This is a genomic window from Roseateles sp. YR242, assembly GCF_900109745.1.
Classification (GTDB): Bacteria; Pseudomonadota; Gammaproteobacteria; order Burkholderiales; family Burkholderiaceae_C; genus Roseateles.
The window spans coordinates 1-115343 of sequence record NZ_FOAV01000004.1 but is presented as its reverse complement, the minus strand read 5'-3'; the positions used below and the strand labels follow the sequence as shown (position 1 = coordinate 115343).

The following is a 115343-nucleotide window of genomic DNA, read 5'->3' as shown; positions in this document are numbered from 1 at the left end:
GCCGTCTCATCCACCGGCTGCGGCTCACGGTCCAGCGCGTCCGCCAGCGTGCCCAGCAAGGTCGGCCCGATGTTGCCGGCCATTGCCACACGGCGGCCGGCGCGCTCGGCCAGCAAGGCCGTCATGCTCGTCGTGGTGGTCTTGCCATTCGTGCCGGTGATGGCCAGCACGCCGGGCGCATATCGATAGAGCCGCTTCAGTTCTGCCAGCGCCTGCGCAAACAGATCCAGTTCACCCTGCACCCGCAGGCCCAGCGAGGCTGCGGCGGCATACACCGGCTGCAGACGCTCATCCAGCGGCGACAGGCCGGGGCTCTTGAACACCAGCGCCGTCGTGTCCAGCAGCGACGCCAGCTGCTCCCCGCTCAGGCCGCCATGAAGGAAGACCGCCTGCGGCAGCTGTTCACGCAACGTGGCCAGTTGCGGCGGTTGCTCGCGGCTGTCCCAGACCGTCACGCGCGCACCCAGGCGCGCGGCCCAGGCCGCCATGGCCAGGCCGGAGTCGCCCAGGCCCAGCACCAAGGCGGGGCGGTCCTGGAAGAGCGCGGGGAAGTCCATCGTGTTGTCCTGATCCGCTCAGCGCAGCTTGAGGCTGGCCAGACCGACCAGGCACAGCAGCATGGTGACGATCCAGAACCGGACGACCACCTGGGTCTCCTTCCAGCCCGACTTCTCGAAGTGGTGGTGCAAGGGCGCCATCTTGAAGATGCGCCGGCCCTCGCCGTACTTCTTCTTCGTGTACTTGAACCAGCTCACCTGCAGCATCACCGACAGCACCTCGGCGACAAACACGCCACCCATGATGCCCAGCACGATTTCCTGCCGCGTGATCACCGCCAGCGTGCCCAGGCCACCGCCCAGCGCCAGCGCGCCCACGTCACCCATGAAGACCTGTGCCGGATGGGTGTTGAACCAGAGGAAGGCCAGCCCCGCGCCGGCCAGGGCCGCGCAGAAGATCAGCAATTCCCCCGCCCCCGGTATGTAGGGCAGCAGCAGGTAGCGGCTAAACACCGACGAGCCGGTGACATAGGCAAACACACCGAGCGCCGAACCCACCATCACCACCGGCATGATGGCCAGGCCATCCAGCCCATCGGTGAAGTTCACCGCGTTGCTGGTACCCACGATCACCACATAGGACAGCCCGATGAAGCCGAACACCCCCAGCGGGTAGCTGATCGACTTGAAGAACGGCAGGATCAGGTCGGCCTTGGGCGGCAGCTCGGTCGAGAAGCCGCTGGAGACCCAGCGGAAGAACAGCTGCACCACGCCGAAGAAGCTGGTCTCCGACACGCTGAAGGCCAGATAGATGGCGGCGATGAGCCCGATGATGGACTGCCAGAAGAACTTCTCGCGGCTGCGCATGCCCTCAGGGTCCTTGTTGACCACCTTGCGGTAGTCATCCACCCAACCGATGGCGCCAAAACCCATGGTCACCAGCATCACCACCCACACGAAGCGGTTGGACCAGTCGAACCAGAGCAGCGTGGAGACACCGATGCCGATCAGGATCAGCACGCCACCCATGGTGGGCGTACCGCTCTTGGCCAGATGCTGTTGCACGCCGTATTCACGGATGGGCTGGCCGATCTTCAGCTCGGTCAAGCGGCGGATCACCCAGGGCCCGAAGGCCAGGCCGATGAGCAGCGCCGTCAGCGCCGCCATCACCGCCCGGAAGGTGATGTAGTTGAAAACGCGCAGGAAACCCAGTTCGGGGAAATAGGTCTGCAGCCATTGGGCCAGACTAAGCAGCATGGGTTTCTCCTGGGCCGCCGGACTGCAAGGCGGCCACGATCTGTTCCATCTTCATGAAGCGCGAGCCCTTGACCAGGATGTTCTGGACCTGTGGGGCCTCGCCCAGCGCCTGGATCAACTGATCCACGGTGTCGAAGGCACGCGCGCCGGCGCCATACGCCGCAGCGGCATCACGGGCAGCAGCGCCTGCAGTCCACAGCGCGGCCAGCCCTTGGTCAGCGGCATGCGCCCCCACCTCGCGGTGGAAGGCCGGCCCCTGTTCACCCACCTCACCCATGTCGCCCAGCACCAGCCAGGAAGCGCCAGGCAGCTCGGCCAGCACGTCAATCGCGGCGCGAACGCTGTCGGGGTTGGCGTTGTAGCTGTCGTCAATCAGCGTGACCCGACGCCCCTGCCACACCGCCGTCTGCAGCGCAGAACGACCCTTGACCGGCTTGAAGCGCTCCAGGCCCTCGCGGATGGCCACCAGCGGCGCACCCGCTGCGAGCGTGCAGGCCGCAGCGGCCAGCGCATTGCGCAGGTTGTGCTGGCCGGCCATGGCCAGCGCCACCGGGATGGTGCCGGCGGGGGTGAGGATTTCGAGTGCCCAATGTCCAGCATGTCCAGCATGTCCGGCGGGTCCGGCATGGCCAGCCTCGGCCACCGCCGGCACGTCCGCAGGCGCCACCCACTGGGCCCGGCCCATCACATCCGCCTGCCCCTGCAGGGCGAAGGTGAGCGTGCCACGTCCAGCGGCCAGCTCCTGCCACACGGCAGCACAGGGGTCTTCCGCCGGGAACACCGCCACGCCCGCCGCGCCGAGCGCGCGGATCACTTCGCCGTTCTCGCGTGCCACGGCCTCAACGGTATGCATGAATTCCTGGTGCTCACGCTGGGCGTTGTTCACCAACGCCACCGTAGGCTGCGCCATGGCGGCCAGCGGCGCAATCTCGCCGGGATGGTTCATACCCAGTTCCACCACCGCCGCACGATGCCAGGCCGTCGTGTCCTGGCGCAGGCGCAGCAGGGTCAGGGGCACGCCGATCTCATTGTTGAAATTGCCTTCGGTCGCCAGCATGGCCGTGTCACCCAACCAGGCGCGCAGGATGGCGGCAATCATCTGGGTGACGGTGGTCTTGCCGTTGCTGCCGGTGACCGCAATCACCGGCAGGTGCTGGCTGGCGCGCCAGGCCTGAGAGAGCAGGCCCAGGGCGTGCTTGGCGTCTGGCACCAGCAGGCCCGGCAGGCCGGCCTCGGCCAGCCCCCGTTCGGCCACGGCCGCCACCGCACCAGCGGCCTTGGCTTGCGGCAGGAAGTCGTTGGCATCGAAGCGCTCGCCCCGCAGGGCCACAAACAGGTCGCCTTCGCGCAATTGACGCGTATCGGTGCTCACACGGCTGATCTGCGTGCCAGCATCACCCACCAGTTGCACAGCGGGCAGCAAGGGTTGAAGCAGCGCGTAGGCCTGAGCCAGGGTCATCATCACAATCCGGCCCTTTCAATCAGGGCAGCCCGGGAAGCCTGGACGTCGGAGAACGGGCGGCGCTCGCCGTGGATCTCCTGATAGTCCTCATGGCCCTTGCCGGCAATCAGCACCACATCACGGGCGCCGGCCTCGCCCACGGCGGTGGCGATGGCGTCAGCGCGGTCGGCAATGACTTGGCGGGGGGCGCCCGTCGGCAGGCCGGCCTCAATGTCCGCCAGGATGCTGGCAGGCGCCTCGTTGCGCGGGTTGTCGCTGGTCAGCACCACATGGCCCGCCAGACGGGCCGCGATGGCACCCATCAGCGGACGCTTGCCCGGATCGCGATTGCCGCCGCAGCCAAACACGACGCGGAGTTCCCCGCCGCGGGCGGCTGCCAAGGGTTGCAGCGCCAGCAAGGCCTTTTCCAGCGCGTCCGGCGTGTGGGCGTAATCCACCACCAGTTGCGGCAGTTCACGGCCATTGCCCACGCGCTGCATGCGCCCAGGCACCGGGGTCACCAGCGCGGCCACGCGCGCGATGTCTTCCAGGCTGTGGCCGAGTGCCCGCAGGCCGGCAATAACGCCCAGCAGGTTGGAGACGTTGTAGTCACCGATCAACGCGGTCTGCACCGCCACCGATTGGGCGCCTTCACGCAGCGTGAAGGCCAGCCCTTGCGCGTCGTGGCGCAGGTCTTCAGCCCACAGACGTGCATCGCTGCGATGGAGGGCGTAGGTCCAGAGGTCCAGGCCCGCGCCGGTCAGTTCACCAGCCAATTCAGCGCCCTTGGCGTCGTCCAGGTTCAGCACCACTGCCTGCAGGCCGGGCCAGTTGAACAGACGGCGCTTGGCCGCCCAGTAGGCCTCCATGCCGCCGTGATAGTCCAGATGGTCCTGCGTGAAGTTGGTGAACAGGGCTACCTTGATGCGGGTGCCGGTGAGCCGATGTTCCTCGATGCCGATCGACGAAGCCTCGATCGCGCAGGCGCCGAAGCCGTCGTCTGCCATGCGGCGGAAGGCTTCATGCAGGCGCACCGGGTCGGGGGTGGTCAGGCCGGTCGCCTCGATGGACGTCTGGCTGGCTGCGCCGGGCACGGGCGGCTGGCCCACGCCCAGCGTGCCGATCACGCCGCAGCGCGAGCCCAGGAGCGTCAGCGCCTGCGCGATCCACCAGGCGCTGGAGGTCTTGCCGTTGGTGCCGGTGACCGCCAGCACGTCCAGGCGGCTGCTGGGCTCGCCGTAGAAGGCCGAGGCGATCTGGCCGCAACGGGCCTTGAGCTCCGGCAGCGAGGCAATGCGGGCGTCCACGAATCCGTAGTCGGCCACGCCCTGGTCTTCCACCAGACAAGTGGCCGCGCCGGCCGCCAGCGCACCTGCCACGAACTGGCGTGCGTCCTTGGCATAACCGGGCCAGGCAATGAAGGCGTCCCCGGCGCCAACCAGTCGGCTGTCGGTGCGGAGCTGGCCGCTGGGCGTCCATTCCTGTAGCCAGCGGGCGGCTGCTTCGGGGGATTTGAGATGCATCAACATGGGACTGCCCGCTTAAAAACTCTCATCCACGGCCTGGAGCTTCTGGGCCGCGACGATCTGTGGCTTCACTTCCAGGTCCGGCGCCTCACCCAGCAGGCGCAGGGTCTGGGCCACCACCTGGCTGAAGACGGGGCCGGCCACGGCACCGCCGAAGTACTGGCCGTTCTTGGGTTCGTCAACCATCACCGCCACGATGATGCGCGGCTTGGAGATGGGTGCGATGCCCACGAACCAGGAACGGTATTTATGGCTTGCATAGCCCTTGCCCTCCTGCTTGTGCGCCGTGCCGGACTTGCCGCCCACGCTGTAGCCAGGAACCATGGCCTGCGGTGCGGTGCCGCCCGGGCCGGCGGCCAGTTGCAGCATGTCGCGGATCTCCGCAGCGGTCTTGGGGGAGAACACCTTGATGCCGACCACCGGCTCGTCCGGTGCCCGTTTGGTCATGGTGATGGGGATGATGTCGCCGTTGCGGGCGAACACGGTGTAGGCGCGTGCCAGCTGCAGCAGCGAAGCCGAGAGGCCGTAGCCATAGCTCATGGTGGCCTGCTCGATGGGCCGCCAGCTCTTGTAGGGACGCAGCTTGCCGGTCACCGCGCCGGGGAAGTTGATCTGCGGGCGCTGGCCCAGGCCGATGGCGGTGAACACCTCGTACATCTCGCGCGGCTGCATCATCAGCGCCATGCGGGCGGCACCGATGTTGCTGGACTTCTGGATGACCTGAGAAACGGTCAGGTCCCCGTGCGGATGGGAATCCGTCGGGGACCAGCCGGAAATGACCACGCTGCGGGGGCCGGTGCTGAGCACCGTGTCCGGCTTCACCCGCCCGGTCTCCAGGGCCAGGCCAGTGGTGAAGGGCTTCATGGTCGAGCCGGGCTCGAACACGTCGGTCAGCGCACGGTTGCGCAGTTGCTCGCCGGAAAGATTGGTGCGGTGGCCGGGGTCGTAGCTGGGATAGTTGGCCAGGGCGAGGATTTCACCCGTGTGCACGTCCAGCACCACCACCGAACCGGCCTTGGCGTTGTGCTCCGCCACGGCGTCACGCACGCGCTGGTAGGCAAAGAACTGCACCTTGGCATCGATGGAGAGTTCGATGTCCTTGCCGTTGAGCGCAGGCACCTGCTCACCGATGTCTTCCACCACACGGCCCAGGCGGTCACGCACGACCGAGCGTGACCCGTCGCGCCCCTGCAGGTCCTTCTGGAAGGCGAGTTCCACCCCTTCCTGCCCCTGCTCCTCGATGTTGGTGAAGCCCACGATGTGTGCGGCGGCTTCGCCTTCAGGGTATTGGCGCTTGTATTCGCGGTCCTGGAAGATGCCCTTCAGGCCCAGTTCCTTGATCTTGGCCGCCGTCTGGTCGTCCGACTGGCGGCGCAGATAGACAAAGCGGTTGGCCGGGTCCAGGCGCTTTTCCAGCTCGTTGTTGGACATGCCCAGGATCTTGGCCAGTTGGCGGCGCTTGTCCGGGTCGGCATCCACGTCCTTCGGGAAGGCCCAGATGGAAGGCACGGCCACGCTGGCGGCCAGCACCTGACCGGTGCGGTCGCTGATCTTGCCCCGGCTGGCCGGCACTTCCATCTTGTGCGCGTAACGGGCCTCGCCCTGGCGCTGGAAGAAGTCTTCGCCGATCAGCTGGATGTAGGCGGCGCGGCCCAGCAGGCCGGCAAAGGCCAGCCCCACCAGGGCCACCAAAAAGCGCGAACGCCACGGCGGTGTCTTGGACGCCAGCAGCGGGCTGCTGGAGTAGCTGACGCTGCGCGTGGCGGGGTTGGAGCGCTTGCGGCCGATCACTGCGCGGCTCCCACCACACGAGCACCGCTGGCGCCTTGCGCCGGGGCCTCCGGGTTGTAGGTGATGGCCGGGGTGATGGGGCGCATCTTCAGCCGTTCACGGGCCACCTGCTCCACGCGGAGATTGGTGGCCTGCGCCTGGCGGTCGGCCAGCAGGCGTTGGTAGTCCGCATCCAGACGACGGGCCTCGCTCTGCGAGCGGTCCAGTTCGGTGAACAGCCGGCGGGCGTCATAGGCGCTGCGCACCATGTACACGCCCGAGGCCATCACCGCGATCATCAGGATGAGGTTGAGCCGCGTCATCCGCGCCGCCCTCCCCGGCGCTGCTTGCCGGTGGATTCTGGTGCGGGCGGCGGCAGCGGCGCATCGGTGCGTTCGGCCACCCGCAAGATGGCGGAGCGTGAACGCGGATTGGCACGGATCTCGCCCTCGGAGGGCTTGATGCGAGCGATGGCCGTCAGCGCCAGCGGCTTGGGCGCGGCGAACGGCGCGCGGCGGTCCACTTCGTCCTTGCTGTGGGCGGTGATGAAATTCTTGACGATGCGGTCTTCCAGCGAATGGAAGCTGATGATCGCCAGCCGGCCGCCGGGCACCAGGCGCGCCAGCGCGGCGTTCAGCCCCTGCTGCAGCTCTTCAAGCTCGGCGTTGACGAATATCCGTAAAGCCTGAAATGTGCGCGTTGCAGGATCCTGGCCCGGTTCGCGGGTTTTGACCGCACCAGCCACGACTTGGGAAAGCTCGGCGGTGCTTCGTACAGCACGCCCGCTTTCCCGGCGAGCCACAAGCGCCTTTGCAATCGGCAGAGCAAACCGTTCTTCCCCATAGTCTCGAATCACCGTGGCGAGTTGAGTGACCTCCGCCCGCGCCAGGAATTCCGCAGCGCTTTCGCCCCGCGTGGTGTCCATGCGCATGTCCAGCGGGCCGTCGAAGCGGAAGCTGAAGCCCCGCTCCGGATTGTCGATCTGGGGGCTGGAGACCCCCAGGTCCAGCAGCACGCCGTGGACCTGGCTGACGTTGAGTGCGTCAAGCTGGGCCGCCATGTCGGCGAACGGCGCATGGCAGATGGAGAAACGCGGGTCCTCGACCCGCGTCTGTCCGGACGTGGCGGCCGCGACAGCTTCCGGGTCGCGGTCGATGGCGATCAGGCGCCCTCGGTCCGACAACCGGGACAGCAGCAGGCGCGAGTGGCCTCCGCGGCCGAAGGTGCCGTCGACATAGATGCCGTCCGGGTCGTTCAAGACGCCATCAACCGTTTCCTGCAGCAGGACGGTGGTGTGGGTGAAGGGGGTGGTGGCGCTCATCAGAAGCTGAAATCCTTGAGCGCATCCGGCAGTTCGGACTGCATGACGGCGGCTTCGTGGGTGGCGTAGGCCTGGGCATCCCACAGTTCAAAGTGGCTTCCCATCCCGAGCAGCATGACGTCCTTCTGGAGACCGGCGGCCGCACGCAACTCAGGGGCCACGAGAACACGGGCGGCGGAATCGATCTCGACATCCTGGGCGTTGCCGAGAAACACGCGTTTCCAGCCGGCAGCGGACATGGGCAGTGCGGCCACACGATCGCGGAACTGCTCCCAGGCGGGACGGGGGAAGACCATCAGACAGCCTTCCGGGTGCTTGGTGAGCGTCAGTTGCCCGTTGCACAGGGCCTGCAGGACTTCACGGTGCCGTGCAGGGACGGTCAAGCGCCCCTTGGCGTCCAACGCCAAGGCACTCGCCCCTTGAAACACGACATTCGCCACTTTGCCCCACCGAATTGCACTTTCTCCCACTTTAATGGCGGTCGCCACCCGGGTCAAGAAAATCCAGCGTTTTTCCCAATCAAATCAACTACTTAGCTACTGTTCTTAGGGGATCTTCGAAAATAAAAGTCGTTCAAAATGAAGGACTTAAAAAGGTGTGTGCAAGTGATGGATCAACAAAATATGCCTGTGTACCTGCTTTGAAACAGTGAAACAGACCTGTGAATAAGTTGGCAGGCCGGCATGGGCTGGGGGTTCCAGCCCCGGCATAGGTGGGAAGCGCCCCTCCATTTGTGTGGGGTTGCAAGGGGTTGCGCCATGAACCTTGATGGGGGCTGCGACCACGCCAGATGCCAAGTGAGTGACCCAAGTGACCCAAGTGACTATGTGCACAGGTCAGGCGGTAACCCCGCTGGTAGCGTGGGGCTCAAATTATTGTTCATGGGTCCATGCTTTCCGCTGGTGTTCTCGACAGCACGGCGCTCGCATTCTTCATCGTCTCAGAGGCGTCGCGCTTGTTCCCGCCTCGCAATCTCGTCCCTGTTCCCTGAGCCAGAACGATTCAGTTAAACGACATGAACACCACTGAACTAATTTCCCAGTTGGTCAAGGATCAGGGTGGTCCTTGCGCTCTGGACACCACCTATCTGCCTTACAGCGACCCGGCAGCCGGTGCAGCCGTGAAGTTTGGCCTGGGCGGCGAGCTGTTTTTGGACCATCAAGACCGGCATGACCTTCGCGACAAGATGCGGGACTTCCTTGTCAGCTATTGGGAGCGGTTTCCCGACGAGCTCGACCAGATTCTTCCTGCGGACGCGAAACGCGCGAAGAAGTTCAAAGGCAACCCAGCCGACATCATCGATACCTACAACAAGAAGCAGCCGCTGACTCGCGCGTACTCGGTAAGCCTTTTTGGCTCGGTCGATATCGGCCTACCTGTTGACGACATCGACCCCTATCAAGCGAGCGGTTTGACAACAAGCGCATCGGACCAGAGAAGTTCTTTTGTTCGTGCATCGATGCCCTTGTGCGGCAAGGACGGTCGCCCCCAAAGCGCCGAACTTCTCTCTGCGTTTTTGCAATGGTGCCGGCTGTTCAAACCGCTCCACGGATCGGCTGGTTTCACGCTCATTTTTTGCCCGGGCATGGAGCAGAATAGCGTGCAGTGTCTTCAGTTGATGAAGCGCTTCCCGGGCTTCGATTTCCCGGACCCGGTCAGGTTCATTGGAGAAACCGATGGGGTCCGCAATCGCATCAAAAGCGTTAACTGGCTGACGGTGTTGAGCGACCCACTGCTCGAAGAACTGGGCGGGTTGGCGACGCTGCGAAGGAACCTGGAGCCGTCGTGCACCATTCATGAATACGAGGGCGGCATCCTGATTCAGGCTGGCGAGACACCTCGGCTCGGCGATACCGAACGGAGCGACATCCCGGAAGAATATCGGCGGGTGGCTCGTGCCACCCGCCCAGTGCGCTTCGAAGACTATTCGTCTGCGCTATTCCGGGTAGAGCCAGCGCTCGACAAGAAGAAAGAAACGCTGGCTTGGATCCATCGCTTCGATTGACTCGCAACGCCGGTGTGGAAATCGTGAACGCCAACGAGCTGTTTTCCCAGTTGGTCCAGGCCGAGGGTGGCCCCTGCGTATTGGACAGGGCCTACCTGCTCTATCACGGCCGCTCCGCCGGACCGGCTGCCAAGTTCGGTCTGGGTGGTGAGCTGTTTCTCGATCATCCGGACCGGTCGATGCTGCGCCAGCAGGCGGCGACGTTCCTGGCCGACTATTGGCAGCGCTTTCCCGCCGCTGTCCACCAGTTTCTGCCCAATCACGCCAGGAAGACCAAGGGGTTCAAGGTCAACCCACTGGCGCTCATCGAGAAGGACATCGCAGGGTCGGATGTCGAGACGCCTTACTCCGGCGCGCTCTTTGGCCCGGTGGATGTGGGGCTGCCCAACGATGACATCGCCCCCCATCAGGCCCGGACACTGATCGTCGAACCTGACAGTGAAGAGAGCTCGTTCATCCGGGTGGCCATGCCACTGTGTGACCCGAACGGCAGTTCCCCGAACAGCACCCCGCAATTCGACACCCTGCTGAGCGCCTTCCTGGACTGGTGCAGCCTGTTCAAGCCCCGCCACGGATCCGCTGGTTTCACCCTCATCGTCAGCCCGGGCATGGAGCAGAACAGCGTCCAGTGCCTTCAGTTGATGAAGCGCTTCCCGGGTCTCGATTTCCCGGATCCGGTCAGATTCATCGGAGAGACGGAAGGGGTGCGCAATCGCATCAAATGCGTCAACTGGCTGACGGTGCTGGGAGACCCACTGGTCGAGGAACTGGGTGGGCTGGCAGCGCTGAGAAGCAGCCTGACGCCCGCCTGCACCGTCCACCTCTACGATGGCGGCATCCTGATTCAGGCCGGAGAGACACCACGGCTCGGTGATACCGAGAAGGGTGACATTCCGGAGGAATACCAGCGGGTCGCTCGCGCCACCCAGCCAGTGCGCTTTGAAGACTATCCGTCCGCGCTGTTCCGGGTGGCCCCAGGGCTGGACAAGAAGAAGGAAACGCTGGCCTGGATCCGTCGTTTTGACTGAAGCCAGCCAGCGGCCCGAGTGACACAACCCGGAGCCGGACTCAGCTCGCTTCCTGCCACCACGCCTGCGTCGGCACCGGCTCCTCGATGTCCACCGGCGCCCCCATGATGGGCGTCACCAGTTCCACGTCACGCAGGCGCGCCAGCGCCAGGATGCGTTCAAACGGGTCTTGCCAGCGGTGCATGGCCAGGTCGAAGGTGCCGTTGTGGATGGGCATCATGCGGCGGCCACGCAGGTCCAGATGCGCCTGCAGCGTCTGCTCGGGCTGCATGTGCACATAAGGCCAGCGGGCATCGTAGGCACCAGTTTCCATCAGCGTGAGATCGAACGAACCGAAGCGCTCGCCGATGGCCTTGAAGCCGTCAAAGTAACCGGTGTCTCCGCTGAAGAAGACCCGCATGTCGTCATCCTCGATGACCCAGGAGGCCCACAGCGTGCTGTTGCGATCAAACAGCGACCGGCCCGAGAAATGCTGAGCCGGCGTGGCGGTGAACTGCACCCCCGCCACGGTAGTGGATTGCCACCAGTCCAGCTGCTGCACCTGCCCCGCCGGCACGCCCCAGTCGATCAGGCGCTTGCCCACCCCCAGCGGTGTGAGGAAGTGCCGAACCTTGGGCGCCAGCGCCTTCACCGTGGCTTCGTCCAGATGGTCGTAGTGGTCGTGGGAGAGGATCACGCCCTCCAGCTCCGGAAGCTCATCCAGCGCGATGGGCGGGGCATGGAAACGCTTGGGGCCGGCGAAGGAGAAGGGTGACGCACGTTCGGAGAACACCGGGTCCGTCAGCCAGAAACGGCCACGCAGCTTGAGCAGCACGGTGGAATGCCCCAGGCGGTAGAGCGTGCGGTCCGGTGCCGCCATGAGCTGCGCCCGCGTGAGTGCCTGAACGGGGATGGCCTGCCCTGCGGCAGGCTCCGTGCCGGCAGGCTTGCGGAACATGACGTCCCAGAACAGGCCCACGGTTTTCCAGAAGCCCTGCTTCGGTTGGGGCGCCGCGTTCTGGTAGTTGCCTTCAGCATCGCGTCGATAACCCGCCGCGCCTGCGCCAGCGCGGGCGACCGCATTGGAAACGCCGGCACCAGCGGAACTACCGGAAGCACCCTCGCTGAGCGACGCCGGAGCAGCGGTCGTCTCAATCACTGCGGCCGCAGAGGTGCCAAGCGAGGGAGAGGAAGACGTGGCGCCCAGAGCGCGAGGGACGGAAATGGAAACGGTCACGGCAACAACTCCCAAGGAACAGAGCAGCGCGGCCAGGGCGCGGCGGGTGGCGGAACGAGTCATCGGAACTCCGGATGGCTGCAGGCCTCGAAAACTGCACTACACAGTGTAGTTTCAACGCGAGTGTAGGCATGGATTCGGGAAAAGTAAACTCCCCCGTGTAACATACGACCATGTCCGAGCCCCAGTCCATTGACACCCGTCCGTTGCCCGATCCGTCGCCCAACACCTTGCGTCTGACGGACCGAAAGCGCCAGGCCATCGTGGATGCCGCCATTGCCGAGTTCCGTGAACACGGCTTCGAGGTCGCCAACATGGACCGTATCGCGGCGCGCGCGCAGGTGTCCAAGCGGACCGTCTACAACCACTTTTCCGGCAAGGACGCTCTGTTCGAAGCCATCGTGGAGCGGCTGTGGACCACGACCAAGGGCGACATCGAACTGCCCTACCGGCCGGACCAACCGCTGCGGGCGCAGCTCCTGGCGCTGATCAACCAGAAGCTGGAGATGATGAAGGACGAGCAGTTCATCAACCTGGCTCGTGTACTGATTGCCGAAGCCATCCATACGCCAGCGCGCGCACGCGAAATGCTGGCGCGGCTGGGTACAAAGGAAGAGGGCTTGACCCGCTGGGTTCGGGCCGCAGCGGCGGACGGACGCCTCGCGGTGACGGATCCGGTCTTCGCCGCAGCCCAGGTGCAGGCGCTGGTGAAGGGCTTTTCATTCTGGCCGCAGATCACCATGGGCCAGGCACCATTGAGCGATGCCGAACAGCACAAGGTGGCCGCAGCTGCGGCTGACATGTTCCTGCGCAGCTATGCGCGGGATGCGGTGTAACGACACCCGGCCCACCACGGGCACGCCGCGCGCAAAAGGTGTGCCCCCGCCAGGCGACGGACCGCATCTCGGCCCTTCCTCAATTGGACTCCTTGATCAGCCGGCCTGAGGCCGCCTGCAGCGGGCGCGCATTCATCGGGTAGAGCCGGGAGAAGATGGAAATCTGCTGGCTGCTGACCTGTACCGGCTGGCGCAACACCATCCAGAGCACCCCTTCGGCGCAGGGTGGCGTGGTCATGGACCCCATGTAGGTGAAGTAGGCGCGGTCCTTGGGCAGCAACTGGCTCAAGTCGATCGTCACCGGCGCCTCGTAGTTGTCGCCACGCTCCAGCGGCAGGTAGTTCCAGACCGTCTGGATCAGCGCCTGGTCCTGGCCGCGCTCCAGCAGCACCGCGATGGTGGCCATGCGGCCATCCGCGTCCTTGTGCTCCAGGTGGGCCACCATGTCGTACTGTCTGCCGTTGATGCGCTCTTCGCTGGGGCGATGGAAGTGGAACTGCTGCAGTTCGAAGCGCCGCCCCATGATCTCGATGGTGTTGCCAGGCGCGACGTTGACCTGGATGGTGTGCCCGGTGTCCAGCACCGAGAACCGGCTGGGGTGATAGTCGAAGCGGATGGCTTCCTGGTCCACACGGATGGTGTCGCGGATGTCGATCGGACTCTGGCGCGTGCCGATGGCGCACTGGCGCCAGTCCGGGTGGAGCTGGCCCCAGCGGTCCGGCGCGTTGTCACCGGTGTAGGACCATGCCGGTTCCGGCCGCGGCGCCGAGGCGGCCACGGACACCGACGGAAGCGTGGTGGACTTGCCGGCGGCCCGGCGCGATTTGCCCTCGTCCTTGTCTTTTTCTCTCGCCTTGCCGGCGCCGGTGCCGATCTTGGTGGCGCTGACGTCGTCCTTCAGCCGTTCGGCCAGCCGCTGGCGCAGTTGCTCGGGCGTCTCCTCGCCTTCGGCGCGTGCATGCGGCGCCGCCACCAGGGCCAGCGCCACGGCGACACCAACGTTCAGCAGGGCTGACGACCAGGAACGGCCACCGGGGAACGGGGACATGGACGGACTCCGGGAGACGCGCAGGGCTGCCGAACGGGCAACGGCTGCAGCGGGAACAACAAGATCAAGCGCCCGGCAAAAAGCCGCCGGGCGCGGCTTCCCTTAATGTCGGCCAAAGCGGGCCGCGACTTGAGCGCCGGGATGCCGATCCACTGCCAGACCGTGTGCTCTGCGCGCAAAAGTGCGCGGCAGCCTCAGCCCACTTCGCGCCGGATCCAGACCCAGGCCACCAGGCCGATGCACAGCAGGCCGGCCGAGGTCAGTGCCAGCACCAGCGTCGAATGCATGACCAGCGGTACCAGCACGCCCGCCACCAGGCCGTTGGCCGCACTGCCCACACAGGCCTGCAGCGAGGAGGCCATGCCGCGGCGCTCGGGCGCCTGGTCCAGCACCATGAGCGTAACGACGGGCACCATGAGCGCCCAGCCAAACGCAAAACCACCGATCAGCGGGAACGCCCACCAGGCGCTCAGCGGCAGCAGCAGGTTGCCGGCGATGTTCAGCACCGAGGTGGCCACCATGACCACAAAGCCATGCCGGATCTGGCGTGCGGGCGGGATCCGGCCCGCCAGCCGGCCACTGAGCCAGGCGCCGGCCATGATGCCGCCGATGGTGAACAGGAAAAAGATGAAGAACTGGGTGGGCGCCATGCCCAGGTGCTCGCCCAGGAACACCGGGGCCGCCAGCACATACAGGAACATGCCGTTGAACGGGATGCCGCTGGCCAGGGTGAGCATCAGGAAGCGCCGGCTGGTGAACAGGCTGGCATAGCCGCGCATCAGGGCGCGGACGTGGAAGGGCTGCTTGTGGTCCTTGTGCAGGGTTTCCGGGAGCAGCCGCCAGTTGGAGACAAACAGCAGCGCGCCCACCACGCTGAGGAACCAGAAAATCGCGTGCCAGTCCGCATGGGCGAACAGGAAGCCACCGATCATGGGCGCAATGGCGGGCGCCAGGCCAAAGAAGATCGTCACCTGGGACATCACCCGCTGGGCCTCCGAAGGCGGGAACATGTCGCGAATGATGGCGCGGGACACCACCACACCCGCGCCGGCCGAGAGGCCCTGCACCACCCGCCAGAACACCAGTTGGCCGATGCTGCCGGCCAGGGCACATCCCACCGAAGCAATGGTGAAGACCGCCATGCCAGCCAGCACCACGGGGCGACGGCCGAAGCTGTCTGACAGGGCGCCGTGGAAGAGGTTCATCACGGCAAAACCGAGCAGGTAACCCGACAGGGTTTGCTGCATTTCCACCGGCGTGGCATCCAAGGCACGCGCTATGCCGGAGAAGGCTGGCAGGAAGGTGTCGATGGAAAAGGGGCCGACCGTTGCCAGAGCCGCCAGAAGGATGGAGAGCGCCCAGCGCGGTGCGCGCCAGAGTTGGCTGGCTTGAGGATTCATGCGGGGCTTACCTGCAGCGATGCGGGGCTGGGCCGCGGTGGCGGGCCCCTGGTGGCGGATGGCGTGCGCTGATCGCCCATCCTGTTGGATCGGTGGTGCGCGGCTCACAGCAGTGTAGCGGCGGCCTCTACACTGCGACGACTTTGCGGGCGAGGAGCATCAGGCGTGCCGGGCGTATTGAGCATTGGAGTGATCGGACTTGGGGTGATGGGACAGCGGATGCTCGCCCGTCTGGCGGGCCATGCCCGTTTACGGGTGACACAGGTCTGGGATGAAAACCCGGAAGTGCTGGCGCAGGCGCTCGCGCACTATCCGCTGTTGCGGGCCGCCACCAGCGCCGAGGCGCTCCTGGAGGAACCGGGCCTGCACGGGGTCTATATCGCGACACCCCCGGGCTCGCATCTGCCCTTGACGGAGCGGGCGTTTGACGCCGGGCTGGCCGTGCTCTGCGAAAAACCGCTGACGACCGATTTCGAGGCGGCCAAGGCCAGCATTGCCCGGATCCAGCGCGAACAGCGGCGGGCGGCTGTGAATTATTCGCTGGCCTCGTCCACCGGCTTGGCCGCCTTGCAGCTGGCCTTTGGGGTCGGCGCCCGCCGAACACTGGGAACGCTGCAGGAAGTGCGGATCGAAGCCCGTTTTTCGGCCTGGCCGCGGCCGTGGCAAAGCGGCGCGGGACGCTGGCTGTCACAACGGGGTGAAGGCGGATTCACGCGGGAGGTGTTGTCACACTTCGTGTTCGTGCTGCAGCGGGTGCTGGGGCCGGCGGAGGTGGTGACGAGCCGCGTCACCTGGCCAGACGATGGCGTGAGCGCGGAGACGGGGCTGGAGGCCGAGTTGCTCGCCGGTGGTGTGCCGGTGACGATCCGGGCCGGGATTGGCGGGGACCGCGCGGACGACAACCGGATGTGGTGGCGGGCGGCCGAGGGCGAGATTGAACTGAAGGACTGGTTCGGGGTCACCCAGCAGCGCCAGGGCGAACGGGTTCAGAGCCTGGGGGACGCCGACATGCTGCGCATGACCGGCATGACCGATCAGTTGAGCCACTGGGCCGCCATGCTGGAGGGCCACTCGCACAGCCTGCCGGGCTTTGCAGAAGCCTTGGCTGTGCAGCAGACGATCGAGCGGCTGCTGCGCGGGACGGATTGAGTGGGCGGCGTCATGCGCGCCAGCGGCATGACGCCCAAGCTCAGGCGGGCAGGAAGCCTTCCACCGAGAGATAACGCTCCCCGGTGTCGTAGTTGAAGCCCAGGATGCGGACGTTGTCCCCCAGTTCCGGCAGCTTCTTGGCGATCGCCGCCAGCGTGGCACCGCTGGAGATGCCGACCAGCAACCCTTCTTCGCGGGCGCTGCGACGAGCGAATTCACGTGATTCTTCGGCTTCGACCTGGATGACGCCGTCCAGCAGCTCGGTGTCCAGATTCTTGGGGATGAAGCCAGCACCAATGCCCTGGATAGGGTGAGGGCTGGGCGCACCGCCGCTGATGACCGGCGACGCACTGGGTTCGACAGCAAACACCTTGAGCTTGGGCCAGGCCTGCTTGAGCACACGCGCACACCCCGTGATGTGCCCCCCGGTGCCGACGCCCGTGATCAGCACGTCCAGACCGTCAGGAAAATCGGCGAGGATTTCCTGCGCAGTGGTGCGCACATGCACATCCACATTGGCACCGTTTTCGAATTGCTGCGGAATCCAGGCGCCTGGGGTCTGGGCCGCCAGTTCTTCGGCACGGGCAATGGCGCCCTTCATGCCTTTTTCGCGCGGGGTGAGGTCGAAGCTGGCACCGTAAGCCAGCATCAGACGGCGACGCTCGACCGACATGCTGTCCGGCATGACAAGAACCAGCTTGTAGCCCTTCACCGCCGCCACCATGGCCAGGCCCACGCCGGTGTTGCCGGACGTGGGCTCGATGATCGTGCCGCCCGCCTTGAGCAGGCCACGCGACTCGGCATCCTCCACCATCGCCAACGCAATGCGGTCCTTGATGGAGCCGCCCGGGTTGCTGCGCTCGGACTTGATCCAGACCTCTGAAGGCCGACCGGCAAAGAGTCGCTGGATACGGATATGCGGCGTGCGGCCGATGGTGGCCAGGACGTTGTCTGCTTTCATGGTGCTTCCTCTAAGAGGCCCCATGCTAGAGGAAAACGCCGGGTCGGACCTGTCAGTTGTTCAAACGCTTTTCCATGAAGACGAGCAGCGGATCTGACGCGTAAGGCCCGAACGGCTCACGGCGGTCATAGCCCAGACCTTCATACAACGCCAACGCTTCAGCCTGGTGCACCCCCGTCTCCAGTCGCACCAGTGGGATGCCCTTGGCACGCAGATGGGCCTCCAGCTGTTCCATGAGCACCTTGGACAGCCCCCGCCCACGGAACTGCGGGTGGACAAACATGCGCTGGATTTCGCCATAGGGCTCGTCCGCATCGTCCTTCACCACCTTGACCGCGCCACAGCCGGCCAGCCACTCGGCCAGCCACACGCCCAGGAAGAGCACCTGGGGCTGGGCCAGCGCCTGGGGACTTTCCAGATGAGGACTCTCCGGCGGATAGAGGGTCGACATGTAGGCGTCCGACTGCGCCAGCAGGGACAAGGCCGCCTGGCTTTGGGGGTCGAGGGCTTGGATCTGCATGCCCTCCCCCAGCAATTCGTGTTCCCGCCCGGCCGGCTACAATACGCCCGTGAAGCAAGCCAGACCGCCGCTGGTGCAAAAGTGGAAACACTGCACTGGAGGAAGGTCCGGACTGCATAGAGCGGCGTAGCAGTTAACGGCTGCCCGGCGAAAGCCGAGGATCAGAGCAACAGAGACGAGTCGGACGGGGCCTGCCCCGTCCGGGTGAAACGGGCAATCTCTACGCGCAGCAACACCAAGTAGGCCAGCGTTGATGCGGCTCGCAGAGCTGGCGGGTAGGTGGCACCGAGCCGTGGCAGTGATGCCCGGCCCAGAGGAATGGCGGTCACATGGGCAGGTCCGCAAGGACCCGCCCGTGCACAGAATCCGGCCTATCGGCTTGCTTCACTCTTTATTCATCATCCCCGGAGAGCTGCTCCTGGTCATTGCGCTTGCGGGCCTGCTGCTGCAGCGGTGCCTCCAGGCGCTCCAGGGATTCCACAAAGCTGTCCACGGGCTTGGGCTGCGCCAGCCGCACGGTGGGCGGTGGCAACGCGCTCAGGTAGCTGGGGCCCAGCCAATACTGCTGTTCGGTGCGCCGCCCCACGGTCAGGGCCAGGCCGACCAGCGCCAGCGCCGCCACCCCCACCAGCAGCCGGCGACGCGCCCGGGGCCACACCACCGAGGCATGCCACCACAGCAGCACCGCCCCGCCAATCGACAAGGTGAGGCTTTCCAGGGCCATCAGGCGGGACCAGGAGAAGGCATAGGCCACCACCGGCAGCGCCACATCCGCCACCTGCATGACCAGGCTCACCACCAGGGCGCGCCACAGGTGGGCACCAAAGGCAAACCAATGGCGGAACAGCTGGGTGATCAGGGCCCACACGGCTGCCCACATGAGCGCCAGCCCCAGCGGCACCAGGACACCACTCACGGCATCCACCCAGGCCGTACTGCCATCCGTCGCCGACCAGTTGGTCAGCCACAGCAGGAACAACCACAGCACCAGCACCACCGGCAAGGCCCAGGCCGGACGTGCATCGCTGCGCACGGGCTGGTCGGCCCGGGCCAGCGGCTGTTCCGGCGCCAACGGATCCAGCGCGGTGCGCAGGCGCAGATGGGTGGTGCCCAGTTGCACGCTGGATGCTGCCGCCCACAAGGCGGAGGCGCCAGCCGCCAGGTGCCGGCCGTCCAGCCAGCCGCCATTGGCGCTGTCCAGCAATTCGAGCCGGGCGCCCTCCTCCGTCCAGTGCAGGAGTGCATGCGTGCCGGCCAGGTGCGGGTCAGACAGCACCAGATCTGCCGACGGCGCACGGCCGATCGTCAGGGGCCAGTGGCGGACCTTGTGCGTTTCCCGGCAGTGACCATCGCGGCCCAGGATCTCGATTACCGCGGCGTGGTCCATGCGAATCCTTGCAGATAGTGGCGCGTCAGCCGGGTGGCATTGGCAAAGCTGACGCCGCGGGCATCAAATCGGCCCAGGGCCCCTTCGGTGGCCGCATCGACATTGGTGACCAGCACCGAGACGTCATACAGGCCTTCGAGCTTGCGATAGGCCCGCATGCAGGCCACGGCGCGCAGCGGCGGCCCGTCCTTTTGCTGGACGAAGTCTTCGGTGCAATAGGGCGCGGTGCGGTCGCGGTCCGCGCCGCCCAGGCGTTCATTGCGGAAGCTGGCAGAGAACTGGCGAGAAAAGCGCAGCGCGCCCAATTTGCTGCCGTCATAGGCTTCCTCCTGCACGCTCAGGTAGCCGGTCTGCAACTCCTCGCTGACAAAGAGCGCCTGCTCCATGCGGCACTGGGTGCGCTGCATCTGCAGGCCCTGCGCATCGGCCGGTGTGGCACTGCCCCAGCAGCGCATGTATTGCTCCTGAGGAATGGGCAGGCGGTAACGCGGGTGATTCAGGCTGCGCCAGGGCTGGCTCAGGAAGTTGCGCACCAGTTCGTCCTGGAAAGCCATCACCTGCTCACGCAGGCGCGGCCAGGCCGGCCCCTTGAGCGGCGCGGCGCTTCGGCTGCGCGCAAGCAGCCCCGCGGCATGGCCGCCGGGCACCAGGAAGCTCATCTGCTGCGAGAAGAACATGGTGGAGACGTTCACGCCCACCACCTCACCTTCCTCGTCCAGTACCGGCCCGCCACTCATGCCGGGATTGATGGAACCTGAGTAGTAGATGAGCGGATCGAAACTGCGTTCGACCAGGCCGTTGTAGGTGCCCTCGACCACGGCAAACGCCACGTCATGCGGGTTGCCCATCGAGTAGATACGCTCCCCTTTGGCCAGCGGCTGGTCCACCGGGCGGAAGACCAGCGGCGCTGCGGTCATGCGGCGGATGAGGTCGGAGGTGCCCACCAGGCGCAGCAGCGCGAGGTCACGGCGCACATCCACATCCAGCAACTCCAGCTCCCCGCTCTCGCCGTCCGGCGTGGAGAACTGCAAGCGGTAGCGCTCCGGCTCCAGTGCATGCTGGCTCACCACATGGTAGTTCGTGATGACGTGGCCCTCGGCACTCACCACAAACCCGGAGCCCACCGACGCCTGGCTGCCGTTCACCAGGGTCCTGACCTGCAGCAGTTGGGAACGGGTGCGCTCATACAGGCGGCGGGCGCTGACGGAGACTTGCGCCGGATGGGCCTGAGCGGGATGGCTGGCGGCCGCCGCAGGCGCGGCGGTGAGCGGCGGTGCAGGGACTGGTGCCGGGGTCGGCGCGCGCTGCGCCGCCACCCCGCCCGCGGTCAGAAGCAGCGCGGCGGACAACAACCCGCTGCTCAGGCGACCAAGCAACCGGAGACCAAACACAAATGGATGGACAGACAAGCGACAAAGCTCCTTCGAGAGACCTCGCGAGATGGGCGCTTGCACGACCCCGGCACTTGACGCGAGTGCGCCAGGTCAAGCGTCAGGTTCGGTGCCGGATTCAGGCGCCAGGACGCTGGCATGCTAGCCGGTTTCCAGTGGGGGAAGCTCGGCCCGGGCGTTATGCAGAGGCTGCTTCGTCGAGCCGCCAGTGCATCACCTCACCGCCACGCAGCGGCTTGAGCTGGGCAGCCTCGCCAAACGGCACGGCCTCGGGGAGCGTCCAGTCGGTCTTGCGCAGTGTCACACGGGTGGTGTTGCGCGGCAGGCCGTAGAAGTCCGCCCCATGGAAGCTGGCAAAGGCTTCCAGCTTGTCCAGTGCGCCAGCGGCCTCGAAGGCCTCGGCATACAGTTCCACGGCAGACAGCGCCGTGAAGCAGCCGGCGCCACAGACCGAGTTCTCCTTCATGACCGAGGCATGAGGGGCGCTGTCCGTGCCCAGGAAGAACTTCGGGCTGCCGGAGGTGGCCGCCTTGATCAACGCCAGACGATGCTCTTCCCGCTTCAGCACGGGCAGGCAGTAGTAATGCGGACGCAGCCCCCCCATGAAGATGGCGTTGCGGTTGTAGAGCAGATGCTGGGGGGTGACGGTGGCCCCGGTGAAGCTGTCGGCGTCCGTCACGTATTGGGCGGCTTCCTTGGTGGTGATGTGCTCGAAGACCACCTTGAGCGCCGGGAAATCCTTGCGCAGCGGACGCATGACGCGGTCCACAAAGAAGGCTTCGCGGTCGAAGACATCCACGTCGGGGTCTGTCACCTCGCCATGCACCAGCAGCAGCAGGCCCGCCTTCTGCATGGCCTCCAGCGTGGCGTAGGTCTTGCGGATGTCGGTGACACCGGCATCGCTGTTGGTGGTGGCGCCCGCCGGATAGAGCTTGAGTGCCACGACGCCGGCCGCCTTGGCCGCCGCGATATCGTCGGGGCTGGTGCGGTCGGTGAGATAGAGGGTCATGAGCGGTGTGAAATCCACACCTTCGGGCACCGCGGCCAGGATGCGTTCACGGTAGGCCACGGCCTGCGCGGCCGTGGTGATCGGCGGCTTCAGGTTGGGCATCGCGATCGCACGGGCGAATTGGCGGGCGGTGTAGGGGACGACGCTCTGCAAGGCTGCGCCGTCGCGCAGATGCACGTGCCAGTCGTCCGGGCGGATCAGGGAAAGGGTGTCGCTCATGGGAGTGGATTGTCTCACCGCGGCCCGAGCAAGCCTTGGAATCAAAGGTCGGACCAGCAGGCTTTTGGGCGGTGCAGCAGCATCATGGCGGCGCCCGCCAGCTGCACCATCGAGGAAGAAAGCCCCAACAGCGCGGCCAGTTTCGGGGGCCCGCCCAACATCCAGATCATCAAGCACGCGAGAATGGCAAAGCCACCGACCATCAGCGTCGCCAGCAGCGCCATCATCCACTTCAGGTCGGAGAAACGGTCGGCCAGGGCCTCGATCTGGCCCGCCATCAAACCGAAGTCGAATTTCAGCTGCATGACGTCGGTCTTCAATTGCGCAAGGTCGGTCTTCAGTTCGGTGATGTCGTGGTCCATGACGCCGAAGCGGTGCCGAACCTCGGCGCGAAAGCCAGCCAGGGAGTCCGACGTTTCATTCGGCGGGCCATGCCGGAGCCGGCTGGAAGGATGGGGATAGGCTGTGATCTTCATGCCCTCCATTCTTCGGAGAGCCCCATCCCCCGTCACTGACCTCTTTCAGGAGCGTTCGTAACGGAGTGTTTTCGAAAAGAAAAGGCCCACGCCAAACGGCATGAGCCCCTGGGCAGCGTTGGGTCCGCAGGTCAGTGCTGCAGGATCTTCGCGAGGAAGTCCTTGGCGCGCGGCGAGCGCTCATCCGGCCTGGCGAAGAATTCCTCCTTCGTGCAGTCCTCGATGATCTTGCCGGCGTCCATGAAGATGACGCGGTTGCTGACCTTCTTGGCAAAGCCCATTTCGTGCGTCACGCACATCATGGTCATGCCCTCGTTGGCCAGTTGCACCATCACGTCCAGCACTTCGCCCACCATTTCCGGGTCCAGCGCGGAGGTCGGCTCGTCGAACAGCATCACGATGGGATCCATCGACAAGGCACGGGCGATGGCCACGCGCTGCTGCTGGCCGCCGGAGAGTTGCCCGGGGAACTTGTCCTTGTGCGCCATCAGGCCCACACGGTCCAGCATCTTGAGCCCGCGCGCCTTGGCGTCGTCGATCTTGCGGCCCAGCACCTTCACCTGCGCCAGCGTGAGGTTCTCCGTCACCGACAGGTGAGGAAACAGCTCGAAGTGCTGGAACACCATGCCCACGCGCGAACGCAGCTTGGGCAGGTTGGTCTTGGGTGCCGTCAGGCTGGTGCCGTCCACGATGATGTCGCCCGCCTGGATGGGCTCCAGCGCATTCACCGTCTTGATCAGCGTGGACTTGCCCGAACCCGAGGGGCCGCACACCACCACGACTTCGCCCTTCTTGATGGCGGTCGTGCAATCGGTCAGCACCTGGAAGGGGCCGTACCACTTGGAGACATTCTTGATTTCAATCATGGCGAGAGGACCTCAGCGAATGATGGCGATCTTCTTCTGCAGCCGGCGAACCAGCATGGACAGGCTGAAGCAGATGACGAAATAGACGACCGCAACAGCCAGATAGGTTTCCACCGGGCGGTTGAAGTTCTTGCCGGCGACCTCGAAGCCCTTGAGCAGGTCATAGGCGCCGATGGCATAAACCAGCGAGGTGTCCTGGAACAGCACGATGGTCTGCGTGAGCAGCACCGGCAGCATGTTGCGGAAGGCCTGCGGCAGCACCACCAGGCTCATGGTCTGGCGATAGTTCATGCCCAGGGCATAACCGGCGAAGACCTGGCCCTTGGGCACGGACTGGATACCGGCACGCATGATCTCGGAGTAGTAGGTCGCCTCGAACAGCGTGAAGGTGATCAGCGCCGTGGTTTCAGGTTCGAAGTTGCGCCAGCCCAGCGCGTTCGTCGCGAACGGCAGGAGCAGGTAGACCCACAGGATCACCATCACCAGCGGGATGGACCGCAGGGTGTCCACGTAGATGGCGGCTGGCGCCTCCAGCCACTTGCGGCCCGACAGGCGCATCATCGCCAGCAGCGTGCCCAGCAGGATGCCGCCCAGCATGGCCATGATGGTCAGCTGGATGGAGAAGATCAGGCCCTTGGAGACAAAGGCCCGCAACACATCCCAGGTCAGGAACGAAAAGTCCAGATGGGTCATGTCACTTGGCCCCCAGGATGCCGGGCACCCGCACGTACGCTTCGATCAGCTTGGCCACGCGGTTGATGACGAAGGCCGACAGGAAATAGAGCAGCGTCACCGGCAGGAAGATCTGCACAAAGCTGGATTGCTCGGACGATTGCAGCGCGAACTGAGTCAGGTCAGGAATGCTCACGGCAAAGGCCACCGCGGAATTCTTGACGATGTTCATGCTCTCGCTGGTGAGCGGCGGAATGACGATGCGGAAGGCCATGGGCAGCAGCACATGGCGATAGGTCTGCGGCAGGGTCAGGCCCAGGGCCTGGCCGGCGTACCGCTGGCCCTTGGGCAGGGTCAGGATGCCGGCCTTGACCTGCTCCGCGATCCGCGACGACGTGAACAACCCGATGGCGCACACCATCAGCACCGACGGCGGCACGGCTTGCAGCGGCGTGAACAGCTGCGGCAGCACGTGATACCAGATGAAGAGTTGCACGATCAGCGGGATGTTGCGGAAGAGCTCCGTCCAGGCCTCGCCGATGAGCGCGAACTTGCGGTTCGGTACGGTCCGCAGAATGCCGATCAAGGACCCCGCGATCAGGGCCACCAGCAGGCCCAGGACCGAAATCGTCATCGTCCAGCCCCAGGAATGCACCATGGCATCCAGGTAGGTCTCGTAGCCCTTCGCGCCGAGGCAGCTCGGCGCGACCTCCTCGGTCACGATGTCAGTGCAGTACAGCTGCCAATCCCAACTCGGCATGGCTTGCTCCCATCCATCCATACAAAAAGGGGCCGCCTTCAACGCGGCCCCATCACGCCACAACGGCTTCTGCGACAAGGCGCCCCGCAGGGCGCCTTGAGCCGAAGCGTGGGACTTTACTTCTTGGCGTATTCCTCGACAGGCTTGTCGTTAGGCGTCGCCCAGGCAGCCTTGGTGGCTTCCGAAGCCGGCATGTTCAGCTTGGCGTTGGCCGGGGGGATCGGCTGGGTGAACCACTTGTCGTAGAGCTTGGGGATTTCGCCGGACTTGATCATCGCCTTGATGCTGTCGTCCACAGCCTTCTTGAAGGCCGGGTCGTCCTTGCGGATCATGATGGCGATGGGTTCGACCGACAGGGTTTCGCCCACGATCTTGTAGTCCGCCGGCGCCTTGGACTTGGCGATGTTGCCGGCCAGGATCTGGCCGTCCATCACGAAGGCATCGGCGCGGCCGGATTCGAGCAGCAGGAAGCTGTCCGCATGGTCCTTGCCCAGCACTTCCTTGAAGTCCACGCCGTTGGCGCGCTCATGCTTGCGCAGCAGCTGCACGGAGGTGGTGCCGGTGGTGGTGGCCACGGTCTTGCCGTTGAGCTGGGCGATCGAGGTGATGCCGGAATTGGCCTTCACCGCGATGCGCACTTCCTCGACGTAGGTCGTGACGGCAAAGGCCACGTCCTTGCCACGGGTGGCGTTGTTGGTGGTGGAGCCGCACTCGATGTCCACGGTGCCGTTTTGCACCAGGGGCACGCGGTTCTGCGAGGTCACCGGCAGGTACTTGATGTCCAGCTTGGCCAGGCCCAGCTGCTTCTGAATGTCGCCCAGCACGTGCTGGCAGATCTCGACGTGGTAACCCACGTACTTGCCATCACCCAGGGTGTACGACAACGCGCCCGAGGATTCGCGCACGCCCATCGTGACGCTGCCCGTGTCCTTGATCTTCTTCAGCGTATCCGCCTGGGCCACTCCGGCCAGGGCCGCGCCAAGGGCCAGGACAAGCAATGCCTTCTTCATAAGTGCTCCTGCAAGTTCAGAATCAAATTGTGTCTGTGTACGGGCGAAGCAGACCACGTGGGCGCGATCTGCTGGGTAGGGAGTATTACGCATCTATTACGCATCTGCGAGAACTGCGGACGCTGCGTATGCAGGATTCATGCCGCAGACCCGCCTGACTGGGTGAGGAACGACCACAACGCCTGGGCCACGGGCTTGACACGGCGGGCCGTTGCCTGCCGCTCCCGATACATGCGCAGTTCCATGTTCAGTTCGTAATGGCCGGGCTCCGCCGCACGCACCAGCCGGCGCGCCTTGACTTCCTTCTTCACCGAGCTGGCTGGCAGGAAGGCCAGGCCATGGCCCTCCAGCGCCATGGCCTTGAGGCTTTCCGCCATGTCGGTCTCGAAGACGGACTCGAGGTTGAGCGGCAGGGAGGCATCCTTGACGATCAGTTCCACCAGCCGGCCGAGGTAGGCACCGGAGGCGTAGCTGAGGAAAGGAATCTTCTGGCCCGGATGGCCGGTGATGCGGAACATGGGGGCGCCGGCGGCGTCTGCCTTGGCATAGGCCGAAAGCGTCTCGTGGCCAAGCGACACCGACTCGTAACGCTCCGGATCCAGCTGCAGGGGCTGGCTGGGGTGGTGGTAGACCACCAGCAGGTCGCAGTTGCCTTCGCTAAGTTGCAAGGTAGCGTCGTGCACATTCAGAGCGTTGAGCCGGCACTTCACCTCGCCAAATCGCTGGCGCAACTCCATCAGCCAGTGCGGGAAGAAGCTGAAGGACAGCGAGTGCGGCACCGCGAACTCGATCATGTCCTGGCCGGCGGACTGGTGGCTGCGCAGCATGTTGCGGGTGGCCTGCAGGTTCCCCAGCAGGTCCACCGCCTGGCCGAGCAGGGTTTCCCCGGCGGCCGTGAGCCGCGTGGGATAGGAGGAACGATCGACCAGATCCACGCCCGCCCACGCCTCCAGTGCCTGGATGCGCCGCGAGAACGCCGGTTGCGTCACATGCCTCAACTGAGCTGAGCGGGAGAAGCTGCGCGTCTCCGCCAGGCTCACAAAATCTTCAAGCCACTTGGTTTCCACAATCCGGGATTATGCCGCGCGGCCAGCACGGCCGTCGCCACCCCGGCGCGCGGTTTCAGGAGGCGGGCGTGTCCTGCTGCATCGACCACATCTGGGCGTATCGCCCTTGCTGGGCAAGCAATTGCGCGTGGGTGCCACGCTCGACGATCTGGCCCTGTTCCATGACCAGAATGTCGTGGGCGTCCACGATGGTGGAGAGGCGGTGGGCAATCACCAGGACCGTCTTGTCCTGCGCGGCGGCTTCCAGCTCGGCCTGGATGGCGCGCTCATTGCGGGAGTCCAACGCGGACGTCGCCTCATCGAAGATGAGGATGGGAGGGTTCTTCAGCAAGGTGCGGGCAATCGCCACCCGCTGCTTCTCCCCGCCCGAAAGTTTCAGGCCCCGCTCGCCCACCATGGTCTGGTAGCCCATGGGAAGGCTGCTGATGAAGGCATGGATGTGGGCGGCCCGCGCGGCAGCCTCCACCTCTGCGGTGCTGGCCTCCGGCCGCCCGTAGGCGATGTTGTAGGCAATGGTGTCGTTGAAGAGCACGGTGTCCTGCGGGACGATGCCAATGGCACGGCGCAGGCTGTGCTGCGTCACCTCGGCCAGGGGCTGGCCGTCGATGGTGATGCGCCCGTGCGCCACGTCATAGAAGCGGTAGAGCAGGCGGGCGAGCGTGCTCTTGCCCGAGCCGCTGGGGCCCACCACCGCCACCTTGCGGCCGGCCGGGATCTCGAAGGACACGCCCTTCAGGATGGGCCGATCCGGCTCATAGGCGAAATGCACGTCCTCGAAGCGCACGGTGGCGCCCTGGACCTGCAGCGGCAGCGCCTGGGGCTGGTCCGCCACCTCGCGCTCCTTGGCCAGCAGCATGAACATCTTGTCCAGGTCGGTCAGGCTCTGCTTGATCTCCCGGTAAATGACGCCAAGGAAGTTCAGCGGGATGTAGAGCTGGATCATGAAGGCATTGATCATGACCAGGTCGCCCAGGCTCATGTGCCCGTCCACCACACCCTGCGTGGCACGCCACAGCATGGCCACCAGCGCCGCCGCGATGATCACCTGCTGGCCGCTGTTGAGCAGCGACAGCGTGGTTTGCGACTTCAGTTGCGCCCGGCGGACCTGCTCCAGGGTCTGGTCGTAGCGCGCCGCCTCGAAGTCCTCATTGTTGAAGTACTTCACCGTCTCATAGTTCAGCAGCGAATCGATGGCTTTGCTGTGGGCCACCGAATCCAGCTCGTTGAGCTTGCGGCGGAACTGGGTGCGCCATTCGGTCAGCACCACGGTGAAGCCGATATAGAAGACCAATGCCGCCCCGGTGATCCAGGCGAACAGGGCGTCGAACTTCACCGCCAGCAGGCTCAGCACCAGCACCACCTCCACCAGCGTGGGCAGGATGCTGTAGAGGGAATAGGAGATCAGCGAATGCACAGCCCGCGTGCCGCGCTCGATGTCCCGGGTCATGCCGCCGGTCTGGCGCTCCAGGTGAAAGCGCAGGCTCAGGTCATGCAGATGGCGGAAGACTTCCAGCGAGATGCTGCGCGAGGCACCTTCGGTGGCCTTGGCGAAGATCAGCTCGCGCGCCTCGGTGAACAGCGAGGTGCACAGGCGCAGCAGGCCGTAGGCCACCAGCAGCCCGACGGGCACCACCATCAGCGCCTGCGCGCTGCCGGGCTGCACGTCCAGGCTGTCCACCAGCTTCTTCAGCAGCACCGGCACGCTCACGTTGGCGAACTTGGCGCCGATCATGAACGCGAGCGCCAGGCCCACCCGCCAGCGATAACGCCAGAAGTACGGCAGCAGCCGGCCAATCGTCCGCCAATCGCCCCTGCGTGGCGAATTGGCATCGCTTGTGGGCGAGGAGGGAACAGGGTTTGACAATGAGGAAGACCTACGCATTGATACGGTCGCTGCTCTGGCGTTTGCTGGATGACAATCACGCACATTCTCACCGCTGCCGACCATGAGCACCTCCACTCCCAAGCAAAACGACCAGCCGCCTGCGGCTGACGCCCTGGGCCCGCGTGAACTGGTCATGCGGGTCATGCCCATGCCGGCGGATGCCAACGGCAATGGGGACATCTTTGGCGGCTGGATCATGGCGCAGGTGGACCTGGCCGGGTCGGTGCTGCCGCTGCGCATCTCGCGCGGGCGGGTGGCCACGGTGGCGGTGAATGAATTCGTCTTCAAGCAGCCGGTCTCGATTGGAGACCTGCTGAGCTTCTATGCCGAGGTCAAGCGAATCGGCCGCACGTCCATCACGGTGCACGTCGAGGTTTTTGCGGAGCGCAACCCGGCCAATCCGCATGTCGTGAAGGTCACAGAGGCCAACCTGACCTACGTGGCGATCGACCGCGAAGGCAAGCCGCGCGCTTTTGCCGAGCAGGCCTGACGCCCGCCAACCGACCTTTTTCGTTTCTGGTTTTATTCTTTGCCGGGGCTCCTTCCCCGGCCCATTCCCCCAGGCGGTGCCGCAGTACAACAACCGCCTTCCTTGCGTGGAGACACAACCGATGCAGCCCACCCTCACCTCACCCGCCGAACCGGCGGCGCCCATTCCGTTCTACAAGCAGCTCTATGTGCAGGTGCTGTTTGCCATCACCATTGGCGTGCTGCTGGGCCACTTCGAGCCGCAATATGCCGTCACGCTGAAGCCGCTGGGTGACGCCTTCATCAAGCTGGTGAAGATGATCATCGCGCCGGTGATCTTCCTGACCATCGTGACCGGCATTGCCAGCATGACCCACCTGAAGACGGTGGGCCGTGTGTTTGGCAAGGCGATGCTGTATTTCCTGTTCTTCTCCACGCTGGCGCTGATCATCGGCATGCTGGTGGCTCACTTCGTGCAGCCGGGTGCCGGCATGAATGTGAACGTGGCCGATCTGGACCAGAAGGAAGTGCGCAGCTACGTCGACAAGTCGCATGACCTGACCTTGACCGGCTTCCTGATGGACATCATCCCCAAGTCGCTGCTGGGTGCGTTGTCTGACGGCAATATCCTGCAGACGCTGTTCGTGGCGGTGTTGTTCGGCGTGGCGCTCTCGCTTTCTGGCGAGCGTGGCAAGCTGGTGCTGAACTTCATGAATTCGCTGACGGCCCCGATCTTCCGCCTGGTGCACATCCTGATGCGCACGGCCCCGATCGGCGCGCTGGGTGCGATGGCCTTCACCATCGGCAAGTACGGCCTGGCCGTGCTGGTCAACCTGGCCTGGCTGGTGGGCAGCTTCTACATCACCTCGCTGCTGTTCGTGCTGGTGGTGCTGGGCATTGTGGCCAAGCTGTGCGGCTTCTCGGTGATCAAGCTGATCCGCTACCTGAAGGCCGAGCTGCTGCTGGTGCTGGGCACCTCCTCCTCGGAGTCGGCCCTGCCCTCGCTGATGGAGAAGATGGAGCATGCGGGCTGCGAAAAGACGGTGGTGGGTCTGGTGGTCCCGACCGGCTACTCGTTCAACCTGGACGGCACCAACATCTACATGACGCTGGCGGCGCTCTTCATCGCGCAGGCCACCAACACCGAACTGACCCTGGGTCACCAGATCACGCTGCTGCTGGTGGCGATGCTGAGCTCCAAGGGCGCTGCGGGTGTGACGGGTGCTGGCTTCATCACCCTGGCGGCGACGCTGTCGGTGGTGCCGGAAGTGCCGGTGGCTGGCATGGCGCTGATTCTGGGCGTGGACCGCTTCATGTCCGAATGCCGTTCGCTGACCAACTTCATCGGCAACGCCGTGGCCACCATCGTGGTCTCGAAGTGGGAAGGCGCGCTCGACCATGACAAGCTGGACCGCGCCCTGAACGAACGGGCCGACACCGATGACCTGCCCATCCGTGCGGAGACGCCGGGCGAGCAAGCCTGACAGGTCTGAGTAGCCCGCGAGCAGCGGGTCCACGGACCCGCCCCCACGAAAAACGGACCCCAAGGGGTCCGTTGTCGTTTCTGGCGCTGGGGAACCGGCGGTGGTGGTGGCCAGCAGTTCCGCGAAGGCGCTCAGAACTTGGAGAAGTCCGGCTGGCGCTTCTGGAAGAAGGCCTGGAAGGCTTCGATGGCTTCGGGGCTGCGCAGACGGGCGCCGAAGATCTCGGCTTCCACCTGGATGGCTTCCAGCAGGGCTTCCTCGGTACCGCGGCGCATCAGCTTCTTGCTTTCGCGCACGGCGGTGGGGGCCAGCTTGTTGAAGCGTTCGGCCACGCGGCGTGCGTGGTTGACCACTTCACCGGCGGGCAGCACGGCGTTGGCGATGCCGTATTCCACTGCCTGTTCGCCGGTGAACGGGTCTCCCAGCAGCAGCTTCTCGGCGGCGCGGCGCTGGCCCATCAGGCGTGGGACGACCAGGCTGGAGCCGAATTCCGGCACCAGGCCGAGGCTCACGAACGGCATGGCCAGGCGGGCGTCGTCCGCGACGTAGACGAAATCGCAGTGCAGCAGCATGGTGGTGCCGATGCCGATGGCGGCGCCGTTCACGGCGGCGATCACTGGCTTATCGCAGCCGATCATGGCGCGCATGAACTGGAACACGGGGGCGTCTTCGTCCCGGGGCGGGCTGCTCATGAAATCTTCGATGTCGTTGCCCGACGTGAAGATGGCGGGCTGCCCCTGGATCAGCACGGCGCGCACCGTGTTGTCCTCATTGGCGGCATTCAGCGTATCCGCCATCTCCTGGTACATGGCGCGGGTCAGCGCGTTCTTCTTCTCCGGCCGTGCGATCTCGATGGTCTGCACGCCGTTGACGATGGCGGTCTTGATGCTCATGGAAGAGTCTCCTGGATAAACCTGCAACCCATCATGCTACCCAAACGACAACGCGACACAGCCCTAAAACCGAGGACCTAGGACCTAGGACCTAGGTCCTAGAGCCCCGTCGCACACCTGAACTGTCGAGCAGGAGGAGGATGGGGCCCTGTTTTCGTAAGTCAAGGAAGGAATGGCCGGCGGAGCCGGACAGGAGGGACATGGAGAAAACAGGGCCCCATCCTTCTCCTGTTGCTCGGTCGTGGCACGGAGGCAGCAGCAGCAGCCAAAGCAAAGCTGCAGCAGCCAGCCACCGCCCCTACGCCACAAACACGATCACAGCCGCTCGATGATGCCTGCGGCGCCTTGCCCGGCCCCCACGCACATTGTGACCATCCCGTACTTCCCACCTGTGCGACGCAGGCCATGGATCACCGACGCCGCGCGGATGGCACCGGTGGCGCCCAGCGGGTGGCCCAGGGCGATTGCGCCGCCGTTGGGGTTCACCTTGCTGCGGTCCAGCACGATGCCCTTGCTGTCCAGGTCGTTCAGCACGGCCAGCGACTGCGCCGCGAACGCCTCATTCAGCTCCACCCAGCCCAGATCCTGGGCCTTGATGCCCGCCAGCTTCAGTGCTGCGGGGATCGCCTCGATCGGGCCGATGCCCATGATCTCGGGCGGCACGCCGCGCACCGCGAACGACACAAAACGTGCCAGCGGCGTCAGGCCGAACTTCTTCACAGCCGCTTCCGACGCCACGATCAGTGCGCCTGCGCCGTCCGAGGTCTGCGAGCTGTTGCCGGCCGTCACGCTGCCCTTGGCCGCGAACACCGGCTTGAGCTTGGCCAGGCCTTCCATCGACGTGTCCTTGCGGGGACCTTCGTCGAATTCCACGGTACGCGACTTCACGATCACGCCGTCGCCGTTCAGGTCCGGCTGGCGGTCCTTCAGCTCGAACGGGGTGATCTCGTCCTTGAAGAAACCGCCCTCGATCGCGGCCAGCGCGCGGCGATGCGATTCGAGCGCGAACTCGTCCTGCGCCTCGCGGCTGACCTTCCACTTGTCGGCCACCTTCTCGGCCGTCAGGCCCATCCCGTAGGCCAGGCCGATGTTTTCATCGCGCTCGAAGATGGCCGGCGGGAAGGAAGGCTTGTTGCCGCCCATCGGCACCATGGACATCGACTCCACGCCACCGGCGATCATCACTTCCGACTCACCCACGCGGATGCGGTCAGCCGCCATGGCCAGGGCGGTGATGCCCGAGGCGCAATAACGGTTCACCGTCACACCGCCCACCGTATTCGGCAGGCCGGACAGCACGGCGGCCACACGGGCGATGTTCATGCCCTGCTCACCTTCCGGGAAGGAGCAGCCGATGATGGCGTCTTCAATGACCGACGGGTCCAGGCCCGGCACCTGGGCCAGCGCCGCCTGGATCACACGGGACAGCATCTCGTCCGGGCGGGTGTTCTTGAAATAGCCCCGGCCCGACTTGCCGATCGGCAGACGGGTGGCGGCGCAGATGTAGGCGTCTTGAACTTGCTTGCTCATGATGTATTCCTTGTAGGCCGCTGGATCAGTTGCGGACCGGCTTGCCGGTTTGCAGCATGCCCATGATCCGTTCTTGAGTCTTCGGATGCTCCAGCAGCGAGCAGAAATGCTTGCGCTCCAGCGACATCAGGTACTCCTCGGTCACCAGCGAACCGGCTTCCACTTCACCGCCGCACACCACATCGGCGATCAGCGACGCCAGGTGGAAATCGTGCTGGCTGATGAAGCCGCCGTCACGCATGTTGGCCAGTTGGGCCTTCACCGTGGCGATGCCGGAACGGCCTGCCACCGGGAACTTGGCCTTCAGCGGCGGACGGTAGCCGGAATCGGCCATCGCCTTGGCCTGGGCAGAGGCCACGAACAGCAGTTCGTCCTTGTTGGGAACGATCACGTCGCTGTCCAGCAGGTAACCCAATTTCTGCGCTTCCAGCGCGGAGGTCGCCACCTTGGCCATCGCGGCGTTGGTGAAGCCGTCCTTCAGGAAGGCGAAGATGTCCGCATTGGCATTGCCAGCGGCCGCCATCTCGGCGGCACGACGGGCGATGTAGGTCAGGCCGCCACCGCCAGGGATCAGGCCCACGCCCACTTCCACCAGGCCGACATACGACTCCATGTGGGCGACACGGCGGGCGCAATGCACCGCCAGCTCGCAGCCACCGCCCAGCGCCAGGCCACGCATGGCGGCCACCACCGGCACGTTGGCGTAGCGCACGCGCAGCATCATGTCCTGCAGCTTCTTCTCTTCCGGTGCGATGCCCTTGGCGCCCTTGGTCATGAAGACCGGCATCAGCGCTTCCAGGTTGGCACCCGCCGAGAACACGTCGTCCGGCGACCAGATCACCAGGCCCTTGTACTTGGCTTCGGCGATCTCGACCGCCTTCAGCAGGCCTTCGGTCACGGTCGGGCTGATCAGGTGCAGCTTGCAGTTGATCGAGGCGATCAGCACTTCACCGTCCAGCGACCAGACGCGGACTTCCTCGTTCTTGAACTCTTCCGTGCCGGCCTTCAGCGGCTCCACGGCGCCCTCGCCCACCAGGGATTCGGGGAATGCCTGGCGCTCATACACCGGCAGCTTGGCGCGCGGCTTGAACTTGCCTTCAGCGGCGCTCCACGAGCCATCCTTGCTGTGCACGCCACCGTTCTCGGCCACCGGGCCTTCGAACACCCAGGCGGGCAGCGCAGCGCTGGACAGGGTCTTGCCGGCATCAATGTCGGCCTTCACCCATTCGGCGACCTGCTTCCAGCCTGCCGCCTGCCACAGCTCGAACGGGCCCTGCTGCGAGCCGAAGCCCCAGCGCATGGCGAAGTCGATCTCACGGGCGGTGTCGGCCACGGTGTCCAGGTGCACGGCCACGTAGTGGAAGCTGTCGCGCAGGATGGACCACAGGAACTGGGCCTGCGGGTTGGTCGATTCACGCAGCAGCTTGATGCGGTCGGCCGCCGGCTTCTTCAGCATGCGGGCCACGATCTCGTCGGCCTTCTTGCCGCCAGCGACATATTCGCCGGTGGCGAAGTCCAGACGCTGGATGTCCTTGCCCACCTTCTTGTAGAAGCCCGCCCCGGCCTTCTGGCCCAGCGCGCCCTTCTCGATCAGGCCGGCCAGCACCTTGGGCGTGGCGTAGGTCGAGAAGAAGGGATCGTCCTTCAGGTTGTCCTGCATCGTCTTGACGACGTGAGCCATGGTGTCCAGGCCCACCACATCCGCCGTGCGGAAGGTGCCGGAGGAAGCGCGGCCCAGCTTCTTGCCGGTCAGGTCGTCCACCACGTCCACGCTCAGGCCGAATTTCTCGGCCTCGATCATCGTGGCCATCATGCCGGCGATGCCGACGCGGTTGGCGACGAAGTTGGGCGTGTCATTGGCGCGCACGACGCCCTTGCCCACGGCGGTGGTGACGAAGCTTTCCAGCTGGTCGATCACTTCCGGACGCGTGGTGGGCGTGTTGATCAGCTCCACCAGGTACATGTAGCGCGGCGGGTTGAAGAAGTGGATGCCGCAGAAACGAGGCTTGATCGACTCCGGCAGCACTTCGCTCAGCTTGGTGATCGACAGGCCCGAGGTGTTGGAGGCCACGATGGCATGCGGCGCCACGAACGGAGCGATCTTGGTGTACAGATCCAGCTTCCAGTCCATGCGTTCGGCAATGGCCTCGATGATGAGGTCGCAGTCCTTCAGCAGCTCCAGGTGCTCTTCATAGTTGGCCTGCTGGATCAGCGCGGCGTTCTCCGCCACGCCCAGCGGCGCCGGCTTGAGCTTCTTGAGCCCGTCCACCGCCTTGGTCACGATCCCGTTCTTGGGGCCTTCCTTGGCCGGCAGGTCGAACAGCACGACCGGGACCTTCACATTGACCAGATGGGCAGCGATCTGCGCACCCATCACGCCGGCGCCGAGCACGGCCACCTTGCGAACTTGGAATCGACTCATGGTTTCTCCAATGAACATCATTCGGATGAAAGAATTTCACGATAGTCGGCACGGGTCATCGTGATGATGACAGCCCTCGTGCCGAGGCAGGCGCCTTAGTCGGCCCGCACCCAGGTCTGGGTACGGCCCAGCAGGGGCATGCCGATGAAGCCGCGCACTTCCAGCTTCTTGCCACCTTCCACCGGGCGCAGGCGAACCTTGTAGACCTTGCCGTTGGACGGATCGAGGATGTCGCCACCGTCCCAGAGCGCGGTATCGCCGTTGCTCTTCTTGACGTTGCGGATGATGGTCATGCCCAGGATGGGCTGGCCCTTGCGATCGTCGCTGCATTCCTCGCACTTGGCGGTCTGCTTGTCCGGATCGGTGATCTTCTCGATCTTGCCCACCAGCACGCCGCCCACCTCGCTGATGCGTACGGTGGAACGCTCCTGCTTGGTCTCGTCGTCGATGGTCTTCCAGACGCCCACGGGCGAGCTGGCCTGGGCCAGGGCCACATTCACGGACATGCTCAGGCCCAGGGCCATGGCGGTCGCGATCAGTGATTTCATCGTGTCTCTCTCCACATTTTTCGCCTCGATGTTGAGCGGACTGCGCTCAGGCGTCAAAACCCCGTCCGGGGCGAGGGGCATCCAGCGGCTGTTGCGCCGGATGCCCCTGACGTCACGCTCAGAACAGCGCTTCGTCCATTTCCATCAGCGGTGCCAGGCCGGAGCGGCAGCTGCGGATCAGACCGGCGGTCTCGGGCAGCAGCTTGGCGAAGTAGAAGCGGGCCGTGATCAGTTTGGCTTTGTAGAACGGATCGCCGCTGTCCTTCTTGTCCAGCGCCAGCTTGGCCATGCGCGCCCACATGTAGGCAAAGCACAGGTGGCCGACCACACGCAGGTAATCCACTGCGGCTGCACCGACTTCGTCGGGGTTCTGGAAGGCCTTCATGCCGATCTCGGTGGTCAGCTTGGTGACCTTGTCGCCAATGTCGGCCAGCGGGTTGATGAACTCCTGCATGGCTTCGCTGGTGCCTTCTTCCTCGACGAATTCGGCAATCTTCTTGCCGAACTTCTTCAAGGTGGCGCCGTTGTTGCCCAGGATCTTGCGGCCCAGCAGGTCCAGCGACTGCACGGTGTTCGTGCCTTCGTAGATCATGTTGATGCGGGCATCGCGCACGTACTGCTCCATGCCCCATTCGTGGATGTAGCCGTGGCCGCCGAAGACCTGCATGCAGTGCGAGGTGGCGATCCAGCCGTTGTCGGTGATGAAGGCCTTGATGATCGGGGTCAGCAGGGCGACTTCCTCTTCGCAGGCCTTGCGCTCGTCAGCGTCATCGCTGGAGAGCGCCTTGTCCAGTTGCAGGGCCACATAGCCAGTCAGCGCACGGCCGCCTTCAGCGAAGGCGCGAGCCGTCAACAGCATCTTGCGCACGTCCGGGTGCACGATGATGGGGTCGGCCGGCTTGTCCGGCGCCTTGGGGCCGGACAGGGCGCGCATCTGGATGCGGTCCTTGGCGTAGGCCACGGCGTTCTGGTAGGCCACTTCGGTCAGGCCCAGGGACTGGTTGCCCACGCCCAGGCGTGCGGCATTCATCATCACGAACATGGCCTGCAGGCCCTTGTTGGGCTGGCCCACCAGGGTGCCGACGGCGCCGTCCAGCACCATCTGTGCGGTGGCGTTGCCGTGGATGCCCATCTTGTGCTCAAGGCCGCCGCAGTAGATGGCATTGCGCTCACCCAGCGAACCGTCGGCATTCACCTTGATCTTCGGCACCACGAAGAGCGAGATGCCCTTGGAGCCGGCCGGTGCATCCGGCAGACGGGCCAGCACCAGGTGAATGATGTTCTCGGCCATGTCGTGCTCACCGGCGGAGATGAAGATCTTCTGGCCGGTGATCTTGTAGCTGCCGTCGGCTTGCGGTTCGGCCTTGGAGCGCAGCAGGCCCAGGTCGGTGCCGCAGTGCGGCTCGGTCAGGCACATGGTGCCGGTCCAGACACCTGCCGTCAGCTTGGGCAGATAGGTCTGCTTCTGCTCCGGCGTGCCGTGCGCATGCAGGGCCTCATAGGCGCCGTGGCTCAGGCCCGGGTACATGGTCCAGGCCTGGTTGGCCGAGTTGAGCATTTCGTAGAAGGCGTTGTTGATCACCACCGGCAGGCCTTGGCCGCCGTATTCCGGATCGCACGACAGGGCCGGCCAGCCGCCTTCCACGTACTGGGCATAGGCTTCCTTGAAACCCTTGGGCGCCTTCACTTCGTGCGTGGTCTTGTCCAGCACGCAGCCTTCGGCGTCGCCCGACAGGTTCAGCGGCGCCAGGACTTCCGCCGCGAACTTGCCACCCTCTTCCAGCACCGCATTGATGGTGTCCTCATCCACCTCGGCATGGGCCGGCAGCAGCTTGAGCTCGTCGGCGGCGTTCAGCAGCTCGTGCAGCACGAACTGCATGTCGCGCAGGGGCGGGTTGTACTGGGGCATGAGGGACTCCTGTTGTCGGGGTTATATAAGTGGAAGGCGCAGCGGGTCTGCCGCTCGGTGATCAGGCCCGCCGACGCGCGGTGGGCGCTTCGGCGGTGGCTTGTGAGGCCTGGGAGGCTTTGGTTGACTGCTGTGCTGGCTGAGCCGGCAGCAACGGCGGTGCAGACTGTCGCGCCAGCGCATCGGCCTCGCGGCCGGCAGCGGTGGCGAAGCTGTCAACAATACGGGCCAGGCCCACGCCGGCCCGTGCCAGCGCGCCGGGGCTGCGCAGGAAGCGCGCATCGTGGTGCAGCGAGAGGATCAGGCCGTGCATCTCAAAGAGGATCTGGTCGGCGTCCGCATCGGGCGCCAGGTGGCCGGCGTCCTGCGCCAGCTGAATGGCCTTGCGCAACGCGCCATGCCAAGCCTTGACCATGCTCACCAGGGCATCCCGCACGGGGCCCGGGCGGTCATCGAATTCCACGGCGCCGCTGATGTAGATGCAGCCGGAATCCACTTCAATGGACACACGGTGCACCCAGCGCTCGAACAGGGCCCGCAGGCGCGGCAAACCACGCGGCTCGCGGATCGCGGTGAAGAAGACTTCTTCCTCGAACTTGGCGTGATATTCACGCACCACCGCAATCTGCAGTTCTTCCCGCGAGCCGAAGTGGGCGAAAACGCCCGACTTGCTCATCTTGGTGACGTCCGCCAGAGCGCCAATGGACAGCCCCTCCAGGCCCATGTGCGAGGCCAGGCCCAGCGCCGCGTCCAGGATGGCGGCGCGGGTCTGCTGGCCTTTTTGCAGCGAGCGTGCACCACGACGGAGCGTGGCGGTGCCGACGGCTGGCTTCGGACGGGTGAGGGGAGAAGGGGACACGGCTGCCCAAATAATAAAACGAACGGTCGTTCTATTTTGCAGACTTCCGGGCCACCTGCGCAATCCTTAGCCACCCTTTTTTAGTGGTGCGGGCCTAAAAAGCGGCCCGTGGATTGCCGGGAGGGCGCATCCGGATGTCCCCCGACTGGCGGGTGGGCGACACATTCGTCAGCACTGTTCCCACGTTTGCTGGCATAGACTAGGGTAAACAGGGAGCCAGAAGAATGCCAAAGCCATTGAATGGCCGCTTGCATGGTCATCTAGGTTATCTTGGATCACGCCGGGGCCCCGGCGGCCTTGCGGTTCAGCCATCCGCTGCACCTCACTGACCGGGCGGCCCCATGGACGGACGACGCGACGACATCGCCGTGCTGGTCTGCCGGGTGCGCGAGCGCCTGTGTGGCTGGCCGCTGGATAGCGTGGACGAGGTCCTGCGGGAGCAGCCGCTGCGCACGCTGGCCGCCCCTGTGCCTCACGTCCCCGGCTTTGCCCGCATCCGCGGGCACTGGATGCCGGTGGTGGACGTGGGCAGCGCCCTGGATCTGGGCGGTTCGCCGCTGCAGCGCCTGGTGGTGGTGCACCATCAGGGCCGGCCGGCGGCCCTGGGGGTGACCGATGTGATCGGCGTGCAGCGCCTGGACCGCGCGGCGGTGGATGCGCTCCCTGCGCTCCTGCAGGACGAACGCCACGCCCCGATTGCCGGCATGACCGCTCTCAATCATGAGCTGGTCGCCTTGCTGGACCTGGGACGACTGCTGCCGGACCTCCAACTCCCCGACGACACCGCCAGCCCGCAGCCCAGCCAGGAGAGCGCCGCATGATCCGGACGGTGGCGCCGGCACCGGTGACGCTGGAGGGGGAAAACACGCTGGGCCTGCTGGAGCGCCTGCGCACGCTGGTGGCTCAGCGACTGGGCCTGCTGATCGACCGCACCCAGGACGATCGGCTGCGAGACGGCCTGCGGCGGCTCGCCGCTGAAGAAGGGCCTGCGGCCTACGTCCAACGGCTGGAAAAGCACGCCAGCCAGGCCGACCTCGATGCGCTGGCGGCTGAGCTGACCGTCGGTGAAACCTATTTTTTCCGCCATTCGGAGCAGTTCGACGCGCTGAGGACGGTGGTGCTGCCCACCTGGCTGCGCCGCCACCCCGCCCCGCGGCGCCTGCGGGTGCTGTGCGCCGGCTGTGCCAGTGGGGAGGAGCCCTACACCCTGGCCATGACGCTGCAGCGCTCCGTGCTGGGTGCGGGCGGTGTGGACTGGGACATCGTGGCCTTTGACGTCAACGCGGCCGCCATCCGGCGCGCCACCGCAGCGCGCTACAACGAATGGAGCCTGCGCGCCACGTCGGCCACCTGGCGCGACCTCTGGTTCCAACGCGACGAGACCGGCTGGACGCCGTTGCCCTCCCTGCGTCGGCGCGTGCGCTTCGAGCAGCGGCAGATCGCCACCCCGGATGCCGCGTTCTGGGCACCGGACAGCTTCGACGTGATTTTCTGCCGCAACATGCTGATGTATCTGGACGGCCCGTCGCTGCGGCGTGCCGTCCAGCACCTGGCCACTGCGCTGGCACCCGGCGGCGCGCTTTTCCTGGGGCACGCCGAAACCCTGCACAGCCTGACCGACCGGCTCGAACTCCGCCAGGCCGCCGGCTGCTTCTTCTATCAGCCCCGCGTCCAGGCGGACGAGGCCAGCAACTGGCCCTTCCCCACCCTGATGTCGTCCGCTGACGCCGCCCCCGGCGCCGCGCCACTGCCCGCGGCCGGCCAGGCGCCGGCCTTGGCGTCCGCCACGAGCCGGCATTCATCCCGCGCAGGCGCTGACGAGCGGCACGCCCCGCCCAGCATGCTGGACGAGGCCCTGCTGCTCGTGGAGGCCGGTCAGCTCGACGATGGGCTGCGCGCCTGCGCACGCCTGATGAGCACCGCGCCGTCGGCCGACCTGCAGGCCGAGGCGCTCTTCATCCAGGCCCTGGCGCTGGAGGAGCGGGGCGAACTGCCTGCGGCCGAGTGGCACCACCAGCGCGCGGCAGCCAAGGACCTTGCTTTCGCCATGCCCCATCTGCGCCTGGGCCTGCTGGCACGCCGCCGGGGCGAACCGGTCGCCGCCCGCCGCGAACTGCGCCGCGCGCTGGAACTGCTGGACGGCGAGTCCACCGACCGTCTGCGCCGCTTTGGTGGCGGCTTTGAACGTGATGCCTTGCGCCAGCTCTGCCTGGCCGACCTGGGAGACTCTCGATGAACACCACCACCACCGATGCGCTGCAGGCGCAACTGGCCAGCTGGCGCGAAGCCTTTGACCAGTCCTTTGCGGAACCGCGCGACAAAGGCGACTGGGGGGATGTCTGGAACGTGCTGGGCATCCGGATTGCTGGCGAACCGTTTGCGCTTCATCTGGATGATCTTGCAGGACTGCTGCCCGCCATGACCCCGGCCCCCTATCCCGCCGATGCGCCCGCGCTGCTGGGCCTTATCGGTCACCGGGGCCAGGTGCTGCCTTTGTATGACCTGCGAGCCCTGCTGGGGCGCGGCACCGCCCCGGCCTCCCGTTGGTGGGCCATCGTCCGCGCCGCCCCGCTGGCGCTGGCCTTCGAGGGCTTCGATGGGCAATGGCGGCTGCCCCCGGAAGACCGGCTGCAGCAGGACGGCTCGAGCACCGACAGCCACAGCGGCTGGACGGTGAAATGCGGCGATGAGCTGCGGCCGCTCATTGCGCTGGCGCCGCTGGTTGAACGCCTGACGGCCAGCTTTGCGGCTCACCATGACGCCGCCCCCATGGGCCTACAACAAGCCTGAACCAGGAGGAGACCACCATGTGGACATTCGGCAAGAAGTTGACCGTGGGCTTCGCGTTGTCGTTCGGGCTGTTGCTGCTGATCGGGCTGCTGTCGTACCGGGGTGTGGATGCCCTGACCAACACCAGCTACCAGGTCACGCGCACGCATCAGGCCCTCAGCCACATCGCCGCGCTGTTGAGCGCCATGAAAGACGCCGAGACCGGCCAGCGCGGCTATGTACTGACCGGGGATGACACCTATCTGGAGCCCTACCGTACGGCGCAGGCCGATCTGCCCCGGGTGCTGGCAGAGCTGCGTCCGATGATCCGCGACAACCCGGCCCAGCAGACGCGCCTGAACCAGGCGGCGATCATGATCGAGAACCTGCTGACCCTTCACAAGGAGCGGATCGAGGCGCGCAAGAACGGGGGTGACGAAGCCGCCATCCGCCAGATCAAGACCGGCGAAGGCAAGCGCCGCATGGACGAGCTGCGCGTGGTCATCGACCAGATGACGCAGGAGGAAACGGACGTGCTGCGTGAGCGCGCACGGGACGTGGAAGCCACCGCCACCGGCGTGCGGGCCGCCATTGGTTGGGGCACGGCTGCCGGCCTGGCCCTGGTGCTGGTGGCCGGCTTCGTGTTGAACCGCGCCCTGTCCGGCCAAGTCGGCGCAGCCGTGCGCCATGTGCAGCGCTCGGCCGCGGAGTTGCAGGCGGCCGCCAACCAGCAGGCGGCGGGCGCGCGCGAGACCGCCACCTCCATGACGGAGATCTCCACCACCATCTCCGAGCTGCTCGCCACATCGCGCCAGATCGCCGACAGCGCGCAACGGGTGGTGCAGATCGCCGAGCAGACCGCCGGGTTTGCCCGGGGCGGCGAAGGCACGCTGCAGGCCGCGCGCGACACCATCGGTGCCATGCGCCGACAGATCGACCAGGTGGTCAGCCACATGCTGGACCTGGGGCAGAAGTCCCAGCGCATCGGTGTGGTGCTGGACCTGGTGAGCGAACTGGCGGAGCAGACCAACATCCTGGCCATCAACGCCACGATCGAAGCCACGGTGGCCGGGGATGCCGGCCGACGCTTCGGCGTGGTGGCCGATGAAATCCGCAAGCTGGCCGACCGCATGACGGCCTCCACCAAGGAGATCCGGTTGCAGATCGATGACGTGCGCGGCGCCGTGAACACCACGGTGATGGCCACCGAGACAGGGTCCAAGGCGGTCGACGCCAGCGCGCGGCAGTTTGACGAGGTGGCCTCCACCTTTGCACGCATCGCCGGCCTGGTGCTCACCTCCACGGACGCCGCACGCGAGATCGAGCTCTCCACCAAGCAGCAGGCGACGGCGGTGGAGCAATTGAACATTGCCCTGAGCAATACCGCCCAGGCCTCCCGCGAGACCGAGGCCAGTTCCGGCCAGACCTCGCAGACGGCGACCGAACTGGCGCAGACCTCGCGCCAGTTGCTGAGCCTCGTGCAGGCCCAGGCGGCCTGAGCCCTCACCGGAAAGCGCAAGCGTCGTGGCCAAGGACCCCTACCGCTATTTCCGCGTCGAGGCGCGGGACCTGCTCACGCAAATGAGCGAGACCGTGCTCGCGGCCGAACAGGCCGAACCCGCCCAGGCGCTGGAGGTGCCGGCGAAGATGCTGCGCCTGGCCCACACGCTCAAGGGCGCGGCCAGCGTGGTGCGGCTGCCGACGATCGCCGGACTGGCCCATGCCATCGAGGATCTGCTCACCCCCTTGCGGGACAGTGCCCGGCCCCCGTCGCGGGATGACCTGGATGCGGTGCTGGCCGTGATCGATGAAGCCTCCCAGGCGGTGGCGGCTCTGTCGGGCAATGCCACACCGCTGACCGCCCCTGGCTACGGCGCCGCTCAGTCCTCGACGGCTTCCGCTTCCCCTGCCGCTTCGCCCGCCGCCTCCCTCACCGGTTCGCCCGTGGCCCCAGACCAGGGCACCGCGATCAACGCGGGCCCGTCGGCGCCCGTTGGCAGCCCGCCCCCGCCCCTGGAGGGCACAGCCTCCGCCACCGCCGCTGACGTCGACGTGGATGCCCTCCCGCTGCCGATCATGGAGATCCCCCAGATCGTGTCCAAGGAACTGGACACCTTGAGCGACAGCGTGGGGGAGTCCCTCGCCCACGTCTCCACGCTCAAACGGCTGGGCGCGCAGATCGCCGATCTGCGCAAGACCCTGCCGATGGCCCCCGAGGATCTGGCCACGCGCCTGCTGCGGCTGGAAGAACAGCTGGAGCGCGGCGGCCGGCAACTGGAGCGGGAACTGCTGCAGACACGCGACTATGCCGAGCAGCTCCGCCTGGTGCCGGCCTCGCTTCTGTTCGGCCCTCTGCAGCGCGCCGCCCGTGATGCGGCGCGCAGCCTGGGCAAGCAGGTGATGTTCCAGGCCCGCGGCGAGGCGAAGCTCGAAGGCGGTGTGCTCAATGCCCTTCTGGGCGCGTTGGTGCAGATGATCCGCAACGCCGTGGCGCACGGGATCGAAGCCCCGGAAGCACGGCTGGCCGCCGGCAAGGCTGCCCAGGGCCGCATCGAGCTGTTGGTGTCGCGCGAAGGCCGGCAGGTGCGTTTGCGCTGCATCGACGATGGCGCCGGCATCGACATGGCGGCGTTGCGCCGCACCGCTGTCGCCAAGGGCGTACCCAACGCGGCCCACATGGACGAGCCGGCCTTGATCGAACGCCTGCTGCGCGGCGGCCTCAGCACCGCCCGCCAGGTGGACGCGCTGGCCGGGCGCGGCGTGGGCATGGACCTGGTGCGCGACACGGTCGCGCGCCTGGGTGGCCAGCTCACCTTGCAGAGCCAGCACGGCCAGGGCACCACGCTGGAAATGCGTGTCCCGCTGCAACTGGGGGCCGTGCGTGCGCTGAACGTCTTTGCGGATGGCCTCGCGTCATGGGTGCCGCTGGACGCCGTGGTGCAAGTGGTGCAGCGGCCCGTGATCAACGGCCGCCAGATGGCGCTGGGACAGGAGCTGGTGCCGCATGTGGCCCTGGCGGAATTGCTGAATCCGGGCCGCCAACGCACCCAGCAGGCACCGGGGGCCGCGCTGATCCTGCGCAGCGGCGCCCAGCAGGCGGCCATCGGCGTGGATGGCGTGGACGGTGTGGCCACCGTGGTCTGGCGCCCGCCACCGGCCCTGCTGCCCCCCAGCAAAATGGTCATCGGCCTGGCGCTGGATGCCGAGCAGCAGCCCCTGGCCGTGCTGAATCCGGAGGGGCTGATCGAAGCCGCGCGCCGCGCCCGTCCGCAGGCGGCACCGCCAGCCCGACGCGCCGCCACCATCCTGGTCATCGACGACTCGCTGACCACCCGAATGCTGGAGCAGAGCATCCTGGAGGCTGCCGGCTACCGGGTACATATGGCCTCCTCCGCCGAGGATGGCCTGGAAGCAGCGCGCCGCGAACGTTATGCCCTCATCCTCGTGGACGTTGAAATGCCGCCCGGCATGGACGGCTTCAGCTTCGTGGAAAAACTGCGGGCCGACGAGGACCTGCGCAGCATCCCCGCCGTACTGGTGAGCTCCCGCAATGCGCCGGAGGACCTGGCGCGCGGTGCGGCAGCGGGTGCTGACGGCTACATCATCAAGGGTGAGTTTTCCCAGAACGCCTTCCTGGACAAGGTGGCCGAGCTGGTGGCGCGGTCGCAGCTGGCGGGCTTGACCAACAGGACCGAAGGAGCATCCGCATGACGGCGCCATCCGGCACAGCCCGGCCCCTGCGTGTGCTCCTGGTGGAAGATTCGCCCACCGTGCTGGCCCATATCCGCGAGGTGCTGCAGTCGCAAAGCGACATCGAGATCGTCGGCGAGGCCTTCGACGGCAAGCAGGCGGTCGCGCTTTGCAGCCAGCTGCGCCCGGACGTCATTTCCATGGACATGATGCTGCCCGGCATGGACGGCCAGGCCGCCACCGAGGCGATCATGGCCCACTGCCCGACGCCCATCCTCATCGTCTCCTCCTCCACCAACCGGGGCGAGTTGCTGCGCACCTACGAGGCCTTGGCGGCCGGGGCGGTGGAAGTGCTGGAAAAACCCAACGGGCGCCAGCCGCCGGGCGAATGGGAGCGCCGCTACGTCACCCTGCTGAGACTGGTCTCACGCATCCGCGTCATCACCCACGTGCGCGCGCGTCACCAGGCGCCCTCCCCCATCCACGCGCCCCTGCCCGCCGGCCGCTCCGTGCTGGCCCTGGGCGCCTCCACTGGGGGGCCCGGGGCGCTGATGGAGGTGTTGCAATCCCTCCCCAAACCCGTGCCCTTGCCGGTGCTCATCGTGATGCACATCAACGCGGTCTTCAGCCGCGGCTTTGCGGAATGGCTGGACGGGCAGACCCATCATCGCGTGCGTTATGCCCAGGAGGGCGAATCGCTGCGCGATGTCACCGGCCAGATCATCCTGGCGCCGCCCGATGTGCACCTCACAGTGCGCCAGGGACGACTCGCCCTGAGCCTTGCACCCCCGCGGTTTTCCTGCAGGCCGTCGGTGGATGTGCTGTTCGAGTCGCTGGCCGCCGAGATGGGGCCAGGTGTTGTTGCGGCCCTGCTCACGGGCATGGGTCGCGACGGCGCCGCCGGTCTGCTCGCCATCCGCCGTGCGGGGGGCACCACCATCGCCCAGGATGAGCAGACCTCGATGGTGTACGGCATGCCACGCGAGGCCGCCCAGCTGGGTGCGGCCGAGCGCATCCTGCCGTTGAACGAAATAGGCCCCGCCATGAAGTCATTGAGCGGTGTGCCATGGGGAGCAGGAACATGAACCAGAACAGGGACAAGGCCTTCATCGTGGAGGACAGCCTGACGGTCCGCATGGACCTTCGAGAGGCGCTGGAAGATGCTGGTTTTGCCTGCATCGAGTGCGCCACCCTCGCACAGGCCCGCGAGGCGCTGGCCCGGGGCGTCCCCCGGGTGGTGCTGCTGGACACGCAGTTGCCCGATGGCGACGGCGATGTCTGGCTGCAGGAGCTGCGCGCCACGCCCGGGGGTGACCTCACCGTGGTGCTGATCCTCTCCAACACCGCCCAGGCCAGTGACCGCCTGCGCGGCCTGGCCTACGGCGCGGACGAATTCGTCGGCAAGCCCTATGACCGTGGCTATGTGGTGGACCGGGCCCGCGATCTGCTGCGCCAGCGCCAGGTCCACATGATGTCGGACTCGCCGGTGCCGCAACGTGCCTCGGTGCTGCTGGTGGACGACAGCGAGACCTTCCGCCACGCACTGCGCGAGGCACTGGAGCCGGTGGGCTACCACGTCCATCTGGCCGTGCATGGCGAAGACGGCCTGCGTCAGGCAGCAGCCCTGCGCCCCAACGCCCTGGTGGTGGACCAGCACATGCCCGGCCTGGACGGCGCCTCCATGATCCGCCGCCTGCGTCTGGACCCCGCCCTGCGACACACCCCCTGCCTCCTGCTCACCGCGGATGAAGGCCCGGAAGCGGAACTGCGGGCGCTGGAAGCCGGCGCGGATGCCTTTGCACGCAAGCAGGACGATGTGGACCTGATCCTGGCCCGCCTGGCCGCCATGCTGCGCAGCGCCACCGCCTCGCTGCCGGAACAGGGCGCGAGCCTCCTGGGCCCCAAGCGCCTGCTGCTGGTGGACGACAGCCCCAATGTGCTGGCGGAGTTGGGCGCCTCGCTGCGCGATGACGGCTTCGATGTGGTGCCTGCGCACAGCGGGGAACAAGCGCTGGAGCTGCTGGCCGTTCAGGCGGTGGACACGGTGCTGCTGGATGTGCAGATGCCGGGCATCGGTGGCCTGGAGACCTGCCGCCGGATCAAGTCCGCGCCCGCGATGCGGGACATCCCCGTGGTGCTGCTCACCGCCTTCGACGGCCGGGACGGCATGCTGGCCGGCCTGGAAGCCGGAGCGGACGACTACGTGGTCAAGGCCAATGGCGAGCTGGAGTTGCTGAAGGCCCGTGTACGCGCGCAACTGCGCCGCAAGCAGTTCGAGGACGAGGCCCGCCGCAACCACGCCGAGCTGCACAACACCGCCATGGAAGCTGCCTCCGCCCGCGCTGCGCGAGAGCTGGCGGACAGCCGTGCGGAGCTGCTGGCAGCCCTGCAGCAGCGCAACGACGCCCTGGAACAGCTCAACGCCGAACTCAGCCGCGCGAGCAGCGCCAAGACGGCGTTCCTCTCCACCATGTCGCACGAACTGCGCACACCGCTGAATGCCGTGATCGGCTTTGCGCAGCTCATGCGGGATGGCGCAGCGGGCACCGTCAACGAGCGCCAGACCGAGTTCTGCCAGCACATCCACAACGCCGGGCAGCATCTGCTTTCACTGGTGAACGACCTGCTCGACATGGCCAAGATCGAGGCCGGCCGGGTGGACCTGGACTTCGACGCGGTCGACCTGGACGAATTGCTGCGTGATGCACTCACCATCGTCCAGGAGCGTGCACGCGGGGCCAACATCGAGCTCAAGCTCTTTGGCGTGGGTGCCGAGCAGTATGTGCTCGTGGACCGGCGCCGGCTCCGCCAGATCATCTACAACCTGCTCTCCAACGCCGCCAAGTTCACGCCCAAGGGCGGGAAGATCCTGCTCGAAGCGCGCCGGGTGGCGCGCATGCGGGCGCAGGAATCGATGCCGGGCTTTGCTGCGGGCCGGCGCTCGGACCTGCCGGAGAGCGAATTCAAGGAGTTCGTGCAGATCAGCGTGACCGACAACGGCATCGGCATCCCGTCGGACAGCCTCGAACGGCTGTTCCAGCCTTTCAACCAGGTCAAGAATGCGCTGACCCACAAGGTGGAAGGCACCGGGCTGGGCCTGGCCACCGTGGCCCGGCTGGTGCAATTGCATGGCGGTGCGGTGTCAGTCACCAGCCAGCCGGACAAAGGCAGCTGCTTCACCTTCTGGCTGCCATGGCGCGAACCAGTGAGCGCGAGTGCCCTGCCCCAGGAGGACACGGCCAACCGCCCGTTGGCGCTGGTGATCGAGCACAACCTGCAGGCGGCCACGCTGATCCAGACGCAGCTCAACGGCGCGGGTTTCCGCGTTCAGCACGTGGAATCCGCCGAGGAGGCGCTGGAACTGGCGCAGCACCTGCGGCCCGACCTCATCACCCTCGAAGTGCAGTTGCCCGGCCATCTGGACGGCTGGGAACTGCTGTCGCGCCTGAAGAACCTCAATGGCTGGGCGCACATCCCGGTGGTGGTGGTGTCGGTGGATGCGGGCCAGGAGGTGGCGCTGTCGCTGGGGGCTTCGGCGGTGCTGCACAAGCCGGTCAGCCGGGCGGCCCTGACGCAGGAGCTGGAGGTCCTGGGGTTCCGGCCCACGGCCACGCGCAAGTTTTTGGTGTTGGCCATCAGCGATGCGCCCGGAGACCTGCAGTCCCTCAGCGCGCACCTTTCCCAGCCCGGCTTCTCGGTTTTGCGCGCCACCGGCGGGGTGGAAGGCATTTCACAGGCCCGCCGCCATGTGCCCGACCTCATCGTGCTGGATCTGCTGATGGCCGAGGTGGATGGCATCGGCGTGGTGGAAGCCTTGCAGAGAGATCCACTGACGGCGGCGATTCCGGTTATCGTCGTGGCAGCTTCGCAGCTGACGCCGCGCGACAAGGAATTGCTCAACCGCCACGTACAGCGCGCGGCCTTCCCCCTGGCGCCTGCGCCCAGCGCGCGCAGTGACCGGGCCACCCATGGGCCTCAGGGGCGTTTCATGGACGAAGTGAAACGCGCGATCAGCCGCACGAGTTGGGGGGATCTGGATCCCTTGGACGAATAAGGAGCAGGGATGCCAGGTTTGAGAGTGGTGCTGGTGGAAGACTCGATGACGATCCGCCGCCAGATCGTGCAGCGGCTGCGGACCGTCGACGGGCTGCGCATCGTGGGCGAGGCGCCGGACGAGGCGCTCGCCTTGGCACTGGTGGCCCACACGCAGCCGGATGCCGTGCTGCTGGACCTGTCCCTGGCGGACGGCGGCTCCGGGCTGCAGGTGCTCAAGCAACTGCGCAAGCGCGGTTATCAGGGGCAGGTGCATGTGCTTTCGCATCAGACCCCGGATGCCTACCGGGCCGCGTGCCTGGCGGCCGGCGCCAATGGTTTCTTCGACAAGGCCGATGAGCTGGACCAGGTGCTGCAGACCCTGTGTGGTGGCGTGGAACCGCCGCTGCCTGCGCCGCTGGACGAAGCCGCGTTCCTGGCGCGCCTGGATCAAAGTGCCCTGCTGGCCCTGCGCGAGGGTGGGGAACTCACCCTGCACCTGTGGCGCGGGGCGGGCGGCTCGCACGATGAGCTGGCTCGGGTGCTGGCCCGGACCGCCGAGCCGGGGGATCTGGTGGGCCGCTGGATGGAGGATGGCCAGGAAATGGTGGCCTATGCGGTGCCGGAGGACGGCGACACCGAACAGCTCGCCGAGCGGGTGCAGGCGGTTCATGGATCGGCGGGCGAGCTGTGGCGCACCGTGCGCCTGCCAGCCGATGGCTTTTCTGGCGAGGCCTTGCTGGAACTGGCCAGGATCCGGGGCGGATGAGTCTGAACGACCTGCAGCGGCGGGTTTACCCCCGCCAATGACCGATTTGCGCGGGCTTTGTAGATAGAAACGGTGGGGTTCCCCGACGAAGTGTCGGTTTTGCAGCGACTGACGGTCACGCAGGCACTTGAGTTGCCCCGCACAGGGGGATACGCTCGCAGGCGGAGGTCAACGACCGTGGATGTTCTGCAACTGGATATCTCGGGCCGCCCGCAGGCCTGGATCTCGACGAAGGAAGCAGCCGTGCTCTATGCCAGCGACGCCGTCGCCTGGACACTGGGCCTGCCCTGCCACGTGCTACGCGGCGGCTACCAGCGGGTCTCCGGCCTGCAGTCCCGCATTGAACTGCACCCGATCATCGCGGTGCGTGGGAGCGTCCCGAGCCGCGCATGGCGGCAGTCTCCAGCCCTTTCCAACCCCAAGCTGTTCACCCGGGACCGACATGTCTGCGCGTACTGCGGGCACCGGTTTCATCCCGAGCAGCTGACGCGCGAACACATTCAGCCGGTCTCCCGCAAGGGCAAGGACAGCTGGATGAACTGCATCACCGCCTGCAGGGCCTGCAACGGGCGCAAGGGCAACCGCACACCAGAAGAAGCGCACATGTCGCTGATGTATCTTCCCTATGTGCCCAGCCTGCACGAGGACATGATCCTGCGCGGGCGCCGGATTCTGGCGGACCAGATGGAGTTCCTGCTGGCCAGTGTGCCCAAGTCGTCGCGGCTGTATGTTTCCTGAGGGGTCCTGACGGCGAGCGGCGCCGGCCTCTCACGCCTGGCCGGCGAGGGGTGGGCGAGGGGTGGGTTCAGGGTGCGGATCAAGGAATGGAAGTTGCCAACCGGTAGGTGAACGCCGCGAACCCGCGCGCGTTGATCGAACCGCTTTGGAGACACCATCATGATCCATTCAAAAGCTTCAGCAGCCCTCCTTGTGCTGGCCTGTGCCGGCCTGACAGTCGGTTGCGCCGTCGACCGCCGTGATGCCCGCAACGCCACCGTGGGCGCCGTGGGCGGTGCGGTCGTGGGCGCCGTGGCAGGCGGCAGCGCCGTCACCGGCGCCGTTGTCGGTGCCGTGGCCGGCGCCGTGATCGGGCGCATGGTGGTGGATGGCCACGAGCGTCAGGTCCATTCCGACGGCCGCGGCGGGCGTTACTGGGTGGATGAAGACGGGCGCCAGCATCCGGTTCGATAAATCCCACCGGGAATCCGGCAAGACCTCGTTGACGAACCGAAGGATTGGCACGCTGCCACGGCGACCCGATGACAGGAGTACAGTTCTTGTCATCAGGGTCGCCGCCCCCATCTGAGAGGGACGGTGATGCCTGCGACCCTGCATGGGTAAAGTCTTGTTGCCGGGTCAACCCGGCTGCGGCAGGTGGCGTTGGGCCCCTACCGTCATGGAGTTCCGATTATGAAAAAGCTGCTGATTGTCTCGATGGTGGCCCTGCTTGCCGCCTGCCAGACCTCCAACCCGGATGTGATCCAGCGCGGCGACGCGCAGCGCCTCTCGCAGGTGCAGGACGCCACTCTTCTCTCCGCCCGCCCGGTGACCGTGGACGGCAGCCAGAGCGGCGCCGGCGCCTTGACCGGTGCCATCGCTGGCGGCGTGGCCGGTGGCAGCGTGGGTGGTCGTCGTGATGGCCTGGTGGTGGGTGTGCTGGGTGCCGTGGCCGGCGCCGCCCTCGGCAATGCTGTGGAGCGCAGCGCCACCAAGGAAGACGCCGTGGAGCTGCTGCTGCAGATGCGCAACGGTGAACGCCGCGCCATCGTGCAAGCCAAGGGTGCGGAAACCTGGCAACCGGGCGAGCCGGTGATCCTGGTGACCACCGGCGGCAAGACCCGTGTCATGCGTGCCCCCGCGACGACGGCGCCACAATCCCAGCAACAGCAGTATCAGCCGCAATCGCAGCAGCCACAGTACCAGCAGCCGCAATACAGGCAGCAGTAACCCTGCAGCAGTAAACCGGCAGCAATCAGCGGGCTGAGCAGTGAGGCCGGGCATCGTCCATGGATGACGCCTGGCCCGACGCACTCACTTCACCCGCTGCTTCTCCAGCTTGCGGGCCAGCGTACGCCGGTGCATCCCCAGCCTTCGAGCCGTCTCGGAGATATTGAACCCGGTCTCCGCCAGGGTCTCGTGGATGTGCTCCCACTCCAGCGTCTTGATGGACGTGGTCGCGCGCTCCGTCACCTCTACCTCTGCATCGCCCTGCGCCCGTGAGAATGCGGCCTCGATGTCGTCCGTATTGGCCGGCTTGGCCAGATAGTGCCGCGCGCCCAGCTTGATGGCCTCCACCGCCGTGGCAATGCTGGCATAGCCGGTCAGCACCACGATCACCATCGCGGCGTCGTGTTCGTGCAGGGTCTGCACACAGGAGAGGCCGGAACCACCCGCGGCCAGCTTCAGATCCACCACCGCATATTCCGGCGTATCCTCCGGCGCGCGCTCGGCCAGCAGCCGCTGCACCTGCTCATGGTTGGACGCTCGCAACACCGTGTAACCCCGGCGTTCGAAGGAACGCACCAGGGTCCGGGCAAAGGCGTCGTCGTCCTCGACGATCAGCAGCAGGCGGTCTTCTTCATCGGCCATCATGGCCGCCATTGTCAGCCAGGCCCTGCGGCACCAGTGCGGACAGTGGTAATCGGATCTCCACCTCAGCCCCGCCCCCCTCGTCCTGCGCCCGGTTGCGCGCCTGGAGGCGCCCGCCGAGCGACCGGGTGACGTTCAGGGCCAGGAACAGCCCCAGGCCACCGCCCGGGCGGCCCTTGCTGGACTGGTAGGGCTTGCCCAGCCGCTCCAGCATCTCCGGCAGGAAGCCAGGGCCCCGGTCCCGGACACACAGCACCAACTGGTCGTCTTCGGGGTACGCGCGCATCAGGATGGATTCGCCTGGCGCCGCCTCCTGGGCGTTGTCCAGGATGTTGTCGATCATCTGCTTCAGGCCGACATCGGAGACGATGCGCAGGTCCGGCAGATCGCTGTCCGCCCGGTATTGCAGACGGCCGCTCGTGCGGGTGCGGCGCCAGTGCTCGACCAGATCACCGAGGAAGGTATGCAGCGTCGTGACCATCGGGGCTTCACCCCGCATCTCCCCCGCTGACATCAGGATGCCGCTGACGATGGCCTTGCAGCGCCGCAACTGAACCTGCATCTCCTCGATCTCCTCGCGCAGCTCCGGATCCCCGGCAAAGGGCGCCATGTGGGCCCAATCCCCCAGGATGACCGAAAGCGTGGAGAGCGGCGTCCCCAGCTCGTGGGCCGCGCCGGAAGCCAGCAGCCCCATGCGCACGATGTGCTCTTCCTCCGCCGCCCGTTGCCGCAGGTCGGCCAGGCGGGCATCGCGCTGGCGCAGGTTGCCGCTGATGCGGTGGATGAAGGTGACCAGCAGCGAGGCATTGATGGCAAAGCAGATCAGCAAGCCACCCACGTAGTGCGGCGGCAGCGACAGGCCGGCCAGGTCCGGCAGCAGCAGAGGCAGATGCCACTGGGTCAGCGCCAGGAAGCAGGCGGCAGTGAGCCAGACCATGGGCCAGATGAAGCGCGCCGGCAGCAGCACCGCCCCCACCGCGATCTGCAGCAGATACAGAAAGACAAAGGGGTTGGTGACGCCACCGCTGTAATACAGCTGCCCGCTCAGCACCGCCACATCCACCAGCAGACCGGCAAACAGCTCGGCATTGCTGACGCTGGGCACCCAGCGGGTGCGTATCCAGCAGGCCAGGTTGAAGAGCAGCAGCACTGCCAGCAGCGTGAGCATCTCCGCCACAGGCAGGCGGATGTTCAGCGTGTAGTGCACCGACACCACGGTGGCCAGTTGCCCGGCCACCGCCAGCCAGCGCAACTGCACCAATTGCATCAGGTTGGAGCGGCCGGCCTGGCTGTCTGGTGCCAGCATCACCGACAAGCCCGCCAGCCCGGGCAAGCCGGGCAGGCCCAACCAGCGGCTGTCGCCAGCGTCGCTGTCAGGCCGGCTCAGAGGCACGGTCGTCCACGCCGGCGCGCTCGCGGCGGCGCCGGTCGCGCCAGAGGTAGATCACGATGCCCGCCGTCATGGCGGCCATGGCGAACCAGGTCAAGGCGTAGGAGAGGTGGCTGTTGGGGAAGCGGACGACGGTGAGCCCGCCCCGTGGCGAGGTCTCGGCCTTGGGTACCGGCCGCATGTCGGCTTCGTCGATGAAGTACGGTGCCAACGGGCCTTCCAGCGCCTGCGCCTTGCCGATGGCCTGGACATCCCGCGAGAACCAGCGGCCGGTGGCCGGCTCGTTCTTGCGCAGCAGGCTGCCCCCGGGCTCAGTGAGCCGCAGCAGCCCCTGCACCACCACCTCGCCTTGCGCCTCGGTGGCCGTGCGGGACACGCGCGCCTTGTACTCCGGCGGCACAAAACCCCGGTTGACCAGCACCCAGTTGCCGTCCGTGCTGCGCAGCGGCGTCAGCACCCAATAGCCCGTGCCCAACTCGGTGCTGGCGCCCACCAGCACCTCACGCGAGTGGTCAAAAGCTCCGCGCACGAACACGCGGCGGTATTCGTCCTCGGCCTTGTTGACGCCCTCCCAGCGGCTGGCACCAGGCGCCAGCACCGGCGGCGCAGCCAGACGTTTCTCGACCCGTGCAATGAGGTCCTGCTTCCAGCCCAGGCGCTGGACCTGCCAGCTGCCCAGGGCCACGAAGCCCACAAACAAAAGGGCCGCGCCCAGCTGCAACGCCCAGAGGGCGATGCGGCGGCGCGGCCTTTCCTGAGGCAGGTCTGCCATCAGGGCATGTTGCGCATGTCGTGGACCGGCATCATGTTGGCGTTCAGGTGGAACATGACCCAGACCGACCCGGCCAGCATGATGAACACGATGGCGACGGTGAAGATCAGGGCCAGCATGGACCAGCCGCCTTCCACCTTCGAGTTCATGTGCAGGAAATAGATCATGTGGACCACGATCTGCACCGCCGCAAAGGCCAGCAGCACCAGCGCCAGCGTGCTGGAAGAAGTGATGCCCTTGCCCATCACCAGCGCAAACGGGATGGCCGTCAGGATGATGGAGAGGATGAAGCCGACCAGGTAGCCCTTGACGGTGGCGTGGTAGCCCACGTCGTCGTCATGGTGGTCGTCGTGATGATCGTGTTGGTTGTTGTGCTCGCTCATGGCAGCACTCCCATCAGATAAACAAAGGTGAAGACACCGATCCAGACCACGTCCAAGAAGTGCCAGAACATCGACAGGCAGATCAGGCGACGCTTGTTCTCCTTGGTCAGGCCCAGCTTGGCAACCTGCACCATCAGCACCACCAGCCAGATCGCACCGAAGGTGACGTGCAGGCCGTGAGTGCCCACGAGGGCGAAGAACGAGGACAGGAAGGCACTGCGCTGCGGGCCGGCGCCTTCATGGATCAGATGCGCGAACTCATACAGTTCCACGCCCAGGAAGCACAGGCCGAGGATGCCGGTGATGGCCAGCCAGCCCAGCAGGGCCTGCTTGCGGCCCTTGAGCATCGCGATCATCGCGAAGCCGTAGGTGATCGACGACAGCAGCAGGAAGCCGGTGTTGACGGCGACCAGCTTCAGGTCAAAGAGATCCGCGCCCGACGGGCCGGCCGCATAACTGCGGCCCAGCACGGCGTAGGTGGCGAAGAGCACCGCGAAGATCAGGCAGTCACTCATCAGGTACAGCCAGAAACCCAGCAGGGTCCCTTGCTGCGGATGGTGATCGCCGTTGTCGTAGAACACCGGCGTACCGGTGTTGTTCGTCATGGTCGTTGCTTGCATGTTGGATTGCTCGCTCGGGTTCAGGCCTGTGCGGCCAGCACCTGGGTGCGGGCTTCTTCCGTGCGGGCCACTTCATCCGCGGGGATGTAGTAGTCACGCTTGTAGTTGAAGGTGTGGACGATGGTCGTCGCGATGATCACCACGAAGGCGATGCCGGCCACGAGCCACATGTGCCAGATCAGCGAGAAGCCCAGCAGCGTGGACAGGGCCGCGATGATCACGCCAGCGCCCGTGTTCTTGGGCATGTGGATGGCCTTGAAGCCGCCCACCGGACGTTGATGGCCGCGCTGCTTCATGTCGAACCAGGCGTCATGGTCATGCACCACCGGCGTGAAGGCGAAGTTGTACTGCGGCGGGGGCGACGAGGTCGACCACTCCAGCGTACGGCCGTTCCAGGGGTCACCCGTCACGTCACGCAGCTGCTCGCGCTTCAGGAAGCTCACCACCAGCTGGATCAGGAAGCAGCCAATGCCGGCAGCGATCAGCAGCGCGCCCAGGGCAGCGATCTGGAACCAGATCTGCAGCGAGGGATCGTCGAAGTGGCTCATGCGGCGGGTCACGCCCATCAGGCCCAGGACGTACAGCGGCGTGAAGGCCACGAAGAAGCCGATCTGCCAGAACCAGAACGAGCACTTGCCCCAGAACGGATCGAGCTTGTAGCCGAATGCCTTCGGGAACCAGAAGGTGATGCCCGCCAGCAGGCCGAACAGCACGCCGCCGATGATCACGTTGTGGAAGTGGGCAATCAGGAACAGGCTGTTGTGCAGCACGAAGTCCGCCGGCGGCACGGCCAGCAGCACACCGGTCATGCCACCGATCACGAAGGTGACCATGAAGCCAACCGTCCAGTACATGGGCACGTCGAAGACGATGCGGCCACGGTACATGGTGAAGAGCCAGTTGAAGATCTTCGCGCCCGTCGGGATCGAGATGATCATCGTCGTGATGCCGAAGAACGAGTTCACGCTGGCACCCGAGCCCATGGTGAAGAAGTGGTGCAGCCACACCAGGTACGACAGGATCGTGATCACGACCGTGGCGTAGACCATGGAGGCATAACCGAACAGCTTCTTCTGGCTGAAGGTGGAGGTGATTTCCGAGAAGATGCCGAAGGCCGGCAGCACCAGGATGTAGACCTCAGGGTGGCCCCAGATCCAGATCAGGTTCACGTACATCATGGCGTTGCCGCCCAGATCGGTCGTGAAGAAGTTGGTGCCGACGTAACGGTCCAGCGACAGCAGCGCCAGGGCGGCCGTCAGGATCGGGAACGAGGCCACGATCAGGATGTTGGAGCACAGCGAGGTCCAGGTGAAGACCGGCATCTTCATCATGGTCATGCCGGGCGCGCGCATCTTGATGATGGTGGCGATCAGGTTGATCCCGGACAAGGTCGTGCCCACACCCGCCACCTGCAGTGACCAGAGGTAGTAATCCACCCCCACCCCCGGACTGGCCAGGATGCCGGACAGCGGCGGATACGCCAGCCAGCCGGTACGGGCGAATTCGCCCACGAACAGCGAGAACATCACCAGCACGGCGCCGCCAGCGGTCATCCAGAAGCTGAAGTTGTTCAGGAACGGGAAGGCCACGTCGCGCGCACCGATCTGCAGCGGCACAACATAGTTCATGAAGCCCGTCACCAGCGGCATCGCCACGAAGAAGATCATGATCACGCCGTGGGCGGTGAAGACCTGGTCGTAGTGGTGCGGCGGCAGGAAGCCGACGCTGTCGCCGAAGGACAGGGCCTGCTGGGCACGCATCATCAGCGCGTCGGCAAAGCCACGCAGCAGCATGACGATACCCAGCACGATGTACATGATGCCGATGCGCTTGTGGTCGATGCTGGTGACCCAGTCGCGCCAGAACGGGCCCCAGAGCTTGAATTTGGTCATCAGCGCCAGCACGGCGATGCCGCCGAGGATGACCGCTGCGAAGGTGGCTAGGAGAATCGGCTCATGGTATGGAATCGCCTCGATGGTGAGGCGTCCGAAGATGAGCTTTTGTACGTCAATCATCTTGGATCTCGATATGGCTTGCGGTCCCGGCGCTGCCCCTTGGGGCAAGGCGCCGGGCGCCGGTCAGTCCTGGCTACGGGTGGAAGACCACTGCGCGGCATACTGGCCGGCGTTGTCAGGCGTACAGAGGGCGGCCACGAAAATCCGCTTCTGGTCGTTGCTCCAGGGCTTGCTGGCAAGGCCGTCAATCGCGCCCTTGCCGCCGCCGCCGGCGGCGTCGATGGCCATCATCTGGCCCATGCACATCTTGTTGCCGTCAACACAGCGGTTCACGATGGCATCGAACAGGCCAGGCGCGACGGTGGCGAAGCGGCGGACCGGTTCTTTCTCGCTGGGCTTTTCCAGGGTCTGGTAGAGCTCGCGGGAGAGTTGCACGCCGTCGGCCTTGTTGCGGTCCACCCAGGCGGCGAACTCGTCGTTGGACAGGCCGTGGAACTTGAAGCGCATGTGCGAGAAGCCGTCGCCACTGAAGTTGGACGAGAACCCGTCATACGTCCCCGGCTTGTTGATCACCGCGTGCAGCTGGCTTTGCATGCCCGGCATGGCGTAGACCATGCCCGCCATGGCCGGCACGTAGAACGCGTTCATCACCGTGGACGACGTGATCTTGAACTGGATCGGACGATCCACCGGGGCTGCCAGTTCATTGACGGTAGCGATGCCTTGTTCCGGGTAGAGGAACAGCCACTTCCAGTCCAGGGCCACCACTTCCACCACCAGCGGCTGCACGTTGGCCGGCACGGGGCGCTGGGCGTCCAGGCGCTCGAGCGGACGGAACGGGTCCAGCTTGTGGGTGCTGATCCAGGTCAGCGCGCCCAGGGCGATGATGATCAGCAGGGGCGCGCCCCAGATGATCAGCTCCAGACGGGTCGAGTGGTCCCACTCGGGGGAGTAGGTGGCTTCCTTGTTGGAGGAACGGTATCGCCAGGCAAACGTCAGTGTGAGGATGATCACCGGGACGATGATCAGCAACATCAGCAACGTGGAGGCGACGATGAGTTGCGCCTGCTGGTTGGCGATGTCACCCGAGGGTTTCATCACGACCAGGTTGCAGGCAGTCAGTGGCAGTGCCAACGACAGCAGCCCGAGACGGGCCAGACTTGTTTTTAGTGATGCTTTGAGGTACATGAGATACAGCCAGCAGGCGGGTGTTCAGTGCTGAAATGGTCCGACTGATGGCAGCCAACATCAAGCCAACATCAATCAAACCAGATCAGACTCCGGACATCCGGTTGGGCAACAAGGTCTGGCAACAGCCAGGCCTTGAAGCCAAGGAAGGAACCAGGAGAAGACGACAGCGGGTTTACGACTAACGGGTAAACGACACTTGTCGACAGTTGCACGCCGGGCGCAGATTTTGCCTCATTGACTCAAACCAACTATTGGACATTTTGTCCCAGGTAGGAGACTCATGAACAGCAACACGCTTTCAACGGTAGGCCAGCCCCTCCCAAGAGGGACAGGCGTCGCCTCCCAGGCCGAACAAGAGGCCGTCGCGCCGGGCGATATCGCCGTCGGGGTGATCATTGGCCGGGCCTCGGAGTATTTCGACTTCTTTGTGTACGGGATCGCCTCGGTCCTGGTGTTTCCCTCCATCTTCTTCCCTCACCTGGAGCGGCTGGAAGGCACCTTGTGGTCCTTTGCCCTGCTGGCGCTGGCCTTTGTGGTCCGGCCGATCGGGACGCTGCTGGGCATGTCGCTCCAGCGCCGTTTCGACCGTGGCGTGAAGTTGACAGTGGCCCTGTTCCTGTTGGGTATATCCACTTGCACGATTGCCGTGCTACCGGGCTATAACGCGTGGGGAGCCTCCGCCATCGCCTTGCTGGCGCTGTGCCGCATCGGCCAGGGCCTGGCACTGGGCGGCTCCTGGGACGGCCTGCCGTCCCTGCTGGCCCTGAACGCGCCCGAAGGTCGGCGCGGCTGGTACGCGATGCTGGGGCAGTTGGGCGCACCCATCGGCTTCCTGATCGCCGCCGGGCTGTTTGCCTACCTGTGGGGCAGCCTGACACCCATCGACTTCCTGAGCTGGGGCTGGCGATATCCGTTCTTCGCCGCCTTTGCCATCAATGTGGTGGCGCTGTTCGCCCGTTTGCGGCTGGTGCTGACGCACGAGTACGAGAAGAACCTGGAGGCGCATGAGCTGGACCCTTGCGACACCTCGGAGCTGTTCCGCGAGCAGGGCTACAACATCTTCATCGGTGCGTTTGCCGCCCTGGCGAGCTATGCGCTGTTCCACCTGGTGACGGTGTTCCCGCTCTCGTGGGTGATCCTGCACTCCGATCAATCCGTTGGCCAGTTCCTGTCGGTGCAGATCGTCGGCGCCCTGCTGGCGGCGGCGGCCATGCCCATCTCCGGCCTGATCGCGGACCGCATCGGCCGGCGCAGCATGCTGGGCACGCTGGCCACCACCATCGGTATCTTCAGCCTGTTCACACCCATCCTGCTGGACAGCGGCAGCATGGGGCAGAACATCTTCATCCTGGTGGGCTTCATCCTGCTGGGCTTGTCGTACGGGCAGTCGGCCGGTGCAACGACCTCCAACTTCCTGCCGCACTTCCGCTACACGGGGGCAGCGCTGACGGCGGATCTGGCCTGGCTGTTTGGCGCGGCTTTCGCCCCACTCGTCGCGCTGGGGCTGTCGGTCCACTTCGGCCTGTGGGCAGTGACGGTCTACCTGCTCTCAGGTGCGGTGGTGACCCTGGTCGCCCTGCGGACCAACCGCATGCTGAAGATGAAGGACAAGGATTGACCGGATGACGGTTGCCCCGGCGTTGCTGCGGGGCACCTGAAAGCCGCTCCACGACGGAGCGGCTTTTTTCGTTTGGGGGCCCGCCGGACGTTTGGACGATTGGACCCTCAGGCGCCAACGCGCTGGGCGATGGCCTGGCCCATCTCGGTCGTATTGCACGATCCACCCAGGTCTCGCGTGCGCGGACCGCCCGCCAGCACTTGCTCCACAGCGCCAAGAATGGCGTTGTGGGCGTCCCGCTCGCCCAGGAAGTCCAGCATCAGCGCCGCCGACCAGATCATGGCCACCGGATTGGCGATGTTCTGCCCCGCGATGTCCGGCGCCGAGCCATGCACCGGCTCGAACAACGAGGGGAACTGGCGCTCCGGATTCAGGTTGGCCGACGGCGCCAGGCCGATCGTGCCGGTCGTGGCGGGCCCCAGGTCGGACAAGATGTCACCGAACAGATTGGAGGCCACCACCACATCAAAGCGGCCCGGCTGCAGCACGAAGCGGGCGCTGAGGATGTCGATGTGCTGTTTGTCGACCGTGATGCCTGGGTAGCCCTGCCCCACCGCATCCGCGCGGCCATCCCACCACGGCATGGAGATGGCGATGCCGTTGCTCTTGGTGGCGACGGTCAGGTGCTTGCGCGCGCGGCTCTGCGCCAGCTCGAAGGCGTACTTCAACACGCGGTCCGCGCCGAAACGCGAGTAGACGGACTCCTGGATCACGATCTCCCGGTCGGTGCCGGCGTACATCACGCCGCCCAGGTTGGTGTATTCACCCTCGGTGTTCTCGCGCACAACCACATAGTCGATCTCCCCCGGCTTGCGACCGGCCAGCGGGCAGGGCACGCCTTCAAAGAGACGGACCGGGCGCAGGTTGATGTATTGGTCGAACTCGCGACGGAACTTCAGCAGCGAGCCCCACAGCGAGATGTGGTCCGGCACCGTGGCCGGCCAGCCGACGGCGCCGAACAGAATGGCGTCGTGCCCCTGCAACTGCGCCTTCCAGTCGTCCGGCATCATCTGGCCGTGGCTGACGTAATAGTCGCAGCTCGCCCAGTCGATATGGGTGTATTGCAGCTCGAAGCCGAAGCGGCGCGCTGCCGCTTCCAGCGTCCGCAGGCTCTCCGGCATCACTTCCTTGCCGATGCCGTCGCCCGGAATCACTGCGACTTTGTACACGCGACGCGACGCGCCCACTTCTGCCTTGCTCATTCGTGAACTCCTGCTGAGACCGAACCCCGGTCGATGCCGGAGAATACCCCCACAAATTAGTTAGCAAGCTAACTATCTACAATCACCAACCATGAGCACCGCCAAGCCCCCCCGCACCCTGACGCGCAGTGCGCGTGAGACCGCCCTGCTGCAACTGGGCGCCAGTCTCCCCATCCTCGAGCGCGCTTACCGCGCGACCGCCAATCAGGCGGTCGCGCATGTCGGGGTGTCCCAGGCGATGGCATGGCCGCTGGTCATGATCGGCCGCCAGGGGGATGGCCTGCGGCAAGGCGCGCTGGCCGAGCTGGTGGGCATTGAAGGTCCCTCCCTGACGCGGACGCTGGATCAACTGGTGGACGCCGGTTTTGTCGAACGCCGGGAAGACACGGGCGACCGCCGTGCCAAGACCCTGCACCTGACCGATGCGGGCAGCGAAGCCTGCGAGCGGCTGGAGGCCACGCTGCGCGACCTGCGCAACGAGGTCTATGAAGGCGTGGATGACGCCGACATCGAAGCGACGCTGCGTGTCTTTGCCGTGCTGCAGCAGCGGCTGGGTTGCCCATCCCCCATCGTGCCGCCTCGGCGCAAATGAGCAGGGCCTGACGGACTGCCCATGAAACTGCCCGCCCTGCTTCGCCTCGCTCCGAGCGCCGTGCCGCGCTTCAGCCAGGCCGAATGGATCTTCTCCATCAAGGCCTTTGCCGCGGCCATGCTGGCCGTGTTCCTGGCTAACTGGGCCGGTCAGCCGCGGCCGTTCTGGGCCATGATGACCGCCTACATCGTGGCCCATCCGCTGGCCGGCGCCGTGCGTTCCAAGGCGGTCTACCGCTTCGTCGGAACGCTGGTGGGGAGCACCGCCGCCGTGTTGCTGGTGCCTCGTTTTGCCAATGCACCGGAACTGCTGAGCCTGGCGCTGGCGCTGTGGGTTGGCACCTGCCTGTGCCTGTCCTTGCGGGACCGCACGCCGCGCGCCTATGCGTTCATGCTGGCGGGCTACACGGCCGCGCTGATCGGTTTTCCGTCCGTGGACACGCCGCTGAATGTCTTTGACTCCGGCGTGGCGCGGGTGGAGGAGATTGGCCTGGGCATTCTTTCGGCAACGCTGGTGCACAGCCTGGTCCTGCCCAACGGGCTGGCCGCCACGGTGCTGGGCCTGCTGGACCGCACGCTCGGCGACACCCGGGCATGGCTCATGGACCTGACCACGCGCCGCGACGGCGGTGCGGACCGCCGCCGCGTGGCGGGCGACATCACCCAACTGCGGGTGCTGAGCACCCACATCCCTTTTGACACCAGCCACCTGCGCTGGACCGCCGATGCGGTACACGACATGCAGGACCGCGTGGCCGCGCTGACGCCGCAACTCTCCGCGGTCGAGGACCGGTTGCAGGCGCTGGAGAAGGCCGAGAACGGCATCGCGCCGGACGTGGCCGCCTTGCTGGCGAACGTGGCCACATGGATCCAGTTGCCGCCTGTGCAGGCGCAAGCGCAATGGCCCGCGCTGCAGGCGGGCGTCGAAGCACTGTCCTTCCCCGATCGCAGTGACTGGCGCCATTTGCTTCGCGTGGCCCTGGCCGAACGCCTGGATCAATTGCTGCGCGGCTGGCTGCAGTGCGTGCACCTGCGTGCCGACATTGACCAGGGCCTGAGCGGCGCCCCCATGCCCAGCCGCCCGCGGCCGGAACTCACCGGCCCGCGCCTGCACATCGACCTGGGCATGGCGATGCTCTCCGGAGCCGCCGCACTGGTGGCCATCCTGGTGTGCTGCACCTTCTGGATCCTGACCGGCTGGCCGATGGGTTCAGTCGCGGCGATGATGGCCGCGATCTTCTGCTGCTTCTTCGCCGGCATGGACGACCCGGTGCCGGCCATCAACGGCTTCCTGAAGTGGACCATCCTCTCCATGCCGGTCAGCGCGGTCTACGTGCTGGTGCTGCTGCCGCTGGTTCAGGACATCTGGACACTGATCCTCGTCTGCGCGCCGGTCTTCCTGATTGCGGGCTGTTATGTGGCCCGGCCCGCCACCATGGGCGCCGCCCTGCCCTTCGTCCTGGGCGTGGCCGGCACGCTGGCCATGCACGACACCTCGCAGGCCGACCTGACCGCCTTCCTCAACTCCATGCTGGGTCAGCTGGGCGGCGTATTTGTGGCGGCACGTGTCACGCGGCTGATGCGCTCGGTGGGGGCGGACTGGAGTGCGCGCCGCATCCAGCGTGCCACTTGGCGGGAGCTGGACGAGCTGGCGCGCCAGCCCCGTTCGGTGGCTCGCGGCCAGGCCTACCTGCTGCGCATGCTGGACCGCATCTCGCTGCTGGCGCCGCGTGTGGCGCAGGCGGGTGGCTCCGTGCGTGGGGTACCCACGGACGATGCCCTACGTGACCTGCGCATCGGCGCGGACCTGGTGACCTTGCAGGGCCAGCGGGACCAATGGCCCTCGCTGGCGCTCAAACCCCTGCTGAACGGCCTGGCCGACTGGCTCAGCCAACGCATCGCAGGTGTCTTCGAACCGCCACCCGACGCGCTGCTCACGCATATAGACGATGCATTGCGTCGCCTGGTGGTGGTGTGCCCCACGGACGCGCCATGGCCCGAGTCGGCCCGCGCCTCGCTGAGCGCCCTCCTGGGCCTGCGCCGCAACCTGTTTCCGACGGCCACGCCGGCGCGACTGACTGTCGAGCCGCAGTGCGAGCCGCCGATCGACTTCAACCCGCTTGAGGAGGCCCCGGCATGACCGGCGCTGTGGATGTTTTCGGGCTTTATCTGCCCTGGCTCATGCCGTTGGCGTTTGCCTCGCTGTTGCTGCTTTGGGGTGTGCGCCGTGTGCTGGCCCTGTGCGGCGCCTACCGCTGGATCTGGCATCCGGCACTGTTCGACATGGCCCTGTATGTGCTGCTGCTGTGGGGCCTGAGCAGCGTGTCGCTGCAGGTCGCCCCCGCGGTCTTGCGCTTCTTCTCGCATACGTACTGATCAAGATTGCTGGTCGTCATGAAATCCCTTCCTTCCCTGCTTCAACCCCGCCGCCTGGCGTCCTTCGTGGTCACCGTGCTGGTGGTGCTGGCCGCCTTGTGGGCGGCCCTGCGCCTGTGGGACCGTTATGAACTCTCCCCCTGGACCCGCGACGGTCGCGTGCGGGCTGACGTGGTGCAGATCGCGCCGGACGTGTCCGGGCTGGTGACTGCCGTGCCGGTACGAGACAACCAGACGGTGGCGGCCGGCACGCTGCTCTTCGAAGTGGACCGCGCCCGTTATGAACTGGCGCTGCGCCAGGCGCAGGCCCAGCTGTCCGCTCAGAAAGTGGCGCTGGCGCAGGCCCGTCGCGAGGCTGACCGCAACGTGGGTCTGGGCAACCTCGTGTCGCAGGAGCTGCGGGAGCAGACCCGCAGCCGCGCCGAACAGGCGCGTGCCGCCGTGGCCCAGGCCGAGGTCGCCGTGGATGCAGCGAAGCTGAATCTGGACCGAGCCCTGGTGCGTGCGCCGTCGGCAGGCACCATCACCAACTTCGATCTGCGCCAGGGCGCGTATGCCGCCGCCGGCCATCCGGTGCTGGCCTTGGTGGATGCCCAGTCGCTCTACGTGGAAGGCTACTTCGAGGAAACCAAGCTGGCCCGAATCCATGTGGGTGACGCCGTGCAGGTGATGCCCATGGGGGCTTCCCAGCCACTGACGGGCCACGTCGAGAGCTTCGCGGCCGGCATCGCCGACCGTGACCGCAGCACCAGCACCAACCTGCTGCCCAGCGTGAATCCCAGCTTCAACTGGGTGCGGCTGCCCCAGCGGGTGCCGGTACGCGTCAAGCTGGACCCGCTGCCTGCGGGTGAGCATCTGGTGGCGGGGCAGACCGTCACGGTGCAGGTGGTGACGGCGCAGGCGCAGGCCCCTGACCAGGCAGCCGCGCATGCCCAGGCCCCTGCCGCGAGCGCCGCCGTGAGAGCCAAAGGCTGATCCGCCATGAAGACAGCATCACGCCCCTCTTCCGCATCTTCCTCATCTCGCTCGTCGCCCTCGATGCGCCGGGTGCTGCGCTGGTCGGCCATGGCCCTCGCTGTGGGTCTGGCCGCCTGCTCCACCGCACCGAAGGGCCCGAACTACCAGGTGCCCGCCAACGCCGTGGCCCTGAAGCCGCGTGCGGCAGAACCCTTCCTGGAACAGACCAAGGCTGCCGCCGACGCCGGCGGTGCACCGTTTGTGGCCGAACCGCTGCCACCCCACTGGTGGCGCCTGTTCAACGATTCGCGCCTGGATGCCCTGGTCGAGAAGGCGCTCGCCCACAACACCGACCTGCGCCAGGCGGCCGCCAATCTGGAGCGCGTGCAGGCCCTGGAGACCGAGGTGTCCGGCGCCGAGAAGCCGACCATCGGCGTGAACGCATCGCCGTATTACGGCCATCCGTCCGGCACGTCGATGATCAAGCAGAACTATGTGCCGCCGGATACCTTCCGTTATTCCGCTGGTGTGGGTGTCTCCTATCAACTGGATCTGTATGGCCAGATCCGCCGCGCCATCGAGTCCTCGCAGGCCAGCACGGAAGCGGCGGCGGCGGCGCTGGACCTGGTGAAGGTCAATGTGGCTGCGGGTACCACGCGTGCCTACGCTGAAGCCTGCGCCACCGGCCAACGGCTGGAGACGGCGCGCCAATCGGTGGAACTGCAGCGCCAGGCACTTGATCTGACCGAGAAACTGCAGCAGGCGGGCCGCGTCGGCGAGATGGATGCGTCGCGGGCGCGCAGCCAGCTGGCGCAGTTGCAGGCCGCGCTCCCGCCGCTACTGGCCCAGCGCCAGTCGGCGCTCTACCGCCTGGCCACCCTGACCGGCGAACTGCCGGAGGACTTCCCGCGCGAGTTGGCGGAGTGCCATGAGCCGCCGCGTCTGGCCGGCACGATCCCTGTGGGGGATGGCGCGGCGCTGCTGCGACGCCGGCCAGACATCCGCCAGGCCGAGCGCGAACTGCATGCCGCCACCGCCCACATCGGCGTGGCCATTGCCGATCGTTATCCCAAGATCAGCCTCGGCCTCAACGCCGGGTCGGGCCCCAGCAGCTTTTCGCGCTTCGGGCGGAGCGAGTCGCTGAGCTTTGGCATTGGCCCGCTGATCTCCTGGACCTTGCCGAACAATGGCGTGGCCAACGCCCGCATCGCCCAGGCGGAGGCGTCCACGCGCCAGAGCGCGGCACGCTTTGACGGCGTGGTGCTGAACGCGCTGCGCGAGACCGAGACCGCACTGAACCAGTACGCCCGCGAACTGGACCGCCGGGCTGCGCTGCAGCGCTCGCGCGACGCGGCTGCCGTGGTGGCGGACCAGGCCCGCCGGCTCTACAAGGCCGGCAAGGTAGGTTATCTGGACGCGCTGGATGCCGACCGGGCGCTGGCGGGGAGCGACGCCACGCTGGCCGCCTCCGAAGCCACCTTGATCGACGAGCAGGTGCAGTTGTTCATGGCCTTGGGCGGCGGTTGGGAACCGGCTGATTCGATCCCCGCCCGCCCGTCGCCGGACAGCGTGACGACATCAAGATCGGTCGGCTCGAAGCACTGACACTGGTCGGGGCCTCGCCCGACGAGTGCACAGGCAGAAAAAAAAGCGGCCCCTCGGGGCCGCTTCGCGTTGGGGCGCCGCGTGCGCCATCGCCTTGGCAATCAGGGGTAGCTGATCGTCAGCGTGTAGGTCTGTGTCGCGCTGGAGCCGGCATACGCCTGCACCTTGATGTAGACCGTCTGCGCCGTCGTGCCGTTTTGATAGGTCAGCGATTCTGCGCTGGTGCCGCCTTCGGAGCGGGCCAGGCCGGCACCGGTGCTGCTCACCACATAGAGGTCATAGTCCACACCGCTGGTGGCCGGGCCGGTCATGTCCACCCGCAGGCGCTGGTTGGCCGCCAGCGTGACCTTGTAATAGTCCTTGTCGGTGGCCGTGCTGATGTAGCCCGAGATCGAGCTGCGGGTGCCGACCGCATTGGCGGTGGCGATGGTGCCATTGGGCTCCACCTCATCACCGGCATTCACTGCGTTGCTGACGCTGAAGGTCACCGCGGTGGACGTGGTGGTGTTGCCCGCCGCGTCATACGCCTTGGCCACGAGGTTGTGGCTGCCGTTGGCCAGCAGTGCGGAGTTGACCGCCAGCGTGTAGGGCGAGGTGGTCACGGTGTCCTTCAACACGCCATCCAGCCAGAACTCGACCTTGGTCACCCCCACGTCGTCCGCCGCGGCGGCGCTGAAGGTGATGGTGCCGGAGGTGCCCGACACGGCCGCACTCACCGTCGGCGGCGTGGTGTCGCCGCCCTGCACCCCTTGGTTCACCCAGATCGGCGCGGACCACAGCACCTTGCCGTCATCCTGCGTGGCCTTGGCGTAGTAGAAGTGCTTGCCATTGGCCGGGGTGATGGTGGCCGTGGCGGCGGTGGTCAGCAGCGTCACGGTGCCGTTGCGGCCCGGCACGCCTTCCCAGATCTCCGTCGACACCACCGTGCGGCCGTTCGGGTTGTAGAAGCCGACGTTCAGGCTCACCGAACCGCTGTTGTCGAACCGCTCGCCCATGATCTTGCCGTTGGCGCTGAAGATCAGCTGCGAGTACTTGTCCATGGTGGCGAAGACACGACGCGCCTTCAGCGCATCCACCAGACTCGCCTTGCTCAGCGCCGTACCGGTCGGGACGAGCACTGCCGTGCGGTTCGTGTAGCTGGCACCCCAGTTGGCGCAGTGGTTGTCCTGGTTGGTGGCGGGCGCCACGTGGAAGCCACGTTCCAGCAACTTCTTCCAGGCGGTCTCGTAGGAACTGCGCGAGGTTTCCGTTTCGGTGGTGTTGGCGGAGAACGCAGAGGTGTTCATCACCTCGGACATCACCATGACCTCGTCACCATCGGCGCTGTAGGCCATGTCGGTACCGTTGATGATGAACTGGCCGGTGTCGTCCGGATGGTTGAACTGGCCCACCAGGCCCTGAGCCCGCATCACCGAATACAGGGTCGCGTAGTCGCTCTTGGCGATGTAGCGGTCGCCGAACAGCTCGCTGCTGGCGTTGTATTCCCACGAGAACAGCTCGTTGCTGTTGAAGATGTTGAGGTGACCGCCATTGCTGATGACGCCCCACTCCATGCCGTAAAGGGCCAGGAAGCCGGGGTTGGCTGCGGTGTAGTCCGACGCGATGGTCAGGCCGCGCTGGTAGCGCGCCTTGGCCGTGGTGGCGCTGCCCGCGGTGTTGGTCCCGGACGAGCCGTCGAAGTAGTGGTTGTGGTCGGTGTTGGCAAAGAAGTCCAGGCCCACGCCCTTGGCATAGGGGAAGGCCGCGTCCGGGCCGTAGGCGCCCGTCTGCGCAGGCTGCGAAGAGCTGCAGCTGCCGATGGCGCCACCGCCGTCGGAATCATTGGTCTGGCCGTGGAAGCTGCCGTAGTACACGGTGTAGGGCCAGCTGCCGGCACTGACGGAGGCCGCCAGGGCGCGTACGCGCTGGTCCGCCTCGCCGGTGCGTCCCACCGCCAACGGCCGCAGGGTGCCCATGGCGATGGAAGCCGGCTTGCCGACCGCGAAGTTCCAGCTCTGGGTCACCGGGCCGTGCGGGCCGTGACTGGAGGTCGCGGCGCTGGCCAGGATTTCCTTGAATTGCGCGTCGCTGCCTTCGCTCGTCAGCTTGGTGCCGGCGGCCGCGCTGACGGCGACCAGCGTGGCGCTGTAGATGCCACTGTTGCTGGTGTCGCCGGGGCCGCTCCATTCGAGCTTCTGCGTCTTGACGTCGCCCGCGTAGGTTTCAACGCCGGTCCAGGTCTTCACCACCGTCCCGGCCGCATTGCGCAGTTCCACGCGCCAGGCCAGCAGCGTGCCCGCAGGGGCGCCCACGTAATCCAGGCTGACGGTGAAGTTGCGCGCACCGGTCGCCTCCGCACCGGTGAACGGCACGTTGAGGGCGGCATCGAACTCATGGTGGTCCGGGTACTTGGCGGACGCATCGGCCGACAGCGCCGAGGCACGCTCTTCGCTGGCGGACGCGATGGTCACCGTGGTTTCGGAATTTCGACCGCCGCCGCAGGCGGCCAGGGCCAGCACCAGAATGCTCAGGCCGCTCACCTTGACGGCTGGTCCGGCTTGCCGCAGGAGGAATTGCGTCATGCTCATGTGCGGCTCCTTATTCAGCACGGCGACGGCGAGCCATCAGGCCAACAGCCCCCAGCCCGGCCAGCATCAGCGCCAGGGAACCGGGCTCCGGCACGGCCGGCACCGGCACCTCGGCCACGATTTCCGTGCCGAAGAAGCTCACCATGTCGTAGCGGATGGTGCCGCCCGTGCCGTAGGTGCTGGTGGTGCCGGCATAGCTGGTGGTGCCAGGCGCAAAAATGCTGACCAGCCGAACCGCGAAGGACTCGTTGTTGGCCACGCCGAGGATGGACGAAAAGTCAAAGCTCAGGCCGTTGACGAAGCTGCCCTGCTTGGTCATCTGGAAGGTGGCGGCATCCAGCCAGTTTTCGCCATCCACGGTGTAGAGCAGTTCGGTCCATGCCGAGGCGGTGGCGCTGTTGCGCTGGTCGAAACTGAAGACGATGTTTTCGTAGCCGGTCGTGTCCACGCCGAACTGCACGCCGTACACGCCGCTCTGCGTGCCTTGCGCCGCATAGGTGGCGGTATTGAGGGCCTTGCCGTTGGTGATGTCGTCGCTGCTGCCGGTGGACGTCACGAACTGCGTGGTCAGGTTGGTGGTGCCGCTCAGGAAGGCGATGCTGGCGCCGTTCTGGCTCAGGTCGTGTTTGGTCGTGCCCTGATAGCCGCCCGCCGAGGCGTCATACACGCCATTGAAGTCCCATTCCGCCACGGTGGTCTGCGCATGGGCGCCGCAGGCGATGGAGGTGGCGATAAAGGCCGCAATGGCCAGCACGGCAGGTTTGAATTTCATTGGAATAACGTCCCTAGATGATTGTTAGCAAATGAAAGTGTTTGCGCAAACGTTTCCGGCTTCACTTTGTCATCCGATAACAAATATGTTTGACCGCAAAGCGTTGGTGAACGAATCGGGCGAAGCGTAGGCGCGCTTCATGACAAGCTGGTTGCGGGGAAGCCCGGAGTCGGGCATGCCCATCCCCCATGAATGAGGGAAAGGGTTAATACGCATTCGGCCCATTGGCGGTGCGCAATGACTGCAGGGGCGCTGAGGCGGTGCAACATGCACCGGGCCTGGCACCAGTCTGGAATGGGTTTTGCCAAGGCGCAGTCATCCAAAGGGGGTCGGTCAGCAGGCAGGCCCATTGCCTGAGGAGCCCGCCCCATAGCCACCCACCAGGACGCCATGACCGACATCCGCAAAGGACAACATCCGCCCGACCTCAACCGGGAGCAATTCCATGAGCGGTTCATGCGTCAGTTCGTAGATCCCGCGTTTCGCCACGAGGACGCGGCATTGAGCCGGCTGGAAGCGATTGCCTTCGAGGCGATGAAGGAGGGGCGCAAGGCGCCGATCACGCGGCGGGCGGGCGAAGGGTTTGCGGATCCGTCCTACGATCTGTCGGTCGATTGGCTGGAAGCAAAGCGGCGGCTCGACGAGGCGCAGGCCCGATGGGCCTTGCCGGCCACCCGTTCCCGCGTGCTGCTGATCTGTGGCAGCGATCGCAATGACGGCACCTGCCCGGGCGAAATGTCCAAGACCTGGCGGCTCACGCAACTGGCGCGGGATCAACTCGCGGCCCGCGACATCGAAGCCGACGTGCTGGACCTCAGCCTGATCACGTCCGAATACGGTCGCACCATCCATCCCTGCAAAGGCTGTGTGGCCACGGCCATGCCGCTGTGCCACTGGCCCTGCAGTTGCTACCCCAACTACGCGCTGGGCCAGGGCCACGACTGGATGAACGACATCTATGAACGCTGGGTCAGCGCCCATGGGGTGATCCTCTTCACCCCCACCTACTGGTATCAATCGCCCAGCGCATTGAAGCTGATGATCGACCGGCTGGTCTGCGCCGATGGCGGCAACCCGGACCCAAGCTCCACCCATGGAAAAAAGGCCGCAGAGGCCAAGGCCATCGAGGCCGGGGGCTGGAACTATCCCAAGCATCTGGACGGCCGCGTGTACGGCCTGGTGGTGCATGGCGATGTGGCCGGTGTGGAGGCGCAGCGGCGCAACCTGGGCGACTGGCTCGACTGGATGGGCCTGATCGATGCGGGCGCTCAGTCACAACTGGACCGCTACATAGGCTACTACGAGCCCTACTTCAACAGCCATGAGACGCTGGACCGGGATGAAGCGCTTCAGCAGGAGGTGCGGCAGGTGGCGGACACCGTGGCGGACGCAGTTGCCCTGCTGCGGCAAGGTGAACTGAAGCGGCCCGAGCGGCGGCCCGCGCCAAGGACCAAATAGCGGCAGCATCGCGCTGGGCGGGGGCAGTGCATTGCAGTGCACCCCGGCGCAGCCGTGTTGCCCGAGCGCTTCTCCCTGCCGCGAGCCGTTGGGAACGGCATTTGCTCAAACAGACCATGAGCCCCTGGGCCCTCTGCGTAACGCGTAACGCGTAACGCCTCACGCCCGAGCTGACCCCGCTCGCTGGCGTTATGCAGAGGCTCCCTTGCGGGCACCACCTCAGGAGATCATCATGGCCGAACAAGGCAAGACCGCTGCAACCGCCGACGACATCGACTTTGTGTATCAACAACTCGTCAAAGGCTTGGGCCGCGAACTGGTCACCGATGCCAACGCCGAAGCCCTGGCACGCCGTGCCGACCAGGATGGCCACACCATTCTGGCCACCGAGCTGCGCGAGTGGCAGGCTCCCTGCTGATGCAAACGCGGCGGTGAACGTATCTACACGTAACACCGCCCATCAACACATTCGCGAGCGCAGCACCACCCACTCTCGCCGCTCCTCCCCCATCAACCGTGCAAAATCTCACAACTTGATGCACACCGATGGCGATACTCGCGCATTACGTCGTGGATTCGCACCAACGCTGCGGGAATCAGGTTCTACGCCATACCTGCAGTAAATACATTTTGTTATGGTTGCCGCAGGCCTGGCGCAGACAGGTCGTCAGCGCCCCATCACAACAATCCACGGCGCTGATCACGAGGGAGAGAACGTGAACAAGATCCTGGAGCGCCGCCGGGCAGCGGCTGCGGCGCGGAACGTCGCACCCATGCAGCGAAGCCTGCAAGGCCACGGGGTGCGCGCATGAGTTTCCTGTCCAGCCCGGAAGCGGACGCCGGGGACGATGCCGTCGCGACGCCTGCGCAAGTCCAGTCCTCAACTGAGCGATCATTTGATGGCTCACGCTGGGTGCCTCAGGTTGCAGACCGCCATCAAGCCGCGGTGCCTGCCCACCGCGCGTCCCAGATCGCGCTCCAGATTTCTCCCCAGACTCCTTGTCACCTCCCACGGTTTACGGACCGCGACGGACTCACCCGGGCCATTGGTACCGTGGACAGCGATGACCTCCAGCAGCGCGTCAGCGCCGCCTGGTTCCTGCGCCAATTCGACAGCCAGCACACCGCCCGCATCGCCGAACAGTTGCTGAGCGACCCCGCCGTGGCCCACGGCGACACCACCGAGTTGCGACATGCCCGTGCGCGTCTGCAACTGGCCTTGGCGGATGCTTACAACCTGCGTGGCGAACATGAATCCGCCCTGAGCCTGGCCGATGAAGCGCGCGACGGTTTCCTGGCGCTGGATCATGCGGCGGGTCAATCCGACGCCGACTGGGTAGCCGCCAACATCGTGCACGACCTGGGCGACGCCCGGCTTCGCAACCAGTTCATGCGCAGCTCCGCCACGCTGGCCCAGGAGGCCGGCGACACGGAACGCACCCTGACTGCGGAGATGGCCCTGGCGTGTTTTGCCGCCTTTGAGGACGCGGTGGCTGCGGCAGTGGCCTGGGGCACTTCCGTACGAGTGCACGAAAACGCCACCACCCCGGCGTTGCGCGCCCTGGCGCAGTTCTTCCTCTTCATCACCGAGTGGAGCAAGGGCGCCTGTGATGCGGCGCTGGCCCATGCGTTGCTGTCCATCCAGGCCTCCGAGGAATGCGGCCAGATGCGCCGCGCGCTGCTGGACAACGCCAACGTCGCCTCCTTGCTGATGGAGCTGGGTGACCTGGAGGCCGCCGCCGCGCGCCTGCGCTACCGGCTGGACATGGCCCGGCAATGTGCCTGGCCGCATCCGCTGGGCTGCACGCTGTCCGTGTTCTCCGAGGTGCTGGTGCGCCAGAACCGTGCCGATCACGCCCGCATATTCGCGCAGGAGGCCGTGGCCGTGCTTGCCCGCGTGCCTCGCACCACGCATTTCCTGAACGCCCAGCTCGCCCTGGCCGATGCGCAGCTGGAGTGTGGTGACATCGATGCAGCCGAACGCGGCTTCGTGCTGGTCAACCAGCATGGCCGGCATGTGGAGCTGGTGGAAGACCGTGCCTACGCCCTGTTCGGTCTGGCCCGGGTGGCGCATGCGCGCGGCGATCTGGAACGTGCACGAGCCCTGCTGGACAAGGCGCTGCAGCAACCGCATCTCGATCCCGACCAGGCGCTGCGCACACTCATCTGTCTGTCCCGCGTGGCTGAAGCGCAAGTGGAGGCTGGCGTCTATGGTGTGGCGCCGGACGAGCCCATCACGCTGCTGGAGCGGGCCCTCAATATTTCCGACGATCAGCTGGAAGGGGCCCAGCGCCACGAACTGCTGCTGGAGCTGGCAGACCGGCTGCAATCGCGTCACCGTGAAACAGAGGCCATTGCGGCCTTGCGCGGCGCACTGCAGGCCCTGGCCGCCGACAAGCGCCGCGCCACCGAGCGCCAGGGCATGGCCATGGAAGCGAGACACCGCAGCGAGACCATTCTGGCCGAGGCCCAGCACAACCGGGAGCTGGCGCGCAAGGAAGCGGCGCGGGCGCGCGACCTGCAGAACACCAACCGTGACCTGAGCCGCGCCATCGCCGCGCTGGAAGCTGCCCAACGCGAACTGATCGAGCGCCACCTGGAGCTGCAGAAGGCCAACGAGCGCATCCAGGAACTGAGCCTGACCGATCCACTCACCGGGCTGCGCAATCGCCGATTCCTGACGCAGGTGATCGACAAGGCCGTGGCCGAATCCCTGCGCGCCCATGCGCGGCCCAAGCCGGACATGGGTGCCGACGCCTCCACCGCACCGGGCCGGGACCTGCTGTTCTTCCTGTTGGATGTGGACCACTTCAAGCAGATCAACGACCGCTACGGCCACGCCATGGGCGACGCGGTGCTGGTGGAAGTCGCCAGCCGGTTGCGTGACGCCACGCGGGGCGAAGACTTGCTGGTGCGCTGGGGCGGGGAGGAATTCCTCATCGTGGCCCGGCATGCACGGCGTGAAGAGGCGCCCGTGATCGCGGAGCGGCTGCTCAACAGTCTGCGGGAAGCCCCCGTCCCCCTGCCTTGCGGCGAGCTGCTGCAGCTCACTGCATCGCTGGGCGTGGCGAGCTTCCCGGACGTGTCGCCACCGGCTGGGTCGGGGGGCCTCCACAGCACCGACGGCCACGCAGTCCCCGGCATGCACAACGCCTGGGAGCGCACCCTGGAGCGCGCGGATGCGGCCCTCTATGAGGCCAAGCGGCAAGGGCGCAATCGATGGGTGGAATAACGCGGTGGCATAACCACTAGACTCGACCCTGACACGTCCTCAGGAGTCGCCATGTCCACCCTGCCCCTGCTCCCGCCCCCGTCGTTCGAAGGCATTCACGAGGTGGTGGCCGAGCCCTTGAAGTTCAAGGCCAAGCTGGCCATCGGCGAAGATGCGTACGCCTCACTGCGCATGATCAACCGCACGCGCGAGGTGTGGGACGTCCTGGGCGCGGCGGGTGCTGGCGCGGCGGTGGCCAAGTCCGGCATGGTGGCCTCCGTTCTGGGCGCCTCCGCCACGCCGCTGGGCTGGGTGGCGTTTGCGGCCCTGGCCTCTGGTGGCGCCTGTTATGGGCTTTATCGGCTGCTGGGCAATACCAAGGGCGAGCGCGTCATCGAGATCCCCAAATACCTCAACACGCCGTTGGACACCCTGGGCCTGGCCCTCTTCGATCTCATCGCGCCGCTGTCGCTGCGGCTGGCTGCGATCGATGGGGCGATCGAAACCGAGGAACGCCGATTTCTCATCAACCACCTGGTCAAGGACTGGGGCCTGGGCCGGCCCTTTGTGGAGCAGGCGGTCCAAGCGGTGGAGCTTCGCATCGGCGATGCCTCGCTGGACGTGATCGCGGCCGAAGGTGCCGAGTTCCTGCGCATGAATCCGGACTGCAATCACCAGGCCATCGTGGATGACCTGGCGGTCTTCCTCCGGTCGATGCTGGAAGCGGCGGGGCCGCTGTCGCTGCAGGAAACGCAGGCACTGGACGCCACCGTAATGCTGCTTCGCACCACGCCGCCCGGTGACCTGGCCAAGGCCTGGACCCAGGCCATGGCGCTGGCGGGTGGCGCTGCCGGGCAGGTCCGCACCGCCGTCTCGGGCGCCGCAACCTGGACACAGGATCGGCTGCCCGATGCCGACACCCTCAAGGCCGGTGCCGGCGAGGCGGCCACGCAAGCCTGGATGACCGCACGCAAGGCGGCGGCGTGGACCCAGGACCGGTTGCCCAGTGCCGAGGCAGTGCGCACGTCTGCAGGTGAAGCCGCACAGCAGACCCTGGAAGCCGCTCGCAAGGCGACCGAATGGGCGCAGGCACAGTTGCCGGACCCGGACCAGGTGAAGCTGACCGGCACCCTGGCCATGGAACAGGCCTCCCGCGCGGCCAAGGATGCCGCGCGCGTGGCGGCCGACAAGGCATCCGCGCTGCTACAACGGCCGGCCGCGGTGGCCGAGCGGCTGCTGCGCAAGCGTCCGCCGACGGACGTCTGACCCGACGCATTGACTGCGCTGTTGCCTTGACGCGCGTACCCCGGTGCAACAGCGGATCCAGGCTGTTGGGACGCCGTGGGCAGGCTGTTGGATATTGGCACCATCCGCGGCCGCCCTCACCGCAGCCCGGCCACCGCAAGCCGCATGGGCCGGCGCTTCTAATCCTTGGCAATAAACAAATCAGAAACCCTTCCTTCACCGACATGACACGGCTTCCTAGAGTCCGGCGCTTCCGCCCACCGGCGCTGTTGAGGAATGCCCTTGAACTCGATCGTTGCATGTGCACTGCGCAGGAGCGCGCTGGCCGCCGCACTGACGGCTGCCTGGCCTGTGTTGGCCACTGCCCAGTCCGCTACACCGCCTGAAACCGCCACGGCGCCCAGCGCTGCCAAGACCCCAACGCCCGCTGCGGAAGACGGCACGCTGGCGCCCGTGGTCGTCACCGGCTCTCGCATCTCCCGCATCCGGGACGAAGGCCCCAGCCCCGTCACCATCCTCAAGGGCGAAGACATCGACCGCCTGGGCTACCGGAACGTCTCGGACGCCCTGGCCGGGCTCACTGAAAACACCGGATTCACGCAGGGCGAGGACTTCGGCAACACCTTCACCCCGGCGGCCAATGCCATCAGCCTGCGCGGCCTGGGGCCCAACCACACGCTGGTGCTGGTGAACGGCCGGCGCGTGGCCGACTACCCCAGCCCCTACAACGGCTCGGTGAACTTCGTGAACATCGCCAACATCCCGTCGGCGCTGATCGACCGGATCGAGGTGCTCAGCGGCGGCGCCTCCGCCGTGTATGGCTCGGACGCCATTGCGGGCGTGGTCAACATTGTGCTGAAGCGCCATGTCGAGGGCGTCACCGTCAACCTGCGCGCCGGCGCCACCGAGCGTGGCGGCGGCGAAAACGCTCGCGCCCAGGTCACGGGTGGCTTTGAGACCGGCCGTTTGAGCGGCATCTACGGGGTGGAGTTCAGCGGCCGCCAGCCAATCTGGAGCCGCCAGCGGGACTTCATGGCCGACTCCACCGCGCAGGGTGCCGCCCCGGGCGTGGTGGTCGGACGCCGCAATGCCAGCACCGGCCGCTACATCGACCCGGTGGACGGCTGCGACAACAGCGCGGGCCTGTTCGAGGGATCCACCTCGGCCTACACCTCCCGCACCGGGGTGTACTGTGGCAGTGGCCGGTCATCCCCCAGCTACTGGACCACGCAGACCGGCAACCGCAGCGTGCAGGCCGCTGCTGCGCTCCAGTACGACCTGACCAACGGCCTGGCGCTGTTTGCCGAAGGACAGTTCGGCTGGGCGCACACGGAGAACAACACCCGCGGCCCCAGCTGGACCTCGCAGGCGGCGGGCCTGGGGTACTTCCGCAATGCCAACACCGGCCTGCTGGAGACCTGGAGCCGGCGCCTGGCGCCGGAGGAACTGGGCGACATCGACCGCTTCAACCGCATTTGGCAGGACGCCACCCACAACGTCGTGGTCGGCGTGCGCGGGGAACTCTCCAAGACCTGGAACTTCGAGCTGGCCGCCGCCAGTGCCTATTACCTCAACCGGACCACCACGCCTCGGCTGCTGGCCAGTGTGGAGCAACTGTTCCTGGGCCCGCAATTGGGGACGGAGGCGGATGGCACGCCCATCTTCGCAGCCGACCCGGCGCGGCTCTACACACCGCTGACCGCGCAGGAATTCAACAGCGTGCTGGGCAAGAGCAAGGGCCGCAACAACAGCTGGAACCAGCAGGTCAGCGCCAGCGCCAGCGGCGAGTGGCTGCAACTGCCCGCCGGCCCATTGCGCGCCGCGCTGGTGGCCGAAGCTGGCAAGCAGGGCTTCAGCAACGTCAACGACCCCAGGCTGGGCCAGGGCGTGTTCTACAACACGGTCGAGTCTCCCGCCATCCGGGGCGCACGAGACCGCTTCGCCCTGGGCGCCGAACTGAATACGCCGATCACCCAGCAACTGACTGCGACCCTGGCGGCGCGCCACGACCGTTATCACTTCGCCGGTCGCAACGACGCCAGCACCACCTACAACGCCGGCCTGGAGTTCCGCCCGGTCGATTCGCTGCTGCTGCGTGCGCAGCAATCCACCAGCTTCCGCGCGCCTGACATGAACTATGTCTTTGCCGCACAGACCCGCGGTTATTACTCGTCGTCCACGGATTACTACCGCTGTGCGCAGGCGGGCATCCCGACAGCGCAATGCGAGTACGCGGATGTCTCCCCCGGCTTCAACTTCGTGCGGACGGGCTCCAGCAACCTCAAGTCCGAACATGGCCGGTCCTGGGGCCTGGGCGTGGTGTGGCAGCCCACCAGCAGCTTCGATGCCTCACTGGATCTCTGGAAGATCCGCATCGAGGACCTGGTGACCGATCTCAGCGCGGACCAGGTGCTGCGCGACGAAGCGGATTGCCGTACCGGTGTGCAGAATGCGGAGTCACCAACCTGCGTGGACGCCATCAGCCGCGTGACGCGCAATCCGGCGGACGCCCTGCTCCGCCCGGGCGAAGTCACGCTGGTGCGTGTGAACCCGATCAATGCCGCGCGCGAATCGACCTGGGGCTTTGACGTGTCCGCTCGCTACAGCTGGACCACCCAGGACTGGGGCCGTTGGGCGGTGAATGCCAAATACACGGAGGTGCGCGACTACCGCTACCAGCAGTTCAGCGGTGACAGCAATCCCAACCTCGTGGGCACGCCGGACTTTGGCGACTGGCCCAACAGGTTCAATGCCAGCCTCAACTGGCGCATCGGCAACTGGACCCATGTGCTGGCCGCACAGCGCAACGGCAAGATCGTGCGGGAAGACCAGGCGGGCTTCCTGGGCTCGTACTGGAACTTCAATGCCAGCACGGCCTGGCAGGTCACGCCCAGGACCAGTGTGAGCCTGACGGTCAACAACCTGCTGGACAAGGTCCGCAAGGACCCGAGCGCGACCTGGCCGTTCTACTCGGTCGGCTACTACCTCCCGTATGGCCGGCAGGGATGGATCGAGCTGGAACACCGGTTCTGACGGAGGGCGGGCAGGTGGCGCGTGGCGGATGGCATGGGGCAGGTGGCGCGGGGGGGCAGATGTCGCGGCAGTTGGCCTGGCGCCACCCTTACGGTGTTGCGAGCGGGTCAGACCCGAAGCGCCCCGCGAAAGCCTCGCCCGGCGTAATACGACTGGGCCCCGTTGTGATAAACGAAGACCTTCTCGTAGCGTCTGTCGCAAAAGAGCGCGCCACCTAGCTTTCGCACCTCCGGGGGCGTGCTGATCCAGCTGGACGTCTTCAAGTCGAACTCGCCGAGTTGCTGAAGTTCCCGGTACTGGGTTTCGGTCAACAGCTCGATACCCATCTCGGCGGCCATCTCAACGGCACTGCTCTGGGGCTTGTTTTCCTTGCGGGATTCCAGCGCCGCGAGGTCGTAGCAGCTGCTTCTGCGTCCGGCCGGACTTTCGGCGGCGCAGTCGTAGAAGGTGATGCCGCCGGTCTTCGCGTCGCGGCCCACCACATCGGGCTCGCCGCCGGTGGCCTCCATCTGCTGCAGCGACTTCAAGGCATCGGGGTGGGCGTCAAGCCGGGCTTGCACGTCCGCCCAGGAGATGCCGGCGTGCCGATCCGCATGGCGCTCGAACCGGGCCTTCAGCACCTGCAGGAGCGCAGTTTTTTCGGTAGCCTTCATGGTGGTCCCCGCTTTTTCGTCTGAGGTCTGCACCTGCGAGTTTGCCGCAACCGGGGGGTTCGTAGGCAAGTGGCGGGGGTTGAGCCCCGGGGCTCCGTCTGTCAGCGCGTCGGCGCCGTGTCCTACGCTCAAAGGCTTGAGCGTCCTTTAGCGTGGCGGAATGAACCACCTTCCGCACTCCGCAACGCCGAAACCCGCTGGCGACGACCTGGAAAAGGCGCCCACATTCCTGCGTGCGTTTTCGGTCATTCATGCGGCGCTGGCGCTGCTGTTTGTCTGCATGGCGCTGGTCCTGCTGGTGATCGCGGCCAAGGGTACCTGGGCCGTTCTGAGCACGGAGCTGAACGACGAGGCCGCCCAGTTGGTGATCGAGGCGATGGGGGTGCTGGCCGCCGCTGTGGTGGCGCTTCAGATTGCGCAGACGATCACCGAGGAAGAGGTGATCCGCACCTCCCACATCAGCGCCCCCACGCGCGTGCGGCGCTTCCTCTCACGCTTCATGGTGGTGATTGTGGTGGCCCTGGCCATCGAGGCCCTGGTGGCCACCTTCCGCGCCTCTCACGCGGATGCTTCCTTGCTGCTGCATGCCGCCGTGATGGTGCTGGCGGTCGGCGCCCTGCTCGCCGGCTGGGGCCTGTTCATCCGGCTGAACCGATCAGCGGAGGAACTGGAACCCGAAGCCATGCAGGAAGCCAAGCGGGAAGATCACAAGCTCAAGTAGCGAGCGCGGCGGGCGCCCCCTGCAGGGCACGCAGCCCGGTGAGCAGCCGCTCGATGTCTTCCAGCGACGTCGTCACGGCCGGCGTAACCCGCACGACACTCCCCTTCGCAGCACCGTCCCGATGCACGGTATGGACGCCATGAACATCCCGCAGCGTGGCGACGATGGCCTTGCACGCCTGCGAGCTCTCATGGCCGCGCAGCCGGAACGACGAGATGCCAGCCACCATGGTGGGGTCATCCGGTGTCTGGATGTCGATGCCGGCCATCTCCCGTGCCGGACCGACCCAGGCGTCCCGCAGCTTGCGCAGGCGTAACGCCTTCTGGCGCGCACCGATGCGTTGATGCAGTTCCAGGGCGGAGGGAATGGTCAACCATGCGGCGAAGTTGGGCGTGCCGACGTGCACCCGCGAGCGGATATCGTCCGCCGGGTAGGTCTGGTCCCCCATGAAGGGGTCGATGGCGCCCAACGCGTCTCGGCGCACATAAAGGCAGGCGCATCCCAGCGGAGCACCGATCCACTTGTGAAGGTTGAATGCCGCATAGGGCACGTCCAGATCGGCAATGGAGAAATCCATCTGGCCCCAGGAATGGGCGGCGTCCACGATGACATCAGCACCTGCGGCTTTGGCCAGGGCGCCGATCTCGCGCACCGGCATCACCAGGCCCGTCCCGAAGCAGACATGGCTGAGCAGCACCAGCCGTGTCCGTGGGTGTTGGCGCAGGGCCTGTGCGTAGGTGTCGAGCACGGCCTGGCGGGTGGCGGGCTCGGGAATCGAAATTTCCACCGGCACCGCACCGCGACGAACGCGCAGCCACTGCATCGCATCACGCATGGCGGGGTAGTCCAGATCGGCATACATCACCTCGTCACCAGGCTGCAGCCGGTTGTAGCCGCCGATCAAGGCCTGCATGGCTTCGGAGGCGCCGCGCGTGAGCTCGATCTCGTCTTCTCCGCAGCCGAGTGCGTCTGCCACGGTGCGGCGCAGCCCTTGCAGCAGCTGCGGCCAGTGGGGCCGGATCAGCAGGGTGTTCTCGTGATTGACCCGGTCGATCCAGTGATGAAACATCGCCTTGACCGGTTCCGCCATGGTGCCCCAGAAGCCGTTTTCCAGATTCACCGGCTGGTTGGACACCGCATACAGGCGCCGCACGGCGGACCAGTACGACTCGTCGTCAGCGGTGAAAGTGGTTGGCGTGGGCGGCAATGAGGCCAAGGCCTCGTGGAACTGGGGAACGCGGAACCGTAAGTCGTCCATGGTCGATGAGGGTCCTGGTGGGTGGATGTGCTGCAGCTGAAGCCGGGGTGATGGTTGCCCCCCAGCCTCACACGGATGCCGTATTGGCGATGGATCGCGATGGCTCGAATTTAACGCCGCTTTACCCGATTTGACGCCACGATGTTCTCAGCCGGCAAGAATGGCCAAGGCCCTCAGTCGGGGCGTCGAAGCCATCGTCGGAGACCATCATGGGCCGCGCTTATTCAGACATCACCTTCACGCCGGGCGTGCGCGAGGTCCAGGCCGAACTGGGAAGCCGCGAGCAGTACGCCTTCCTGGACACCATGGCGGACCGGGGCGATTCGCTGACGCCCCGCGAGATTCAATTCATCGAGCAGGCCGATCATTTCTTTCAAGCCACGGTGAGTGAAACCGGTTGGCCTTATGTCCAGCACCGGGGCGGGCCCAAGGGATTTCTGAAGGTGATCAACCCCAAGGTGATCGGCTTTGCGGACTTTCGCGGCAATCTGCAGTACCTGAGCGTTGGCAATCTGCGCCGAGACGACCGCATATCCCTGATCCTCGTTGACTTCCCCAACCAGCGGCGGCTGAAGCTGCTGGGCCGCGTCCAACTTGTGGAAGCGGGTGAGAGCAAGGAGGCAGACGCGGCCATTGCTGCCGTCGCCAACCCCGCTTACGCCGCCACGGTGGAACGTGCTTTTCTGATCGCCATCGAAGGCTGGGACTGGAACTGCCCGCAGCACATCACCCCTCGGTTCACAGAAACCGAGGTGGTCCACTTGATGACGCCTCTGCGCGCGCAGGTACAAAAGCTCAAGGCGCAGTTGGAGGAAGCCCGGTCCGTCACTCTAGCGGTGCCCCCAGCGCCATCGGCGCCGTCACCGCCATCATCGCCGGCAGGTTCCCTGGCCCTCGGGGACGGTCCGTTGTCGCTGACAGTCGTCGGGGTCCGGCAATTGACGAAGGCCGTGCGAGCGTATGAGCTGGTGAGTACCGACGGTGGGCAGCTCCCCGCCGTGCAGGCCGGCGCCCACCTGGACGTGCCCATGCGTCTGGCGAATGGTGTTCTGACGACACGTTCCTACTCGATTGCGTCCAGCCCGCTCCGGCGTGACGCCTTCGAGATCGCGGTGTTGCACGAGGCCGCGGGGACTGGCGGGTCTGCAGCCGTGCACGAGACCTTTGCCATTGGCACAAGAATCCGCTGCGCGATGCCGGAGAACAACTTCCCGCTGGCGCCTCAGCCGCACCGTGCCATCCTGGTGGCGGGCGGCATCGGCATTACCCCGCTCAAGGCCATGGCCCACGCGCTGGCGGCGTCGGGCCGGGACTTCGAACTTCATTTCGCCTGCCGCTCACAGGCCCAGGCGCCGTTCCTTGGACAGTTGATCGAGCAATTCGGGCATCGCGTGATCGTCCATTCTGCGCAGGATGGTCAACGACTCGACGTGGCCGGTCTGCTGAAATCGCTGGGGGACAGCGATCACCTGTACGTCTGCGGCCCACCCCGGCTGATCGACGCGGTGCGGCTGGGAGCCGCCGAGCTGGGCATGGCTGCCGATCGTGTGCATGTCGAGCGGTTCACCTTGCCGCAAGACAAGGCAGGCGACCGCGCATTTGACGTGCATCTGGACAAGAGCGGCCGGACGATCCAGGTGCCACCGCAGCGCTCCATCCTTGAAGCGCTTGAGGCCCAGGGCTTGCATCCACCCGCATCGTGCCGCATAGGGACCTGCGGCACCTGTGCCACCCGCGTGGTCGATGGCGTTCCCCTGCACCGGGATGACGTGCTGACGCCGGACCAGCGCGAGAAACAGCACCTGATGTGCATCTGTGTGTCCCGATCCGAATCTGACGAATTGCATCTGTCGCTCTGACGACGACGTTCAGCGCCCACGCAGCCGCGCCTTTGTCATCGCACGGAGCCGGCCCCCAGTTCCCAATGGAAGGAGACCTCCAATGTCCTACCCTCACATCATCCTGGTTCACGGCGCATGGGCCGATGGATCCAGCTGGAGCAAGATCATTCCCCTCTTGCAGGCGAAGGGTCATCAAGTCACGGCGGTGCAGCATCCGCTGACATCGCTGGCCGATGACGTTGCTGCGACCGCTCGTGCCTTGGCGCTTGTGAACGGGCCTGTCCTGCTGGTCGGACATTCGTATGGCGGGGTGGTGATCACCAACGCTGGCGTGGATCCCAAAGTGGTGGGCCTGGTTTACGTCGCGGCGTTTGCACCGGATGAAGGGGAAGCTGTCGGCGACCTGGGGCACGAGTTTGCGCCGCCGCCCGGGGTTTCAGAGCTTCGCCCCGATGCCAGCGGATTTCTCTCCATGACGGCGCAGGGTGTGGCGGACAACTTCGCGCAGGACCTGCCGCCGGCGGAGGCGCGCTTGATGCACGCGGTCCAGACGCCGACCCACGGTGCGACGTTCGGCGCCAAGACAGGTCAGGCCGCGTGGAAGTCCAAACCCAATTGGTATGTGGTGGCGACCCATGACCGGATGATCCAGCCGCAGCTGCAGCGCAAGTTTGTCGAGGCACTGAATGCACAGACGCTGACGCTTGCGTCCAGCCACGTGCCGATGTTGTCGCACCCGGTGGAGGTGGCGGACTTCATTGATGGTGCTGCGCGTCAGTTGCAGGGCCAATGAGGCTTGGTTGCAGCGGCAGGTTGGCGGGGTCTGAGGCGCAAGTCGGGCGCCCGCCTCGTCAATCCTTCAGCTTCCACGGTGGGTTCTTTCGGGCTTCACCGGCCCAAAACAGGCACAACACATTGCCGCTGGGATCCTCCAGTCTTGCCTCGCGCCAGAGCCAAGGTTCATCGCGCGGCAGCTGGGTGAACTGAAATCCGGCCACCAGCAGGCGGCGCACTTCGGCGTCCACCTCGGGCGTTTCGAAGTACACGACATGGTGGCCGCCCCCGGGGTGCGCCACCTGGTGCAGCGAAAACGTCGAATCACCTGTCGTGCATTCGAAGCGCGCGTAGTGAGGCGCGCCGACGATCTGCTTGAATCCCATGCGGAGGTAAAAGTCGATCGAACGCGGGAGGTCTACGGCGGGAAGCGTGACTTGGTTGAGGTTCATAGAAAGATGCCGTATTTGCTATTAAGAAAGACGAGAAGCCACGTGTCTACAGAGGGGAGCCCGGTAGATTACCGCCTGTTTTTTTATAGCAAATACGACAACAAATAACATCAGCTGCGCCTCCGAAAGACATGGAGTGTGCCGTTGCTGGACGAGTCCATCGCCTCGCCCAAGCTCTCCAACTCGAAGCCCATCACGGCCGCGAACGCCGAGAAAATTGGCCGCTCGGCTCTGCAGGGAGCGCGCTGATCGCCTCCCCGGCAGGGTCATCCCCTTCGTGGAGCACCAACCGCTGGTCGGTTAGGCGGGGCGGAGGAGCGCTATGCGTGAAAGCGTTCGACGGGCCGGCGCGCTCTCGCATTAGTCTGGCGCCCGCAGCTATATGGATTTTCCCCAAATCCTGCAAATCAACTCATCGACCGACATTCGCCCCGAAAGCCCATTTTTATGCGGCTTGGCGGGATTGTTTCAATTTGCCTAGATATTCATCACCGACCCAAAAAAATACTTCGCCAGTTGATATCAGACCAAACTGTGTCATCTCAGACACCACCTAATGTATTACTCCGGGCTTCCTGTTGCTTAAGCACCACCGATGCGTAGAGCCCACATTTCATGGGTCACACCCCTCCGGGGGGCTGGCCGAGGGAGTTCAATCAGAGGTAGCCACGCTGTTTTTGCACCATTTCTGAATCAACGGGGCGATTAACGCCCCACTATCGATTTGTGCGAACAAAACCAGCGAGATGTCATCGGTAGCGGGAATCAAGGCGCTCCATCATGGGTCAGCGGCAGTGGCCACAAAACCACGTCAGTAATCACCCTCCCCTGGCGCAAGAAGTACCCACATTTACACTGTGTCAACTGAGCGCAAATTGATGCGCCATCCGGGCAGACAGAGGGTATTGGGAGGATCACTTATGCACGCAGATCTTGCGTTACGCATGCTGGCGGAGCTTTTCTGGACGGGGATGCTCGTGTGCCTTCCCGTACTAGGGCTGACCATGCTGGTGGGATTGCTGATCAGCATCCTGCAGGTCGTGACCCAGGTGCAGGAGATGTCGCTGACCTTCATCCCGAAGCTGCTCACCGCCGCCATCAGTCTGGTGGTGTTCGGGCCCTGGATGCTGCGAACCCTCGCCTCGTTCTCCACCCGACTTTGGTCCGACATTCCGTCCATGTTCTGAGCAGCCATGCTCTGGTCCTCCTTGTTTGACACCGTCACGGCCTGGGGTATGGCGACGCTGTTGCTCGCACTGCGTGTGGCGGGTCTGCTGCTGTTTGCCGCTCCATTGGCCGCGGTGTCGATTCCGCCAGTTGTACGGGTGCTTTTCGGCCTGACGCTGTCGGTCGCGCTCGCGTCGGTGCTGCCCGTGTCGGCCCCGCCGCATGATCTCGGCGCCGGGGCCCTGATGGTGGCAGGGGCCTGCGAAGCCACCCTAGGTGTGCTGCTCGCCACCGGCATCAACGTCGCTTTCGGCGCGTATGCGCTGGGAGGGCGCCTGCTGGACGTGCAGATGGGCTTCGGCATGGCCCAGGTATTCGACCCCGTCACACGGCAGCAGGTGCCGGTGATCTCCAGCGCCTTCACACAGTTGGCCATCGTGCTGTTCTGGGTGACGGACGCCCATCACAACATGCTGCGCGGCCTGGCCCTCAGCATCGACCGTATCCCTGTGGGCACGCCCTGGCTGTTTGAAAGCGCCGCCGCGGCCCTGATCCAGCAAGGGTCGTCGATGTTCGCGCTCGGCTTTGCCATGGTGGCCCCCGTGGTGTTGTGCCTGCTGCTCGTCGAAGTCGCCCTGGGCGTGCTCTCGCGCAACCTGCCGCAGATGAACACCTTCATGCTGGCGGTGCCCTTGAAGGTGATGCTCGGCATGGCCGCGCTAGCTGCCGCCATGACCACGCTCACAGGCGTGGTGGAACGGGTCAATGTGTCGATCTTCCGGACCTGGGGAATGGTGTTTCCATAATGGAACAGGAACTCGACCGCAATGACGCGGCCACGCCCTACAAGCTCGAACAGGCCCGCCGCAAGGGCCAGGTCGCGCGCAGCGCCGACGTGGTCTCCGCCATCGTCTTTGGTGTGGCCGTTGTTTATTTCTATGCTCGTGGCTGGGCCTTCGTCTCCGCGCAGTTCCAGTTCGACGGCCAACTTTTCAGATTGGCAGCTGCCGTTGACCATCCCGCTCAACTCTGGGACCTTATCGCCCAGTCATGCCGGGCGGCGCTGGCGCTGCTCTTGCCCTTCTTCGCCACGATCATGATCGCGGCCATTCTCGCCAACGTCCTGCAGACGGGACCGGTGCTGTCCGCGCACCCGATTCAGCCCGACTGGCAGCGCCTGAACCCGGCCACGGGCCTGAAACGCATCCTGTCGATCCGCACGCTGTTCGACGCCGGCCGGGCCATCATCAAGCTCACCGTGCTGGTACTGGTGGTCCATGCGGCGCTCACGGCCCTTCTGCCCCAGTTCCCACAGCTTGCCGGGCGCCCGCCCCTTGCATTCGCGCGCATGCTGATTGATGACGTTGCCTCCCTGTGCCTCAAGCTGGCGCTTGCCCTTGCCGTCATCGCCCTGATCGATCTCGGTTTCAGCCGCCGAGAATTCGCCAAGAACATGCGCATGAGCAAGCGCGAGCTGAAGGACGAGGTCAAGAACCGCGAAGGGGATCCACGAATCCGCGGACGGCTGCGCGAGCTCCGGCGCGAAATGCTCAGGCGCAGCCGGTCACTGTCGAAGACCGGCAGCGCCGACGTCCTGATCACCAACCCCACCCACTTTGCCGTCGCCCTCCGCTATCAGCACGGCGAGATGGCCGCCCCCCAGTTGCTGGCCAAGGGCGCGGGCGGCATGGCCGCCGCCATGCGCCAGATCGCCTCGGCGAAGCGCATCCCCGTGGTGCAGAACCGCACGCTGGCGCGGGCCATCTATTTCAATATGGACATTGACCAACAGGTGCCACCCACGCTGTACGCCGACGTGGCCCGCATCGTCGTGTGGGTGCTCGCCATGCGACGGGCCCGGGAAATGGGAGCTTCCGCATGAGTGCGCTGCAACGCATCTTCGGCAAGCACAGCGACATCGCCATGGTGGCGCTGGTCCTGGGCATTTTGGTGATCCTGTTCGCGCCGATCCCGTCGGTGGTGCTGGACTTCCTGCTGCTGACCAACTTCAGCTTCGCCTTCCTGATCCTCCTGCTGACGTTCTACATGGCCCGGCCGGTGGAGTTCTCCACCTTCCCGTCGCTCTTGCTGATCGCCACGCTGTTCCGCCTTTCACTGAACGTGGCCGCCACGCGCCTGATCCTGTCGGAGGCCAGCGCCGGCAAGGTGATCGGCGCCATCGGTTCATACGTGGTGGGTGGCAACTACGTGATCGGTCTGATCGTTTTCCTGATCCTCATCGTCGTCCAGTACGTGGTGGTGACCAACGGAGCCCAGCGGGTGTCCGAAGTGGCCGCCCGTTTCACGCTGGATAGCATGCCTGGCCAGCAGATGAGCATCGATGCCGACCTGAACATGGGCTTCATCGACCAGGCCGAGGCGCAGCGCCGCCGCAGGAACCTGGAGAAGGAAGCCGGCTTCTACGGCGCCATGGACGGCGCGAGCAAGTTCGTAAAGGGTGATGCTATCGCCGGCATCATCATCATGCTGATCAACATCGTCGGCGGCATCGTGATCGGCGTGATGCAGCTGGGCCTGCCCTGGGGCCAGGCGCTGCAGACCTACACCCTGCTGACCATCGGCGACGGCATCGTCACCCAGGTGCCGGCGCTGGTGATCGCGGTCGGCACCGGCATCATCGTTACCCGCTCCGCCTCGGACGGCAACCTCAGCCAGGAGGTGCTGCGCCAGATCACTTCGTTCCCCAAAACGCTGCTGCTGGTCGCGGGGGCGTTGGGTGGCCTGTTGCTGCTGCCCGGCATCCCCGCCTGGCCGGCGCTGGTACTCATCACCGTGGTGCTCGGCGTCTGGTGGATGGTGCGCCGCGGCGCCGCGTCCACGCCCGCAGATGGCGAGGAAGGCGACGGCAAGACGGACGCAGGCCAGGAGGCCGACCCGTACGCCCTGCTCCCCGTGGAGCCCATCGAGGTGCAGGTGGGCAGCCGCTGGAGCGAACTGGTCACGCAGCCGGGTGGTCTTTTCATGGACCGGATTGCCAGCTTCCGCCAGCAGCATGCGCAGGAATACGGCCTGGTGCTACCGCGCGTGCGCTTCAAGGATCTTGCCCGGCTGGGTGCGGAGCGTTATGAGATCCACGTGGACGGCGTGGTGGTCGGGCGCGGCGAGGCCCGTGCCGACAAGCTCCTGGCCATCCATCCCGCCGGGGATACCTCGGCCATCCCTGGTGAAGTCACCCGCGACCCTACCTACGGCCTGCCCGCGCTCTGGATCGACCCGACGCGGCGCGAAGCCGCCGTCGCCGCCCGCTACACGCTGGTGGACGGACAGACCGTGCTCATCACCCATCTCACCGAAGTGCTCCGGCGCGAGTCCGCCACGCTGCTGACACGGCAGGAGGTAGACCGCCTGCTGGCACGTGTGCGCCAGAGCCAGCCCTCGCTGGTGGAAGAACTGATCCCCACCGTGCTCGCCCTGACCGACGTGCAGCGCGTGCTGCAGAACCTGCTGCGCGAGAAGGTGAGCATCCGCCACATCGAGGCCATTCTCGAAACACTGTCGGATGCCGGCCGCACCAGCAAGGACGTGGGCTACCTCACCGAGCGTGTCCGGCACCGGCTGGGCCATGCCATCTGCCAGCAGCTCCTGGGCGAAGCCACGTCCCTGCAGGTCATGACGCTCGACCCGGCGATGGAGATCCAGTTCATGAACAGCGTCCGCCAGGCCGAGCCAGGCCAGCCCCTGGTCATCGACCCGCGCCTGGCCGAACTCTTCATGGGCCGGCTCGTGACCATCTCGGAACGCATGATGAAGCACAACCTGCTGCCCGTGCTGCTCTGCGCCCCCGACCTGCGGCGCCATCTGCGCTCGCTCTCCGAGCGGGTACTGCCGCACCTGCGCATCCTCTCGATGACCGAGGTTCCCCAGGCCATCGAACTCAAGTCCTACGCCGTCGTCGGCGCGTAAGCCGCCCATTCAGGATCCACATGCAAGAAATCCTCGCCATTGCCCTGCGCTCGATGCAGCAGGATGCCGCCCGGCTGGACCAGATCGGCACCAACATCGCCAATGTCTCCACGCCGGGCTATAAACGCCAGACGCTGGTGGCCCGTGCGGACAATGCGCTGGCGCCCTCCTTCACCCAGGCGATGAGCGGCGTGGCCGCCACCCAGGCGGAAGCCGTGGCCACGCTGCCGGCTGCCCGCCCCTTTGACCTCGTCCGTGACATGAGCGCCGGGACGCTGCGCGCCACCGGCCGCGACCTGGACCTGTCGCTGGTCGGCCCCGGCTGGTTCGAGGTCCAGACCACTGAAGGCCCGGCCTACACCCGGCAAGGCGACTTCCAGCTGGATGCCCGTGGACGCCTGGTGACTGCGCGGGGCGAGGTCGTGCAAGGCCAGTCTGGCGACATCCAGCTCACCAGCGGTCCTTTCAGCGTGGACGCCACAGGCCGCGTGGTACAGGACGGCCGCGCCATCGACCGCCTGCGGGTGGTCAGCTTCACCAACGCGGACACGCTGCAGCCGCGCGGCGCCGGCCTCTTCATTGCCGAGACCCAGGGCGTGATCCTCGGCGAGAGCGACGTGCAGGTGCGCCAGGGCTTCCTGGAGAACGCCAACGTCCAGCATGCGCGCGAGATGGTCGACCTGATGCAGACCATGCGCCATTTCGAATCCGTCCAGCGGGCCGTGCAGGGTTACGACGACATCGTCGGCTCGGCCATCCGCAAGCTCGGCGACGCCTGATCGCCCCCATCCCATTCCCCGGACACTACCCTCCCATGCTCGATTCCTTGTACATCGGCGCGACCGGCATGCACGCGCAGCAGATGAATGTCGACACCGTCGCCAACAATCTGGCCAACGTCAACACGGTGGGCTACAAACGCGCCCGGGTGAACTTCGTGGACCTGGTCGTCCGTGACGGCGCCCAGCGCGCGGCGGGCGCCGACGCCACCTCCCTGACCAGCCTGGACGACATCCAGCGTGCCGGCATGGGCGTGGGCGTGACCGGCATCGCCAAGGTCTTCGACCTCGGCGACATCCGCAAGACCGACTCGATGTACGACATCGCCATCTCCGGCGAAGGCTTCTTCGAGGTGACCCTGCCCGACGGTACGTCCGCCTACACCCGGGGCGGCTCGATCAAGGTGGGGTCGGACGGCTTGCTGGCCACCCAGTCCGGCCATGCCTTCAAGCCCGCGATCGCCGTGCCGGACACGGCGCAGTCCATCACCATCGAGCAGGACGGCCGGGTGCTGGCACGGATGCCGGACCAGACCGCCCTGGTCGAACTGGGCCAGCTCGACATGGTGCGCTTCAGCAATCCCGCCGGGCTCGAATCCCGTGGCGACAACGAGTACCGCACCACCGCCTCATCCGGCGAGCCCATTGCCGGCCGTGCCGGCGTGGACCAGATGGGGTCGGTGCGCCAGGGGTACCTGGAAGGCTCCAACGTCAAGCTGGTGGATGAAATGGTCAACCTCATGATGGCCCAGCGGGCCTACGAGGCCAGCGTCAAGGTCGTGCAGGCCTCCGACGAAATGCTGGGCATGGTCAACGGCCTGCGCCGGGGATGAGACCCATGATGCAAGCGCGGCACTCCATGTGGATGAACGGATGGCTGGCGGCAGTGCTCGCTGCCACCGTGGGCACCGCATGGGCGGAGCCGGCCGCCCCCTGGCGGGCCGAGCTGCTGTCGCGGGCCGACGTGGAAGGCGCACGCGTGCATCTGGGCGACATCGTGCGCTTGCATGGTGGCGATGCGGCTTCCGCGCGCGGCATCGAATCACTGGACCTGGGCGCCGCGCCAGGTTTCGGTGACGTGCTGCGACTGGACCGCCCCAAAGTCGAAGCCTGGCTGCGGCGCGCGGCACCGCAGCTGCCGAAGTGGGTGTGGGAAGGCTCGGACGTGGTCCATGTCTCCCGCACGGGGCGCGAGGTTCCGGCGGTGGAGGTCTGCGGCGCCGCGAATGTCGCCACGAAGGCGGCGGTAACGGCACTACTCGCACGTCTTCAGGTCCGTGTGGCAACCACCGCCGACTGTCCCGACACGCCTTGGCTGGTGCCCACCGGCCAGCGGACGGAAATCCGCGCCCGGCTGCCCGCGGAAGGCGCCTGGCCGGCTCGCCGGATCGCAGTCCCGGTCGAGCTGTGGTCCGATGGCCAATACGCCCGCACTGTGACCGTGACCGTCAAGGTAGAAGTCCTGGGGGCCGCCTGGGTCGCCCGCGACGACGTGGCGCCACCGCGCGCGCTGGTCGGCGCCCCGCTGGACACTGCGGAACAGGACCTCGCCGGCCTGCCGAGCGCTCCCGTGCTGGCCACCACGCCACTGGAGAGCCTGCGGCTTCGCCGTCCGCTGCTGAAGGGTCAGATGCTTACCGCCGCGCATGTGGAGGCCATGCCTGCCGTGCTGCGCGGCCAGCAGGTCACCGTGCGGTCCCGGGTCGGCGCCATCTCCCTTGAAGCAACCGCCAAGGCGCTGCAGGACGGCGCCCCCGGAAAGCGCGTGCTTGTCCGCATGGGCGACCGCACCGGCGCGCCCCTTCTCGCCCTTGTCACCGGACCCAATCAGGTGCAACTCCAACCATGAAGCTCCAACAACTGCTGTGCTGCACCCTGCTGGTGATCGCCGCGGGCACCGCGTCGGCCCAGAGCCTCTACGACGAAAAGACCTATCGCCCGGCGGCCGCGGACAACCGCGCCTTCCGGGTCGGTGACGTGCTCACCATCCAGATCGTCGAAAACGCCTCGGCCACCGCGAATGCGGATACCGGCACTCGCCGCAACAACGACATGTCCGCCGAACTGGCCCGGCCGCATTTGCCCGCGATCAATGCCGGCCTCGGCGTGCGCGGCGACTTCGACGGCGGAGGCCGCACGACTCGCTCCGGCAAGCTGGTCGCGCAGTTGACCGTTTCCGTCGCCGAGGTCATGCCCAACGGCGACCTCCGCATCACCGGGCAACAGCTGCTGCTCATCAACGACGAGAAGCAGCGCATCAACGTAGAGGGCCGCGTCCGTCCGCAAGACATCTCGGACGCCAACGTCGTCATCTCGTCCCGGCTCGCCGACGCCAAGATCACCTACGTGGGGGAAGGTGAACTGGCAGCCCGGCAGAAGCCGGCCTGGTGGCGCCAATTCATGGACTGGGTGGGCTTGTGATGCGTCAAACCTTTCATAGCGCGGTGGCCGCTGTACTGACCACCCTTGCCGCTGTTTTTTCCTTTGCGCCCTTGGTCGCGCACGCGGTAGCCGCCAGCGCAGGCAACAGCACCAGCGCCGACGCGGTCCGTGTCAAGGACCTCGGAAAGATACAAGGATGGCGCGACAACCCCTTGATCGGCTACGGCATCGTCACCGGCCTGGCCGGCACGGGCGACTCGCCGTCCAACCGCACAACCCGCCAGGCACTGGCGAATGTGCTCTCGCAGTTCAATCTCAGTGTCGGGCCCGACCAGGTCCAGAGTCGCAACGTGGCCGTGGTGATGGTCACGGCCGCCATGCCCCCTTTCACCCGCGAGGGTGACACGCTGGACATCACCGTCACCTCCAGCGGCGATGCGCGCAGCCTCCTCGGCGGCACGCTGCTGCTGACGCCGCTCAAGGCCGCCAACGGCCGCACCTACGCCCTGGCGCAGGGCCCCCTGTCCATCGGCGGCTACCGTTATGACGCCAATGGCAACGTGGTGCAGAAAAACCATCCGACCACCGGCTCGGTGCCGGGTGGCGCGACGGTGGAAGTCGGCCTGAAGACAGCCCCCCACGATGACCAGCCGATCGTCACCTTCGTGCTGCAAGAGGCGGACTACACCACGGCAGACCGTGTCGCCGCCGCCATCAACGCCCAGTTCGGCGCCACCATCGCCGAGGCGCGCGACGCCTCCGGCATCGACGTGCGTGTGCCCGAGGCGGAGCGCCATCGCCCGGTGGCCTTCCTGGCCCGGATCGAGAACGTGCTGGTGGACCCGGACCGCCGTGCACGGGTGGTCATCAATGAACGCACGGGCACCGTCGTGGCGGGCGGCGACGTACGGATCTCCAAGGTGGCGGTCTCGCATGGCGAGCTGCGTGTGTCGGTGGACGCGGAGACCACCGTCTCGCAACCGCTGAACTTCGGCCGTTCGTCGGAAGGCTCCCGCACTGCCGTGGTAACCAACAGCCGGGTGGACGTCACGGAAGGCGGCAGCGCCGGTTTCGTCACGGCCAACAACACGGTGGCCGACCTGGTCCAGTCCCTCGTCCGGATGCGCACCAGCACCCGCGACATCATTTCCATCCTGCGCGCCGTCAAAGCGGCCGGCGCCCTGCACGCGGACCTGGTGGTCCAGTGATTTCCCCTCCAAGGAGTTCTTCCATGACCCAAGGCATCGAAGCAGTCACCACGGCCTCGCTGTCGCTGGCCCTGGACGCCGCCACGCTGCGCCAGCAGGTGATCGCGGCCAACATCGCCAATGCCAACAGCATCGGCTACGTGCCCCAGCGGGCCTCCTTCGAGGCCCAGATCGAGGACGGACTGCGCGGCGACGCCCGATCGGCCAGCGCCCCGGTGCTGCAGGTCCGCATCGAGCCAGAGATCGCGCCCAACGGCGGCCCCGCCGTTGTCCACGTCGACACGGAAGTCGCGGCCATGGCCGAGAACAACCTGCACTACCAGGCCCTCGTGCGAGGCCTCAACCGTCACCTGTCCATCCTGTCCAGCGCGGTCAGCGAAGGCAAGCGCTGAGGAGCCCCCAGATGAATTACGCCCAATCCTTCGCGATCAGCGCCACCGGCATGGATGTCGAGCGCCTGCGGGTCGAGGTCGCGGCCTTGAACCTGGCCAACGCCAACACGGTCTCCTTCGCCGACGGACGTGGTTTCCAGCCGCTGCGCGTGGTGGCCCAGTCCGCCGTGGGCCTGCAACCCATGGACGGCAATGGCTTCGCGTCGTTGGTCGGCCAGGGGCTGGCCGGCCCGACGGCGGTGGTGGAACCCAATGGCCGCCCGGCCCGTACGGTGCTCGACCCCGGCCACCCGCAGGCCGACGCCCAGGGGTACGTGAGCTACCCCGGCGTGGACACCGCCACCGAGATGATGACGATGCTGGGCGCCTCCCGAGCCTACGAGGCCAACGTCGCCGCCATGAACATCACCCGCTCCATGGCCACCAAGGCCCTGGAAATCGGAGGCAACTCGTGAGCACCACCTTCATTCCGCCCATCGCGGCCTTGCAGGAGCCTTCGCTCGCCCCTGCCCTCCGCGTCGACGCCATGGGCGGCGCGGCCGCCGTCACATCGTTCGGCAACATGGTCACCAGTGGCCTCCAGCAGGTCAACGCCCAGCTCCAGGCCAGCCAGGCCGACCTGCAAAGCCTGGCCGCCGGCAATCTGGACAACATCCATCAGGTGATGTTGCGCCTGGAGGAAAGCCGCATGTCCTTCCAGCTGATGCTGCAGGTGCGCAGCCGCGTACTGGAGTCCTACCAGGACCTGATGCGGATGCAGGTGTAAGGCCTGGCCCGGCATGAACCTGACACACATTGAGCGCACGCAAGGGAGCAGCAGTTGAGAACGTTTTGGCAAGGCCTTGGCACGTCGGCCCGTTATGGCCTGGTGGCCGGCATCGCACTGATCGTCGTGGGGACGATCGCCTTCGGCGCATGGGTCATGCGCACCGAACGCGACGTGCTGTTTGGCCGCCTGTCGGCACAGGACGCCGCCGCCATGACCACCGAACTGGACCGCATGAAGGTGCCCTACGAGCTGGCGGCTGACGGCACCACCATCCTGGTCGACCGCAAGACGCTGCACCAGACGCGCCTGAAGCTGATGAGCAAGGACCTGCCGCTGCACGGCGCCGTGGGTTTCGAGCTTTTCAACAACACTGACTTCGGCATGACTGAATTCGCCCAGAAGGTGAATTTCCAGCGTGCGCTACAGGGCGAGATCACCCGCACCATCCTCTCGCTGGCTGAGGTGGAATCGGCTCGCGTGCATCTCGCTTTCCCTGAGGAAGGCCTGTTCAAGCGCGACCAGGGCAAGGCCAAGGCCGCGATCACGTTGGCGCTGAAGCAGGGCCAGACGCTGCGGCCCGAACAGGTGCGCGGCATCCAGCGCCTGGTGGCCTCGTCGGTAGCCGGCATCGGCCCGCAGGACGTGACGATCGTCGACCAGACCGGCGTGGCTCTCACCCGTGTCTCGCAGCCGGCCGCGGACGGTGGTGGCGACATGTCGCCGCAGCTGGAACTCAAGCGGGAGATTGAGCAGCACCTCGCCCAGAAGGCGTCGCAGGTGCTGGACCGTGCGTTCGGCCCCGGCCGTGCGCTCGCCAGCGTGGATGTGGTGCTGGACATGAACCAGGTGCGCCGCACCACGGAAGACGTGCTCGCCGCACCCGCGCAACCCGGCGAGGCGATCACGGGCGTGGTGGTCCGCGCCCGCGAGACGACCAAGGAAGATGTGCTGCCGGCCACCAACACGCGCGACGGCTCGCGCGGCACCTCCAACGCCCAGCGCGAGACCGACTACCAAGTCGGCCGCCGTGTCGAGCAGGTGGTCTCGCAACCCGGCTCCATCCGCAACCTGCAGGTGCTGGCAGTCGTCAAGGTGCCGCTGGACGCCCAGCAGGTGGAACGCACCAAGGCCCTGCTCGCCGCCGCCGTGGGCGCTTCCACCAGCCGTGGCGACGTGGTGGTGGTCCAGCCGCTGGCCGGACTGAATGCCCTCGCGCCGACCAGCCAGGATGAAACACCCGCGCCGATACCCTCCTCCGCGACACGGCTCGCGGACGAGGCGCCCATCGTCTCGCAGGCCCAACAGCCCGCCACACAGGACAGCCCTCGACAGGTCATCCTGGCGCTGGCGGTCCTGGTGGCCGTACTCGTCTTCGGCCTGGTGACCTGGGCCCTGGCCTCCCGCAACGCCCGAGCTCGCCATCGCACCCCGCTGAGCGACACGGAACGTCAGGCCGCCCTCGCACGGGTGCGTGGCTGGCTCGATGCGGAGCCTCCGCAACCGGGAGCCCAGCGGTGATGGTCATCCCCGACATGGCGAGCAGTGCGCGCCAGGCAGCGCTGCTGTTGCACAGCCTCGATGAAAGCGATCGTGCCTGGATGCTCGGCCAGCTCGCTCCAGCCGAACGGGCCGAGGCGCAGGCGCTGCTGGCGGAGCTGACGGCGCTGGGCGTGCCGTCGGACCCGGAGCTGCTGCAGGCCGTCCTCGCCGAAGCGCCGCGTCGTTCTGGCACCACCGAGCCAGATTCGCCACGCCATCGCCTGGAGATGGCGTCGGCCGCGGAGGTAGCCGAACTGCTGCGCGCCGAACCGGACGCCCTGATTGCGCGGCTGCTGCGTGAGACCGCATGGGCGTGGCACGCCGGCGTGCTCGATCGTCTGGGCCCCGCTCGCCACCGTCGCATCGTCGAACTAATGACGGACGCTGCGGCAGCCCCCTGGGGGTCGTCCGACCCGTCCGGCTCGCTCGGCGCACGACTCGCTGACGCGCTTGCGGTCCGTCTGTCCCGGCCCTTGCGCACCGGCCACGCCGCACCGCGCGGCTGGATCTGCCGTCTCGTTCAACGCCTGTCCCCCCGGAGCCAGCGATGAAAGATCTGCCCTTCACACAACCCGCCGTGCTGCGCGACCTCCCATCGCCCTCACAGGCGCGCACGCTGGCACTGCCCCGGCATCGCCATGCTGCGGACGCCGCCGTGGTGAAGGTGCCACCGGCGATGCCCTCGACCATGTCGATGATGCCCACCGGCTGGCCATCCGCGTTGAATGGCGCGTCCGCGCCCGCTCCGGCGCCCGCGACCGCAGCATCGGTGGAGGCCATCCGCGCCACCATCCTGGAGGAGGACCATCAGCGCGCCCGCGAAGAGGGTCTGCGTGAAGGGCTCAAGGATGCCCAGGCTCGCATCGACGGGGCCATCCGCCAGCAGGTCCAGCAATGGCAGGGAAATGCCGAGGCGCAGGCCGAGGTCATGCGGCAGGCGCACGCCGCCGAGATGGCTCGGCTGGGTCGGGTCATCGCCGCGCTGGACGACGCCGTCGCTACCCGCGTGGCCGCACTGGAAGAAGACACCATCGAACTCGCCTTCGCCGCGGTCTGCCGCATCGTGGGTGAGCGGGCCGTGGCGGGTGGGGCGGTGGCGGACACCGTGCGCCAGGCCCTCGCCCAGCTGTCCAGCGGCACGCCTCACCGAGTTCGACTGAACCCTGACGACCTGGTCCTGTTGGACAACGACCCCCTGCGTTCGGCGCATCCGTCCGTCGAATGGATCGCCGACCCGGCCGTCACGCCGGGCGGCTGCCTGCTCGAAAGCAGCCAGGGCACGCTCGACACACGCCTGGACCGCCAGCTCGAACAGCTGAAGCAGGTGTGGTTGCGAGCCGCCAGCACCGGACGGCAGGACCGCTGACATGGCATTGACGCAGGCCCTCACCGTGGCGACCCGGAGCGCCGACCTGCTGACGCGCACCGGCGTGATCCAGCAGCTTTCTGGCTTGATGATCGAGGCCTCCGGCCCCGACGCGGTTATGGGAGAGGTGTGCAGCATCGCCGTTCGCGGCCGCTCGGAGCCCCTGCTGGCCGAAGTCGTCGGCATGCGCGCAGGCCGAGTGCTGCTGATGCCTTACGGCGCCTCCGAAGGTCTGGCACCTGGCTGCGTGGTCACGGCCACCGGGGAGACCCCGTCCATCGCGGTCGGTGACGCATTGCTCGGCCGCGTGATCGACGGCTTCGGCCAGGCGCTGGACGGTGGTGCTGATCCCTGGACCGTCGAGCGCCGGCCCGTCCGGGCGCGCCCCATCAACCCCATGCACCGGCCACGCATCACCGAGGTGATGGAGACTGGTGTCCGCGCCATCGACACCCTGCTGACGTTGGGAAAAGGTCAGCGCGTGGGCATCTTTGCCGGCAGCGGCGTTGGCAAAAGCACGCTGCTGGGCATGATCGCGCGCCACGTGCGGGCAGACATCAACGTGATCGCGCTGATCGGGGAACGCGGCCGCGAAGTGCGGGAGTTCATCGACAAGCAACTCGGCCCCGAGGGCCTGGCGCGCTCGGTGGTGGTGGTGGCCACGTCGGACCAGCCCGCCCTGGCGCGCCTGCGCGCGGCCCACGCCGCCGTGACGGTCGCCGAGTTCTTCCGTGACCGCGGCCAGCAGGTGCTGCTCACCATGGACTCCGTGACGCGCTTCGCGATGGCTCGCCGCGAAGTGGGCCTGTCGGCGGGGGAACCGCCGACCGCGCGCGGCTATACCCCCTCCGTCTTCGCGGAACTGCCGGAGCTATGTGAGCGTTGCGGCACAACGGCGTCCGGCGGCTCGATCACTGCGCTGCTGACTGTGCTGGTCGAGGGCGACGATCTGAACGAACCCATCACGGACTGCCTGCGGGCCACGCTGGATGGCCACGTGGTGCTGTCCCGGCAGCTCGCCAATCGCGGCCAGTATCCGGCCGTCGACGCACTCAAGAGCGTGAGCCGGCTGATGCCGGACCTGGTGCCGGCCGATGTGCAGGCCCTGGCTGTGCAGGCCGTCGAGCTGCTGGCCCTGCTGGACCGCAACCGACAATTGGTGGATATCGGCGCCTACGAACGAGGCACCAACGCGGCGCTGGACAAGGCACTCGACCTGGAAGCCCATCTCATCGCCTTCCTGCGCCAGATCGACGGCGGCGTGCCGCGTGACGAGGCCGTGCGTCGCCTCTCCACGCTGATGAAGGGCCAGCCATGACCGGCGATCTGCGCGGCTTCACCTATGTCCTTGACCCAGTGCGCCAAAAGGCGCAATGGCAGCTGGATACGTTGCAGCGTGAACTTGCCATCGCCACCGCGCGGGTCGCGGCCTTGCGCCAGGAGGCTGCGGCCCTGAGCGCCCGCCTGGCCGCACTGGCACACGAGGCCCGCAGCACGGCGGCGGCCCCGATCAACCCGTCGCTGCACCATCAACGCCTGGCTTATCTCGCCGACGCGCAACGGCGCCTGACCCGCCTGGCAGCCGACCTTTCCACTGCCGAGGCGACACAGGCCGACGGGACGCGCCGGGTCAGCGAGCAACAGCTCGCACTCGACGCCATCAACGACGACCGGGAACGCAGCCGCGAGGCCTACGCAGCCGAGCGCCAACGCGTGGCGGCCATCGAGGCCGACGACGACTGGCTGACACGCGCCGGCTGGCGCCAGGCCACGGTCGCCACGGAGGTCTCATGACGCCCAGCATGCTTTCCAACATCACCAACGCGGCCCCGGCCAGCGGCACCCCACCGCGTCGCGACGATGAACCGGCCCGGGATGCCTGGCAGCGCGAGATGGAACGCGCCCAGGCCAACACGTGGTTTCATCACGAGTCCGGCGAGGCTGCTGATTCGACGGCGTCGCGCACAGGCCAGCCCGCCTCCGCCCAGGCGTCCGCCGCCGCACAGCCTGCCAGTGTACGGACGCAGCCGCAGCCACCCCTGCCCTGGTCCGGCATGTCGGCCACGAGCCTGTGCCCTTCGGTCGCGGCCGCCGCCGGTCCTGCGGCGGGATCCGTTGTCGCCCCCACGGAAGCGCTCGCCAGGTCCGAAGCCCAGGACGGACTGGCCGCCGCAGCCACGCCTGAGCAGCCACGTCGGAGCGGCGACATGCTGTCCCGCACGTCCTCCACGCTGGCGACGCCGGCCACGGCCACGTCGCCTGATGCGCTGGCCGCAGAGGCACAGGCACTCGCGGAAGGCCTCGGCACGCCGGAGTCGCCCGTACGGGTGCACGTCCAGTGGAAGGACAAGACCGCCCACGTGTGGGTCGGCATCGACGCACGCGTCACCGCTCCGCAGGCCGAAGTGGCCGGAACGGTCGTGCGCCAACTGCGCGAGCAAGGCCTGCGCGTGGGCCGCCTCATCTGCAATGGCACGGAACTTCCCGTGCCGGACCCTGACCCGGTCCTCTCAAAACCCGCGTCGCGTCCCGGTCCGGACGTCGTCGCCCACATCACCACCCGGGAGTTCTGAATGGACAGCATCGGCGCCGTTAGCAGCACCGCCACCACCACCCTCCAGGCCAATGGCCTGGGCATGGAGGACTTCCTGAAGATCCTGCTCACGCAGTTGACCTTCCAGGACCCGCTCAAGCCCATGGACAACCAGGAGTTCATGGCCCAGATGGCGCAATTCACGTCGCTGGAGCAGACGCAACAGCTCAACACCAAGCTCGACGCCCTGCTCTCGACGCAGGGCGCCCTGCAATCGGTCGGCCTGATCGGCCGCACGGTGGACGTGACGACCGAGAGCGGCACCGTCACCGGCACCGTGGCGTCGTTGTCCCTGGCCGGCGACTCGCCGCTGATCTCCGTGCGCACCACGGCGGGGGCGACCTTGTCGAACCTCAGCCTCAGCCAGATCGCGGCCGTCCGCTGATCCACCCAAGGGAGATTCCATGCTCGACACCATCTACGTCGGAATGAGTGGCCTGATGAGCTACTCCAACGGCCTGCGGGTCATCGCCAACAACACGGCCAACCTGAACACGCCGGGGTTCAAGGGCTCATCCCTGCAGTTCGCCGACATGTTCTATTCCAACAGCGAATCCTCCGGTGGCCAGACCTTTGGCCAGGGGCAGGTCGGTTATGGCGTGACCACCTACGCCACGTCGATGAACTTCAAGCAGGGCGAGCTGCGCAAGACCGGCAACGACCTGGACCTGGCCGTGGACGGCACCGGGTTCTTCGTGCTTCGCAATGCCGAAGGGCAGATCCAGTACACCCGCGCCGGCCAGTTCGAGTTCAGCCCGCAGGGCGTGCTGGTCAATCGCAGTGATGGCAGCGAAGTGATGTCCTCGGACGGTGCGGGCGGGTTCACCAACATCTCGCTGGACCAGTTCCGCACCAATGACGCCAAGGCCACACAGACCTTGAGCTTCCAGGGCAACCTGCCGAGCACCACTACAAATGCCCAGACAGTCAGCAACATCAAGGTCTACGACGCTTCCGGCGCCGACCATACCCTGACGCTCTCCGCCACCCGCACCGGCACCAATTGGGCCCTCAAGCTCATGGACGGCACCACCACGGTGGGCAGCGGCACGCTGGAGTTCGCCGACGGCAAGCCCACGGACGCCACGGCCAAGATCAGCATCACCTACAAGCCGACCGGCCAGCCTGACATGCCCCTGGTGCTCGACTTCAGCGGCGAGGTGCGCTCGTTCGCCTCGGGCGACGTGTCCACGCTGGCCCTCAGCAAGCAGGACGGCTACACCGCGGGCTCGCTGAGCGCAGCGACTATCGATGGCACAGGCACGCTGGTGCTCAGCTACACCAACCAGCAGACGGTCAAGGGCGGGCAGATCGCGCTGGCGCGCTTCGACTCCGCGGATGCGGCGATCGCTGTCGGGGACAACCAGTTCCAGGCGCGCGACCCTTCGGCCTGGCACATCGGCGTGGCCGACGGCAAGACCTTTGGTGTGATCCGTTCGGGCGAGATCGAACTCTCGAACGTTGACCTTTCCCAGCAGTTCAGCGACCTCGTGATCATGCAGCGCGGCTACCAGGCCTCGTCACAGGTGGTGACCACCGCCAACGAGATGCTGCAGCAGTTGTTCCAGATGAAGAGCAAATAAGTGACAACGATGAGCATGTCCGCCACCGAGGCCACCAACGCAGCCGCGCCACAGGCGCTGCGGTGGTGGTCCGCCTCGGCGCTGACCGCACTGTCGCAACGCCTCGATGGCTGCGTGCGCGAATGGGCCGCACGGTGGGAACTCCGGGTCGAGGGCACCGACGTGATGAACGCGAGCGAGGCATCCACCGGCATGCCGGAGGCTCCCGCCGCCTGGAGCGCCTGGCTGGGCCAGCCCGGCAGCCCGAGCCCTTGTGCCTGGACGGGCGACATGGGCGAGCCCATGTCGCGCGCGCTCTGCCGGGCGCTGTTTGGCCGTTCCGCCGAGGGCACGATCGCCGCCGAGATGTCCGTGCATGCCCGGGAGGATCTGGCGGACAGCCTGTCGCGCCGGCTCGGCCATGCGGCCGCCAGCACCGCAGCGGAACTGGCACCTGCCTCGCGCGCGCTCTGGAGCGGGGCGGCGATCGTTCGCCTGCGACTCCAGGGCACCGAGACGCTGACGCTGTGGCTGCGCATCGACGGCGACAGCGTCGCCACGCTCGTGCGTGACCTCCCCCGGCCCACAGGCGCCCCATTTCCCGCGCTCAACGCCCCGGTGCCGGTGCTGGCGGTCCTCGCCCACCGCACCCTGACCCTGCGCGTCGAACTGGCGCCCGTGGTCATCGACCTGGGCACCCTGCAATCGCTGCGCATTGGTGACGTGGTGCCACTTCCGCACCGCCTGGACCAGCCGCTGGAAGTGCGCGCGCAGGACGAGACCCGCCTTGCCTGCCTGGGTTATCTGGGCTCCCGTGACGGCCACCGAGCCATCGAACTCATTCCGTCCCCTGCTGACCTTCAGACGGCCTCCTGGGCCGACCGCCCCATGAACGACTCCACTTCTTCCCGCGGCGACGCGCCGCTTGCTGCTCACTCAATCGCCCTGAACGAGCTGCACGACATCCCGACGGGTACCCGGCCGGCAATCACCGACGTGGTCAATCCGTTGCACAACATCCGCACCCGGCTGCAAGTCTGCGTGGGCCATGTGGAGCTGACCGTGGGCCAGTTGATGTCGGCCAAGGAACACCAGGTGTTCGTGCTCAACCGCCTGGTCGACCAGCCCGTGGACATCCTGCTGGAAGGCAAGGTGGTCGCGCGCGGCCAGCTCGTGGCGGTGGACGACCAGTTCGCCGTACGGCTCTCCGAGATTCCGACTCCGTTGAAGGCCTGACCCATGCGTCGTTGTTCCGCCCCGTACGCGGGGGCCCTGCTGGCCCTTGCCGCGACCAGCGGCCAGGCGTATGCCGCGGTCGAGGCCGCCCCTGGCGCGGCGTCGAGCCCGCTGCCGTTTCGTCGCGATACCAGCGAGAACGGCTTCCCGGTGGCCGGGGCGATCTTCCTGCTGGTGCTGATCCTGGCCACGCTCGCCGCCTGGTGGCATCGTCACCGCCAGGGGGGCGGGCTGGTGGGGGCCTGCCTCTTCCGAGTGGCATCGGGCGCGACGGCCAGACAGCAGGACGGCCTGCGCGTCACCTCCAGCGTCCGCCTGGACGTGAACACCCGGCTGCATGTCGTGGAATGGAACGACCGCCAGTTGCTGCTGGCGGTGAGCGGCAACGCAGCACCAGTCGTCATCGACCGCAATGCCCAGGTGGCCCGTGACGGCGCCGCGGCCCAGCCGGAGGTGTCCGCGTGATCCGCTGGTTCATCGTGTTCGGGTGCGCGCTGCTGCTGGCCGCTGGTCTGGCGCAGGCCCAGGGGGCGCCGGAGACCTCGCTCGCCAATGGCGCCAATGTTGCTAACGTCGCCAGCGCCATCATGGCGGCTCCCGCGGCCTCCAGCGCTGCGGCCGCATCGGCACCACTGGACGAACCGGTGGAGATCGTGACCACGGCCGGCCGCTCAGCCAATGCCCGGATCGCCCCTCATCAGCCGGGCCAGTCCACCGGCATCGACCTGCGCCTGCCCCAGTCCGGCAAGGGCCAGGGTACCGACACCGCCCTGGCCGTGCGCATCGTCATGGGCCTCACGGTGCTGGCCGTGCTGCCGGCCATCATCGTGTGCGTCACGGCCTTCCTGCGCATCATCATCGTGCTGTCCATGCTGCGGCATGCCATCGGCATGCCCGAGACGCCGCCCAACACGGTGCTCATCGGGCTGGCGCTGTTCCTCACCCTGTTCACCATGTCCCCGGTTCTGCAGGAGCTCAACGAGCATGCGCTGCAGCCATTCATGCAAGGTCAGTTGGCCGCCGACGCGGGAGTGGAGCGCGCCATCCGGCCGCTGCGCGAGTTCATGGTGCGCCAGACCCGGGAGCAGGACCTGGCGCTGATGGTGGAACTGTCGAAGGCCAAGGCGCCGCAGTCGATGGACGACATCAGCAACGTGCAGCTGGTACCGGCCTTCATGCTGTCGGAGCTGCGGGCCGCCTTCCAGATCGGCTTCGTGATCTTCCTGCCCTTCCTGCTGATCGACCTGATCGTCTCCAGCATCCTGATGGCGCTGGGCATGATGATGATGCCGCCCACCACCATCGCCCTGCCGCTGAAGGTGCTGATGTTCATCCTGGTGGATGGATGGAGCCTCATCCTCAAGGCCCTGGTGGGCTCGTTCCACTGAGAACGACATGTCGCGTCAATCCGCCCTTTCCAATCCCGCCTCGCCAGCCTCATGGGCGCCCGAGCGCGAGAACGAACTGTGGTCCCTCTTCAGGGCCTCGGGCGACCAGGCGCTACGCCAGCAGCTGATCTCGCACTACCTGGACTATGCGCGGGTGGTCGCAGCCACCTATTACGCGCGCCGCATCCATGACGAGATCGAGTTCGCGGAGTATCACCAGCTTGCCAGCCTGGCCCTGGTGGAATCCATCGACCGGTACGATCCGGACAAGGGCGCGCAGTTCAAGACCTTTGCCTCGCGCCGGATGCATGGGGCCATCCTCGACGGCATTGAACGGCTCACCGAGAAGCAGCAGCAGATCGCCGTGCGTCAGCGCCTGCGCAAGGAACGCCTTGAGTCGGTCATGGCGCAGGACCAACGACCGGGCACTCCCGTGCCGGACGCAAAAGCCGCCCCGGAGGACCTGTTCCGCTACCTGGCGGAGGTAGGCATCGGCATCGCACTCGGCTGCCTGCTGGACGACACCGGCATGATGGCGCGTGAGGACGGCACCGACGTGGACATCGGGCTGGCTCCGCTCGCCTACCAGCGGGTGGAGATGAAGCAGCTGCGCGCGCGGCTGCATGATCTGGTCCGCCACCTGCCTGCGCAGGAGTACACCGTGATCTCCCTGCACTACATCCAGGAACATTCGTTCGAGGACATCGCCACCCGTCTCGAACTGACCAAAAGCCGTATTTCCCAAATCCATCGCCGAGGCCTGCAACTGCTGCGCGACAAGCTCCATGCGAGCCGCGCGGTGGATGTGGCCTGGTAACCCCATTAACGCAACGCAGCGAACGACTCATTCATGACGATCACCAACTCCACCCTGCAACGGCTTGATCAGCTCGAGGGCTTCCTGCGCGATGATCCCCACAACGCTGCGCTGCTTACGGACGCTTTCGAGGTGGCGCTGCAGGCGGGTGCGTGGGCCCGTGCGGAGACCCACCTGCGTCAGGGCCTGACCGTGTCGGCCGCGGTCCCGTGGCCCTGGCGGCTGCGGGAGAGCCAATGGCTCATGGCGCAAGGACGCCGGGACGAAGCCCGCGCGCTGCTGATCTCGCTGCAGGACCATCCCGCCGCACCCGAGGCGCTTCGCCCGGTGGTGGCCCACGACCTCGCCTTGATCGCATTGAGGGATGGCACGCCGGAACCCGGCCTGCTGGTGCTGGCGCCCTGGGTGGGCAACGACCCGCAGCGACCGGTGGACGCCCCGCTGCAGATGATGTGGCTGCGCCTGATGCATCACGCCGGCCGCATGGCCGACGCAATGGCCTGGAGCCAGGCACGGTGGCAGGCCGGCCAGTTGGCCGCACCGGCGGCGGGCATTGCAGCCCTGATCGCCGTGGACGTGACGGACCTGCCCGCCGCCCTGCAGTGGGCCGAGCACGCCCTGAAAGTGCATGGCGGGCCCGGCGAGGCGATGGTGGCCCGCGCCTCGGTCGGCCTCACCCGCGGTGAAGCCGCGCTGGCCCGCGCGCTGCTGGAGCGGGCGCTCCAGAGCAACCCGATGGATGGCCGCGTGGTGTCCGCGCTCGGCTTTGCGGACCTGCTGGAGCGGCGCCTCGATGCAGCGCGCGCGACGCTCAGCCGCGCCGTCCAGCTCATTCCGGCGCACGTGGGCACCTGGCATGCACTGGGCTGGACCTGCCTGCTGCAAAACGATCTGGAGGCCGCCAAGGCGGCTTTCGAACGCGCCATCGAGCTCGACCGCAACTTCGGCGAAAGCCACGGTGGCCTGGCGGTGGTGCTGGCGGTTCGCAACGAACGCGACGCCGCGGCCGACGCCATCCGGCGCGCCGCCGGCCTCGACCGCAACAATCTCTCCGGCCGCTACGCCCAGGCTCTGCTGGATGGCGAAGCCAGCGACATTCGGTCGCTGCAACCGCTGGCACAGCGACTGCTGGGCGATCGGCCCGCGCCTTTTGGCGGCAGCCTGCTGGACCTGCTGCCGCCGCTGGTGGGCAGCGTGGCCGGATCAGGTGGCGCCGGTGGGGCGAGCGACGGTACGCCGCCTGAAGGCCTGCACTGAGTGCTGTGATGAAGATCCTGGTCATCCACCAGAACTTCCCCGGCCAGTTCGGGCATCTGGTGCAGGCCTGGGCCCGGCGGCCCGGCTGGGATGTGCGCGGCATCGGACGCGACACCTCTCCCGGAATTCCGGGCTTTCGAAGGCTCATGCGCTACCGCCCGTCACGGCAGACGCATCCGGGACAACACCCCTATCTGCGCCAGATGGAGTCCGCCACGCTGCACGGGCAGGCGGTGGCACGGCTGCTGATGCGCCTGAAGCGCAACGGCTTTGTGCCAGACGCCATCGTGGCGCATCCCGGATGGGGTGAAACGCTGTTTGCGAAGGACGTGTTCCCGCAGGCCCGGCTGATCCACCTCTGCGAGTGGTTCTACAACGCAGACGGTGCGGACCTGGGTTTCGACCCGGAGTTCCCACTCTCACTGGATGAGCGAGCCCGTGTGCGCACCTGGAATGCACTGCACACGCTGAACCTGACCCACTGTGACGTGGCGATCAGCCCGACACGCTGGCAGCGCGACCGGCACCCCGAGATCTTCCAGTCCAAGATCCTGGTGCAACACGAAGGGGTGGACATCGAGCGGTTGGGACCAGACCCGGCAGCCAGCTTCACGCTGCCCGATGGCACGGTTCTGAAAGCCGGCGACCCGGTGGTGACCTACGTGGCCCGCAACCTGGAACCCTACCGCGGCTTCCATGTGTTTATGCGGGCACTGGAGCAATTGCAGCGCCTGCACCCGACCTGCCACACGGTAATTGTGGGCGGGGACGGCGTGAGCTACGGAAGCCGGCCGAAGGACGCGCCCAACTGGAAAACCGCGCTGTTGCGGCAGGTCAGCCTCGACCCTGCCCGCACGCATTTCCTAGGGCGACTGGCGCATCGGGACTATCTGCGGGTACTGCAGGTGTCCGCGGCGCACGTGTACCTCACCTATCCGTTCGTGCTGAGCTGGTCGTTGCTGGAGGCCATGGCCAGCGGCACGCCGCTGGTGGCTTCGGACACCGCGCCGGTGCGTGAAGTGCTGCAGCCGGCCGAGGACGCTCGCTTGGTGGACTTCTTCGATCCGGCGGCCATCGCGGACGCCGTCCATGGCTTGTTGGAGGCGGCGGAACGGCCTCGGCAGCGCCGGCCTTTGGCGGACTACGGCCATGCGGCGGGGCTAGCGGGATACGACGCCGCGCTCGGACTGGATGCAGCCTGAGCTCCGGCTCAGGGTTCACGCACCCGCGCGAAGCAGGTCTTGCACCGAGCGCACCAGCGCCTGGCCTGATCCCGTGGCCAAGGCATGCTGGCGTGCCGACAGCGCCAACGCGTTGGCTTGCACGCCGGGATCTGCAAGCACTCGCCTCCATACATCGGCGAACAGCGCCGGCGCCCGCGGAGCCAACATGGCACCCAGGCCATGATGGGTCATCGCGGTCGTCGCCATGAACTGCTCCTGATGGATGGGCATCGCCACACAGGGACGGCCATGGACCAGCGCCTCGGCCATCAGGCCGCCACCGTGGCAGATGACCAGATCCGCCTGCGGCAACAAGCCGCCCAGCGACAACGGCTCGCGGTGGAAGCGGATGCGACCAGGCGAGGACTGCGTGGCCTGGGCTGCATGAGCCTCGGTTCCATCCGGGCAGACAACGATCCAGTCGCCCGGAAGCGCCGCCGCGGCGTCGAGGAACGCCGGCACCTCTACGGCACTGGCCCGGATGTAGGCCAGCAGCCGTGGGCCGGGACCACGCCATTCGGCGGTGGCGCCGCCCATGGTGACGGCCGGCAAAGGCCCTGCGAACAACCGCGAAGGGTCTGGCGCACCGGCGTAATGGTCCAGCTCTGGCAGCGAGACCACGAGACGGCGGTCACCGGACACCAGAGCTGCCAGCGTCTGGTCGCCCACCGGGCAGGCCTGCTGAATCATCTCGACCAACCGGCGCTCGAACGCCTGCCCTGCTTCGACCGTGAACGCATCCGGGTTGCGGAACGGTGGGAACGGCGATTGGCGCGGGGGCACGTCGAAGCCGATGCCGAACTCCAGCGAAGGCACACCGGCCGCCCGGGCAGCCAATTGAGCACACGGGGCAGCTTGCAGCACCACGGCGCTCGGCGCCTCGCGGGCCAGCAGGTCGGACCAGGCCGACACCCGGCCACGCAGCCAGTGCGCCGAATGGAAGCCGAAGGACCAAAGTGAAGTGGCCCGGGACTTCCAGCGGAAGCCGGTGCTGGGTGCTGGGGGTGGCGCCTCGCCCGGGAGTTCATCCCAGCGGAGTCCTTCCCGCCGCGCGGCCGCATTGGCGGGAACGCCCTGTGGCGCGCACACCAGGACATCGTGGCCGGCGTGCTTGAGTTCCAGCGCGGCGGCGGTCACCAGCATCTCGTGCCCGAGATAACCGCCCGCCTCCCACGCCACCATCAATTTCGCCATGGCGCGCATGGTACGGACCTTGGGGGCCCGCCACCAAGCCGGAACGGCCAGATTCCACCCGACTTCCCCAAAGACCTCTCATCCCAGTGGGGATTACTCAACGGATTGGCCGGCGCCGGGATGTATTCCTTGAGGTCAGGGATTCGGACCTAACCCGCGCCGAACCCGCGGACCTTACCGAATGCCCCTCACTCCCTCGGAATACGACACGCCATGTTCACCCACATCACCATGAATCACTTCCGCGCCATCAAGGCGTGGGCGGATGCTCATGGCGGGGAAGCCAACCTGGATATCGCCACCTTCCAGCTGGAAGTCAAGGCGAATCACCGTTACTACAAGCTGCTGCCGCAGTTCATCCATGAGCAGGACGGCAGGCTGACGCACGTGGGCTCGCTGATGCCCGGCACCACGGCCTTCATCGGATGGCGGCCCTACGCGCCACGCCCCTTGATCCTGGCCACAGACAAACTGACTTTCAAGCGCGCCGTTGCTGCGGCCGGGCTGGCCACCCCAGACCATTGGCTCACCGCACGGGAGGCTCGGGCCGATTTCATCCTGAAGCGCTCCGTTGGCTCTTTCGGCTACCAGTTGGTGGGCCCCTACCACCAGGGGGAAGACCCACCCGTGCCCAACGCGCTCACCAGCCCTAATATGGGTGGAAAGATCTTCGCGGAAGCTTTCATCCCAGGAGACATCCTGAAGGTCTGGTACTGGGGTGCCCGCCCGGTGCACGTGCAAACGCAAACCGCCCCGAAGGTAATGGGCAACGGCGTCTCCACCATCGAGGCACTCATTGCAGAACGCATGGGCCAGTTCGGCGAGCAATGGGCGGTCTACCGCGAACGCGAACAGGTGCTGACCTGCCTGGCCTATCAGGGCGTGCAACCGACGGACACCCTGCCCGAAGGCACCCCAGTGTGGTTTGACTATCGCTACGGCCGGCATTTCGCTCCCTACGGCACCAGCGAGGCGCAGGACAACGCCTGGCACGCGATGCACGAAGCCCAGCGCGAACAGTTGCTGCAGGCTGGGGCATGGCTCGCCCAAGCGATTCAACCCGAGATGCGCGTGCCCATGCTCTGCGCCATGGACGGGGTGATCGACACCAACGGCAAGGTCTGGTGGCTGGAGCTCAACTCCAACCCGATCTGCCCTCCCAACGCCTATTTCGAGATGTTCACCTCGCTGTTCGGAACCTCGTCAAAGCCACCTGACGCGGCATATGCCCGGTCGGTGCGAGTGGCCCCCGCCCGTCCCGCCGAGGCTGCGGAGGCCCCCGCATGAAGCCCGTGACCCGCCGCCGCCTCAAGGTGTTCAACGAGGCGATTCCCAGCGCCGTTCGTGCCGCCCTGTTGGCGACTGACCGTGTGACGCCCATGCTGGCTGGCGCAAGCTGCATCCGCCAGGGCACGGACGAAGGCTTGCTCCTGGTGCGCACGCCAGAAGCGGAGCTGGAAGTGGCGGCGTCCAACGCTCTGCTGGACAGGGTCTTCACCCTGTGCGACGGCACCCAGACCATCGACGAGCTACTGGCGCGGATCGCCGCCCCACGTGAACGCGAGGAATTCGCCAGCTTCATGGACTTCCTGTTTGAACAGGGTGCCCTGATTGACGCGGGGCAGGCATGCGCCCAAGCGGTGCGGTATGGCTATCAGTACTCGCAGTTCGGGGCAGCCGCCTCGCCGGAGGTGAGCGACTTGATCGCCCCGCGCTTCGCATGGAACGAAGAGGCGGCACCAGCGGCCCTGCCGAAGAACGCGGCACGAGTCTCTGGCGCGCCATTGGATGCCTTCTTCAAGGAGCGCTCCAGCGTCTACACCTTCAACGACAAACCGGTCACCGAGAAAGCCCTTCTGCGCCTGCTGTGGTCGGCCGCTGGTGTGGTTCACGCCACGCATCCCCGTTCCGGCCAGCTCATTCCTCACCGAACCCTGGCCTCTGCCGGTGGCATGTATCTGCTCAAGGTCTATGTGGCCCTGCGCCGCCAGGTGGGACGGTATTCGCCAGGTGTCTATCGCGTGGAGTACCCAGGTGAGCGCCTGGTTGCGCTGACGCTTGTGAATGACGACGTCAGCGCGTTGCCCTTGGCCAGCACCAAGCCTTGGAAATTGACGCATGCCACGGGCGTCATCTTCATTGCAGCGGATCCGTCGATCGCGGCCTTGCGTTACAGAAACCGCTCGCTGCAATACCTCTTTATGGAGGCTGGAGCGGCTTTTCACAACATTGCCCTGAGCGCACCGGCACTCGGCATTTCGCAGGCGACCCTGGGAGGCTATTACGAGCAGGTCGCCACCGACCTGTGCCAGCTGGCCCCTCAGGACATCCTGCTCGGTACCGCGCTCTTTGGCGCCAGTCCCACCCAGCGCCAGCTCGACCTGGCACAGGTGTCACCAAGCTTCGACTTCGGCTGGGTCGGCGCGCAGGCACCGAACTTCCGAATGAACTTCCATCTGGCGCAGGCCAAGATCGTCGACGACCACGACAAGCGCCAGTATTCATGGGGGCGTGACAAAGACCCCATGCTGGCAGCGCGCAAGGCCCTGGCGGAAGCGATTGAGCGCGAAGGCTATTGTCAGCCGCGCGACCTGTTGATCGGCAAGCTGACCGACGTACGGGACGCATTGGATCCGTCACGACATGCCCTCTACACCAGCGAGCAATATCAAACTGACGGCTTCCCGTACGTACCCTTTGCGGCCGACCGGGAACACGCATGGGTTCCCGCGCAGGAACTGGCGTCATGCCGTCCAGTTCATGTGTTGGCCGACCTGGTTTTTGCGCGTTCAGCATTGCTGCGGGCCGGCTTCGGATCGGACCAACCGTTCACGCAGGAGACCAGCTCCGGTTGCGCTGCGGGCATCACCTTTGAAGACGCGGCCACGCGAGCGTTGAACGAAGTGATCGAGCGCGATGCCTTCATGCGGCACTGGCTGACCCAGACGCCGGGCCAGACTGTGCCATCTGCCCAATGGCCTCGGGCCTTCCAGCAACGCATGGCCGCGCTGCAGGCGGCGGGGTGCCGCGTGCAACTACAGCGGCTGGAAAGCCCGTGGGTGCATGTGGCGATGGTGGCGGTGCAGCACGAGGAACACCACTTCACGACGCTCGGGGCGAGCGCGCATCCCGATTTCGCCGTAGCTGCCGAAGGCGCCCTGGACGAAGCCGAAACGCGAGTCTATGGCTGGCTGCACCAGCATACCCCCAGCGTGACCGACCCTGCGTTAGCGGCAACGCCGGAAGACCACTTCTCGCTGTACGGACAGCGCGACTATTTCCGCAAGGCAGACCGCCTGCTGTTTGCCGCGAACGCGGGAAACACATCGGCATGGCCGCGCAGGCAGGCAGCTGGCGCTCTTCAAGATGTTGTCAAACGACTGAAGAGGTCGGGGTTGAACGCCTATGCCGTTGATATCACGCCTGAGAAGCACCACGTCGACCAGGGCCGTACAGAGTTGCGCGTGGTTCGGGTGCTCGTACCGGGACTGGTCCCCATGATTTTTGGGCAGAACCTTCTGCCCCTGGCGGCGGTGGACTCCGTTCACCCCGACGCTCACTTCCCTCATCCGTTTCCTTGAACCAACTGAAAGGTGCATATGAAGACATCCAAGGTCTCCATTACCGGTATTGGCCAAACCGTCCAGGCCAGCGCCGACGATTCGGCCCCCTCCCCGGCCAACCGCTGGACCGCTGTGAAGCGCGTGCGCCTGCCCCATCGTCCTGGCATGCCGCTGAGCTGCACCGGCAGCGGCGACACGATCAATGACGGCGGCGATGTGAGCCGCGAGCCAAATCGCGGCTGACCGCTCGACGCAAAGCCGACCCGCCTGCGGGACCGGCCCTGCACGGCGAACACTTTACGGCCCGACCCGACCTATCCATCGGCTCGGGCCGATGTATTTACACAGAGAGTTCCATGTTGACCGGCCCGACTGTCCAAGTCCTTGACGATCTGCTCGACGATGCCTTGAAAACCCAACTCATCGAAGTGATGTCCTGGATTCCCGTGTACTTCATCAACCGCAAGGAACAATACAACTCCCACGACCTCGACGTTCACTGGTTTTACCCAATGACGCTCTCGGACGACGGGGACCGAGGAGACGTGGAACCGCAGCTCGCCGAGCTGGAGGACAAGCTACAGGTAGTGGCCCGATGCTGGGAGGCGGTGAAGGCCAGCTTCCCGTTCCCGGTGCGTTTGTATGAATGCATCCTGAGTGCCAACGCCTTTGGCACGGAAGGCGGCGTACACCATGACATCGCAGGCGAGCAAGCTCGCCACAAACACCACACCGTGCTCATCTACTGCAATGCGAAATGGGATATTGCGTGGGCCGGCGAGACCCTCGTCTTTGATCAGCACGAGGAAGTGATCGCCGCCGTGCGCCCACGACCTGGCCGCGTGATGAAGATGGCCGGCGATCCTCTGCACGTGGGGCGGTCGGTGTCTCGCACCTGTCCTTCGGACCGTCGGGTGTTGGTGTTCAAGCTGTGGGAAAGGACGGAGGCATGAACGTCCCTCGCTACATCGACGGCATTGAAAAGGCGACGGCCTATCTGGTCAAGAACTAGCTTAATCTGCCTTCGCTGCGAGAGGGCCAGACCATCAACATCCCGAATGTGGTGTCATGGGCGCCGCTGCCGGCGCTGCCCGCTGTTCTCACGGAAGCGGCTCCAACCCATCCCCCGCCCTTCTCGCGGAACGGGGCGAGTCACCCTCTGCCGTCAGCGGTGCCAGGCCATCAACGGCCAAGCACCGCACACGGCGAGCGTCGATGGGCGCGCCACCGCGTCAAGGCCAAGCCCTCACGGGCGGCCAGCGGCCGGCCTGGACTCGGATGCTGCGCTTCAGCGTGCCAAGTACTGATTGAATCGCCCCGGATTTTGAGGAGGCTCAACACTCTGAGAGGATTGAGCCATGAGCAAGTCGAACAAGTTCTCACCCGAGGTGCGTGAGCGTGCCGTGAGGATGGTGCAGGAGCACCGAGGGGAATACCCGTCGCTTTGGGCGGCCATTGAGTCCATCGCGCCCAAGATTGGCTGCGTACCGCAGACGCTGAACGAATGGGTCAAGCGCGCGGAGGTGGACGCTGGCGTGCGTGAGGGCGTGACGAGCAGCGAGGCCCAGCGCGTGAAGGACCTTGAACGCGAGGTGCGGGAGCTGCGCAAGGCCAACGAGATCTTGAAGCTGGCCAGCGCGTTTTTCGCCCAGGCGGAGCT

General features: G+C 66.2%; 105 protein-coding genes and 1 other RNA gene (1 of these 106 running past the window's edge). 63 read left to right on the top strand and 43 right to left on the bottom strand.

The window, feature by feature from the left end; genetic code table 11:
• The 8 genes in view from murD to mraZ are tightly spaced (at most 18 nt apart) and all read right to left on the bottom strand, a layout consistent with a single transcriptional unit that may run on beyond the window.
• Positions 1-557: the start of a UDP-N-acetylmuramoyl-L-alanine--D-glutamate ligase gene (gene murD, locus BMY53_RS10100; protein WP_092946158.1), read on the bottom strand. 1354 nt of this gene lie to the left of the window's left edge; only the first 557 of its 1911 coding nucleotides appear in the window; the start codon lies at positions 555-557; the stop codon falls past the left edge of the window.
• Between the two features lie 18 nt (positions 558-575).
• Positions 576-1754 carry a phospho-N-acetylmuramoyl-pentapeptide-transferase gene (gene mraY / locus BMY53_RS10095; protein WP_092946156.1) on the bottom strand — a complete coding sequence of 393 codons (1179 nt, stop codon included), beginning with the start codon at positions 1752-1754 and terminating at the stop codon, positions 576-578.
• Positions 1744-3216 carry a UDP-N-acetylmuramoyl-tripeptide--D-alanyl-D-alanine ligase gene (gene murF, locus BMY53_RS10090; protein ID WP_404947866.1) on the bottom strand — a complete coding sequence of 491 codons (1473 nt, stop codon included), beginning with the start codon at positions 3214-3216 and terminating at the stop codon, positions 1744-1746. The genes mraY and murF overlap by 11 nt, the downstream gene beginning before the upstream one ends.
• A complete protein-coding gene (locus BMY53_RS10085) occupies positions 3216-4724 on the bottom strand; it encodes a UDP-N-acetylmuramoyl-L-alanyl-D-glutamate--2,6-diaminopimelate ligase (protein WP_092946154.1) in 1509 nt (502 codons plus the stop codon). Before BMY53_RS10085 ends, murF begins: the two co-directional genes overlap by 1 nt.
• Before the next feature lie 12 nt (positions 4725-4736).
• The gene (locus BMY53_RS10080) at positions 4737-6512 is read right to left on the bottom strand and encodes a peptidoglycan D,D-transpeptidase FtsI family protein (RefSeq protein WP_092946152.1); all 1776 of its coding nucleotides are present in this window, start codon (positions 6510-6512) and stop codon (positions 4737-4739) included.
• A complete protein-coding gene (gene ftsL / locus BMY53_RS10075) occupies positions 6509-6814 on the bottom strand; it encodes a cell division protein FtsL (protein WP_092946150.1) in 306 nt (101 codons plus the stop codon). The genes BMY53_RS10080 and ftsL overlap by 4 nt, the downstream gene beginning before the upstream one ends.
• Complete coding sequence (rsmH, locus tag BMY53_RS10070; RefSeq protein WP_092946148.1) at positions 6811-7812, bottom strand: 16S rRNA (cytosine(1402)-N(4))-methyltransferase RsmH; 1002 nt, start codon at positions 7810-7812, stop codon at positions 6811-6813. The genes ftsL and rsmH overlap by 4 nt, the downstream gene beginning before the upstream one ends.
• Complete coding sequence (gene mraZ / locus BMY53_RS10065; protein ID WP_092946146.1) at positions 7812-8240, bottom strand: division/cell wall cluster transcriptional repressor MraZ; 429 nt, start codon at positions 8238-8240, stop codon at positions 7812-7814. The genes rsmH and mraZ overlap by 1 nt, the downstream gene beginning before the upstream one ends.
• 587 nt (positions 8241-8827) lie before the next feature.
• Here mraZ and BMY53_RS10060 point away from each other — a divergent pair.
• Both BMY53_RS10060 and BMY53_RS26345 read left to right on the top strand, forming a co-directional pair.
• Positions 8828-9817: a type VI immunity family protein gene (locus BMY53_RS10060; RefSeq protein ID WP_092946144.1), complete on the top strand. Its 990-nt coding sequence runs from the start codon at positions 8828-8830 to the stop codon at positions 9815-9817.
• A complete protein-coding gene (locus tag BMY53_RS26345; RefSeq protein WP_255370128.1) occupies positions 9796-10845 on the top strand; it encodes a type VI immunity family protein in 1050 nt (349 codons plus the stop codon). The genes BMY53_RS10060 and BMY53_RS26345 overlap by 22 nt, the downstream gene beginning before the upstream one ends.
• A gap of 40 nt (positions 10846-10885) precedes the next feature.
• On the opposite strand, the gene BMY53_RS10050 is transcribed toward BMY53_RS26345, so the two are convergent.
• Positions 10886-12124, bottom strand: coding sequence for an MBL fold metallo-hydrolase (locus tag BMY53_RS10050; protein WP_092946142.1), 1239 nt, complete (start codon positions 12122-12124; stop codon positions 10886-10888).
• Positions 12125-12234: 110 nt separating this feature from the next.
• Here BMY53_RS10050 and BMY53_RS10045 point away from each other — a divergent pair, with 110 nt between their 5' ends.
• Positions 12235-12897, top strand: coding sequence for a TetR/AcrR family transcriptional regulator (locus tag BMY53_RS10045; protein ID WP_092946140.1), 663 nt, complete (start codon positions 12235-12237; stop codon positions 12895-12897).
• Between the two features lie 79 nt (positions 12898-12976).
• On the opposite strand, the gene BMY53_RS10040 is transcribed toward BMY53_RS10045, so the two are convergent.
• Positions 12977-13945 carry a carbonic anhydrase gene (locus BMY53_RS10040; protein WP_092946139.1) on the bottom strand — a complete coding sequence of 323 codons (969 nt, stop codon included), beginning with the start codon at positions 13943-13945 and terminating at the stop codon, positions 12977-12979.
• Positions 13946-14139: 194 nt separating this feature from the next.
• Positions 14140-15345, bottom strand: coding sequence for a multidrug effflux MFS transporter (locus BMY53_RS10035; protein ID WP_092946137.1), 1206 nt, complete (start codon positions 15343-15345; stop codon positions 14140-14142).
• A gap of 165 nt (positions 15346-15510) precedes the next feature.
• Here BMY53_RS10035 and BMY53_RS10030 point away from each other — a divergent pair, with 165 nt between their 5' ends.
• Positions 15511-16494 carry a Gfo/Idh/MocA family protein gene (locus BMY53_RS10030; RefSeq protein ID WP_310732110.1) on the top strand — a complete coding sequence of 328 codons (984 nt, stop codon included), beginning with the start codon at positions 15511-15513 and terminating at the stop codon, positions 16492-16494.
• A 40-nt stretch (positions 16495-16534) separates the two neighbouring features.
• Here BMY53_RS10030 and cysK read toward each other — a convergent pair whose 3' ends face one another.
• Positions 16535-17455, bottom strand: a complete 921-nt coding sequence (gene cysK / locus BMY53_RS10025) for a cysteine synthase A (protein WP_092946133.1) — start codon at positions 17453-17455, stop codon at positions 16535-16537.
• Positions 17456-17507: 52 nt separating this feature from the next.
• Positions 17508-17975: a GNAT family N-acetyltransferase gene (locus BMY53_RS10020; RefSeq protein ID WP_092946131.1), complete on the bottom strand. Its 468-nt coding sequence runs from the start codon at positions 17973-17975 to the stop codon at positions 17508-17510.
• A 51-nt stretch (positions 17976-18026) separates the two neighbouring features.
• On the opposite strand from BMY53_RS10020, the gene rnpB reads away from it, so the two are divergent.
• Positions 18027-18365: RNase P RNA component class A (rnpB, locus tag BMY53_RS10015), an RNA gene on the top strand.
• Between the two features lies 1 nt (position 18366).
• On the opposite strand, the gene BMY53_RS10010 is transcribed toward rnpB, so the two are convergent.
• The 10 genes from BMY53_RS10010 to BMY53_RS09965 all read right to left on the bottom strand — a co-directional run bounded on the left by BMY53_RS10010 (position 18367) and on the right by BMY53_RS09965 (position 28714).
• Positions 18367-19362 (bottom strand): FHA domain-containing protein, encoded by a 996-nt coding sequence (locus BMY53_RS10010; RefSeq protein WP_092946129.1) that lies wholly within the window; start codon positions 19360-19362, stop codon positions 18367-18369.
• The gene (locus BMY53_RS10005) at positions 19344-20771 is read right to left on the bottom strand and encodes a S1 family peptidase (protein WP_177200815.1); all 1428 of its coding nucleotides are present in this window, start codon (positions 20769-20771) and stop codon (positions 19344-19346) included. Before BMY53_RS10005 ends, BMY53_RS10010 begins: the two co-directional genes overlap by 19 nt.
• 160 nt (positions 20772-20931) lie before the next feature.
• Positions 20932-21981 (bottom strand): dihydroorotase, encoded by a 1050-nt coding sequence (gene pyrC, locus BMY53_RS10000; RefSeq protein WP_092946125.1) that lies wholly within the window; start codon positions 21979-21981, stop codon positions 20932-20934.
• A gap of 41 nt (positions 21982-22022) precedes the next feature.
• Positions 22023-22457 carry a hypothetical protein gene (locus BMY53_RS09995; RefSeq protein ID WP_143074021.1) on the bottom strand — a complete coding sequence of 145 codons (435 nt, stop codon included), beginning with the start codon at positions 22455-22457 and terminating at the stop codon, positions 22023-22025.
• Positions 22458-22588: 131 nt separating this feature from the next.
• Positions 22589-23323, bottom strand: a complete 735-nt coding sequence (locus tag BMY53_RS09990) for an amino acid ABC transporter ATP-binding protein (protein ID WP_092946121.1) — start codon at positions 23321-23323, stop codon at positions 22589-22591.
• A gap of 12 nt (positions 23324-23335) precedes the next feature.
• Positions 23336-24016: an amino acid ABC transporter permease gene (locus BMY53_RS09985; protein ID WP_092946119.1), complete on the bottom strand. Its 681-nt coding sequence runs from the start codon at positions 24014-24016 to the stop codon at positions 23336-23338.
• Between the two features lies 1 nt (position 24017).
• Entirely contained in the window at positions 24018-24755 is a 738-nt protein-coding gene (locus BMY53_RS09980; protein ID WP_092946561.1) for an amino acid ABC transporter permease, read from the bottom strand.
• Positions 24756-24871: 116 nt separating this feature from the next.
• Positions 24872-25765, bottom strand: a complete 894-nt coding sequence (locus BMY53_RS09975; protein ID WP_092946117.1) for an amino acid ABC transporter substrate-binding protein — start codon at positions 25763-25765, stop codon at positions 24872-24874.
• Positions 25766-25902: 137 nt separating this feature from the next.
• On the bottom strand, positions 25903-26832 hold the full coding sequence (locus BMY53_RS09970; RefSeq protein ID WP_092946115.1) for a LysR substrate-binding domain-containing protein: 930 nt from the start codon (positions 26830-26832) through the stop codon (positions 25903-25905).
• A gap of 55 nt (positions 26833-26887) precedes the next feature.
• On the bottom strand, positions 26888-28714 hold the full coding sequence (locus BMY53_RS09965; RefSeq protein WP_092946113.1) for an ABCB family ABC transporter ATP-binding protein/permease: 1827 nt from the start codon (positions 28712-28714) through the stop codon (positions 26888-26890).
• Between the two features lie 64 nt (positions 28715-28778).
• On the opposite strand from BMY53_RS09965, the gene BMY53_RS09960 reads away from it, so the two are divergent.
• Together BMY53_RS09960 and BMY53_RS09955 are read left to right on the top strand one after the other, a co-directional pair.
• Positions 28779-29207: an acyl-CoA thioesterase gene (locus tag BMY53_RS09960; RefSeq protein ID WP_092946111.1), complete on the top strand. Its 429-nt coding sequence runs from the start codon at positions 28779-28781 to the stop codon at positions 29205-29207.
• 121 nt (positions 29208-29328) lie between these two features.
• Positions 29329-30669 (top strand): dicarboxylate/amino acid:cation symporter, encoded by a 1341-nt coding sequence (locus BMY53_RS09955; RefSeq protein WP_092946109.1) that lies wholly within the window; start codon positions 29329-29331, stop codon positions 30667-30669.
• 131 nt (positions 30670-30800) lie between these two features.
• Here BMY53_RS09955 and BMY53_RS09950 read toward each other — a convergent pair whose 3' ends face one another.
• The 6 genes from BMY53_RS09950 to BMY53_RS09925 all read right to left on the bottom strand — a co-directional run bounded on the left by BMY53_RS09950 (position 30801) and on the right by BMY53_RS09925 (position 38830).
• Positions 30801-31562, bottom strand: a complete 762-nt coding sequence (locus BMY53_RS09950; protein WP_092946107.1) for an enoyl-CoA hydratase — start codon at positions 31560-31562, stop codon at positions 30801-30803.
• 315 nt (positions 31563-31877) lie between these two features.
• Positions 31878-33092 (bottom strand): acetyl-CoA C-acyltransferase, encoded by a 1215-nt coding sequence (locus BMY53_RS09945; protein ID WP_092946105.1) that lies wholly within the window; start codon positions 33090-33092, stop codon positions 31878-31880.
• A gap of 25 nt (positions 33093-33117) precedes the next feature.
• Positions 33118-35514, bottom strand: coding sequence for a 3-hydroxyacyl-CoA dehydrogenase/enoyl-CoA hydratase family protein (locus BMY53_RS09940; protein ID WP_092946559.1), 2397 nt, complete (start codon positions 35512-35514; stop codon positions 33118-33120).
• A 95-nt stretch (positions 35515-35609) separates the two neighbouring features.
• Complete coding sequence (locus tag BMY53_RS09935; protein ID WP_177200814.1) at positions 35610-36062, bottom strand: DUF2147 domain-containing protein; 453 nt, start codon at positions 36060-36062, stop codon at positions 35610-35612.
• A gap of 118 nt (positions 36063-36180) precedes the next feature.
• Positions 36181-37971 (bottom strand): acyl-CoA dehydrogenase C-terminal domain-containing protein, encoded by a 1791-nt coding sequence (locus BMY53_RS09930; RefSeq protein ID WP_092946103.1) that lies wholly within the window; start codon positions 37969-37971, stop codon positions 36181-36183.
• 61 nt (positions 37972-38032) lie between these two features.
• Positions 38033-38830 (bottom strand): TetR/AcrR family transcriptional regulator, encoded by a 798-nt coding sequence (locus BMY53_RS09925; RefSeq protein WP_092946101.1) that lies wholly within the window; start codon positions 38828-38830, stop codon positions 38033-38035.
• A 341-nt stretch (positions 38831-39171) separates the two neighbouring features.
• Here BMY53_RS09925 and BMY53_RS09920 point away from each other — a divergent pair, with 341 nt between their 5' ends.
• From BMY53_RS09920 to BMY53_RS09870, 11 genes are all read left to right on the top strand, one after another.
• Positions 39172-39651 carry a chemotaxis protein CheW gene (locus tag BMY53_RS09920; RefSeq protein WP_092946099.1) on the top strand — a complete coding sequence of 160 codons (480 nt, stop codon included), beginning with the start codon at positions 39172-39174 and terminating at the stop codon, positions 39649-39651.
• Complete coding sequence (locus BMY53_RS09915) at positions 39648-41066, top strand: CheR family methyltransferase (protein ID WP_092946097.1); 1419 nt, start codon at positions 39648-39650, stop codon at positions 41064-41066. Before BMY53_RS09920 ends, BMY53_RS09915 begins: the two co-directional genes overlap by 4 nt.
• Positions 41063-41620, top strand: coding sequence for a chemotaxis protein CheW (locus BMY53_RS09910; RefSeq protein ID WP_092946095.1), 558 nt, complete (start codon positions 41063-41065; stop codon positions 41618-41620). Before BMY53_RS09915 ends, BMY53_RS09910 begins: the two co-directional genes overlap by 4 nt.
• 17 nt (positions 41621-41637) lie before the next feature.
• Positions 41638-43098, top strand: a complete 1461-nt coding sequence (locus tag BMY53_RS09905) for a CHASE3 domain-containing protein (protein ID WP_092946093.1) — start codon at positions 41638-41640, stop codon at positions 43096-43098.
• Positions 43099-43123: 25 nt separating this feature from the next.
• Positions 43124-45310 (top strand): hybrid sensor histidine kinase/response regulator, encoded by a 2187-nt coding sequence (locus tag BMY53_RS09900; protein WP_092946092.1) that lies wholly within the window; start codon positions 43124-43126, stop codon positions 45308-45310.
• Positions 45307-46374: a chemotaxis-specific protein-glutamate methyltransferase CheB gene (gene cheB / locus BMY53_RS09895; RefSeq protein WP_092946090.1), complete on the top strand. Its 1068-nt coding sequence runs from the start codon at positions 45307-45309 to the stop codon at positions 46372-46374. Before BMY53_RS09900 ends, cheB begins: the two co-directional genes overlap by 4 nt.
• Positions 46371-49343, top strand: a complete 2973-nt coding sequence (locus tag BMY53_RS09890; RefSeq protein ID WP_177200813.1) for a response regulator — start codon at positions 46371-46373, stop codon at positions 49341-49343. The genes cheB and BMY53_RS09890 overlap by 4 nt, the downstream gene beginning before the upstream one ends.
• Positions 49344-49352: 9 nt before the next feature.
• Positions 49353-50090, top strand: a complete 738-nt coding sequence (locus BMY53_RS09885) for a response regulator (RefSeq protein WP_092946086.1) — start codon at positions 49353-49355, stop codon at positions 50088-50090.
• 177 nt (positions 50091-50267) lie between these two features.
• Entirely contained in the window at positions 50268-50828 is a 561-nt protein-coding gene (locus BMY53_RS09880) for an HNH endonuclease (protein WP_092946084.1), read from the top strand.
• 159 nt (positions 50829-50987) lie between these two features.
• Positions 50988-51281, top strand: a complete 294-nt coding sequence (locus tag BMY53_RS09875; RefSeq protein ID WP_143074020.1) for a hypothetical protein — start codon at positions 50988-50990, stop codon at positions 51279-51281.
• Between the two features lie 219 nt (positions 51282-51500).
• On the top strand, positions 51501-52037 hold the full coding sequence (locus BMY53_RS09870; protein ID WP_255370126.1) for an outer membrane lipoprotein: 537 nt from the start codon (positions 51501-51503) through the stop codon (positions 52035-52037).
• 84 nt (positions 52038-52121) lie between these two features.
• Here the strand turns inward: BMY53_RS09870 and BMY53_RS09865 are convergent, their stop codons facing one another.
• The 7 genes from BMY53_RS09865 to cyoA form a co-directional block, all read right to left on the bottom strand.
• Positions 52122-52679 carry a response regulator transcription factor gene (locus BMY53_RS09865; protein ID WP_092946555.1) on the bottom strand — a complete coding sequence of 186 codons (558 nt, stop codon included), beginning with the start codon at positions 52677-52679 and terminating at the stop codon, positions 52122-52124.
• On the bottom strand, positions 52669-54072 hold the full coding sequence (locus tag BMY53_RS09860) for an ATP-binding protein (protein WP_310732109.1): 1404 nt from the start codon (positions 54070-54072) through the stop codon (positions 52669-52671). Before BMY53_RS09860 ends, BMY53_RS09865 begins: the two co-directional genes overlap by 11 nt.
• Complete coding sequence (locus tag BMY53_RS09855; RefSeq protein ID WP_092946080.1) at positions 54053-54841, bottom strand: SURF1 family protein; 789 nt, start codon at positions 54839-54841, stop codon at positions 54053-54055. The genes BMY53_RS09860 and BMY53_RS09855 overlap by 20 nt, the downstream gene beginning before the upstream one ends.
• A complete protein-coding gene (gene cyoD / locus BMY53_RS09850; RefSeq protein ID WP_092946078.1) occupies positions 54841-55224 on the bottom strand; it encodes a cytochrome o ubiquinol oxidase subunit IV in 384 nt (127 codons plus the stop codon). The genes BMY53_RS09855 and cyoD overlap by 1 nt, the downstream gene beginning before the upstream one ends.
• On the bottom strand, positions 55221-55829 hold the full coding sequence (cyoC, locus tag BMY53_RS09845; RefSeq protein ID WP_255370125.1) for a cytochrome o ubiquinol oxidase subunit III: 609 nt from the start codon (positions 55827-55829) through the stop codon (positions 55221-55223). The genes cyoD and cyoC overlap by 4 nt, the downstream gene beginning before the upstream one ends.
• Before the next feature lie 35 nt (positions 55830-55864).
• On the bottom strand, positions 55865-57859 hold the full coding sequence (gene cyoB, locus BMY53_RS09840) for a cytochrome o ubiquinol oxidase subunit I (protein WP_177200812.1): 1995 nt from the start codon (positions 57857-57859) through the stop codon (positions 55865-55867).
• A gap of 63 nt (positions 57860-57922) precedes the next feature.
• Positions 57923-58987, bottom strand: a complete 1065-nt coding sequence (cyoA, locus tag BMY53_RS09835; RefSeq protein ID WP_092946074.1) for a ubiquinol oxidase subunit II — start codon at positions 58985-58987, stop codon at positions 57923-57925.
• Between the two features lie 283 nt (positions 58988-59270).
• On the opposite strand from cyoA, the gene BMY53_RS09830 reads away from it, so the two are divergent.
• The gene (locus BMY53_RS09830) at positions 59271-60608 is read left to right on the top strand and encodes an MFS transporter (protein WP_092946072.1); all 1338 of its coding nucleotides are present in this window, start codon (positions 59271-59273) and stop codon (positions 60606-60608) included.
• 107 nt (positions 60609-60715) lie between these two features.
• Here the strand turns inward: BMY53_RS09830 and BMY53_RS09825 are convergent, their stop codons facing one another.
• Positions 60716-61810: a tartrate dehydrogenase gene (locus tag BMY53_RS09825; RefSeq protein ID WP_092946070.1), complete on the bottom strand. Its 1095-nt coding sequence runs from the start codon at positions 61808-61810 to the stop codon at positions 60716-60718.
• A gap of 91 nt (positions 61811-61901) precedes the next feature.
• Between BMY53_RS09825 and BMY53_RS09820 the strand changes: the two genes are divergently transcribed.
• The 5 genes from BMY53_RS09820 (at position 61902) to BMY53_RS09800 (ending at position 67339) form a co-directional block, all read left to right on the top strand.
• Entirely contained in the window at positions 61902-62402 is a 501-nt protein-coding gene (locus BMY53_RS09820) for a MarR family winged helix-turn-helix transcriptional regulator (RefSeq protein WP_092946068.1), read from the top strand.
• Positions 62403-62423: 21 nt separating this feature from the next.
• Complete coding sequence (locus BMY53_RS09815) at positions 62424-64541, top strand: FUSC family protein (RefSeq protein WP_092946066.1); 2118 nt, start codon at positions 62424-62426, stop codon at positions 64539-64541.
• Positions 64538-64777 carry a DUF1656 domain-containing protein gene (locus BMY53_RS09810; RefSeq protein ID WP_092946064.1) on the top strand — a complete coding sequence of 80 codons (240 nt, stop codon included), beginning with the start codon at positions 64538-64540 and terminating at the stop codon, positions 64775-64777. Before BMY53_RS09815 ends, BMY53_RS09810 begins: the two co-directional genes overlap by 4 nt.
• 18 nt (positions 64778-64795) lie before the next feature.
• The gene (locus BMY53_RS09805) at positions 64796-65752 is read left to right on the top strand and encodes an efflux RND transporter periplasmic adaptor subunit (protein WP_092946062.1); all 957 of its coding nucleotides are present in this window, start codon (positions 64796-64798) and stop codon (positions 65750-65752) included.
• A gap of 63 nt (positions 65753-65815) precedes the next feature.
• Positions 65816-67339 carry an efflux transporter outer membrane subunit gene (locus tag BMY53_RS09800; protein WP_092946060.1) on the top strand — a complete coding sequence of 508 codons (1524 nt, stop codon included), beginning with the start codon at positions 65816-65818 and terminating at the stop codon, positions 67337-67339.
• Between the two features lie 101 nt (positions 67340-67440).
• On the opposite strand, the gene BMY53_RS09795 is transcribed toward BMY53_RS09800, so the two are convergent.
• On the bottom strand, positions 67441-69906 hold the full coding sequence (locus BMY53_RS09795) for a CehA/McbA family metallohydrolase (protein WP_177200811.1): 2466 nt from the start codon (positions 69904-69906) through the stop codon (positions 67441-67443).
• Between the two features lie 10 nt (positions 69907-69916).
• Positions 69917-70678 (bottom strand): PEP-CTERM sorting domain-containing protein, encoded by a 762-nt coding sequence (locus BMY53_RS09790; protein ID WP_092946058.1) that lies wholly within the window; start codon positions 70676-70678, stop codon positions 69917-69919.
• A 390-nt stretch (positions 70679-71068) separates the two neighbouring features.
• Between BMY53_RS09790 and BMY53_RS09785 the strand changes: the two genes are divergently transcribed.
• The 5 genes from BMY53_RS09785 (at position 71069) to BMY53_RS09765 (ending at position 79625) form a co-directional block, all read left to right on the top strand.
• Complete coding sequence (locus BMY53_RS09785) at positions 71069-72136, top strand: flavodoxin family protein (protein WP_092946056.1); 1068 nt, start codon at positions 71069-71071, stop codon at positions 72134-72136.
• A 232-nt stretch (positions 72137-72368) separates the two neighbouring features.
• Positions 72369-72554 (top strand): hypothetical protein, encoded by a 186-nt coding sequence (locus tag BMY53_RS09780; protein WP_092946054.1) that lies wholly within the window; start codon positions 72369-72371, stop codon positions 72552-72554.
• A 636-nt stretch (positions 72555-73190) separates the two neighbouring features.
• Positions 73191-75368, top strand: a complete 2178-nt coding sequence (locus tag BMY53_RS09775; protein ID WP_177200810.1) for a diguanylate cyclase — start codon at positions 73191-73193, stop codon at positions 75366-75368.
• 51 nt (positions 75369-75419) lie between these two features.
• Positions 75420-76613 carry a hypothetical protein gene (locus BMY53_RS09770; protein WP_092946050.1) on the top strand — a complete coding sequence of 398 codons (1194 nt, stop codon included), beginning with the start codon at positions 75420-75422 and terminating at the stop codon, positions 76611-76613.
• 261 nt (positions 76614-76874) lie between these two features.
• Complete coding sequence (locus BMY53_RS09765; protein WP_255370124.1) at positions 76875-79625, top strand: TonB-dependent receptor plug domain-containing protein; 2751 nt, start codon at positions 76875-76877, stop codon at positions 79623-79625.
• 107 nt (positions 79626-79732) lie between these two features.
• Here BMY53_RS09765 and BMY53_RS09760 read toward each other — a convergent pair whose 3' ends face one another.
• Positions 79733-80278, bottom strand: coding sequence for a DUF4256 domain-containing protein (locus tag BMY53_RS09760; RefSeq protein WP_092946048.1), 546 nt, complete (start codon positions 80276-80278; stop codon positions 79733-79735).
• A gap of 160 nt (positions 80279-80438) precedes the next feature.
• Here BMY53_RS09760 and BMY53_RS09755 point away from each other — a divergent pair, with 160 nt between their 5' ends.
• Positions 80439-80999 (top strand): hypothetical protein, encoded by a 561-nt coding sequence (locus tag BMY53_RS09755; RefSeq protein ID WP_404947865.1) that lies wholly within the window; start codon positions 80439-80441, stop codon positions 80997-80999.
• Here the strand turns inward: BMY53_RS09755 and BMY53_RS09750 are convergent.
• The gene (locus BMY53_RS09750; RefSeq protein ID WP_092946046.1) at positions 80992-82257 is read right to left on the bottom strand and encodes an aminotransferase class V-fold PLP-dependent enzyme; all 1266 of its coding nucleotides are present in this window, start codon (positions 82255-82257) and stop codon (positions 80992-80994) included. The genes BMY53_RS09755 and BMY53_RS09750 overlap by 8 nt on opposite strands.
• 209 nt (positions 82258-82466) lie before the next feature.
• Between BMY53_RS09750 and BMY53_RS09745 the strand changes: the two genes are divergently transcribed.
• A complete protein-coding gene (locus BMY53_RS09745; RefSeq protein ID WP_092946044.1) occupies positions 82467-84116 on the top strand; it encodes a 2Fe-2S iron-sulfur cluster-binding protein in 1650 nt (549 codons plus the stop codon).
• An 82-nt stretch (positions 84117-84198) separates the two neighbouring features.
• The gene (locus BMY53_RS09740) at positions 84199-84891 is read left to right on the top strand and encodes an alpha/beta fold hydrolase (protein ID WP_255370123.1); all 693 of its coding nucleotides are present in this window, start codon (positions 84199-84201) and stop codon (positions 84889-84891) included.
• Between the two features lie 58 nt (positions 84892-84949).
• On the opposite strand, the gene BMY53_RS09735 is transcribed toward BMY53_RS09740, so the two are convergent.
• Positions 84950-85324 (bottom strand): VOC family protein, encoded by a 375-nt coding sequence (locus BMY53_RS09735; protein ID WP_092946042.1) that lies wholly within the window; start codon positions 85322-85324, stop codon positions 84950-84952.
• A 920-nt stretch (positions 85325-86244) separates the two neighbouring features.
• On the opposite strand from BMY53_RS09735, the gene BMY53_RS09730 reads away from it, so the two are divergent.
• The 26 genes from BMY53_RS09730 to BMY53_RS09605 are packed head-to-tail and all read left to right on the top strand — an operon-like array spanning position 86245 to position 108905.
• Positions 86245-86511: a flagellar biosynthetic protein FliQ gene (locus tag BMY53_RS09730; protein ID WP_092946039.1), complete on the top strand. Its 267-nt coding sequence runs from the start codon at positions 86245-86247 to the stop codon at positions 86509-86511.
• Between the two features lie 6 nt (positions 86512-86517).
• Positions 86518-87297 (top strand): flagellar biosynthetic protein FliR, encoded by a 780-nt coding sequence (gene fliR / locus BMY53_RS09725; protein ID WP_092946037.1) that lies wholly within the window; start codon positions 86518-86520, stop codon positions 87295-87297.
• Positions 87297-88373 (top strand): EscU/YscU/HrcU family type III secretion system export apparatus switch protein, encoded by a 1077-nt coding sequence (locus BMY53_RS09720; RefSeq protein ID WP_255370122.1) that lies wholly within the window; start codon positions 87297-87299, stop codon positions 88371-88373. Before fliR ends, BMY53_RS09720 begins: the two co-directional genes overlap by 1 nt.
• Positions 88370-90415, top strand: a complete 2046-nt coding sequence (gene flhA, locus BMY53_RS09715; protein ID WP_092946035.1) for a flagellar biosynthesis protein FlhA — start codon at positions 88370-88372, stop codon at positions 90413-90415. Before BMY53_RS09720 ends, flhA begins: the two co-directional genes overlap by 4 nt.
• A gap of 20 nt (positions 90416-90435) precedes the next feature.
• Positions 90436-91194 (top strand): flagellar hook-basal body protein, encoded by a 759-nt coding sequence (locus BMY53_RS09710; RefSeq protein ID WP_092946033.1) that lies wholly within the window; start codon positions 90436-90438, stop codon positions 91192-91194.
• Between the two features lie 35 nt (positions 91195-91229).
• On the top strand, positions 91230-92027 hold the full coding sequence (gene flgG / locus BMY53_RS09705; RefSeq protein ID WP_092946031.1) for a flagellar basal-body rod protein FlgG: 798 nt from the start codon (positions 91230-91232) through the stop codon (positions 92025-92027).
• A 5-nt stretch (positions 92028-92032) separates the two neighbouring features.
• On the top strand, positions 92033-93043 hold the full coding sequence (flgA, locus tag BMY53_RS09700; protein ID WP_177200809.1) for a flagellar basal body P-ring formation chaperone FlgA: 1011 nt from the start codon (positions 92033-92035) through the stop codon (positions 93041-93043).
• Complete coding sequence (locus tag BMY53_RS09695; RefSeq protein WP_092946027.1) at positions 93040-93615, top strand: flagellar basal body L-ring protein FlgH; 576 nt, start codon at positions 93040-93042, stop codon at positions 93613-93615. The genes flgA and BMY53_RS09695 overlap by 4 nt, the downstream gene beginning before the upstream one ends.
• Complete coding sequence (locus BMY53_RS09690) at positions 93615-94784, top strand: flagellar basal body P-ring protein FlgI (RefSeq protein ID WP_092946025.1); 1170 nt, start codon at positions 93615-93617, stop codon at positions 94782-94784. Before BMY53_RS09695 ends, BMY53_RS09690 begins: the two co-directional genes overlap by 1 nt.
• Before the next feature lie 23 nt (positions 94785-94807).
• Positions 94808-95176, top strand: a complete 369-nt coding sequence (locus BMY53_RS09685; protein ID WP_092946023.1) for a flagellar basal body rod protein FlgB — start codon at positions 94808-94810, stop codon at positions 95174-95176.
• Positions 95177-95187: 11 nt separating this feature from the next.
• Complete coding sequence (flgC, locus tag BMY53_RS09680; RefSeq protein WP_092946021.1) at positions 95188-95631, top strand: flagellar basal body rod protein FlgC; 444 nt, start codon at positions 95188-95190, stop codon at positions 95629-95631.
• Entirely contained in the window at positions 95628-95942 is a 315-nt protein-coding gene (locus BMY53_RS09675) for a flagellar hook-basal body complex protein FliE (RefSeq protein ID WP_255370121.1), read from the top strand. The genes flgC and BMY53_RS09675 overlap by 4 nt, the downstream gene beginning before the upstream one ends.
• Before the next feature lie 54 nt (positions 95943-95996).
• Entirely contained in the window at positions 95997-97463 is a 1467-nt protein-coding gene (gene fliF, locus BMY53_RS09670) for a flagellar basal-body MS-ring/collar protein FliF (RefSeq protein WP_092946020.1), read from the top strand.
• A complete protein-coding gene (locus tag BMY53_RS09665) occupies positions 97463-98035 on the top strand; it encodes a hypothetical protein (protein WP_092946018.1) in 573 nt (190 codons plus the stop codon). The genes fliF and BMY53_RS09665 overlap by 1 nt, the downstream gene beginning before the upstream one ends.
• Positions 98032-98850 (top strand): FliH/SctL family protein, encoded by an 819-nt coding sequence (locus BMY53_RS09660; protein WP_092946016.1) that lies wholly within the window; start codon positions 98032-98034, stop codon positions 98848-98850. Before BMY53_RS09665 ends, BMY53_RS09660 begins: the two co-directional genes overlap by 4 nt.
• A gap of 1 nt (position 98851) precedes the next feature.
• On the top strand, positions 98852-100168 hold the full coding sequence (locus BMY53_RS09655) for a FliI/YscN family ATPase (RefSeq protein WP_092946014.1): 1317 nt from the start codon (positions 98852-98854) through the stop codon (positions 100166-100168).
• A complete protein-coding gene (locus tag BMY53_RS09650; protein ID WP_092946012.1) occupies positions 100165-100644 on the top strand; it encodes a hypothetical protein in 480 nt (159 codons plus the stop codon). Before BMY53_RS09655 ends, BMY53_RS09650 begins: the two co-directional genes overlap by 4 nt.
• Positions 100641-101423, top strand: coding sequence for a hypothetical protein (locus tag BMY53_RS09645; RefSeq protein WP_092946010.1), 783 nt, complete (start codon positions 100641-100643; stop codon positions 101421-101423). The genes BMY53_RS09650 and BMY53_RS09645 overlap by 4 nt, the downstream gene beginning before the upstream one ends.
• Positions 101424-101828 (top strand): flagellar hook assembly protein FlgD, encoded by a 405-nt coding sequence (locus tag BMY53_RS09640; RefSeq protein ID WP_092946008.1) that lies wholly within the window; start codon positions 101424-101426, stop codon positions 101826-101828. It abuts the gene before it with no gap.
• Between the two features lie 19 nt (positions 101829-101847).
• Positions 101848-103026 carry a flagellar basal-body rod protein FlgF gene (gene flgF / locus BMY53_RS09635; protein ID WP_092946006.1) on the top strand — a complete coding sequence of 393 codons (1179 nt, stop codon included), beginning with the start codon at positions 101848-101850 and terminating at the stop codon, positions 103024-103026.
• 9 nt (positions 103027-103035) lie between these two features.
• Positions 103036-104241: a FliM/FliN family flagellar motor switch protein gene (locus BMY53_RS09630; protein ID WP_092946004.1), complete on the top strand. Its 1206-nt coding sequence runs from the start codon at positions 103036-103038 to the stop codon at positions 104239-104241.
• Positions 104242-104244: 3 nt separating this feature from the next.
• A complete protein-coding gene (locus BMY53_RS09625; protein WP_092946002.1) occupies positions 104245-104706 on the top strand; it encodes a flagellar biosynthetic protein FliO in 462 nt (153 codons plus the stop codon).
• Positions 104703-105629, top strand: a complete 927-nt coding sequence (fliP, locus tag BMY53_RS26340) for a flagellar type III secretion system pore protein FliP (protein WP_255370120.1) — start codon at positions 104703-104705, stop codon at positions 105627-105629. Before BMY53_RS09625 ends, fliP begins: the two co-directional genes overlap by 4 nt.
• A gap of 7 nt (positions 105630-105636) precedes the next feature.
• A complete protein-coding gene (locus BMY53_RS09615; RefSeq protein ID WP_092946000.1) occupies positions 105637-106446 on the top strand; it encodes a sigma-70 family RNA polymerase sigma factor in 810 nt (269 codons plus the stop codon).
• A gap of 33 nt (positions 106447-106479) precedes the next feature.
• Entirely contained in the window at positions 106480-107703 is a 1224-nt protein-coding gene (locus tag BMY53_RS09610) for a tetratricopeptide repeat protein (protein WP_092945998.1), read from the top strand.
• Positions 107704-107711: 8 nt separating this feature from the next.
• Positions 107712-108905 (top strand): glycosyltransferase family 4 protein, encoded by a 1194-nt coding sequence (locus tag BMY53_RS09605; protein WP_092945996.1) that lies wholly within the window; start codon positions 107712-107714, stop codon positions 108903-108905.
• Positions 108906-108920: 15 nt separating this feature from the next.
• Here BMY53_RS09605 and BMY53_RS09600 read toward each other — a convergent pair whose 3' ends face one another.
• Entirely contained in the window at positions 108921-110120 is a 1200-nt protein-coding gene (locus BMY53_RS09600; RefSeq protein ID WP_143074019.1) for a glycosyltransferase, read from the bottom strand.
• Positions 110121-110333: 213 nt separating this feature from the next.
• On the opposite strand from BMY53_RS09600, the gene BMY53_RS09595 reads away from it, so the two are divergent.
• The 5 genes from BMY53_RS09595 to BMY53_RS09575 form a co-directional block, all read left to right on the top strand.
• Entirely contained in the window at positions 110334-111407 is a 1074-nt protein-coding gene (locus BMY53_RS09595) for a D-alanine--D-alanine ligase family protein (protein WP_092945992.1), read from the top strand.
• Positions 111404-113701 carry a YcaO-like family protein gene (locus tag BMY53_RS09590; RefSeq protein ID WP_092945990.1) on the top strand — a complete coding sequence of 766 codons (2298 nt, stop codon included), beginning with the start codon at positions 111404-111406 and terminating at the stop codon, positions 113699-113701. The genes BMY53_RS09595 and BMY53_RS09590 overlap by 4 nt, the downstream gene beginning before the upstream one ends.
• A gap of 18 nt (positions 113702-113719) precedes the next feature.
• Positions 113720-113926 carry a hypothetical protein gene (locus tag BMY53_RS09585; RefSeq protein WP_092945988.1) on the top strand — a complete coding sequence of 69 codons (207 nt, stop codon included), beginning with the start codon at positions 113720-113722 and terminating at the stop codon, positions 113924-113926.
• Between the two features lie 113 nt (positions 113927-114039).
• Entirely contained in the window at positions 114040-114636 is a 597-nt protein-coding gene (locus BMY53_RS09580; RefSeq protein WP_092945986.1) for a hypothetical protein, read from the top strand.
• Positions 114637-115041: 405 nt separating this feature from the next.
• Positions 115042-115343: transposase (locus BMY53_RS09575; RefSeq protein ID WP_143074018.1), on the top strand; the 302-nt coding region annotated here is incomplete at its 3' end.

Excerpts from the sequence above, each read along its gene's own strand:
- BMY53_RS10045 (WP_092946140.1), top strand. The coding sequence starts at position 12,235 with ATGTCCGAGCCCCAGTCCATTGACACCCGTCCGTTGCCCGATCCGTCG.
- BMY53_RS10085 (WP_092946154.1), bottom strand. The coding sequence starts at position 4,724 with ATGTTGATGCATCTCAAATCCCCCGAAGCAGCCGCCCGCTGGCTACAG.
- BMY53_RS09640 (WP_092946008.1), top strand. The coding sequence starts at position 101,424 with ATGGACAGCATCGGCGCCGTTAGCAGCACCGCCACCACCACCCTCCAG.
- BMY53_RS09720 (WP_255370122.1), top strand. The coding sequence starts at position 87,297 with ATGGAACAGGAACTCGACCGCAATGACGCGGCCACGCCCTACAAGCTC.
- flgF (WP_092946006.1), top strand. The coding sequence starts at position 101,848 with ATGCTCGACACCATCTACGTCGGAATGAGTGGCCTGATGAGCTACTCC.
- BMY53_RS09795 (WP_177200811.1), bottom strand. The coding sequence starts at position 69,906 with ATGAGCATGACGCAATTCCTCCTGCGGCAAGCCGGACCAGCCGTCAAG.
- BMY53_RS09985 (WP_092946119.1), bottom strand. The coding sequence starts at position 24,016 with ATGACCCATCTGGACTTTTCGTTCCTGACCTGGGATGTGTTGCGGGCC.
- BMY53_RS09585 (WP_092945988.1), top strand. The coding sequence starts at position 113,720 with ATGAAGACATCCAAGGTCTCCATTACCGGTATTGGCCAAACCGTCCAG.
- BMY53_RS09865 (WP_092946555.1), bottom strand. The coding sequence starts at position 52,679 with ATGGCCGATGAAGAAGACCGCCTGCTGCTGATCGTCGAGGACGACGAC.
- cyoC (WP_255370125.1), bottom strand. The coding sequence starts at position 55,829 with ATGACGAACAACACCGGTACGCCGGTGTTCTACGACAACGGCGATCAC.
- BMY53_RS09760 (WP_092946048.1), bottom strand. The coding sequence starts at position 80,278 with ATGAAGGCTACCGAAAAAACTGCGCTCCTGCAGGTGCTGAAGGCCCGG.
- BMY53_RS09735 (WP_092946042.1), bottom strand. The coding sequence starts at position 85,324 with ATGAACCTCAACCAAGTCACGCTTCCCGCCGTAGACCTCCCGCGTTCG.
- BMY53_RS09905 (WP_092946093.1), top strand. The coding sequence starts at position 41,638 with ATGTGGACATTCGGCAAGAAGTTGACCGTGGGCTTCGCGTTGTCGTTC.
- BMY53_RS10010 (WP_092946129.1), bottom strand. The coding sequence starts at position 19,362 with ATGGACCACGCCGCGGTAATCGAGATCCTGGGCCGCGATGGTCACTGC.
- BMY53_RS09740 (WP_255370123.1), top strand. The coding sequence starts at position 84,199 with ATGTCCTACCCTCACATCATCCTGGTTCACGGCGCATGGGCCGATGGA.
- BMY53_RS10060 (WP_092946144.1), top strand. The coding sequence starts at position 8,828 with ATGAACACCACTGAACTAATTTCCCAGTTGGTCAAGGATCAGGGTGGT.
- flgG (WP_092946031.1), top strand. The coding sequence starts at position 91,230 with ATGCTCGATTCCTTGTACATCGGCGCGACCGGCATGCACGCGCAGCAG.
- BMY53_RS09605 (WP_092945996.1), top strand. The coding sequence starts at position 107,712 with ATGAAGATCCTGGTCATCCACCAGAACTTCCCCGGCCAGTTCGGGCAT.
- BMY53_RS09875 (WP_143074020.1), top strand. The coding sequence starts at position 50,988 with ATGATCCATTCAAAAGCTTCAGCAGCCCTCCTTGTGCTGGCCTGTGCC.
- BMY53_RS09995 (WP_143074021.1), bottom strand. The coding sequence starts at position 22,457 with ATGAAGATCACAGCCTATCCCCATCCTTCCAGCCGGCTCCGGCATGGC.
- BMY53_RS09990 (WP_092946121.1), bottom strand. The coding sequence starts at position 23,323 with ATGATTGAAATCAAGAATGTCTCCAAGTGGTACGGCCCCTTCCAGGTG.
- BMY53_RS09820 (WP_092946068.1), top strand. The coding sequence starts at position 61,902 with ATGAGCACCGCCAAGCCCCCCCGCACCCTGACGCGCAGTGCGCGTGAG.
- BMY53_RS09920 (WP_092946099.1), top strand. The coding sequence starts at position 39,172 with ATGGACGGACGACGCGACGACATCGCCGTGCTGGTCTGCCGGGTGCGC.
- BMY53_RS09660 (WP_092946016.1), top strand. The coding sequence starts at position 98,032 with ATGAAAGATCTGCCCTTCACACAACCCGCCGTGCTGCGCGACCTCCCA.
- BMY53_RS09655 (WP_092946014.1), top strand. The coding sequence starts at position 98,852 with ATGGCATTGACGCAGGCCCTCACCGTGGCGACCCGGAGCGCCGACCTG.
- BMY53_RS09815 (WP_092946066.1), top strand. The coding sequence starts at position 62,424 with ATGAAACTGCCCGCCCTGCTTCGCCTCGCTCCGAGCGCCGTGCCGCGC.
- ftsL (WP_092946150.1), bottom strand. The coding sequence starts at position 6,814 with ATGACGCGGCTCAACCTCATCCTGATGATCGCGGTGATGGCCTCGGGC.
- BMY53_RS09790 (WP_092946058.1), bottom strand. The coding sequence starts at position 70,678 with ATGAAATTCAAACCTGCCGTGCTGGCCATTGCGGCCTTTATCGCCACC.
- BMY53_RS09910 (WP_092946095.1), top strand. The coding sequence starts at position 41,063 with ATGAACACCACCACCACCGATGCGCTGCAGGCGCAACTGGCCAGCTGG.
- BMY53_RS09855 (WP_092946080.1), bottom strand. The coding sequence starts at position 54,841 with ATGGCAGACCTGCCTCAGGAAAGGCCGCGCCGCCGCATCGCCCTCTGG.
- BMY53_RS09685 (WP_092946023.1), top strand. The coding sequence starts at position 94,808 with ATGACCCAAGGCATCGAAGCAGTCACCACGGCCTCGCTGTCGCTGGCC.
- flhA (WP_092946035.1), top strand. The coding sequence starts at position 88,370 with ATGAGTGCGCTGCAACGCATCTTCGGCAAGCACAGCGACATCGCCATG.
- BMY53_RS09645 (WP_092946010.1), top strand. The coding sequence starts at position 100,641 with ATGACGCCCAGCATGCTTTCCAACATCACCAACGCGGCCCCGGCCAGC.
- BMY53_RS09955 (WP_092946109.1), top strand. The coding sequence starts at position 29,329 with ATGCAGCCCACCCTCACCTCACCCGCCGAACCGGCGGCGCCCATTCCG.
- BMY53_RS09930 (WP_092946103.1), bottom strand. The coding sequence starts at position 37,971 with ATGCCCCAGTACAACCCGCCCCTGCGCGACATGCAGTTCGTGCTGCAC.
- BMY53_RS09980 (WP_092946561.1), bottom strand. The coding sequence starts at position 24,755 with ATGCCGAGTTGGGATTGGCAGCTGTACTGCACTGACATCGTGACCGAG.
- BMY53_RS09770 (WP_092946050.1), top strand. The coding sequence starts at position 75,420 with ATGTCCACCCTGCCCCTGCTCCCGCCCCCGTCGTTCGAAGGCATTCAC.
- BMY53_RS09950 (WP_092946107.1), bottom strand. The coding sequence starts at position 31,562 with ATGAGCATCAAGACCGCCATCGTCAACGGCGTGCAGACCATCGAGATC.
- flgC (WP_092946021.1), top strand. The coding sequence starts at position 95,188 with ATGAATTACGCCCAATCCTTCGCGATCAGCGCCACCGGCATGGATGTC.
- BMY53_RS09755 (WP_404947865.1), top strand. The coding sequence starts at position 80,439 with ATGAACCACCTTCCGCACTCCGCAACGCCGAAACCCGCTGGCGACGAC.
- BMY53_RS10040 (WP_092946139.1), bottom strand. The coding sequence starts at position 13,945 with ATGTCCCCGTTCCCCGGTGGCCGTTCCTGGTCGTCAGCCCTGCTGAAC.
- BMY53_RS09710 (WP_092946033.1), top strand. The coding sequence starts at position 90,436 with ATGCAAGAAATCCTCGCCATTGCCCTGCGCTCGATGCAGCAGGATGCC.
- BMY53_RS09745 (WP_092946044.1), top strand. The coding sequence starts at position 82,467 with ATGGGCCGCGCTTATTCAGACATCACCTTCACGCCGGGCGTGCGCGAG.
- pyrC (WP_092946125.1), bottom strand. The coding sequence starts at position 21,981 with ATGAGCGACACCCTTTCCCTGATCCGCCCGGACGACTGGCACGTGCAT.
- murF (WP_404947866.1), bottom strand. The coding sequence starts at position 3,216 with ATGATGACCCTGGCTCAGGCCTACGCGCTGCTTCAACCCTTGCTGCCC.
- BMY53_RS09800 (WP_092946060.1), top strand. The coding sequence starts at position 65,816 with ATGCGCCGGGTGCTGCGCTGGTCGGCCATGGCCCTCGCTGTGGGTCTG.
- BMY53_RS09825 (WP_092946070.1), bottom strand. The coding sequence starts at position 61,810 with ATGAGCAAGGCAGAAGTGGGCGCGTCGCGTCGCGTGTACAAAGTCGCA.
- cyoB (WP_177200812.1), bottom strand. The coding sequence starts at position 57,859 with ATGATTGACGTACAAAAGCTCATCTTCGGACGCCTCACCATCGAGGCG.
- BMY53_RS09915 (WP_092946097.1), top strand. The coding sequence starts at position 39,648 with ATGATCCGGACGGTGGCGCCGGCACCGGTGACGCTGGAGGGGGAAAAC.
- fliR (WP_092946037.1), top strand. The coding sequence starts at position 86,518 with ATGCTCTGGTCCTCCTTGTTTGACACCGTCACGGCCTGGGGTATGGCG.
- rsmH (WP_092946148.1), bottom strand. The coding sequence starts at position 7,812 with ATGAGCGCCACCACCCCCTTCACCCACACCACCGTCCTGCTGCAGGAA.
- BMY53_RS09965 (WP_092946113.1), bottom strand. The coding sequence starts at position 28,714 with ATGCGTAGGTCTTCCTCATTGTCAAACCCTGTTCCCTCCTCGCCCACA.
- BMY53_RS09650 (WP_092946012.1), top strand. The coding sequence starts at position 100,165 with ATGACCGGCGATCTGCGCGGCTTCACCTATGTCCTTGACCCAGTGCGC.
- cyoA (WP_092946074.1), bottom strand. The coding sequence starts at position 58,987 with ATGTACCTCAAAGCATCACTAAAAACAAGTCTGGCCCGTCTCGGGCTG.
- BMY53_RS09730 (WP_092946039.1), top strand. The coding sequence starts at position 86,245 with ATGCACGCAGATCTTGCGTTACGCATGCTGGCGGAGCTTTTCTGGACG.
- BMY53_RS09615 (WP_092946000.1), top strand. The coding sequence starts at position 105,637 with ATGTCGCGTCAATCCGCCCTTTCCAATCCCGCCTCGCCAGCCTCATGG.
- BMY53_RS10020 (WP_092946131.1), bottom strand. The coding sequence starts at position 17,975 with ATGCAGATCCAAGCCCTCGACCCCCAAAGCCAGGCGGCCTTGTCCCTG.
- BMY53_RS09975 (WP_092946117.1), bottom strand. The coding sequence starts at position 25,765 with ATGAAGAAGGCATTGCTTGTCCTGGCCCTTGGCGCGGCCCTGGCCGGA.
- BMY53_RS09805 (WP_092946062.1), top strand. The coding sequence starts at position 64,796 with ATGAAATCCCTTCCTTCCCTGCTTCAACCCCGCCGCCTGGCGTCCTTC.
- BMY53_RS09810 (WP_092946064.1), top strand. The coding sequence starts at position 64,538 with ATGACCGGCGCTGTGGATGTTTTCGGGCTTTATCTGCCCTGGCTCATG.
- BMY53_RS09610 (WP_092945998.1), top strand. The coding sequence starts at position 106,480 with ATGACGATCACCAACTCCACCCTGCAACGGCTTGATCAGCTCGAGGGC.
- BMY53_RS09830 (WP_092946072.1), top strand. The coding sequence starts at position 59,271 with ATGAACAGCAACACGCTTTCAACGGTAGGCCAGCCCCTCCCAAGAGGG.
- BMY53_RS09885 (WP_092946086.1), top strand. The coding sequence starts at position 49,353 with ATGCCAGGTTTGAGAGTGGTGCTGGTGGAAGACTCGATGACGATCCGC.
- cheB (WP_092946090.1), top strand. The coding sequence starts at position 45,307 with ATGACGGCGCCATCCGGCACAGCCCGGCCCCTGCGTGTGCTCCTGGTG.
- BMY53_RS09870 (WP_255370126.1), top strand. The coding sequence starts at position 51,501 with ATGAAAAAGCTGCTGATTGTCTCGATGGTGGCCCTGCTTGCCGCCTGC.
- BMY53_RS09665 (WP_092946018.1), top strand. The coding sequence starts at position 97,463 with ATGGTCATCCCCGACATGGCGAGCAGTGCGCGCCAGGCAGCGCTGCTG.
- BMY53_RS09780 (WP_092946054.1), top strand. The coding sequence starts at position 72,369 with ATGGCCGAACAAGGCAAGACCGCTGCAACCGCCGACGACATCGACTTT.
- BMY53_RS09935 (WP_177200814.1), bottom strand. The coding sequence starts at position 36,062 with ATGAAATCACTGATCGCGACCGCCATGGCCCTGGGCCTGAGCATGTCC.
- BMY53_RS09595 (WP_092945992.1), top strand. The coding sequence starts at position 110,334 with ATGTTCACCCACATCACCATGAATCACTTCCGCGCCATCAAGGCGTGG.
- BMY53_RS09625 (WP_092946002.1), top strand. The coding sequence starts at position 104,245 with ATGCGTCGTTGTTCCGCCCCGTACGCGGGGGCCCTGCTGGCCCTTGCC.
- BMY53_RS10035 (WP_092946137.1), bottom strand. The coding sequence starts at position 15,345 with ATGAATCCTCAAGCCAGCCAACTCTGGCGCGCACCGCGCTGGGCGCTC.
- BMY53_RS09750 (WP_092946046.1), bottom strand. The coding sequence starts at position 82,257 with ATGGACGACTTACGGTTCCGCGTTCCCCAGTTCCACGAGGCCTTGGCC.
- mraY (WP_092946156.1), bottom strand. The coding sequence starts at position 1,754 with ATGCTGCTTAGTCTGGCCCAATGGCTGCAGACCTATTTCCCCGAACTG.
- BMY53_RS09960 (WP_092946111.1), top strand. The coding sequence starts at position 28,779 with ATGAGCACCTCCACTCCCAAGCAAAACGACCAGCCGCCTGCGGCTGAC.
- BMY53_RS09690 (WP_092946025.1), top strand. The coding sequence starts at position 93,615 with ATGCGTCAAACCTTTCATAGCGCGGTGGCCGCTGTACTGACCACCCTT.
- flgA (WP_177200809.1), top strand. The coding sequence starts at position 92,033 with ATGATGCAAGCGCGGCACTCCATGTGGATGAACGGATGGCTGGCGGCA.
- BMY53_RS09580 (WP_092945986.1), top strand. The coding sequence starts at position 114,040 with ATGTTGACCGGCCCGACTGTCCAAGTCCTTGACGATCTGCTCGACGAT.
- BMY53_RS09630 (WP_092946004.1), top strand. The coding sequence starts at position 103,036 with ATGAGCATGTCCGCCACCGAGGCCACCAACGCAGCCGCGCCACAGGCG.
- cyoD (WP_092946078.1), bottom strand. The coding sequence starts at position 55,224 with ATGAGCGAGCACAACAACCAACACGATCATCACGACGACCACCATGAC.
- BMY53_RS10050 (WP_092946142.1), bottom strand. The coding sequence starts at position 12,124 with ATGACTCGTTCCGCCACCCGCCGCGCCCTGGCCGCGCTGCTCTGTTCC.
- BMY53_RS09890 (WP_177200813.1), top strand. The coding sequence starts at position 46,371 with ATGAACCAGAACAGGGACAAGGCCTTCATCGTGGAGGACAGCCTGACG.
- BMY53_RS09940 (WP_092946559.1), bottom strand. The coding sequence starts at position 35,514 with ATGAGTCGATTCCAAGTTCGCAAGGTGGCCGTGCTCGGCGCCGGCGTG.
- cysK (WP_092946133.1), bottom strand. The coding sequence starts at position 17,455 with ATGAAAGCAGACAACGTCCTGGCCACCATCGGCCGCACGCCGCATATC.
- BMY53_RS09600 (WP_143074019.1), bottom strand. The coding sequence starts at position 110,120 with ATGGCGAAATTGATGGTGGCGTGGGAGGCGGGCGGTTATCTCGGGCAC.
- BMY53_RS09695 (WP_092946027.1), top strand. The coding sequence starts at position 93,040 with ATGAAGCTCCAACAACTGCTGTGCTGCACCCTGCTGGTGATCGCCGCG.
- BMY53_RS09945 (WP_092946105.1), bottom strand. The coding sequence starts at position 33,092 with ATGAGCAAGCAAGTTCAAGACGCCTACATCTGCGCCGCCACCCGTCTG.
- BMY53_RS09785 (WP_092946056.1), top strand. The coding sequence starts at position 71,069 with ATGACCGACATCCGCAAAGGACAACATCCGCCCGACCTCAACCGGGAG.
- BMY53_RS09590 (WP_092945990.1), top strand. The coding sequence starts at position 111,404 with ATGAAGCCCGTGACCCGCCGCCGCCTCAAGGTGTTCAACGAGGCGATT.